The sequence below is a fragment of the Mucilaginibacter sp. UYNi724 genome, from assembly GCF_054057495.1.
Genome location: NZ_JBSRZI010000002.1, coordinates 57,672 through 173,014, shown reverse-complemented (window position 1 = coordinate 173,014; position 115,343 = coordinate 57,672). Strand labels below are relative to the sequence as shown.

Annotated in this window: 116 protein-coding genes, 2 tRNA genes and 1 pseudogene (1 of these 119 only partly in view); 47 read left to right on the top strand and 72 right to left on the bottom strand. The window is 41.5% G+C overall.

The annotated features are described in order from the left end of the window. Together ACVW0P_RS03630 and ACVW0P_RS03625 are read right to left on the bottom strand one after the other, a co-directional pair. On the bottom strand, positions 1–348 hold the 5' portion of the coding sequence (locus tag ACVW0P_RS03630; RefSeq protein ID WP_457130869.1) for an ABC transporter ATP-binding protein. 330 nt of this gene lie to the left of the window's left edge; 348 of the gene's 678 nt are visible here — the first part of the coding sequence; it begins with the start codon at positions 346–348; the stop codon falls past the left edge of the window. A gap of 132 nt (positions 349–480) precedes the next feature. Further along, positions 481–1,734 carry an efflux RND transporter periplasmic adaptor subunit gene (locus ACVW0P_RS03625; protein ID WP_354432024.1) on the bottom strand — a complete coding sequence of 418 codons (1,254 nt, stop codon included), beginning with the start codon at positions 1,732–1,734 and terminating at the stop codon, positions 481–483. 313 nt (positions 1,735–2,047) lie between these two features. Between ACVW0P_RS03625 and ACVW0P_RS03620 the strand changes: the two genes are divergently transcribed. From ACVW0P_RS03620 to ACVW0P_RS03590, 7 genes are all read left to right on the top strand, one after another. Continuing rightward, on the top strand, positions 2,048–3,409 hold the full coding sequence (locus ACVW0P_RS03620) for a sigma-54-dependent transcriptional regulator (RefSeq protein WP_457130868.1): 1,362 nt from the start codon (positions 2,048–2,050) through the stop codon (positions 3,407–3,409). Beyond that, positions 3,399–4,751: a sensor histidine kinase gene (locus tag ACVW0P_RS03615; RefSeq protein WP_457130867.1), complete on the top strand. Its 1,353-nt coding sequence runs from the start codon at positions 3,399–3,401 to the stop codon at positions 4,749–4,751. The genes ACVW0P_RS03620 and ACVW0P_RS03615 overlap by 11 nt, the downstream gene beginning before the upstream one ends. A 24-nt stretch (positions 4,752–4,775) precedes the next feature. After that, positions 4,776–5,306: an NADPH-dependent FMN reductase gene (locus ACVW0P_RS03610; RefSeq protein WP_457130866.1), complete on the top strand. Its 531-nt coding sequence runs from the start codon at positions 4,776–4,778 to the stop codon at positions 5,304–5,306. Between the two features lie 39 nt (positions 5,307–5,345). Then, positions 5,346–5,954, top strand: a complete 609-nt coding sequence (locus tag ACVW0P_RS03605; protein ID WP_457130865.1) for a thioredoxin family protein — start codon at positions 5,346–5,348, stop codon at positions 5,952–5,954. A gap of 208 nt (positions 5,955–6,162) precedes the next feature. Next, positions 6,163–8,046 carry a molecular chaperone HtpG gene (gene htpG / locus ACVW0P_RS03600; RefSeq protein ID WP_457130864.1) on the top strand — a complete coding sequence of 628 codons (1,884 nt, stop codon included), beginning with the start codon at positions 6,163–6,165 and terminating at the stop codon, positions 8,044–8,046. A 256-nt stretch (positions 8,047–8,302) separates the two neighbouring features. After that, complete coding sequence (locus ACVW0P_RS03595; protein ID WP_457130863.1) at positions 8,303–8,821, top strand: DUF4251 domain-containing protein; 519 nt, start codon at positions 8,303–8,305, stop codon at positions 8,819–8,821. Positions 8,822–8,855: 34 nt separating this feature from the next. Beyond that, complete coding sequence (locus ACVW0P_RS03590) at positions 8,856–9,122, top strand: hypothetical protein (RefSeq protein WP_457130862.1); 267 nt, start codon at positions 8,856–8,858, stop codon at positions 9,120–9,122. Positions 9,123–9,145: 23 nt separating this feature from the next. Here ACVW0P_RS03590 and ACVW0P_RS03585 read toward each other — a convergent pair whose 3' ends face one another. From ACVW0P_RS03585 to ACVW0P_RS03510, 16 genes are all read right to left on the bottom strand, one after another. Then, a complete protein-coding gene (locus tag ACVW0P_RS03585; protein ID WP_457130861.1) occupies positions 9,146–10,075 on the bottom strand; it encodes a sugar phosphate isomerase/epimerase family protein in 930 nt (309 codons plus the stop codon). An 89-nt stretch (positions 10,076–10,164) separates the two neighbouring features. Continuing rightward, positions 10,165–12,762 (bottom strand): MGH1-like glycoside hydrolase domain-containing protein, encoded by a 2,598-nt coding sequence (locus tag ACVW0P_RS03580; protein WP_457130860.1) that lies wholly within the window; start codon positions 12,760–12,762, stop codon positions 10,165–10,167. Between the two features lie 3 nt (positions 12,763–12,765). Beyond that, entirely contained in the window at positions 12,766–13,836 is a 1,071-nt protein-coding gene (locus tag ACVW0P_RS03575) for a dipeptidase (protein WP_457130859.1), read from the bottom strand. A gap of 61 nt (positions 13,837–13,897) precedes the next feature. Then, positions 13,898–15,010, bottom strand: a complete 1,113-nt coding sequence (locus ACVW0P_RS03570; protein WP_457130858.1) for a D-TA family PLP-dependent enzyme — start codon at positions 15,008–15,010, stop codon at positions 13,898–13,900. Between the two features lie 2 nt (positions 15,011–15,012). Further along, complete coding sequence (locus ACVW0P_RS03565) at positions 15,013–15,477, bottom strand: RidA family protein (protein WP_457130857.1); 465 nt, start codon at positions 15,475–15,477, stop codon at positions 15,013–15,015. Positions 15,478–15,569: 92 nt separating this feature from the next. Beyond that, positions 15,570–16,670, bottom strand: coding sequence for a hypothetical protein (locus ACVW0P_RS03560; protein WP_457130856.1), 1,101 nt, complete (start codon positions 16,668–16,670; stop codon positions 15,570–15,572). 101 nt (positions 16,671–16,771) lie between these two features. Continuing rightward, positions 16,772–17,560 carry a hypothetical protein gene (locus ACVW0P_RS03555; protein ID WP_457130855.1) on the bottom strand — a complete coding sequence of 263 codons (789 nt, stop codon included), beginning with the start codon at positions 17,558–17,560 and terminating at the stop codon, positions 16,772–16,774. 12 nt (positions 17,561–17,572) lie between these two features. After that, positions 17,573–19,129 (bottom strand): phosphatase PAP2 family protein, encoded by a 1,557-nt coding sequence (locus ACVW0P_RS03550; RefSeq protein WP_457130854.1) that lies wholly within the window; start codon positions 19,127–19,129, stop codon positions 17,573–17,575. 8 nt (positions 19,130–19,137) lie between these two features. Beyond that, positions 19,138–20,079: a hypothetical protein gene (locus tag ACVW0P_RS03545; RefSeq protein WP_457130853.1), complete on the bottom strand. Its 942-nt coding sequence runs from the start codon at positions 20,077–20,079 to the stop codon at positions 19,138–19,140. 195 nt (positions 20,080–20,274) lie between these two features. After that, positions 20,275–20,826 (bottom strand): hypothetical protein, encoded by a 552-nt coding sequence (locus tag ACVW0P_RS03540; RefSeq protein ID WP_354432007.1) that lies wholly within the window; start codon positions 20,824–20,826, stop codon positions 20,275–20,277. A 122-nt stretch (positions 20,827–20,948) separates the two neighbouring features. Next, entirely contained in the window at positions 20,949–22,070 is a 1,122-nt protein-coding gene (locus ACVW0P_RS03535; RefSeq protein ID WP_457130852.1) for a glycoside hydrolase family 130 protein, read from the bottom strand. 6 nt (positions 22,071–22,076) lie between these two features. Next, positions 22,077–22,769: a class I SAM-dependent methyltransferase gene (locus ACVW0P_RS03530; protein ID WP_457130851.1), complete on the bottom strand. Its 693-nt coding sequence runs from the start codon at positions 22,767–22,769 to the stop codon at positions 22,077–22,079. Positions 22,770–22,817: 48 nt separating this feature from the next. Continuing rightward, positions 22,818–23,015, bottom strand: a complete 198-nt coding sequence (locus ACVW0P_RS03525; protein WP_457130850.1) for a YetF domain-containing protein — start codon at positions 23,013–23,015, stop codon at positions 22,818–22,820. A 56-nt stretch (positions 23,016–23,071) separates the two neighbouring features. Further along, positions 23,072–23,863 (bottom strand): SDR family NAD(P)-dependent oxidoreductase, encoded by a 792-nt coding sequence (locus ACVW0P_RS03520; RefSeq protein WP_457130849.1) that lies wholly within the window; start codon positions 23,861–23,863, stop codon positions 23,072–23,074. Between the two features lie 26 nt (positions 23,864–23,889). Beyond that, entirely contained in the window at positions 23,890–24,750 is an 861-nt protein-coding gene (locus tag ACVW0P_RS03515) for an SDR family oxidoreductase (RefSeq protein ID WP_457130848.1), read from the bottom strand. Between the two features lie 4 nt (positions 24,751–24,754). Then, positions 24,755–25,918 carry a zinc-dependent alcohol dehydrogenase gene (locus tag ACVW0P_RS03510; protein WP_457130847.1) on the bottom strand — a complete coding sequence of 388 codons (1,164 nt, stop codon included), beginning with the start codon at positions 25,916–25,918 and terminating at the stop codon, positions 24,755–24,757. Between the two features lie 161 nt (positions 25,919–26,079). Between ACVW0P_RS03510 and ACVW0P_RS03505 the strand changes: the two genes are divergently transcribed. Further along, positions 26,080–26,919, top strand: coding sequence for an MBL fold metallo-hydrolase (locus ACVW0P_RS03505; protein WP_457130846.1), 840 nt, complete (start codon positions 26,080–26,082; stop codon positions 26,917–26,919). A 6-nt stretch (positions 26,920–26,925) separates the two neighbouring features. Here the strand turns inward: ACVW0P_RS03505 and ACVW0P_RS03500 are convergent, their stop codons facing one another. Together ACVW0P_RS03500 and ACVW0P_RS03495 are read right to left on the bottom strand one after the other, a co-directional pair. Next, the gene (locus ACVW0P_RS03500; protein ID WP_457130845.1) at positions 26,926–27,132 is read right to left on the bottom strand and encodes a helix-turn-helix domain-containing protein; all 207 of its coding nucleotides are present in this window, start codon (positions 27,130–27,132) and stop codon (positions 26,926–26,928) included. Positions 27,133–27,134: 2 nt separating this feature from the next. Continuing rightward, on the bottom strand, positions 27,135–27,779 hold the full coding sequence (locus ACVW0P_RS03495; protein ID WP_457130844.1) for a DUF2975 domain-containing protein: 645 nt from the start codon (positions 27,777–27,779) through the stop codon (positions 27,135–27,137). 222 nt (positions 27,780–28,001) lie between these two features. Between ACVW0P_RS03495 and ACVW0P_RS03490 the strand changes: the two genes are divergently transcribed. The 4 genes from ACVW0P_RS03490 (at position 28,002) to smc (ending at position 34,523) form a co-directional block, all read left to right on the top strand. Continuing rightward, a complete protein-coding gene (locus tag ACVW0P_RS03490) occupies positions 28,002–28,862 on the top strand; it encodes a sigma-70 family RNA polymerase sigma factor (protein WP_252756834.1) in 861 nt (286 codons plus the stop codon). 520 nt (positions 28,863–29,382) lie between these two features. Then, complete coding sequence (locus ACVW0P_RS03485; protein ID WP_457130843.1) at positions 29,383–30,048, top strand: ATP-binding cassette domain-containing protein; 666 nt, start codon at positions 29,383–29,385, stop codon at positions 30,046–30,048. An 8-nt stretch (positions 30,049–30,056) separates the two neighbouring features. Then, a complete protein-coding gene (locus ACVW0P_RS03480) occupies positions 30,057–30,842 on the top strand; it encodes a PhzF family phenazine biosynthesis protein (protein WP_457130842.1) in 786 nt (261 codons plus the stop codon). A gap of 138 nt (positions 30,843–30,980) precedes the next feature. Next, the gene (gene smc, locus ACVW0P_RS03475; protein ID WP_457130841.1) at positions 30,981–34,523 is read left to right on the top strand and encodes a chromosome segregation protein SMC; all 3,543 of its coding nucleotides are present in this window, start codon (positions 30,981–30,983) and stop codon (positions 34,521–34,523) included. Here smc and ACVW0P_RS03470 read toward each other — a convergent pair. The 5 genes from ACVW0P_RS03470 to ACVW0P_RS03450 all read right to left on the bottom strand — a co-directional run bounded on the left by ACVW0P_RS03470 (position 34,520) and on the right by ACVW0P_RS03450 (position 38,522). Beyond that, on the bottom strand, positions 34,520–35,194 hold the full coding sequence (locus ACVW0P_RS03470; protein ID WP_457130840.1) for a hypothetical protein: 675 nt from the start codon (positions 35,192–35,194) through the stop codon (positions 34,520–34,522). The genes smc and ACVW0P_RS03470 overlap by 4 nt on opposite strands. A gap of 141 nt (positions 35,195–35,335) precedes the next feature. Further along, on the bottom strand, positions 35,336–36,907 hold the full coding sequence (locus tag ACVW0P_RS03465) for a S41 family peptidase (protein WP_457130839.1): 1,572 nt from the start codon (positions 36,905–36,907) through the stop codon (positions 35,336–35,338). A gap of 60 nt (positions 36,908–36,967) precedes the next feature. After that, a complete protein-coding gene (locus ACVW0P_RS03460; protein ID WP_457130838.1) occupies positions 36,968–37,585 on the bottom strand; it encodes an HAD family hydrolase in 618 nt (205 codons plus the stop codon). Further along, positions 37,566–37,862, bottom strand: coding sequence for a hypothetical protein (locus ACVW0P_RS03455; protein WP_457130837.1), 297 nt, complete (start codon positions 37,860–37,862; stop codon positions 37,566–37,568). Before ACVW0P_RS03455 ends, ACVW0P_RS03460 begins: the two co-directional genes overlap by 20 nt. Then, complete coding sequence (locus tag ACVW0P_RS03450; RefSeq protein WP_457130836.1) at positions 37,863–38,522, bottom strand: ABC transporter ATP-binding protein; 660 nt, start codon at positions 38,520–38,522, stop codon at positions 37,863–37,865. Positions 38,523–38,684: 162 nt separating this feature from the next. Between ACVW0P_RS03450 and sucC the strand changes: the two are divergent. Together sucC and ACVW0P_RS03440 are read left to right on the top strand one after the other, a co-directional pair. Next, positions 38,685–39,881 (top strand): annotated as a pseudogene (gene sucC / locus ACVW0P_RS03445) (ADP-forming succinate--CoA ligase subunit beta); the annotation flags it as partial. A 247-nt stretch (positions 39,882–40,128) separates the two neighbouring features. Further along, the gene (locus tag ACVW0P_RS03440) at positions 40,129–40,659 is read left to right on the top strand and encodes a YceI family protein (protein ID WP_457130835.1); all 531 of its coding nucleotides are present in this window, start codon (positions 40,129–40,131) and stop codon (positions 40,657–40,659) included. 95 nt (positions 40,660–40,754) lie between these two features. On the opposite strand, the gene ACVW0P_RS03435 is transcribed toward ACVW0P_RS03440, so the two are convergent. Beyond that, positions 40,755–41,198 carry a type II toxin-antitoxin system RatA family toxin gene (locus ACVW0P_RS03435; protein WP_457130834.1) on the bottom strand — a complete coding sequence of 148 codons (444 nt, stop codon included), beginning with the start codon at positions 41,196–41,198 and terminating at the stop codon, positions 40,755–40,757. A 101-nt stretch (positions 41,199–41,299) separates the two neighbouring features. On the opposite strand from ACVW0P_RS03435, the gene ACVW0P_RS03430 reads away from it, so the two are divergent. Continuing rightward, positions 41,300–41,920 (top strand): L-threonylcarbamoyladenylate synthase, encoded by a 621-nt coding sequence (locus tag ACVW0P_RS03430; RefSeq protein WP_354431990.1) that lies wholly within the window; start codon positions 41,300–41,302, stop codon positions 41,918–41,920. A gap of 32 nt (positions 41,921–41,952) precedes the next feature. Next, positions 41,953–43,101 (top strand): Na+/H+ antiporter NhaA, encoded by a 1,149-nt coding sequence (gene nhaA, locus ACVW0P_RS03425; RefSeq protein WP_457130833.1) that lies wholly within the window; start codon positions 41,953–41,955, stop codon positions 43,099–43,101. Here the strand turns inward: nhaA and trpA are convergent. Beyond that, positions 43,091–43,861: a tryptophan synthase subunit alpha gene (gene trpA / locus ACVW0P_RS03420; RefSeq protein ID WP_457131145.1), complete on the bottom strand. Its 771-nt coding sequence runs from the start codon at positions 43,859–43,861 to the stop codon at positions 43,091–43,093. The genes nhaA and trpA overlap by 11 nt on opposite strands. 203 nt (positions 43,862–44,064) lie before the next feature. On the opposite strand from trpA, the gene ACVW0P_RS03415 reads away from it, so the two are divergent. The 3 genes from ACVW0P_RS03415 to lepB all read left to right on the top strand — a co-directional run bounded on the left by ACVW0P_RS03415 (position 44,065) and on the right by lepB (position 47,073). Continuing rightward, positions 44,065–45,561 (top strand): sodium:solute symporter, encoded by a 1,497-nt coding sequence (locus ACVW0P_RS03415; RefSeq protein WP_457130832.1) that lies wholly within the window; start codon positions 44,065–44,067, stop codon positions 45,559–45,561. 93 nt (positions 45,562–45,654) lie between these two features. Next, positions 45,655–46,362 carry an LOG family protein gene (locus ACVW0P_RS03410; protein WP_354431987.1) on the top strand — a complete coding sequence of 236 codons (708 nt, stop codon included), beginning with the start codon at positions 45,655–45,657 and terminating at the stop codon, positions 46,360–46,362. Positions 46,363–46,407: 45 nt separating this feature from the next. Then, entirely contained in the window at positions 46,408–47,073 is a 666-nt protein-coding gene (lepB, locus tag ACVW0P_RS03405) for a signal peptidase I (protein WP_354431986.1), read from the top strand. Positions 47,074–47,146: 73 nt separating this feature from the next. Here lepB and ACVW0P_RS03400 read toward each other — a convergent pair whose 3' ends face one another. Continuing rightward, positions 47,147–49,102 (bottom strand): redoxin domain-containing protein, encoded by a 1,956-nt coding sequence (locus ACVW0P_RS03400; protein ID WP_457130831.1) that lies wholly within the window; start codon positions 49,100–49,102, stop codon positions 47,147–47,149. A 180-nt stretch (positions 49,103–49,282) separates the two neighbouring features. Between ACVW0P_RS03400 and ACVW0P_RS03395 the strand changes: the two genes are divergently transcribed. Continuing rightward, positions 49,283–49,405 carry a hypothetical protein gene (locus ACVW0P_RS03395; RefSeq protein ID WP_457130830.1) on the top strand — a complete coding sequence of 41 codons (123 nt, stop codon included), beginning with the start codon at positions 49,283–49,285 and terminating at the stop codon, positions 49,403–49,405. Positions 49,406–49,415: 10 nt separating this feature from the next. Continuing rightward, entirely contained in the window at positions 49,416–50,681 is a 1,266-nt protein-coding gene (locus ACVW0P_RS03390) for a TCR/Tet family MFS transporter (protein ID WP_457130829.1), read from the top strand. Here ACVW0P_RS03390 and ACVW0P_RS03385 read toward each other — a convergent pair. After that, positions 50,665–51,258 (bottom strand): DUF502 domain-containing protein, encoded by a 594-nt coding sequence (locus ACVW0P_RS03385; protein ID WP_457130828.1) that lies wholly within the window; start codon positions 51,256–51,258, stop codon positions 50,665–50,667. The genes ACVW0P_RS03390 and ACVW0P_RS03385 overlap by 17 nt on opposite strands. A 101-nt stretch (positions 51,259–51,359) precedes the next feature. Beyond that, positions 51,360–53,819, bottom strand: coding sequence for a bifunctional UDP-N-acetylmuramoyl-tripeptide:D-alanyl-D-alanine ligase/alanine racemase (locus ACVW0P_RS03380; protein ID WP_457130827.1), 2,460 nt, complete (start codon positions 53,817–53,819; stop codon positions 51,360–51,362). 58 nt (positions 53,820–53,877) lie between these two features. Here ACVW0P_RS03380 and ACVW0P_RS03375 point away from each other — a divergent pair, with 58 nt between their 5' ends. The 5 genes from ACVW0P_RS03375 to ACVW0P_RS03355 all read left to right on the top strand — a co-directional run bounded on the left by ACVW0P_RS03375 (position 53,878) and on the right by ACVW0P_RS03355 (position 55,312). Then, positions 53,878–54,360: a regulatory protein RecX gene (locus tag ACVW0P_RS03375; RefSeq protein WP_457130826.1), complete on the top strand. Its 483-nt coding sequence runs from the start codon at positions 53,878–53,880 to the stop codon at positions 54,358–54,360. A gap of 112 nt (positions 54,361–54,472) precedes the next feature. Continuing rightward, positions 54,473–54,548 (top strand) — tRNA-Gly (locus tag ACVW0P_RS03370). Between the two features lie 46 nt (positions 54,549–54,594). Further along, positions 54,595–54,679, top strand: a tRNA-Leu gene (locus ACVW0P_RS03365). Positions 54,680–54,826: 147 nt separating this feature from the next. After that, positions 54,827–55,090 (top strand): helix-turn-helix domain-containing protein, encoded by a 264-nt coding sequence (locus ACVW0P_RS03360; RefSeq protein ID WP_457130825.1) that lies wholly within the window; start codon positions 54,827–54,829, stop codon positions 55,088–55,090. 3 nt (positions 55,091–55,093) lie between these two features. Continuing rightward, on the top strand, positions 55,094–55,312 hold the full coding sequence (locus ACVW0P_RS03355) for a hypothetical protein (protein WP_457130824.1): 219 nt from the start codon (positions 55,094–55,096) through the stop codon (positions 55,310–55,312). 69 nt (positions 55,313–55,381) lie between these two features. Here the strand turns inward: ACVW0P_RS03355 and ACVW0P_RS03350 are convergent, their stop codons facing one another. After that, a complete protein-coding gene (locus ACVW0P_RS03350; RefSeq protein WP_457130823.1) occupies positions 55,382–55,837 on the bottom strand; it encodes a hypothetical protein in 456 nt (151 codons plus the stop codon). A gap of 41 nt (positions 55,838–55,878) precedes the next feature. Next, positions 55,879–56,211 (bottom strand): DUF3892 domain-containing protein, encoded by a 333-nt coding sequence (locus ACVW0P_RS03345; protein ID WP_457130822.1) that lies wholly within the window; start codon positions 56,209–56,211, stop codon positions 55,879–55,881. Between the two features lie 434 nt (positions 56,212–56,645). Between ACVW0P_RS03345 and ACVW0P_RS03340 the strand changes: the two genes are divergently transcribed. The 3 genes from ACVW0P_RS03340 to ACVW0P_RS03330 all read left to right on the top strand — a co-directional run bounded on the left by ACVW0P_RS03340 (position 56,646) and on the right by ACVW0P_RS03330 (position 59,747). Beyond that, on the top strand, positions 56,646–58,019 hold the full coding sequence (locus ACVW0P_RS03340; RefSeq protein ID WP_457130821.1) for a tyrosine-type recombinase/integrase: 1,374 nt from the start codon (positions 56,646–56,648) through the stop codon (positions 58,017–58,019). A 153-nt stretch (positions 58,020–58,172) separates the two neighbouring features. Beyond that, positions 58,173–59,150: a toprim domain-containing protein gene (locus ACVW0P_RS03335; RefSeq protein WP_457130820.1), complete on the top strand. Its 978-nt coding sequence runs from the start codon at positions 58,173–58,175 to the stop codon at positions 59,148–59,150. A 159-nt stretch (positions 59,151–59,309) separates the two neighbouring features. Next, a complete protein-coding gene (locus ACVW0P_RS03330; RefSeq protein WP_457130819.1) occupies positions 59,310–59,747 on the top strand; it encodes a hypothetical protein in 438 nt (145 codons plus the stop codon). Here the strand turns inward: ACVW0P_RS03330 and ACVW0P_RS03325 are convergent. Together ACVW0P_RS03325 and ACVW0P_RS03320 are read right to left on the bottom strand one after the other, a co-directional pair. Next, positions 59,744–60,385 (bottom strand): hypothetical protein, encoded by a 642-nt coding sequence (locus ACVW0P_RS03325; RefSeq protein ID WP_457130818.1) that lies wholly within the window; start codon positions 60,383–60,385, stop codon positions 59,744–59,746. The two genes, ACVW0P_RS03330 and ACVW0P_RS03325, sit on opposite strands and share 4 nt — an antisense overlap. Before the next feature lie 53 nt (positions 60,386–60,438). Next, positions 60,439–62,445 (bottom strand): type IV secretory system conjugative DNA transfer family protein, encoded by a 2,007-nt coding sequence (locus ACVW0P_RS03320; RefSeq protein ID WP_457130817.1) that lies wholly within the window; start codon positions 62,443–62,445, stop codon positions 60,439–60,441. A 367-nt stretch (positions 62,446–62,812) separates the two neighbouring features. Between ACVW0P_RS03320 and ACVW0P_RS03315 the strand changes: the two genes are divergently transcribed. From ACVW0P_RS03315 to ACVW0P_RS03290, 6 genes are all read left to right on the top strand, one after another. Next, entirely contained in the window at positions 62,813–63,178 is a 366-nt protein-coding gene (locus tag ACVW0P_RS03315; protein WP_457130816.1) for a plasmid mobilization protein, read from the top strand. A 59-nt stretch (positions 63,179–63,237) separates the two neighbouring features. Next, the gene (locus ACVW0P_RS03310) at positions 63,238–64,293 is read left to right on the top strand and encodes a relaxase/mobilization nuclease domain-containing protein (protein WP_457130815.1); all 1,056 of its coding nucleotides are present in this window, start codon (positions 63,238–63,240) and stop codon (positions 64,291–64,293) included. A gap of 50 nt (positions 64,294–64,343) precedes the next feature. Then, positions 64,344–64,757, top strand: coding sequence for a hypothetical protein (locus ACVW0P_RS03305; RefSeq protein ID WP_457130814.1), 414 nt, complete (start codon positions 64,344–64,346; stop codon positions 64,755–64,757). Positions 64,758–64,929: 172 nt separating this feature from the next. Beyond that, the gene (locus ACVW0P_RS03300) at positions 64,930–65,838 is read left to right on the top strand and encodes a hypothetical protein (protein WP_457130813.1); all 909 of its coding nucleotides are present in this window, start codon (positions 64,930–64,932) and stop codon (positions 65,836–65,838) included. Between the two features lie 129 nt (positions 65,839–65,967). Beyond that, entirely contained in the window at positions 65,968–66,351 is a 384-nt protein-coding gene (locus ACVW0P_RS03295; RefSeq protein ID WP_457130812.1) for a hypothetical protein, read from the top strand. After that, the gene (locus ACVW0P_RS03290) at positions 66,335–66,535 is read left to right on the top strand and encodes a helix-turn-helix transcriptional regulator (RefSeq protein WP_457130811.1); all 201 of its coding nucleotides are present in this window, start codon (positions 66,335–66,337) and stop codon (positions 66,533–66,535) included. Before ACVW0P_RS03295 ends, ACVW0P_RS03290 begins: the two co-directional genes overlap by 17 nt. A 111-nt stretch (positions 66,536–66,646) precedes the next feature. On the opposite strand, the gene ACVW0P_RS03285 is transcribed toward ACVW0P_RS03290, so the two are convergent. From ACVW0P_RS03285 to ACVW0P_RS03275, 3 genes are read right to left on the bottom strand one after another with little or no spacing between them, the layout of a single operon-like run. Beyond that, positions 66,647–67,096, bottom strand: coding sequence for a hypothetical protein (locus tag ACVW0P_RS03285; protein WP_457130810.1), 450 nt, complete (start codon positions 67,094–67,096; stop codon positions 66,647–66,649). A 20-nt stretch (positions 67,097–67,116) separates the two neighbouring features. Beyond that, positions 67,117–67,551 carry a hypothetical protein gene (locus ACVW0P_RS03280; protein WP_457130809.1) on the bottom strand — a complete coding sequence of 145 codons (435 nt, stop codon included), beginning with the start codon at positions 67,549–67,551 and terminating at the stop codon, positions 67,117–67,119. Between the two features lie 28 nt (positions 67,552–67,579). After that, positions 67,580–68,371, bottom strand: coding sequence for a hypothetical protein (locus ACVW0P_RS03275; RefSeq protein WP_457130808.1), 792 nt, complete (start codon positions 68,369–68,371; stop codon positions 67,580–67,582). A gap of 274 nt (positions 68,372–68,645) precedes the next feature. On the opposite strand from ACVW0P_RS03275, the gene ACVW0P_RS03270 reads away from it, so the two are divergent. Beyond that, positions 68,646–68,885 carry a hypothetical protein gene (locus tag ACVW0P_RS03270; RefSeq protein WP_457130807.1) on the top strand — a complete coding sequence of 80 codons (240 nt, stop codon included), beginning with the start codon at positions 68,646–68,648 and terminating at the stop codon, positions 68,883–68,885. A gap of 40 nt (positions 68,886–68,925) precedes the next feature. Continuing rightward, the gene (locus ACVW0P_RS03265) at positions 68,926–69,426 is read left to right on the top strand and encodes a JAB domain-containing protein (RefSeq protein WP_457130806.1); all 501 of its coding nucleotides are present in this window, start codon (positions 68,926–68,928) and stop codon (positions 69,424–69,426) included. A gap of 255 nt (positions 69,427–69,681) precedes the next feature. Here ACVW0P_RS03265 and ACVW0P_RS03260 read toward each other — a convergent pair whose 3' ends face one another. From ACVW0P_RS03260 to ACVW0P_RS03250, 3 genes are read right to left on the bottom strand one after another with little or no spacing between them, the layout of a single operon-like run. Then, on the bottom strand, positions 69,682–70,683 hold the full coding sequence (locus tag ACVW0P_RS03260; protein ID WP_457130805.1) for an alpha/beta hydrolase: 1,002 nt from the start codon (positions 70,681–70,683) through the stop codon (positions 69,682–69,684). A gap of 7 nt (positions 70,684–70,690) precedes the next feature. Further along, positions 70,691–71,185 carry an SRPBCC domain-containing protein gene (locus tag ACVW0P_RS03255; RefSeq protein ID WP_457130804.1) on the bottom strand — a complete coding sequence of 165 codons (495 nt, stop codon included), beginning with the start codon at positions 71,183–71,185 and terminating at the stop codon, positions 70,691–70,693. Beyond that, the gene (locus ACVW0P_RS03250; RefSeq protein WP_457130803.1) at positions 71,175–71,507 is read right to left on the bottom strand and encodes an ArsR/SmtB family transcription factor; all 333 of its coding nucleotides are present in this window, start codon (positions 71,505–71,507) and stop codon (positions 71,175–71,177) included. The genes ACVW0P_RS03255 and ACVW0P_RS03250 overlap by 11 nt, the downstream gene beginning before the upstream one ends. An 885-nt stretch (positions 71,508–72,392) precedes the next feature. On the opposite strand from ACVW0P_RS03250, the gene ACVW0P_RS03245 reads away from it, so the two are divergent. Next, a complete protein-coding gene (locus ACVW0P_RS03245; protein WP_457130802.1) occupies positions 72,393–72,677 on the top strand; it encodes a type II toxin-antitoxin system RelE/ParE family toxin in 285 nt (94 codons plus the stop codon). A gap of 11 nt (positions 72,678–72,688) precedes the next feature. Beyond that, a complete protein-coding gene (locus tag ACVW0P_RS03240) occupies positions 72,689–73,000 on the top strand; it encodes a HigA family addiction module antitoxin (RefSeq protein ID WP_457130801.1) in 312 nt (103 codons plus the stop codon). A gap of 9 nt (positions 73,001–73,009) precedes the next feature. Here the strand turns inward: ACVW0P_RS03240 and ACVW0P_RS03235 are convergent, their stop codons facing one another. Both ACVW0P_RS03235 and ACVW0P_RS03230 read right to left on the bottom strand, forming a co-directional pair. Then, on the bottom strand, positions 73,010–73,978 hold the full coding sequence (locus tag ACVW0P_RS03235) for a tyrosine-type recombinase/integrase (protein ID WP_457130800.1): 969 nt from the start codon (positions 73,976–73,978) through the stop codon (positions 73,010–73,012). Between the two features lie 17 nt (positions 73,979–73,995). Continuing rightward, positions 73,996–74,241 (bottom strand): Arm DNA-binding domain-containing protein, encoded by a 246-nt coding sequence (locus tag ACVW0P_RS03230; RefSeq protein ID WP_457130799.1) that lies wholly within the window; start codon positions 74,239–74,241, stop codon positions 73,996–73,998. 498 nt (positions 74,242–74,739) lie between these two features. Here ACVW0P_RS03230 and ACVW0P_RS03225 point away from each other — a divergent pair, with 498 nt between their 5' ends. Next, positions 74,740–75,981 carry a site-specific integrase gene (locus ACVW0P_RS03225; RefSeq protein WP_457130798.1) on the top strand — a complete coding sequence of 414 codons (1,242 nt, stop codon included), beginning with the start codon at positions 74,740–74,742 and terminating at the stop codon, positions 75,979–75,981. A 524-nt stretch (positions 75,982–76,505) separates the two neighbouring features. On the opposite strand, the gene ACVW0P_RS03220 is transcribed toward ACVW0P_RS03225, so the two are convergent. The 11 genes from ACVW0P_RS03220 to ACVW0P_RS03170 form a co-directional block, all read right to left on the bottom strand. Then, positions 76,506–77,663, bottom strand: a complete 1,158-nt coding sequence (locus ACVW0P_RS03220) for a hypothetical protein (RefSeq protein ID WP_457130797.1) — start codon at positions 77,661–77,663, stop codon at positions 76,506–76,508. A gap of 46 nt (positions 77,664–77,709) precedes the next feature. After that, positions 77,710–79,887: a peptidase domain-containing ABC transporter gene (locus ACVW0P_RS03215; RefSeq protein ID WP_457130796.1), complete on the bottom strand. Its 2,178-nt coding sequence runs from the start codon at positions 79,885–79,887 to the stop codon at positions 77,710–77,712. Between the two features lie 289 nt (positions 79,888–80,176). Then, entirely contained in the window at positions 80,177–81,037 is an 861-nt protein-coding gene (locus ACVW0P_RS03210) for a DUF6625 family protein (protein ID WP_457130795.1), read from the bottom strand. Positions 81,038–81,106: 69 nt separating this feature from the next. Beyond that, a complete protein-coding gene (locus ACVW0P_RS03205) occupies positions 81,107–82,198 on the bottom strand; it encodes a glycosyltransferase family 4 protein (protein WP_457130794.1) in 1,092 nt (363 codons plus the stop codon). Positions 82,199–82,306: 108 nt separating this feature from the next. Then, complete coding sequence (locus tag ACVW0P_RS03200; RefSeq protein WP_457130793.1) at positions 82,307–82,543, bottom strand: hypothetical protein; 237 nt, start codon at positions 82,541–82,543, stop codon at positions 82,307–82,309. 106 nt (positions 82,544–82,649) lie between these two features. Further along, positions 82,650–84,245 carry a vitamin K epoxide reductase family protein gene (locus tag ACVW0P_RS03195; protein WP_457130792.1) on the bottom strand — a complete coding sequence of 532 codons (1,596 nt, stop codon included), beginning with the start codon at positions 84,243–84,245 and terminating at the stop codon, positions 82,650–82,652. A gap of 491 nt (positions 84,246–84,736) precedes the next feature. Beyond that, entirely contained in the window at positions 84,737–85,072 is a 336-nt protein-coding gene (locus ACVW0P_RS03190; RefSeq protein WP_457130791.1) for a hypothetical protein, read from the bottom strand. 633 nt (positions 85,073–85,705) lie between these two features. Further along, positions 85,706–86,740, bottom strand: coding sequence for a glycosyltransferase family 61 protein (locus tag ACVW0P_RS03185; RefSeq protein WP_457130790.1), 1,035 nt, complete (start codon positions 86,738–86,740; stop codon positions 85,706–85,708). A 1,111-nt stretch (positions 86,741–87,851) separates the two neighbouring features. Next, positions 87,852–88,433 (bottom strand): TetR/AcrR family transcriptional regulator, encoded by a 582-nt coding sequence (locus tag ACVW0P_RS03180; protein ID WP_457130789.1) that lies wholly within the window; start codon positions 88,431–88,433, stop codon positions 87,852–87,854. Between the two features lie 69 nt (positions 88,434–88,502). Further along, complete coding sequence (locus tag ACVW0P_RS03175) at positions 88,503–89,252, bottom strand: SDR family NAD(P)-dependent oxidoreductase (RefSeq protein ID WP_457130788.1); 750 nt, start codon at positions 89,250–89,252, stop codon at positions 88,503–88,505. Positions 89,253–89,432: 180 nt separating this feature from the next. After that, complete coding sequence (locus tag ACVW0P_RS03170; protein ID WP_354430838.1) at positions 89,433–89,933, bottom strand: cupin domain-containing protein; 501 nt, start codon at positions 89,931–89,933, stop codon at positions 89,433–89,435. A 99-nt stretch (positions 89,934–90,032) separates the two neighbouring features. Here ACVW0P_RS03170 and ACVW0P_RS03165 point away from each other — a divergent pair, with 99 nt between their 5' ends. Together ACVW0P_RS03165 and ACVW0P_RS03160 are read left to right on the top strand one after the other, a co-directional pair. Next, complete coding sequence (locus tag ACVW0P_RS03165; protein WP_457130787.1) at positions 90,033–90,941, top strand: Nif3-like dinuclear metal center hexameric protein; 909 nt, start codon at positions 90,033–90,035, stop codon at positions 90,939–90,941. Positions 90,942–91,025: 84 nt separating this feature from the next. Continuing rightward, positions 91,026–93,749 (top strand): hypothetical protein, encoded by a 2,724-nt coding sequence (locus tag ACVW0P_RS03160; protein WP_457130786.1) that lies wholly within the window; start codon positions 91,026–91,028, stop codon positions 93,747–93,749. A gap of 16 nt (positions 93,750–93,765) precedes the next feature. On the opposite strand, the gene ACVW0P_RS03155 is transcribed toward ACVW0P_RS03160, so the two are convergent. From ACVW0P_RS03155 to ACVW0P_RS03140, 4 genes are all read right to left on the bottom strand, one after another. Continuing rightward, on the bottom strand, positions 93,766–94,068 hold the full coding sequence (locus ACVW0P_RS03155) for a hypothetical protein (protein WP_354430841.1): 303 nt from the start codon (positions 94,066–94,068) through the stop codon (positions 93,766–93,768). Positions 94,069–94,192: 124 nt separating this feature from the next. After that, complete coding sequence (locus tag ACVW0P_RS03150; RefSeq protein ID WP_354430842.1) at positions 94,193–94,450, bottom strand: DUF4342 domain-containing protein; 258 nt, start codon at positions 94,448–94,450, stop codon at positions 94,193–94,195. A 40-nt stretch (positions 94,451–94,490) separates the two neighbouring features. Continuing rightward, on the bottom strand, positions 94,491–94,925 hold the full coding sequence (arsN2, locus tag ACVW0P_RS03145; RefSeq protein WP_457130785.1) for an arsenic resistance N-acetyltransferase ArsN2: 435 nt from the start codon (positions 94,923–94,925) through the stop codon (positions 94,491–94,493). A 48-nt stretch (positions 94,926–94,973) separates the two neighbouring features. After that, entirely contained in the window at positions 94,974–96,749 is a 1,776-nt protein-coding gene (locus tag ACVW0P_RS03140; RefSeq protein ID WP_457130784.1) for a tetratricopeptide repeat-containing sensor histidine kinase, read from the bottom strand. Between the two features lie 157 nt (positions 96,750–96,906). On the opposite strand from ACVW0P_RS03140, the gene ACVW0P_RS03135 reads away from it, so the two are divergent. Together ACVW0P_RS03135 and ACVW0P_RS03130 are read left to right on the top strand one after the other, a co-directional pair. After that, complete coding sequence (locus ACVW0P_RS03135; RefSeq protein ID WP_354430845.1) at positions 96,907–97,329, top strand: secondary thiamine-phosphate synthase enzyme YjbQ; 423 nt, start codon at positions 96,907–96,909, stop codon at positions 97,327–97,329. Positions 97,330–97,450: 121 nt separating this feature from the next. Beyond that, positions 97,451–97,855, top strand: coding sequence for a pentapeptide repeat-containing protein (locus ACVW0P_RS03130; protein ID WP_457130783.1), 405 nt, complete (start codon positions 97,451–97,453; stop codon positions 97,853–97,855). A gap of 17 nt (positions 97,856–97,872) precedes the next feature. Here ACVW0P_RS03130 and ACVW0P_RS03125 read toward each other — a convergent pair whose 3' ends face one another. Genes ACVW0P_RS03125 through fdhD form a run of 3 tightly spaced genes read right to left on the bottom strand, consistent with a single transcriptional unit; the run spans position 97,873 to position 101,388 of the window. Beyond that, positions 97,873–100,185: an FdhF/YdeP family oxidoreductase gene (locus ACVW0P_RS03125; RefSeq protein WP_457130782.1), complete on the bottom strand. Its 2,313-nt coding sequence runs from the start codon at positions 100,183–100,185 to the stop codon at positions 97,873–97,875. Next, positions 100,185–100,535, bottom strand: a complete 351-nt coding sequence (locus ACVW0P_RS03120) for a DUF7009 family protein (RefSeq protein ID WP_457130781.1) — start codon at positions 100,533–100,535, stop codon at positions 100,185–100,187. Before ACVW0P_RS03120 ends, ACVW0P_RS03125 begins: the two co-directional genes overlap by 1 nt. Next, positions 100,513–101,388 (bottom strand): formate dehydrogenase accessory sulfurtransferase FdhD, encoded by an 876-nt coding sequence (gene fdhD, locus ACVW0P_RS03115; RefSeq protein ID WP_457130780.1) that lies wholly within the window; start codon positions 101,386–101,388, stop codon positions 100,513–100,515. The genes ACVW0P_RS03120 and fdhD overlap by 23 nt, the downstream gene beginning before the upstream one ends. A gap of 98 nt (positions 101,389–101,486) precedes the next feature. Between fdhD and ACVW0P_RS03110 the strand changes: the two genes are divergently transcribed. Both ACVW0P_RS03110 and ACVW0P_RS03105 read left to right on the top strand, forming a co-directional pair. After that, positions 101,487–101,729 (top strand): MoaD/ThiS family protein, encoded by a 243-nt coding sequence (locus ACVW0P_RS03110; protein WP_354430850.1) that lies wholly within the window; start codon positions 101,487–101,489, stop codon positions 101,727–101,729. Next, entirely contained in the window at positions 101,730–102,149 is a 420-nt protein-coding gene (locus ACVW0P_RS03105) for a molybdenum cofactor biosynthesis protein MoaE (protein ID WP_457130779.1), read from the top strand. Between the two features lie 58 nt (positions 102,150–102,207). On the opposite strand, the gene ACVW0P_RS03100 is transcribed toward ACVW0P_RS03105, so the two are convergent. From ACVW0P_RS03100 to ACVW0P_RS03055, 10 genes are all read right to left on the bottom strand, one after another. After that, positions 102,208–103,260, bottom strand: coding sequence for a ThiF family adenylyltransferase (locus ACVW0P_RS03100; protein ID WP_457130778.1), 1,053 nt, complete (start codon positions 103,258–103,260; stop codon positions 102,208–102,210). Continuing rightward, positions 103,250–104,431 (bottom strand): NTP transferase domain-containing protein, encoded by a 1,182-nt coding sequence (locus ACVW0P_RS03095; protein ID WP_457130777.1) that lies wholly within the window; start codon positions 104,429–104,431, stop codon positions 103,250–103,252. The genes ACVW0P_RS03100 and ACVW0P_RS03095 overlap by 11 nt, the downstream gene beginning before the upstream one ends. Then, on the bottom strand, positions 104,412–104,891 hold the full coding sequence (gene moaC / locus ACVW0P_RS03090) for a cyclic pyranopterin monophosphate synthase MoaC (RefSeq protein WP_457130776.1): 480 nt from the start codon (positions 104,889–104,891) through the stop codon (positions 104,412–104,414). Before moaC ends, ACVW0P_RS03095 begins: the two co-directional genes overlap by 20 nt. 74 nt (positions 104,892–104,965) lie before the next feature. Next, positions 104,966–106,159 (bottom strand): molybdopterin molybdotransferase MoeA, encoded by a 1,194-nt coding sequence (locus ACVW0P_RS03085; protein ID WP_457130775.1) that lies wholly within the window; start codon positions 106,157–106,159, stop codon positions 104,966–104,968. A 12-nt stretch (positions 106,160–106,171) separates the two neighbouring features. Beyond that, positions 106,172–107,161 carry a GTP 3',8-cyclase MoaA gene (gene moaA / locus ACVW0P_RS03080; RefSeq protein ID WP_457130774.1) on the bottom strand — a complete coding sequence of 330 codons (990 nt, stop codon included), beginning with the start codon at positions 107,159–107,161 and terminating at the stop codon, positions 106,172–106,174. An 87-nt stretch (positions 107,162–107,248) separates the two neighbouring features. Then, positions 107,249–108,427: an aldose epimerase family protein gene (locus tag ACVW0P_RS03075; protein WP_457130773.1), complete on the bottom strand. Its 1,179-nt coding sequence runs from the start codon at positions 108,425–108,427 to the stop codon at positions 107,249–107,251. 11 nt (positions 108,428–108,438) lie between these two features. Next, positions 108,439–109,494 carry a glycoside hydrolase family 43 protein gene (locus ACVW0P_RS03070; RefSeq protein ID WP_457130772.1) on the bottom strand — a complete coding sequence of 352 codons (1,056 nt, stop codon included), beginning with the start codon at positions 109,492–109,494 and terminating at the stop codon, positions 108,439–108,441. Positions 109,495–109,524: 30 nt separating this feature from the next. Beyond that, positions 109,525–110,394: an HAD-IIA family hydrolase gene (locus ACVW0P_RS03065; RefSeq protein WP_354430859.1), complete on the bottom strand. Its 870-nt coding sequence runs from the start codon at positions 110,392–110,394 to the stop codon at positions 109,525–109,527. 11 nt (positions 110,395–110,405) lie between these two features. Beyond that, positions 110,406–111,440: a hypothetical protein gene (locus tag ACVW0P_RS03060; protein WP_354430860.1), complete on the bottom strand. Its 1,035-nt coding sequence runs from the start codon at positions 111,438–111,440 to the stop codon at positions 110,406–110,408. 62 nt (positions 111,441–111,502) lie between these two features. Then, positions 111,503–112,861, bottom strand: coding sequence for a glutamine synthetase family protein (locus ACVW0P_RS03055; protein WP_457130771.1), 1,359 nt, complete (start codon positions 112,859–112,861; stop codon positions 111,503–111,505). A gap of 213 nt (positions 112,862–113,074) precedes the next feature. On the opposite strand from ACVW0P_RS03055, the gene ACVW0P_RS03050 reads away from it, so the two are divergent. After that, entirely contained in the window at positions 113,075–113,488 is a 414-nt protein-coding gene (locus ACVW0P_RS03050) for a gamma-glutamylcyclotransferase family protein (RefSeq protein ID WP_457130770.1), read from the top strand. Between the two features lie 31 nt (positions 113,489–113,519). Here the strand turns inward: ACVW0P_RS03050 and ACVW0P_RS03045 are convergent, their stop codons facing one another. Both ACVW0P_RS03045 and ACVW0P_RS03040 read right to left on the bottom strand, forming a co-directional pair. Next, positions 113,520–114,530 carry a glutamine synthetase beta-grasp domain-containing protein gene (locus ACVW0P_RS03045; RefSeq protein ID WP_354430863.1) on the bottom strand — a complete coding sequence of 337 codons (1,011 nt, stop codon included), beginning with the start codon at positions 114,528–114,530 and terminating at the stop codon, positions 113,520–113,522. A gap of 275 nt (positions 114,531–114,805) precedes the next feature. Next, positions 114,806–115,327 carry a hypothetical protein gene (locus tag ACVW0P_RS03040; protein WP_457130769.1) on the bottom strand — a complete coding sequence of 174 codons (522 nt, stop codon included), beginning with the start codon at positions 115,325–115,327 and terminating at the stop codon, positions 114,806–114,808. Between the last annotated feature and the right edge of the window lie 16 nt (positions 115,328–115,343).

The following is a 115,343-nucleotide window of genomic DNA, read 5'->3' as shown; positions in this document are numbered from 1 at the left end:
TGCAGTTGGTACGCCGGTATAGATCAAAGGCAATTCAACGTTTTCAAATACAGTAAGCTCGTCTATAAGGTTAAAGCTCTGGAAAACGAAACCAATGTTGTGCTTGCGCAGGTCGGCACGTTTACGCTCATTAAAATGCGCAACTTCAATCTCGTTGAAAACATAGCTGCCTTCATCCGGGTCATCAAGCATACCCAAAATGTTTAGCAAGGTTGATTTACCGCAACCAGATGGGCCCATAATGGCCACAAATTCGCCGGTATCAACATGCATCGACAGCTTGTTAAGTGCAATGGTTTCTACCTCTTCGGTACGGTAAAACTTTTCAAGATTTGTAATTTTAATCATTTGGCCTCCCCAGCAGCGGGCTTTCGCCCGGCTGCCTTTTTGTTTAATTGTGATTTATGTTTTAATTAAGTTTTATCTGTGTTATACCTCTTATACAAGACGCATCCCGTTTAAGAAGGTTACACTGTAACGCTACTTTTTGAGTACAAGTTCCTGGATATCCCCATAGTTCTCGTAGCTTGAAGTTATTACCTTATCGCCGGGTTTTAAGCCCGAGGTCACTTCGTAATAATCAGGGTTCTGGCGGCCTATGGCGATATCTGTCTTATAAGCAGTTTTACCATCTTCGCTTACTTTAAAGATCCAGTTACCGCCGGTTTGCTGGTAAAAACCACCTTTAGGTACCAATGTAGCGGTAGTCTCGTCGCTCAATGCTAAACGGATCTGCAGGGTTTGGCCCTTACGGATGCCTTTAGGCACTTCGCCAACAAACTGCATATCAACCTTGAAACGGCCGCTGGTTACCTGTGTAAATACCTTTTTAATGGTTAGCTTATATGTTTTACCCGCAAAGGCAAAATCGCCCATTAAGCCGTTATAAATTCTTGATAGGTAGTGCTCTTCCACATCAACTTGTACTTTAAAGCCGCCCTGTGCATCTATCTGCCCTAAATGTTCGCCTTTATTTTTGTTCTGGCCAACCTCGGCATCCATTGATGTTAACTGGCCATCTATTGGGGAACGAACGGTTAAGTCGGCAACTTTTTTGCGCATTAAAAGCAGGGTGCTTTTGTTGTGTGCATATTGCTCGCGCGCCTGCTCGTCTTCCTGGTGTATTAGGGTAGTGTCTTGTTTTAAGATCTGCGTGGTTAGTTTTTTGCGCCTTAACTGGTAGATGTAAGCATTTTCTGCCGCTTTATACTCCTGCAAGCCTATTGCTTTTTGGTCTAACAGTTTTTTATCGAGGGTGTAAACACGTTCGGCCTCTTTGTAAGCGTTATCCACATCGGCCATTTGGTTTAGTTTGGTGATGGTGTTTTGCTGCGCGTTGTTATGAGAGATCTGCATTTGGGTTTGGGCTGCGTAAACAGCAGTTTCCTGGTTAGCAAGGCTCAATTCCAGATCGGTATTTGATAAACGGATGATCGGGTCGCCCTTTTTAAGGCTGGCGCCATCTTCTACATACTTCTCTTCTACGCGTCCGCCTTCTATCGCGTCAAGATATATGGTAGTAAGTGGTAACACAACCCCGTTAACCGGAATAAACTCCTGGAAGGCGCCTTTTTTAATTTCGCTTACGGTGATACGCTCTGTATCTACGTTCAATTTGCTTTTGCCCGATGTAAAAAATATACTGCCGGCAACCAAAACTACTACACCCGCAATACCGGCTATGGTCATCAGGCGCTTAGTGCTCCATTTCTGTTTTTGTATAACTCTATCCACTGTGTTTTATTAATATTTGACAATTGAATACAAAAACACATGCCACAAATTAAAATACTGTATTTCAGTAACTTATATTAAAAACACCATATTGCACCGTACGCTTCTGTTACAGCAAGTGTTCGGTATTGATACAGTGCGTTTTTAAGGCATATTATTTATGCTTCGTCAATCATAGTTGAATATCAGTATTATACTTAATATAGGCCAATTGGTACGATATTTCGTATCAAAATATTAAATTGCATGGGCAAATAGTACCGCTATATTTGGTGCTGTTATCCATGAACCAACCACTAATCACCACCAATAAATGATACTTAAAAAAGCAACCGTTTTAATTGTTGACGACGACCCCGATGTGCTTACGGCTGTTAAGTTATTGCTTAAAACAGAAACTAAAGAAATAATTACCGAAAAGAACCCGGAGAACATCAACTGGCTTTTACAAAAAAACGAGGTTGACTTGGTGCTGCTGGACATGAATTATAACAGCGCCATCAACACCGGTAACGAGGGTATTTACTGGTTGCGTAAAATAAAGGAATGGAAGCCGAACGTTTGCGTGATCATGATAACGGCATATGGCGATATTGACCTGGCCGTACGCTCGTTAAAAGAAGGCGCAAACGATTTTGTGGTAAAACCATGGCATAACGAGAAGCTGATAGATACCATTAAGGACCTGCTAGATAAAAAAGAAGGCGGCGGTGGTAAATCTGCCAAGGCATCTGTTAAAGGCACCGGTGGCGAAAAATCCATCCTTGGCGATAGCGAGGTGATGGAAGATATTTTCCATAAAGTAAATAAGATTGCCCCTACTGATGCGAACATACTAATATTGGGCGAGAACGGCACGGGTAAAGACCTGATGGCGAAAGCTATACACGAACGATCTTTGCGTGCCGATAAACCTTTTGTAAAGGTAGATGTAGGCGCACTGACGGATTCGCTGTTTGAAAGCGAACTGTTCGGCCATAAAAAAGGTGCTTACACGGATGCCCGCGAAGACCGCATGGGCCGTTTTGAAGAAGCTGAAGGTGGTACTTTGTTCTTAGATGAGATCGGTAACATCAGTCTGCAACAGCAAGCAAAGCTGCTTACCATTTTACAAAACCGCCAGGTAACCCGTTTGGGCACCAACAAAGCTGTGGACATTAACATCCGCCTGATATGCGCTACCAACGTGCCCTTGCAGGAACTTGCCAACGAGAACAAATTCCGTAAGGATTTAATTTACAGGATAAATACGGTAGAGATAAATATGCCCCCCTTGCGCAAACGTGCCGAGGATATTGTGGTATTGGCAAAACACTTCGCCAAAATGTACAGCAACAAATACCTTAAACCGGTGATTGATTTTGATAATACCGCGCTTAATAAACTGCGCGGCTACAGCTACCCCGGTAACGTGCGCGAACTGCAATACACCATTGAGCGTGCCGTAATTATGGCCGACGACCAGATGCTTAAAGCTGATGACCTGCTTTTCTCGGTATTGGAATCACCCGGAGAAAACATTATTGATGACGATAACATACAGTTAAGCACACTGGAGAAGAATGCTATTTTACGCGTGATAGAAAAACACAACGGCAACATTACCCGCGCCGCTAAAGAATTGGGTTTAACCCGTACCGCCCTATATCGCAGATTAAGCAAATATGATATTTAACCGTTACGAATGGCGGCTGGTGCTGCGTGTGCTGTTGCTGTTTGTGGCTGTGGTAGCTACCACATTGGTTGTTATGAACGGGCAGGTCTTTTATGGGGTTATAACCGTTCCGATGGTGATCTATTCGGTGCTTGACCTGATCCGTTTTAACAAGAAAGCACAAGACGAGGTGAACCAGTTTGTAGAATCTATCCACTACCGTGATTTCTCCAGGCACTTTGATGTGCGTAAAGCACCTAATGAATTAAAACCCCTGCGCAAGGGCTTTAACGATATCAATACCACGTTTAAACTGATAAGCCGGGAGCGCGAAACACAATACCACTATCTGCAAAAAATATTGGAACTGGTTGATACGGGCATCCTGTCCTACGAGGAAGAAACGGGCGAGATAGCCTGGATAAATGAAGCCTTTAAATCGCTCATAAGCATCCCTTATTTGAAGACGATCCACTCGCTCGAAAAACGCGAACCAATTTTGTATAAGGATGTGGTTAAATTGAAGCCAGGCGAGGCGCAAGTGCTTTCAATCACCCGCGACCAGCAGCAGGTCAAAATGTTGGTTACCGCCAGCACGATGCGGAGCGATGATAAACTGTACAAACTCATCGCGTTCCAGAATGTAAGCGAGGCTTTGGACGAAACCGAATCAAAGGCATGGTCGAAATTATTGAACGTGATGACGCACGAGATCATGAACTCGGTTGCGCCCATCTCCTCTTTGGCCGATACTTTAAAGAACCGACTGCAAAGCCCGAAGATTGCCAATAGTATAGAAAGCGGCGACCTGGAAGATATTTCCCTTGGCATCGAAACCATAAAACGCCGTAGCGAGGGGCTGCTTAAGTTTACCGAAAGCTACCGCAGCCTTAACAAGATCACCAAGCTTGACCTAAACAAGTTGTTAGTACGTAACATATTCGAAAACCTGGCCAGCCTGATGCGCCCTATGCTCGAAAAAAAGAACATCGAACTGGAAATTATTTTGCGCGATCCGGCCCTGGCTATTGAAGCAGATATTAACTTGTTAGATCAGGTGATGATAAACTTACTGGTAAACGCTATTGAGGCTGTTAAAGACCGCGAAGAACCACGCATCACCCTATCTGCCGAAACACAAAGCAGCAGCCGCATCCTGGTTAAAGTAACCGATAATGGCCTTGGCATGCCACCAGAATTGTTGGACAAAATCTTTATCCCGTTCTTTAGTACCCGCAAAACCGGCAGTGGCATCGGCCTAAGCCTTTGTAAACAAATTATGCTGTTGCATAAGGGCAACATCCAGGCACAATCTACCGAGGGTAAAGGCGCGTCGTTTATACTGCAGTTTGCCAATAATTAGCAACTACCTCTAAATAAAGTAATTATGCAAGGAAAGCAAATCTTCGCCATACCCGGCAGCCTGCGGGCAGGCTCATCAAACCATAATATACTAAAGCAAATAGGCGGCTTGTTACCCACTGATGTTCGTTATAACATTTACGATGCACTCGCCATAATCCCGCCCTTCGATCCGGGGTTGGATAACGATACGCCTCCACAGGCTGTAATGGAATTAAGAAATACCATTACACAAGCCGATGCGGTAATTATCTGCACACCAGAATATGCTTATGGCATCCCTGGTCAGTTAAAGAACGCGCTCGACTGGATGGTATCGAGCGCGTCATTCTCTGGCAAGCCCACCGCGCTGGTAACGGCATCAACCGGTGGTGAGAATGCGCATACGGCATTGTTAAAAGTGCTGGGGGCAATAGATTGCCAGATAATTGAAGGCGGCACTTTGCTTATTTCCTATATCCGTGCAAAAATGGATGCAGATGGAAACATCACCGATAAAGATACCGCCAGTGCATTAAAAAATATTGCAGATAAATTACTGAAAGCCACGGCATAGTAATCTACTTATCACTAAATTGCTTAAAAATCATTCGCCATGAAAAAATCACTGTTCATATTGTTCGTATTGTTCGCTGTTAAGTCGGGCTTTGCACAACCTGCTGCCTTGCCTGCAAGCGAAGTTGTATTGAAAGAGGCCTACGCCAAAGCCGCTAAAGAAAATAAAAAGGTAATGCTGATCTTCCACGCTTCGTGGTGTGGATGGTGTAAAAAGATGGAAGCCTCACTTGCCGACCCTACCATTAAACCGTTAATAGAAAACAACTACGTTATTGCAACGCTTGATGTAATGGAGCGCCCTGGAAAAGAAAACCTGGAAAACCCTGGTTCGTTAGCGGTAATGACCAAACTTAAGGGTGAAAAATCGGGTTTGCCCTTTTGGGTTGTGCTGGATGCCAAAGGCAAAGTTTTAGGCGATAGCCAGCAACGCCCTGCAGGTGCATCGTTAGATACCTACGGCGAAAATGTTGGCTGCCCGGCAAGTACAGATGAAGTGGCGTTCTTTACCAAATTGCTTAAAGCTACCTCAAAATTGAACGATGAGCAATTAGCTGTTATCGCAAAGCGCTTCGCACAAAACGCCCCAGCCCCAGCCCCGGCAAAAGCCGCAACACCAACTTCACCAGCTACCGTAGGGTCGAAATAATAAATATGTCATGGTGAGCTTGTCGAACTATTTGCGAAGCGCCTAAGTCTTCGACAAGCTCAGACTGACATTTATTTCATCTGCACACCTGCACATTCGCATATCTGCACATCTTCCCCCTCTCTGCCAATTTGGCAAATCCCAAGCTTTGGAACGGGCATTGATTAGTTGTATCCGTAAATCATTTAAGCTTTATAAAATTACTATTATGCAAGAAAAAGGAACAATTTCGATCCACACCGAAAACATTTTCCCGATAATTAAAAAGTTCTTATACTCTGATACCGAGATATTTCTGCGCGAGCTGGTATCTAACTCGGTTGATGCTACACAGAAAATAAAACGTCTTTCATCCTTAGGCCAGTACACCGGCGAACTTGGCGATCTGCGTGTTGAGGTTGCTTTTGATGCAGACAAAAAGACCATCACCATATCTGATAACGGTTTGGGTATGACGGCCGAAGAAATAAAAAAATACATCAACCAGATAGCGTTCAGCGGCGCTACCGAGTTTGTGGAGAAATTTAAAGAAGCTAAAGATGCCAATGAGATCATCGGCCGCTTTGGTTTAGGCTTCTACTCGGCCTTTATGGTTGCTGATAGGGTTGAAATTGAAACCCTTAGCTACCAGGACGGCGCTACCCCTGCGCACTGGACATGCGATGGCAGCACCGAGTTTGAAATAAGCGAAGGTAGCCTTGAAGAGCGCGGTACCGAGATCACCCTGCACATTAACGCCGAATCTGAAGAGTTTTTAAATCAGGGCCGCATACAGGAAATACTGGACAAATATGCTAAATTCCTGCCGGTGCCTATCAAATTTGGCACTACTACCCAAGAGGAAGAAGATGGTGTTGATGAAGAAGGCAAACCAAAATACAAATCGGTCGAGGTTGATAACATCATCAACGATACCAACCCTATCTGGACTAAAGCACCAAACGAACTTAGCGACGAGGATTACCTTAAGTTCTACAAAGAGCTTTACCCGTACAGCGAAGACCCTTTATTCTGGATCCACCTTAATGTTGATTATCCATTCAACCTTACCGGTGTATTGTACTTCCCTAAGCTGAAGAACGATTTTGAGATCACCCGTAATAAGATCAAGCTATACTCTCGCCAGGTATTTATTACCGACGAGGTTAAGGACATCGTGCCTGAATTTTTGATGTTATTGCATGGTGTTATCGATTCACCGGATATCCCGTTGAACGTATCACGTAGTTTCTTACAGGCCGATAGCAATGTTAAAAAGATAAACAGCTACATCACCAAAAAAGTGGCGGATAAACTTGCCGAACTATTTAAAGCAGACCGCAAAGGTTTTGAAGAAAAATGGGGCGACATTGGCCTATTTGTCAAATACGGTATGGTGAGCGAAGAGAAATTCTACGACAAAGCGAAAGACTTTGTTCTGGTAACCAACACCGCTAAAGAAAACTTTACTCTTAACGAGTACAAGGACAAAGTTGAGCCTTTGCAAACCGATAAGGACGGCCAGCTGATTTACATTTACACCAACGATGCCGAGAAACAGGATGCGTTTATCCAGTCGGCAGGTAAAAAGGGTTACGATGTTTTGCTGATGAACTCTCCTATCGATAACCACTTCATTAGCCAGTTAGAGCAAAAGCTGGAGAAAACTTCCCTAAAACGGGTGGATGCTGATGTTGCCGATAAACTGATCAAAAAAGACGATGCGCCCGAGCACATACTTACCGTAGAGCAATCGACAAGGATAAAAGAGATCTTCGATAAGGCCATTAACAAACCTGCATACAAAGTGCAGTTAGAAAGTCTTAGCCCTGATGAGTTACCGGTAACCGTTACGTTAGACGAGTTTATGCGCCGCATGAAAGATATGGCTGCCATGGGCGGTGGTATGGGTTTCTACGGCAATATGCCCGATAACTATAAGGTTACAGTAAACGGTAACCACAAACTAATAAGCCGCATTTTAGATGGCGAAGACGAAGGCGTACAGGCACAATTAGCCAAGCAAGCGTTCGACCTCGCCCTTTTATCTCAAGGTTTACTAACTGGTGCCGAATTAACGGAGTTTGTTAATCGTAGCGTGAGCCTGATATAAATCGTAATACTTCTTAAATGGAAAAAGCCATCAGAAACCCGGGTGGCTTTTTTTGTGGAACAAATTTTGATTGATTTATGGAAACCCGCTGCAGTTTGCATCTTATCATCAAAACCCGAAGATGAAACGTTATAAAACAAGCAGTAAAGCACCGCCTAACTTAGTTTTCTTAAAGTATAAAAGCCTTTACAATTAAACCTGTGTAGGTGTATCAAGTCTAATAAATACTACGGTATATTTATATAAACATTTAACAATGAAAACTTTAATTAAAATATTTTTTGCAGTGGCTATTGCCTTTACAGCAATATCGCCCGCAAACGCGCAAAATGCTAAATCCGTAAAAGAAGCTAAAAAAGCCGCCGAAATAAAAGAACTTATAGATGCTAAAAATTACGTATTCCAAGCGAACTATATGTATCCAATGGGGAGTGGGTCGCGATACCTAACCTCTCCGTATGACCTGGCCGTATCTCCGGACACTGTGGAAGCCTACCTGCCATACTTCGGAGTAGCTTATTCTGGTGTGGGCTACAATAGTAATGAAGATAATGGCATTAAATTTAAATCGACCAAGTTTGATTATACTACTACTGGTTTGCAAAAGAACGGCAGTTATATCATCCGCATAAAAACTAATGACACCCGTAACGCCACACAAATGCTATTGCAGGTTTTTAAGAATGGCAATGCCGATCTAAGTGTAATAAGCCAAAACAGGCAACAGATCCGTTTTACAGGTTATTTGGTAGAAAGAAAGAAAACCAAAGTGTAATATGGGATGTTAAAAAAACATCAAATAATAAGCCATGTTAAAAATAGCCATACCATCAGCCACCTTATCTGCTACAGTTTTTGGGCAGGAAACTTTGCCTACCCCGCCAAACGGAACGGAGACCGAAGCAAACGGCGACCTGATATTATTATTTGAAGATGAGGAAGAAGCTGTGGCTTACCTGGACGAACTGGAAGATTATGCTACCGAACTTGATGCAAACGCACCCGAAAAGCCAGCTATAAACGCTTTAATAAGCGCCATAAATAATGATGAATTTGTACAGGCATATTTGCAATAGCCAGTACAAATTCTATTTATTAATTACACATTCAAATTTTTGTTGATGTATTTAATGCTGCTATTGATGCTTGCAAAAGGATCTTTAGGCATATCGTGCTCTACAAAAAAGCTTTGCATGCCTGCAATTTTAGCTGCAGCGAAAATCGGTTTAAAGTCGATAGTACCGTTGCCTACAGGCAGGATATTCTCGCGGCTTGCGTCGAGGTCCTTAACATGCCATAACGGGAAACGGCCCGGGTTTGCTTTAAACAGGTCTACCGGGTTTTTACCCGCCTTAACTGCCCAGGCAAGGTCAAGCTCCATTTTCACATGCTTCGCATCAGTTTCTGATAATAGCAGATCATACGGGATAGTTCCATCACTCAGGATCTTAAACTCCATATCGTGATTATGATATGCAAAGGTCAAACCTGCTTTGCTTGCAGCCTCGCCTGTTTTATTGAGCACTGCTATAGATGCTTTTAAATTCTCGGGGGTATCTGTTGGGGTATTAGCGCATACCAGGTATTTTACACCACCTTCGGCAGCTTCATCAACCAGTTGCTGCATATTATCCTGCAGGTTCATCATAGTAGGGATTACCATTGGTTTACCATCAGGTGTGGTTGGCATTTTAGCCCCCGCAGGTAATTTAAACGGCGCGCCCAATACGTGGTGTGATTTCCAGGTTAAGCCAAGGCCGTTTGCCAAAGCTTTAAACTCTTTTGGTTTTAAACCATAATACCCACCTTTTTTACTGAAGGCCGATTCTATTTCGCGGTAACCTGCCGCTGCTACTTTGGTTAAAGTACCCTTAACATCTTCGTCCATCACGTTGAAGAACGTGAATAATTGTACACCAATAGGGTGCTTAATAAGATTTAAATATGATGCCGCTTTCCCCGACAACACTGCACTGCTAAGCACCAAAGTGCCGGTGCTTTGCAAAAACTTGCGCCTGTTAAAATTCATTACTGTAGTTAATTTAGTTTACTTGGTAAGTAAATCTAAATCAAATAATTCGAACAAAAAAATTATTGTGTCAAAACTACGCATTAGACTTAATGATAAAGGCAATTTGCTATCAATCCCGTCCAGCCGGTTTGGTGCGCGGCGCCTAAGCCACGGCCGGTATCGCCATCGAAATATTCGTAGTACAGGATGTGATCTTTAAAATAAGGATCTGTTTGTGTCTTTTCATCGGTGCCGTTATTTGGACGGTGGCCGTTCTCATCCGGCAGGAACAGTTTGGAGATGCGGCGGTAGATCTCATTCGCAACCTCCTTAAGGTTCATCATATTGCCCGAACCTGTTGGGCATTCAACAGTAAGCTCATCGCCGTAATATTGATAGAAATCGTTTAGACTTTCAATGATGAGGTAATTAATGGGGATCCATACCGGGCCACGCCAATTGCTGTTACCTCCAAACATATCGCTGTCGCTTTCTGCAGGCACATATTTGATGCTGAACTGTGTGCCGTTGATTTTGGCGCTAAACGGATTATTGAGGTGATATTTTGATAGTGAGCGGATGCCATAATCGCTTAAAAACTCATTCTCATCAAGCATATATTTCAAGATGCCTTTCATACGATGGCCGCGTAACAGGCTCACAAGGTGTTTACCTGTGGCGCTTTTCTCATCCCAACGGGAAACCAAACCGGCGAGATCCGGCCTGTTTGCAGCAAACCAATCCATCCTATCTCTAAAGATGGGGTTACTGGCAATGGTTTGTTCATCCAATACCTCAGTAGCAAATAATGGTACTAAACCCACTATACTGCGAATTCGCATTTTTTCGGCAGTACCATCGGGCATGCGCAGCTGGTCGTAAAAAAAGTCGTCTGCCTCATCCCATAAGCCGCTTGTGCCACCCTCGCCCAGGCTGGACATAGCAGCCGATATATAAATAAAATGCTCAAAAAACTTAGAAGCGATATCGGCATAAGCTTTGTTTGTTTCGGCAAGTTCGGAAGCTATGCGCAGCAGGTTTAACGAGTACATGGCCATCCAGCTGGTGCCATCGGCTTGTTCAAGGTGTGCACCGTCTGCAAAGCGGGTATTACGGTCAAACACGCCGATGTTATCCATCCCAAGAAAGCCACCCTCAAAAACGTTGTTACCGGCCTCGTCCTTGCGGTTTACCCACCAGGTAAAGTTGAGCATCAGCTTATGAAAAATGCGTTCTAAAAAGTAGGTATCGCCCTCGCCATTGTTGGCTTTTTTATCTAATTGGTAAATTTTCCAGGTTGCCATGGCATGCACCGGCGGGTTGGCATCGCTAAAATCCCACTCGTACGCCGGTAGCTGCCCGTTAGGGTGCATGTACCAATCTTTAACCAGCAGGCTTAGCTGCCTTTTGGCAAAGGCCATATCCACCGCAGCAAGTGGTATGCAATGGAATGCAAGGTCCCAGGCGGCAAACCACGGGTACTCCCATTTATCGGGCATGGAGATGATGTCCTGACTGTTAAAATGCTGCCATTTGCTGTTGCGCTGATGCTGGCGTGGTACCGGCGGGCCGAGTTCTGCAGGGTCGCCGTTTAGCCATTGGTGGATATTGTAATAGTAAAACTGTTTAGTCCAAAGCATGCCGGCATAGGCCTGGCGTTGGATATTTGCCTTATCTGCGCTTTCATCATGTGGCCGCAAATCTTTGTAAAATTCATCCGCATCCTGCAAGCGTGCGGCAAAAATATTATCGAAATCAGCAAAGGCGTTATCAGCGCCCTCACACAATCTTAACCTTATGGTGGTGCTTTCTCCTGCCGGGATGGTTATATCATAATTAAAGGCCGCTTTGGTGCCCGTGTTAGCAGGATTGATGGTTTTGCTACCGTTTACAATATGGTCGTTAATGCCATCTTTGTAAAAAGATCTGCCATCATCAATATTATTGAAGCGTTTAGTATTGGTTTGATTTTCACAAAAAAGCGCGACAGGCTTACCCTCTGCAAATAACCTCAGCGGACTTAAATCTTTATGGTCTATTTTAATTGCACCGCCTTCGACAGATAGCTGCGGCTTGTAATCGTCATACCCCCAATCCCATGTATTACGAAACCATACCGTAGGCAGCATATTTAAACTCGCGGCTTCTTTGCTCCTATTATGGATGGTCAGTTTAATGAGTATATCGTCTGTTCCTTCCTTGGCATATTCCACAAATACGTCAAAGTACTCGTCATTATCAAAAATGCCTGTATCCATTAACTCGTACTCAGACTGTGTACGGTCGCGTTTTTTACTTTCGTCTACAAGGTGCACGTATGGAAATTGCTGTTGCGGGTATTTGTACAGCATTTTCATGTACGAATGCGAGGGCGTATTATCCAAATAGTAATATAATTCCTTTACATCCTCGCCATGGTTTCCCTCGGCATTACTCAAACCAAAAAAGCGTTCTTTCAGGATGGTATCTTTCTTGTTCCACAATGCAATGGAGAAACACAGCAATTGCTCGTGGTCGCAAATACCGGCTATGCCTTCTTCGCCCCAGCGGTACGCTTTACTGCGGGCAATATCATGGGTGATATAATTCCAGGCGTTACCATCGGCACTATAATCCTCGCGGACGGTACCCCATTGGCGGTCACTCACGTAAGTGCCCCACTTTTTCCATCCAGTAACTTTTAACCTATCCTGTTCTGCACCCATTTTTTATTTCCAAGCGTTCCGTAAGAAATGTAACCAATTACCATGCATCATGTTTTCGATGTCGGTATCAGTATAACCGCGTTTTTGTAACAATGCGGGCACTTTTTGCATATCGGCAATAGTTTCCAGGTCGTAAGGGCACTGCTCTTTGCCAAAAGCCCCATCCAGATCTGTACCCATACCCACATGCAGCGCGTTACCTGCTATCTGGCAAATATGGTCAATATGATCTACCATTACCTCAAGGTTGCAATTCATTTGACGCGGGGTTGACTGTCCCCTAACCCAATCAGGCACCATCATCCAGGCATCGAGCGCGGCACCTATCACCGCGCCACGGCCAATAAGCACTTTTATCATCTCATCGCTATATTGGCGGTTGTGGTTTACCAGCGCACGGCAATTGTTATGACTTGCCCAAACGTGCCCGTTAAAATTATCCAGCGCTTGCCAAAACGCATCGTCGCAAAGGTGTGTTGCATCTAATATAATGTTCAGGCGTTCCATCTCTTTAAGTAGCTTCAAGCCGTTCGCCCCCATTTTGCCTGTCGCGTCCGTACCGTTTGCATACCGGCCGGGGCCGTAATGGGCCGGGCCAATAGCACGAAGGCCATTTTGATATGCGCTTTCTAAAAAGCCCACATCTATAATTGAATCTGCACCTTCAAGGCTTAGTATATATCCTATAGGTTTGTCAATATTATCCTTCCCATCGCACCAAACAGCGAGATGCTTATCTAAAGTTTCTAAGTTGTTAACTTGGGTCATTTGCCCGGCAAGTTCCATGGCCTTGTACCATGCAAGTTGGCCCTGCGTTTGTGCCCAAGCCTGTTGTGGCGAGTGCCAGCCGGGCATGTTATTGTCCGGCGCAACATAGCGGCCAATCTGTGTAGCAACCACTAAACCTATGCTGCCTTTACGCAGTTCGGGCAAGGATACCACTGCCTTTGCGCGGTCGGGTTTATCAGTCATACCTTCTTCGCGTTGGTTAATTTCGGCAACCGGGCGGGTAAGATCGCGGTTCCATTCCAGCGCGTTCATGCTGAGGTCTAAATGAGCATCTATGATAAACATGTTGTTATTGGGATTACACTGATTTTTTGATTACACCGATCTGTTTAAAAATTTACCGATGCTATATCGTTATCTTCCTATCTCTTGCAATATTTAGCCATTCTCCTGTAACTAACTTATTTTCAATTGTTATGGCACGTTCATATAAAGCAACAGTTGGGCATATGTGATGGGGCAAGCCGTATAAAATATCACCTACTTTATATTGGTGACTTTCACCCGCCTCGGCAACCAGGTGTTCTTCTGACTGACCTGTAAATACAAGCTCCGGGGCGTTTAAAAAGTAGATCCGTTTCGATAATTCATTCTCCGCCGAAACAGATTTATGGCCGACATCAACACAAATCTTCCCATCCTGTGGCAACGAAACTATGCGTGCAATTATCAATGCCGCCGTTTGAAATGGCTGCTCGGGGAACGCCTGTTGATACCCCCTATCCCAGTAAACAAACGTGCCTGGGGTACACTCCAATCCTGTTTTTTTAGAAAGAATAGGGAACGTAGGCGAACCACCCGCAATTACGATGGGCTTTGGATATCCTTTAACTACAATATCATCAACGAGTTTTAAAACCGGGAGCATACTTTCTTCAGACCTGCTTTCGCGAATGCTATAATCGGCATCGTGGATATGGCCATCATAGGCATGCAACCCCATTACCTTAATAGCGGGTAAGTGAGATAGCACCCTGTATAAGGCCAAAGCATAAATAGGGATAATGCCCGTACGGTTCATGCCAACGTTTAGGTCGATGTAAACAGGGATAACGATATCGTTATTTAAAGCTTCCGCGGATATTTCTTTTGCAGTTGCCTCGTTATCTACGAAACAGGAAAATCCAGTTTGCGGATATTGTTTTGTAAGCTGAACAAAGCGTTTAAGCTTGGGGCCGTTGGGCTGATAGGCCAGCAATACATCTGGCGCAGCGGCCATGCCCAGCATTTCGGCCTCGGCAATGGTAGCACATTTGTATTTGGTTATACCGGCCTGAATCATCAGCTCAGACACCTCGCAGCTTTTATGCGTTTTTACATGCGGCCTCAGGCGTGCCACATCATCTATCATGGCTTTCACCAACGCTATGTTGTATTTTACCCTATCGGGATAGACAACTAATGCAGGCGTATCAAGTGTATCAACATTATCGATGGTGTACCAATCTGCTGCTGCCATGCTTATACCAGTTCAAACAAGGCTTCTATCTCTACAGGGATATTATCGGGCAACGAGCCCATGCCAACCGCGCTGCGTACACCAATGCCATTCTCTTCACCCCAAACTTTCGCAAACAATTCGCTTGCCCCGTTTATGATATAAGGGTGTTTCTCAAAATCGGGCGTGCAGTTTACCATCCCCAATACTTTTATGACGCGCTTTACCCTATCCAGGCTACCTAAATTTGCTTTAATGGTTGCCAGCATTGCTAAACCTACCTGCCTTGCAGCAAGCTTGCCATCTTCCTGGCTTATGGTATCGCCAATGCGGCCAATGATCAAACTGCCATCGTCCTTGACCGTTCCGTGGCCCGATAGGTACAGGTATTTGCCATCAATTAAACATGGTTTGTAAACGCCAAGCGGCTTTGGTGCAGGCGGCAGGTTTAAGCCTAAATCTTTAAAGTTTTGTTCAGCTGAATTCATTTTGTAAATCTATTATTTTAAAATAAAAAGCACGGTTATAAACAAAAAAAGGCCGGGAACCACTCCGACCTAATTTTATATAACCATTATTATTAAAGTTTAAAAGAAATACCTACGTTTACGGCATAGTCTGCAAATGCAGCGTCGCCTTGTGTATAAATGCCTGTTAACTGGGTACTGATCTTGTCAGGCGTGCTTTGTATACGGTCGCGCACCATGGCAATAGGCACATAAGTATAAACAGAGAACCTTTTTAACCTGTAGGTGACCCCCGGCTCGGCTGATATAATATAACCTGGCCTGCGGAAACCATTGCTGCCGCCTATAAGGTCCTTTGCAGGCAGGCACTCTTCGCGCACGCCGGCCGAGAAATTGAATTTACCTACACCATAATTGGCGCCAACCCTTATCATAAACTGATCCGGCACGCTCATAATATCACTGCCATTAGCAATAGCTTTAGCAGATGCCACACCACCACGGGCAGACGACACCCCGTTTTGCTCCCGCGGATTCATCATGTAATAGAATGTACCGTACAGGCCAAAATTGTGAGAGAAGTTGTAATATCCGTTCAATTCGGTGATAATACCTGTACCGCCATCACCCAACTGGATGGATTGATCAACAGGGCCTAATAATTTTGCGCCGCCCGGGCCGGTATTCTGGAAGTAATCCTGGTACGTATAGCTTCCTGTAGGTAATTTTAAACCTATCCCTGCTTGTATATTCCCTTTATGCGCTTTAGCGGGGTTTAACAACCATGCATAAGCCTTAATGCTTACATCGCCGATACCAAAAGATTTGGTTTCATGCCTTTCCTTACCACCGTGCTCATATAATGATGACCGGGTGTTGTTAAGCACAGGTACATCAATAGAAAACGACCAGCGGTTATTAAAGATACGCGTAAGTGTAAAATCTTGCGCGAAGGAGTGGTTGATAACATTAGTACCTAAAGCTAAACGTTGTTTTTGCTCTTGTTTCCCTACAAAGTGTTTGTATGAGCGGTAATACCTGCTGTTAGCATTAAAAAGCCATGCCCCGCCTGATGTAGTACTGTCCGGGTGTTCGTCCATAGCGCATAAGCCACCGGTACTGCGGATAGCCACGCAGCCCTGCGCGTTTACGGTAGTATTATTGAACAGTAAGTATATAGCTATCCCGATGAAGAATTTATATGTAAATTTCATGTTGTGTGTTTTGTTTAATAAATTTAATGCATAGCCTACCTGTTTAGGGCGGGTTATTACCTGTGAAAGGTTTAAAATAGGTTGAAAATCCTTTTAAATAATTAGTTTTTTTGTAGAGACGTTATTGTGAGATTTGAAGAAACGTAGTTAGTTGCAAACCATAAAGCTATCAGCGTGCCGTAGCTTCCGCCACGCTCTATCCACTCAATTAGTTCATAATGAGGATATAATAATTCGCTTGAAATTTTCCAGATGATGAATATTAACAGTACCGTACGGATAGGTTTTATCAATACAATTAATGCGGCTGCTATTTCAAAAACGCCAATAAACTGCGCCACCTTTGCGGGGCTTGTAAACCCAAGGGATGCGTATTGGCCAAGCAGGCCCTTCTTTTGTATGATGTTTAACCAACCGTGTCCCATCAGTAACAAAAAGCCCACTATTTTTAAACAGTTAAATACATTATTAATTGTTTTATCATCTACCAAAGCATCAGCATCTATCCGTACAAATAACTTGCGGAAGTTTTTGACACCACCCGACAAGATCAGTAAAGCGAGCGGGGCACCAAAGTTACCCGCGCGCTCAATAAATTCTGCAAATGGCTCGCCGGATGCCGGGCGTAAAAACGCTGTGGTGGCTCCCCAAAATACCAGCCATAAGACAATGGCACGCATGGGGTAAAACAGCATTGTAACGCCCATCAGTATATCAACCGATCCTACCCATGGCATTAAAGCATAGGCAGCATCGGTATCAATACCAAAAACGGCAAAGTAGTTACACCAAATTTGTTTTGTGATAATGCCGAAAACGCCGTGCCCAATAAAGCACATGGCTACAGCTATCCGCAAAACGTAATGTATCTTTTGTTCTGTCCTAAGCATGCTCTTTATCCGTTAGTTCGACCCATCTGCCTTGCCACGGGCAACAGCGTATTCACCAACTTTTATACCTGTTTGCAAACCAACCTCGCAATCGCTGCGGTAGTGGATAGCACCGTATAACCTTGACATTGCCGCTTCATGCGCCATATCCATAAAAGCACTGGCTTTTTCGGGAACCAAATAGCCCAAAACTGTTGCAGCAGCGCCGCTAAAGTTTGAATGACCCGATGTATAAGAAGGGAAGTTAGGGACCCCTGTAAGCGTTTTAATGTTTAATACCATTTGCGTTGGACGCGGGTTAAAGTAAAAATACTTGGCATCCCAGCAAACTATGGCGGCATCCATTTCGGCCATAGTTAATAAGGCGAGGTTACGTGCCCAGCGTACTTCGCTGTAGTTGTGTTTTACAAACTCATCGGCAGCAATTGTGTTCCAGTGGCCGGCAGGGGTTACTGTACCTACACCATCCGCCCAAAACGCGACAATACGCTCATGCTCGCGGCTGTGGTTTTGGCTCATTGATAATACCTCGTCGCTCTCCTTCTGAAACTCGGGAGTGCCCGGTTTAAATGGCGGCACAGGGCGCAAAGCAACAACTGTAGTTGTTGGGAAAAGAAACGGTGTAACCTTTGTAAACAATGGTAACATTGGCGGGCGTTTAGGCAATTCTAAACTGATCCATGGCGTATTACCGGCTGCTGTAGTATTGGTAGCCAAGGCATCCCAATCTGCAGGGGTACCAATAGCAGCACCAGCCTTATCTGTACGGGCGCGCGCTAAAAATACAGCCGCAACCTGTTTGCCTAAGCTTTCTCCGGCGTCCATATCAGAGCGGGTGTTGGCACCTGCCATAATACGGTATAGTTTTTCTTCAGCAACTTTCTTTTGGATGTAATCTAAGTCACCGGGGAAAAGTAACTCCATCATTTTACCGGTAACACCTGCAACTACTGCATCCTCGCTTGGGTATGATGGCAATGCCGATTTGGGCACCAATGCCTGCACATTTATATCGTTTACGTAAGGTGCCGCACGATTGAACTGTTTTTTAAACTTCCACGCCTGTACCAACGCATCGTATTGTGCTGCGCTTACATAAGCATAGGCACGTGCAGCATAAGGCGGGTTAGAGAATGGGAATAACGGATAAGCCAACGGGTTAGCCGCACTTGGAAATGGGTAACTACCATCATCATTTTGATATGGCGGCAGGTTGTGCTTAGCAACAAGTTCGCGCAGTATCTCGTTCCAACGCAATACCGAGCCCGCGCTCCAGTACTTAATTATATCTCGTTGTTCGCTGGTTAGGTTACGCTGATAGCTTTTTATCTCGTTAAGGTCGGCCAGGTAATTTGGGGTAGTGATCGCATCCGGCGTAGCAATCGTAAAGGTAGACGCGGCCGTTAATATCGGCGTCCAGGTATCGGCATTAAGGTCCAGATTAGTTGGGGCCAAAGCGGGATAATCCACGCTGCGGTCCTTTTCCTGGATATCTTTTTTGCATGATGAGTTGAAAACCGCAAGGGAGACCATCAATACAGGCAATAGGTTATATATATTCTTTTTCATCACTATTCTTATTTATCAGATTTATCCTTTTTCACAGAAAACACATAATACACACCGGCAAAAAACGATCTGTTTTGGCCAACATTGCGGCCCTTTAATACGTAGTTGCCACCACCGGTAAGTTCTAAACCTGCAATGCTTTGGAAGCTGTATTTAAAAATTGCGCCAGCCAAAGTAGCATCCATATTATTACTTGGAAAAGGCATATTATTTTTGGTGATATCAAAACCACCAATGGTGTTCACTTTGGTTAAAGTAGCTTCGGCATTAAACTTTAGGCTACGGTAACCTGTGCTGAATAAAAAGTTTGTGGCATTCGGGATGGCAACCTGGTTGGTGTAATGCATCTCGGTAGTATAGTACGAATCCTTATCAATGGTGATATTATCTTTTCGCAAATACTGGCCGGAACCGGCTACGAAGAACCTGCCTGTTTGGTAGTTAATCAAAGCGCGTAAACCAATACTCTTACTGCGGCTGCCAATTGCTAATGGCAAATAATCTGCCTGGTAGTTACCTAGCGGGAGGCTACCGGTTACAATAGCATGTAAGCTTAGCAGCCCACTTCCCACCTCCTGTTTTACTGCCATCCATTTTACAGCAAGGTTAATATCCTGTATGCCGCTTTGGCCTCTAAAGGTACCTGCAGATGCGTTTGATTTGATATATGGGATCATAAACAACAAGTTAACCCTGTTACTTAGCCCGTAGTTACCGCCAACAGCATAAACGTTACTGCTAATGGTTCCTAAATTTAGGTTTTCGCGTTTAAATGTGCCTTCCCAATATTTATCCCAGCTATTGTAGGTGTACACACCGGCGGCGCAAAAGAAGTTCTTAGGTATCATTAAAGCATCATTTTCCGTTTGGGCGCTTACAGATTGGGTGGAAGCAATACAAACTACAATGGCCAAACAATACCTTTTTATATAAGGTAAAAATTGTTTCATAATACGTTTTGAAGTGATCAGCTTAACAAGTTTTTTTTTAAGCACCAGCTATTGAAAATCTCACAAATCAATAGATGATGCTCAATTTTTTTTAGTCTTAAATAAGGTTATAGCAATACACAACACATTAATACAAATGCAGCGCATTAACTTGTGCCTGAGTTAAGAAACAATAAATCTTTTGGAATATATTAATCAGCCGATGTAGTTTGGCGGTTTGCCGGGCGATTCGATATACGGATTTGTTAAACTGGAAGATATAGAGTCTGCTAATTGTTCTACAGTATCGTCAAAACTAAAGAAGTTGTAGGTAACAACCGGATAATTATAATCTGACATTGATGAAGAGGCTTTTTTTGCAGGTGCCTCGCCTTTTTTACTTAGCGGCGCATCACTCACGTTTTTTGCCATAATGATATTGGCATTAAACAACTTTGTTTTTACGCTGTTGGCTACACACACCAGGAACATAGTGTCCCGAGTCATTTTAACACCCACGTAATTATAAAAACCATTTTTTAACTGGACCTGGCCTAATACACGTTCGTAATCAGGCCAATCCGTTATGCCTTTATTGTTTACAGGTATTTTAATTTGTACAAGCTGTGTAGCATCCACCTTATTTTCGTAAATATTTTTAACGATAGATAGCTCGGACTGATGGATGAAATATTGGAAGACAAAGGTGTAACCACCTGTATTAAACAGATGTATGCTTAGTAAGAATAAAGCAAAAAACCTTTTCACGTTTTGTTAGGTGTGCAGCTGCACTAATTAGGATTACTTGGTAAATATATGTAAATATTCAATTATCACAAAAAAATTACAAATTAATTAAAACAAACATATCAAACTATTTGTAAGTCTGCTTAATTACCTGGTTTATAAATAGCTACACCTACCCTGGAATCGGCGCAGCCATAGTATAGAAACCACTTCTTTTGAAAATATACCAGTCCTTCCATAAAAACTGTCCCCGCGGGATACTGACCGCTTTTTTCAAACGCCTCCTGCGGTACAAAAAAGGGTTTATCTAACCGGCTTATAGCTATTGTAGGATCTGTTGATGAAAACATTACCTGCCCGCCACAATAAGAATTGGCGGTGTAATTTTTATCGCCATGGTCTTTATTGTTTTTGCCATTGTAAAGCAGAATAATACCTTTAGGTGTCATGACGGCAGGCGGGCCACATTCGGTTAGGTCGCTGTCAAAGTAATTTTTCCGGGGCGATAACAATGCTTTTAGGCTGCCGTCTTTATTTATTAATGGCGACCAATTGACCAGGTCTGTTGATGTGGCCGCAAACACCCCCAGCTCGCCCCAATACATCCAATATTTACCATTTATTTTGGCAATAACTTGCTTACCATTTACCAGTTTGGTGATGATAGATGCCGATTTACTGGCAATGTTAAAGAACTTGCCATTATACGCTTTGCGGAATATTGGCCCGTGCTTAACCCATTTCTTCAGATCTTTTGAAGTTGCTACGCCAAGGCGGGGCATATCATGGTTCCATTGGGTGTAGAAAACAACATAGGTTCCGTTAGCGGTCATCGCTACGCGGGGATCTTCGCAACCGCCTGTCCATTCAAATTCTTTCTGGCTGTCGTTATCCGGATATAGCACCGGCGCCGACGAGCGCTTCACTATAGTTCCATTACTGCTTTCAGCCAATCCCAAGCGCGATGTGCGGCCGCCAATGCCGATGCCCGATTTATCTTCGGCGCGGTACAGGATATAGATCTTACCGTTTTTAATAGTAGCAGCAGGGTTAAATGTGTCATTTGATTCCCAGTCCATCTGCCTTTTGCGCATGGGGTCATAAAAACGGGAAGAGGTATCCGGACTAATCAGCGGGTTTACCCCAGCAGGCCTAACAAAAGGCCCCAAAGCCCATACAGGCAATTTTTCATTTTGTGCTGATACTGCGCCTGCCGTTAATATCAGCAAAACTAAGACCTTGATGAATTTGTAAGCGTTTTTCATACTCTATTAATTAACCAGCGTTAGCCTTACCAGGTATTGATCCATATCATCTTCATATAAAACTTCGGTCGCCCAGCCTTCTTCTGCGGCGACGGCCTTTAGTTTTTCGCTGTCAATGTAAAGCCATTTAAACCAATCGTTTTTTTGGCCTTTGTACTGGTATTGGTATGATAGTTCGCCGTAATAGCTTTCATTATCAGGCAATTTATTTTCATACAAATAAGCGATATCAGAAGAATCGAATAATAATTGGCCGCCCGTTTTCAGGAGCGTTTTGGTATGCTGTAAAAATAGGCGTAATTGTTGGATAGTACCGCACAGCCCTATGCCATTCATCATCAATAGTAATGTGTCGTATTTTTCGCGGCTATAAGTAAATATATCAGCCTCAAAAGCATGGCTGACGCCGCGTTGCTGCATTATCATAACTGCAAGGCCGGATATATCCATCGCCGTAACATCAAAGCCTTTTCCCTGTAAAATCAAAGCGTGACTACCAGCCCCTGCGCCAATATCTAAAACCTTGCCGTTGCAATTAGTAATGGCGATGAGTTCCAGGTCGGGCATCTCCTCTGCATTACGAAAATAAACATCCAGCGGCATTTCCTCTTTAGGGCCGTAAGTATTATTGATCCATAACTTATGCTTGCCGTTTTGCTTATAATGGTCAAATAAGGCCTGTCCGAAAATATCTTCCAAAGGGTTACGTGGTTAATCATCCAAAGAAAAGCATTGTACGGTAAAACATCAATCTTTTTTCTTAATAACACTTAGCTCTCCTGTATTTTCCATATATATATCTTTGATGTTTTCAAGAGTGTCTTCATTAGCCCTAAGGCGCACATCGCTCATCAGGTCATCTTTTGTCATAAGGCATTTAAGGAGATTTTGATGCCTGATATCACCATTTGATACAGCAGGATCTAAAACGATTATTGTTTGCATAAAAAGGGTGGGCCAAAAAAGCCCACCCTAATTCAACATGAAAAAAAATATTGCTACTATTGGTCAACTGGTTTTTGCTGCTCGTTAACCATATGTGCAAGCGTGCTTGCAGGTGTAACATTGCCCATAGAAGTTTGCAGTTTATTTTTAAAGCCCGATACTATCTTATCCTTACCGGCCATTAGCGCATCGTACCCGTCTTTAGCAACATCTGCGGGGTTAGCCATAGATTCTTTATCTTGTACAGCCTTGCTGCTATTCATACCTGCTTTGTTGAAAAAATCAGTATCGGTTACGCCCGGCTGCAAAGCGGTAATGGTTATATTAGTGTCTTTTATTTCCTCGTGGATAGCTTCCGTAAGCGAAAGCACATAAGCCTTGGTAGCATGGTAAACTGCCTGCCATGGCCCCGGCGTTTCGCTGGCGATAGAGGCCAGGTTAAGAATTTTACCATCGTTACGGGCTACCATTTCCTTTAAAAAATGCTTGGTTAAAATAGTTAGCGCGCTTACATTAAGGTCCACTATTTTTAATTCTCTGTCGATATCGTTATCCTGGAATAAACCGTACACACCCTGGCCTGCATCATTAACCAATACATCAACCTGTATGCCTGTGCGTTTAACTTCGTCGCAAAGCGAGAACACTTCGTCGCGGTTAAACAGGTCTTTTGCTATTGGGATAACGTCCACCCCATTCTTTTGTAATTCGCTTGCAGTTTTTTCCAAGGCCTGTTGATCGCGCGATACGATGATCAGGTTATAATGGTCTTTCGCGAATAGCTTTGCCAGTTCGTATCCAATACCGCTCGTTGCGCCCGTAATAAGGGCATATTTTGTAGTGCTCATAGTTTATTTTTTAAACGTTAAATTTATTAGCCGTTTACAACCTCGCCCCCATTGATATGGATTACCTGCCCAGTAATGAAAGATGCGTCCTCTGACGCCAGGAAAACATACGCAGGCCCAATTTCTGATGGTTGCCCGGCACGCTTCATGGCCGTTTCGCTGCCAAAATCTTTTATTTTTTCTTCATCGAAGGTTGATACGATTAGCGGTGTCCACACCGGGCCGGGGGCTACTGCATTTACACGTATATTTTTCTTAACCAGGTTAGTGGCCAGCGAACGCGTAAATGTGGTTATAGCCCCTTTGGTTGAGGAATAATCGATCAAATTTGGCGACGACCGATATGCCGTAACCGACGTGGTATTGATGATACAATCGCCCTCTTGCAAATGATCCAAAGCCGCGGTTGCGAAGTGGAAGTACGCGAAGATGTTGGTTTTAAAGGTTTCCTCCAGTTGCTGTTCGGTGATATCTTTAAACTCCTTTTGAGGCACCTGGATGCCGGCATTGTTAACGAGAATATTCAGCTTACCTAAGTCATCAACCGTTTGCTCAACCGCCCTGCGGCAAAAATCACGGTCTTTAACATCGCCCTGTATCAGCGTACACTGCTGCCCTTCAGCTTGTACTAAGTCTTGCGTTTCTTCTGCATCGCCGCTCTCTTCGAGGTAAACAATAGCAACATCGGCACCCTCACGGGCGTAATGAACAGCAACAGCACGGCCTATACCGCTATCACCTCCTGTAATCAAAGCTACTTTGCCGGCAAGCTTACCGGCGGCTTTATAATCAGGCTTTATAAATTCCGGCCTCGGGTTCATTTCAGCCTCCACACCGGGTTGATGGTCTTGCTTTTCGGGCACTTCTATTCCTTCTTTATTTTCCATGATATTATTTCCAAGGGTTTAACACAACCTTAACACAGTCGTCTTCCTTTTTATCGAAGATCTCGTAACCTTTGGTCACCTCGCTAAGCGGCAACCTATGGCTAATGATATCATCTAACACCACTTTCTCTTCTTTAACAAGATCTATCAAGTGATCGATATAATTTAACACCGGTGCCTGACCTTGCCTTATGGTTAAACCTTTATCAAAAATGCGGTGCATAGGGAAATTGTCATATGTTGATCCATATACACCCATAATAGTTACTGTACCACTACGGCGAACGGCTTTAAAAATCATATCCAACACCTTCATACTGCCAACTTCAAAGTTTACCAGGGCTTTAGCTTTGTCTAATATGGTACGCTCCGGCTCAAAACCAACGGCATCCACACAAACGTCTGCACCACGGCCACCGGTCATTTCACGAATAGCTTCCACCACATCCACTTCATCGGGGTTTAATGTATCTACTTTATTAACCTGGCGGGCTTTCTCTAAACGGTAATTAATCGGATCAATAGCGATAACACGGCTTGCGCCGTTTAACCAGGCTGCTTTTTGCGCCATTAAGCCAACGGGGCCCGAACCAAATATAGCAACCACTTCGCCACCCTTAAGCTGCGCCCAGTCGATAGCACTCCAACCTGTTGGGAAAATATCTGTCAGAAATAGTACCTGCTCGTCGGTCATGTTATCGGGCACTACACGGGGGCTGATATCTGCATAGGGCACCCGCACATATTGTGCCTGCCCGCCACTATATCCGCCGTATAGATCGGTGTAGCCAAATAAGGCAGCACCCTTTTGATCCATCATATCGCCGTTAGGGCCGTAATGTTTATAGTTTGAATTTTCGCAACTTGGCGATGCCCCGTGGTTACAAAAGAAACAATGCCCACAAGCTATCGGGAAAGGCACAACTACACGGTCGCCCTTTTTTAGATTGTTGATAGCTGAGCCAACTTCTTCCACAATCCCCATAAACTCGTGCCCCATTACCATAGGGTCTTTTTGCGGTACACCGCCGCTCAGTATGTGCAGATCGGAACCACAGATAGCCGTCGAAGTTACTTTAAGGATAACATCCCTCGGGTCTTCAATCCGCGGGTCTTCTACTGTATCATATCTAATGTCGCCTGGTTTGTGAAAAACTGCTGCTTTCATATTGTTGATTTTTAGTGTTTGTTAGTTTACAAAGACAACACGAGTTACAGAATTATAGTTTTAAGAAATATTTTTATTTTCAAATAGAGGTACTGTCAATTTGAGTTTTGTTGCAAATGCATAAGATTTGAAATTTGTGCAAAGTATTATACCTTCACACTATGAAACTGCATACCATTGATACCGGCTTTTTTAAATTAGATGGCGGCGCGATGTTTGGCGTAGTACCAAAAGCCATTTGGCAAAAAACCAACCCGGCCGACGATAAAAACCTTTGTACATGGGCCATGCGTTGCCTGCTTATTGAGGATGGCAAGCGTTTAATTTTGGTAGATACCGGCATTGGCAATAAACAGGACGAGAAATTCTTTAGTCACTACTATCTGCATGGTAATGCCACCATGGATAGTTCGTTAGCTGCAAAGGGTTTCCACCGGGATGATATAACAGATGTGTTTTTAACCCACCTGCATTTCGACCATGTAGGCGGCGCAGTTGTACGCAACGGGGAGAAATTACAACCCGCTTTTAAAAATGCCACTTACTGGAGCAACGAACAACATTGGGATTGGGCAGTTAACCCTAACGACCGCGAGAAAGCATCTTTTCTGAAAGACAACATCCTACCCATACAGGATAGCGGCCAGCTTAAATTTATATCTGCCGAAGACAGTGTGAATTTCACAGATAACATCAACATAAAATTAGCTTACGGCCATACCGATGCCATGATGCTGCCGCTAATCAATTACAACGGAAAACAGGTTTTATACATGGCAGATCTGCTCCCATCTATCGGCCATTTGCCCCTGCCCTATGTAATGGCTTACGATATGTTCCCGCTTAAAACTTTGGAAGAGCGCAAGGTATATTGGAACGAAGCCGTAGAAAAAGAGTACATCCTTTACCTGGAGCACGACCCGATAAACGAATGCTGCACCCTGCAACAAACCGAAAAAGGCATTAGGGTAAAAGATGTGTTTAAACTGGAGGAACTGTAAATAAGGCTATTGGTCTCTGTACTCCAATATATCTCCCGGCTGGCAATCAAGTGCTTTGCAAATGGCTTCGAGCGTTTCTATACGGATGGCTTTTGCTTTACCCGTTTTAAGGATAGATAGATTTGAAATGGTAATCCCCACACGGTCGCTCAACTCGTTAAGAGACACTTTGCGTTTTGCCATCATTACATCAAGGTTTATAATTATGGGCATGGCTATATGGTTAACTCCTGTTCTTCCTTCAGTTTACCACCCTGTTTAAAGGCTTCGGCCAGGATGAATACGAACATGGCAAACAAGGCTGTTCCAAAACTAAATGATACCGTATTAATTAAAATTAAAGGCGGGCGCAGCAAGGCCGTTGCTTTTAAAAAATCCATCCATTGATAAACGTAATCGGCCAGGGCATATAATAAAATATAAACACCTATCTTTCTTATTAACTTTATACAGTTCCCCTCAAACATGGTTCCTTTATAAATACTCAGCATTACTTTATTTATAAACGACGCGATATATCCAATTAAAACGGCCATTAAAAGGGCAGTCAATATTTTAAGTATTTTAATCCACACGGGGGCTTGCAAATTTTTACTAAACCATACATCAGCCAGTATCATTATGTTTTTTAAATGATAATCGTGCCCTACCTGCAAACTATCTGTTTTAACGCCAGGTATTAGGTTCCCTTTTAAAACCGTAAATATGGCCGGGCCTAAAAAAGGGCCATGATCTTCGATGCCAATAGAATCGTTAAAACCATCTTTAGCCCCGTTGTAAATCTCCGAACCAAAGTTTTGAAGAAAGTACAAGGCAAAAATTATATAGAACAATATTTGCAACGTTTTTATTTTTTTCATACCGATATATTTGAACAGCACAAATAAATAACATATTTATTATAAATCAAAGTTTATTTATCGATTTACAATAAATATTAACTTAAAATCAATTAACCATAATATCTTGTTCATTTTATAGTAAAATACTGGCTTTGTTAGGTAGAAAATACTATTTTTAGAAACAAATTAATAGCTTTGCACGTTCAATCTAAATTATAAGAATCGAGGTTATATAACTAAATGAGACAACTCAAAATAACTCAATCCATTACCAATCGTGAGTCGCAGTCCCTCGACAAGTACCTTCACGAAATTGGTAAAGTTGATCTAATAACTGCCGAAGAAGAAGTAATCTTAGCCCAGAAAATTAGAGAAGGCGATCAGGCTGCTTTAGAGCGATTAACGAAAACTAATTTACGTTTTGTGGTCTCTGTAGCCAAACAATACCAAAACCAGGGGCTTACCCTTGGCGACCTAATTAATGAGGGCAACTTAGGCCTTATAAAAGCGGCAAAACGCTTTGACGAGACCAAGGGTTTCAAATTTATATCATACGCCGTTTGGTGGATCCGTCAATCGATATTACAGGCCATTGCAGAGCAAAGCCGTATTGTACGTTTGCCGTTGAACCAGGTTGGTTCATTAAGTAAAATAAGCAAGGCATTTTCAAAATTAGAGCAGGAATTTGAACGCGAACCATCGCCGGAAGAACTTGCCGATATGCTGGAAACCACAGTAGACAAAATATCTGACACATTAAGTAACAGTGGCCGCCATGTATCTATGGATGCCCCTTTCGTACAGGGCGAAGAAAATACATTGTTAGATGTGTTGGAAAATTCAGAACCAAACACCGATTCAATCCTGATAAACGAATCTTTGTCAGAAGAGATCAAACGCTCATTATCTACCCTCACCGAGCGCGAACGCGAGATTATCGTGTTATTCTTTGGTTTGGGCAGCAACCATCCATTGTCGCTGGAAGAAATTGGCGAAAAGTTCAATTTAACCCGCGAACGTGTACGCCAGATAAAAGATAAAGCATTACAGCGTTTACGCCATACGTCGCGTAGCAAGATCCTAAAGTCTTACCTGGGATAAAAACCTTGGGTTAAAATCGTTCAGCCTCCGTTTAAACAAGCGGGGGCTTTTTTTATATGATAAACTTATGGAGTCATCCGGCTACGAACATCTATCCCCTGCGAGGCTATACCTAAACCTAAAATCCAGGCACAATTTAGTTAACAAAATAGGATAAGAGAACGGGGAGAGTAAAACTTAGCAGTAACGCAATTTATTTGATTGATTTACGTATAGTAAACAATTAAATGAAACGCCTAACTACCCTCACCTTGCAGTATTATCGTACGCTGCTCATTTATAATATAACTTTCACTATTCTATGCCTATTTTTGGTCAGCTTTAGCGGGGTCGGGAACCCTGTTACACTGTTTTTTTCCAAATTAATCGGTTTACTCGCAGCTATGGGCTTGCATTATTTTTCATCTGCCAAAACCTATTTTTATTATCGAAATGCAGGGTTGCCTATCAGGCGCTTATATATGTATGCTTTTACAATTGATTGTTTTGTTTTTATAGTACTTACAACTCTGTTTGCCATATGCCGTCACATATTTTAAAAGTTGACAGCGTTCAGCTGGCATTTGATGAACGTAAAATATTACAGGATATTTATCTGGAATGTATACAAGGCCAGATTATTGGTTTACTTGGCAGGAATGGCAGTGGTAAATCATCTCTGTTAAAGATCATTTTTGGCACACTTGCACCATCCTTTAAATATGTTAGTATTGATGGTGAGTTTATTCGTAAAGGGTATCATAAAAACCGGATAGCCTATTTGCCGCAGCACGGTTATTTACCCGATAAAATAAAAATCAGCAAGCTTGCAAAAATGCTTGTTGACGAAAATCTTTGGGATGCATTTACAGAACTTAACATTTATAAACAACACGCACACAAAACGTCCGGTCAGCTTTCCGGCGGTGAATTACGGCAACTTGAAATGCTGATGATCATTCACAGCAAGGCCGATTTTATTTTGCTGGACGAGCCTTTTACCCATATTTCCCCTATTCAGGCCGACGAATTTAAACCCATTATCCGGGCCTGTGCCAAGCGCAAGGGCATCATCATTACCGACCATCAATATTACAATGTTTTAGAGGTAAGCGATAAGGTGATCCTGTTAAATAACGGTTGCACAAAACACATTACCCATAACGATGAATTGGTTACTTACGGCTACCTTAGCGGTAATAAATAAGTAACATCATGACTATCCCTATTTATCAGGCCGACGCCTTTACCAATAAACTGTTTGGTGGCAATCCTGCTGCTGTTTGTCCGCTGGATGAGTGGCTGCCCGATGAGACTATGCAGAAAATAGCACTGGAGAACAATCTTGCCGAAACCGCTTTTTTTGTAAAGAACGAGAACAGGTACCTGTTGCGTTGGTTTACCCCAGAGTTGGAGATAGACCTTTGCGGCCACGCTACTTTGGCGTCCGCACATATTTTATTTACGGAATTGGGGTACGTTAACGGTACCATTTACTTTGATACTATTAAAGCAGGCACGTTGGCTGTAAAACGCGACGGCGATAAATATTCCATGGATTTCCCATCGCGCCTGCCCTTTGCCGCGGATATCCCCGAGGGGCTGGTTGAAGCACTTGGTGGCAAAAAGCCTAAGGAAGTTTTGCGTAGCCGCGATTACATGCTGGTCTATGAAACCGAAGAAGATATCATGGAGATTATCCCCGATCATTCAGCATTAGCTAAAATAAATACCCTTGGTGTTATAGTAACGGCACCAGGCAAAGATGTTGATTTTGTATCACGCTTTTTTGCACCTGCCGCAGGCGTGCCCGAAGACCCGGTTACCGGTTCGGCACATTGTAACCTGATTCCGTACTGGGCCGGAAAATTGGGTAAGAATACGCTACACGCCTACCAGTTAAGCGCCCGGCACGGCGAACTTTGGTGCGAATCAAAAGGCGACAGGGTAATTATGGCCGGTAATGCGGTGACTTATCTGAAAGGGGAAATATACATTTAGGCGAAGCCCCCCAACCCCCTAAAGGGGGAGTAAAATATAAATTCAGATTTTTCAAAAAGCTCCCCGTTCAGGGGGTTGGGGGGCTGAGTTTTTTTCGCTATTTTCCCATCCTGTTTTTAAATACGACGCTACCCATTAATGCAACTTACCAAGTTAGAAATCAAGGGCTTTAAAAGCTTTGGCGATAAGATCACCATTAATTTTAATGAGGGTGTTACTGCTATTGTTGGCCCTAATGGTTGTGGTAAAAGCAACGTAGTGGATGCTATCCGTTGGGTTTTGGGTGAGCAAAGCACCCGTGCCCTGCGTTCAGAAAAGATGGATAACATCATTTTTAACGGAACAAAAAGCCGCAAGGCCGCCAACCTGGCCGAGGTTTCCTTAACTTTTGATAATACCAAAAACGTACTTCCCACCGATTTCTCACAGGTTACGCTTACCCGCAGGCTTTACCGCACCGGCGAAAGCGAGTATAGGTTGAACGATGTACAGTGCCGCTTAAAGGATATTACCGACTTATTCCTCGACACAGGCATCGGATCTGATTCCTACGCTATTATTGAGCTAAAGATGATCGACGAGATTATCAACAATAAAGAAGGTTCGCGCCGCAACTTGTTCGAAGAAGCATCGGGTATCTCTAAATACAAACTCCGTAAAAAACAAACTTTCAGTAAGTTAAAAGATACCGAGGCCGACCTGGAACGTGTGGAAGACCTGCTTTTCGAGATAGAGAAGAACTTAAAAACGCTGGAGAACCAGGCCAAGAAAACCGAGCGTTATTATAAACTGCGCGATCAGTATAAAGTGCTGAGTATCTCGCTGGCATCTTTCAGGATAGCAAATTTCAGCAAATCATTAGCGGAAATAGAGGAAAAGGAACAGATCCAGCGCGAGCAAAAATCAGGAATCGCCACGCAGATAGATAAACTGGAAGCTACCCTGCAGCAAAATAAATTGGATAGCCTTACCAAGGAGAAGAACCTTGCCGCTCAGCAAAAAGCCAGTAACGAATTTACGGCCAGGATCCGCGCATACGAGAGCGAGAAACGCGTAAAAAACGAACAGTTAAAAAATCAGCAGGACAAAGAGAGTCGCTTAAAAGAAGAACTGGAACGCGACAACAACCAATTCAAACACGTTCAATACAATATAAAACGACTAAACGAGGAAAAACTACAGGAAGACGAAAACCTGCAAACCATTACTACCCGGGTTGATGAGTTGAAAGAGGCGGTTGATGAACTCCGTGCCCAACAGGCCGAGGCACGTAACGAACTGAACGAACTTAACAGTATAAATGGCCGCCTGCAAAACCAGGTGTACAAAGCCGAAAAAGATATAGACATCCTCAACATACAACAACAGGCGCTTGAGCAGGAAAGCCAGCGCAACATGGAGGACACTACCAATAAAGAAACTGAGCTTTCACATTTCAATAAAGTGGTTGCCGAGTTGGATGCCCGCGTTGCTACCCTAAAAAGCGAATACGATGAGGCTGTTGAGGCAGAAAGTAAACTACAGGAACAAGTAGCTGAAACCGAGACCGAACTTAAAATAATAACCGACAGTATTGCCGCCGATGGCCGTAAGCTGGATGCCAAACAAAACGAGTACAATCTCACCAAAAGTTTGGTTGATAATTTAGAGGGTTTCCCGGAGAGTATCCGTTTCCTGAAAAAGAACACCAACTGGGCTAAAACAGTCACCCTGTTCAGCGATATATTATTTTGTGAGGAAGAGTACCGCGTAGCAATAGAAAACTACCTGGAGCCGCTAATGAACCATTATGTGGTTAACACTTATGACGAGGCCATTGCAGCTATTAACTTACTAAGTAATTCATCAAAAGGCCGCGCGCAGTTTTTCATTTTAGATAATTACGAGGCCAGCACACCTACTAATAAAACATTAGTTGATGATGCGGCCCTCGCTGCCCTATCGGTTATAGAAGTAGAGGAACGTTACAAGCCACTTTGTAACTACCTGCTAAAGAATGTTTACCTGGTAAACGACGCTGCCGAGAACGACATCAATTCCATCAAATTACCGGATGAAGTCGTATTGATAGGCAAAAGCGGTAAATTCAATAAATCTAAATATACCATGGCGGGCGGGTCGGTTGGGTTGTTTGAAGGTAAGCGTATTGGCCGCGCTAAGAATTTGGATAACCTGTTAAAGGAGATCAAACAAGCCGAGAGCCGCATCCAGAATTTTAAAAACAAAAGTGAAGAACTGCAAAGCCGTTTAGCCGCTTTGAAGGCATCCAACAAAACCAACGAAATACGCCGGCAACAGTACGAACTAAACAAGGTTAATACCGAGCTGATCACCGTTAAAACCAAGCAGGAACAATACCAGGCTTTTATTGAGAACAGCCTTAACCGTAAGCAAGATATTGCCAATAAAATTGCAGGTATCAAATATGATATCATAACTCTTGGCCCACAATTGTTAGAACTAAAAGAGCAAAAGCAAATACAAGCTGAATTGATATTGGATAAACAACAAGCGTTTAACGAGCTGAACGAAATGGTTACAGTACAGTCAAACACTTATAACCAGGAGAATATCCGCTACCATCAGCAGCAAAATAAGGTATCTGGATTATTAAAAGATCTGGACTACCGCGAAACCCAGTTGGAACATTTGGAAGTTCGCATCCGCCAGAATAATATCGAAATTGAAAAAGCCAAAGCCGCGATATTAGAAAACCTGCAGCAAACCGGCGATAGCGACGAAAGCCTGCTGGAAATGTACGGGCAAAAAGAATCCCTTGAAAAAGGCACCGCTGAAGCCGAACAGGAATACTACGCCTGGCGCGCTAACATAACTGAAAGCGAGAACGAAGTATCAAAACTTCGCCAGCGTAAAGACCATACCGAGGCGTTAGAAAACGAACTTAAAGATGAACGCAATAACCTTAAGATAGAGCTAAATGCCCTGCGCGAGCGCCTTTCTGTAGAGTTTAATGTGGATATCAACGACCTGATGGAAATTGACAGCACCGAAACCGGGGACGAAGACGAGATACGCGATAAAACGGAAAAGATGAAACGCCAATTGGATGATTTTGGCGCCATTAACCCCATGGCGGTTGAAGCTTATAATGAAATGAGCGAACGCCATAACTTTATCCAGGGCCAAAAGAAAGACCTTGCAGAGGCTAAGGCATCGCTACTGGCTACCATACAAGAGATCGACGATACCGCTAAAGAGAAATTCATGTCGGCGTTTACGATGGTGCGCGAGAATTTTATTAAGGTATTCCGCTCGCTGTTCAACGAGGAAGACTCCTGCGACCTAATCTTGAGCAACCCCGATCAACCGCTGGAATCTGAAATAGATATCATTGCAAGGCCAAAAGGTAAACGCCCGCTATCCATCAATCAATTATCGGGTGGCGAAAAAACGCTGACGGCTACTGCTATCCTATTCTCGCTTTACCTGTTAAAGCCGGCCCCATTCTGTATTTTTGACGAGGTAGATGCCCCGTTGGATGATACCAATATCGATAAGTTCAATAACATCATCCGTAAGTTCTCTAAAGAATCGCAGTTCATTATTATATCGCACAACAAGCGCACCATTGCCTGTACTGATATTATTTATGGTGTAACGATGGTAGAGCAGGGTATCTCGAGGGTGGTGCCTGTAGACCTGCGGGAATTAGCAGATTAAAACTCGTAAGTGATCTTTATTGGCAAGGTTTGAATAATGATATTCTTGTATCCTGCAAACGAGAGATATCTTACTGTTGTAGGTCCGTAAAGCCCCTCGCCTTTAACAGGCGGACCCAAGATTTGTTGTGATAGCTTATTTAATACTTGGTAATTATATCCTATAGAAAAGTTAAACCCGCGTTCACTTGTTGAGCTTAGCATCGAATATCCTATACCAAAACCGCCTTTAAAACCAGTATGCCAGTCCATACCTGTTATAAAGGAATAGCCTGTCTGGCCGTAAACAAAGAGACCTCTTTTTGTACTTTTAAGAATATATTTCACGTCCCCAAAAAATGGCACGGCACGGATTGAACGCCCTTCAGATATATTATTATAAAAATCAATATCTATCCCTAACCCTACCCTCAACTTTGGTGACAAATATTTGCCATAACCAATACCAATAGTTGTGCTGGAAAAGGTATCTCCATTTATATTTTGATTCCCTTCAGACGATAATGTATTTATCCAGGGGGTATTTTCCCCCTGGATATTTACATTGCCTAAAGTGGGCATATAACCAATACGTATTTCGAAATAAGGCTTATTCTCGGATTGTCCAAAAGAAAAAGTACTTATCAGCAGCAAGAAAAATGTAATGCAAAAGAAGTTTAGGTGTGTTTTCAAAACAGTATCAATTTAGGTTAAAAAACATATGGGACCGTAACTGAGAAATCGGCGATTAATAATCTCGTAAGGAGATATTAATCTAACGAAGCACGAAAAAGGCCCCGATTACAACCGGGGCCTTTTCATATTTAAATGATATTATTTACGTTTAGCGTGATTGTTGTTGTAGATCATCCCTCTAAACACTTTACCTTCTGTTTTGATACCAACCTCACGAGATTGGTCAATTGAAAAGGTTTTTAAAGTGCCAAAGCTTTGAACCGCTTGGGTTGAATTAGGGTAAGCGCCGGTTTGTACATTTTTAATCGCTAAAGCAAAAAGCTTCTCGGTAGGGTCGCCAAAATCTTTGGTAACATCATCAGGTGCCAGCTTACCCGGGTAATCTGCACTACCTGGTGTCATACCGGCATAGTAACCGCCTTTACCTGCGCTGTTCTTGGTTTCAAACTGCGGGATATACATCTCGTACTTATTGATATCGATATCAAAGAAACCAACTGGTTTACCGTAGCTTGTAGTACCAATAAGGTTAACTTTCAAATCGGTGATAGGTAGTAAATTGTTTATGGCAAGCTCGCTCGCAGAAGCAGTTGAACCCGTTACAATGAAAAACACATGGCTTAAATTAAGTGATGTAGGAACTCCCGATTTAGAGAAAGGAACAGTATTATCCGCAACAGTATAACTAAAATCAAAATAGCTGTAAATTGAACCATCAGTATCCTTACGTTTTTGGTTTGCCAGCAAAGTAGCTTTATGGTCCACCATTGTTTGGTTAAAGTAGTAGCTAAACATAGTTCCGCTGGTTTTTGTAGCCGGTGCAATTAAATTACTAAGGTATTCGGCGGTTGATACATAACCACCGCCATTATAACGCAGATCAACAACTAGGTCTGTAACACCTGCAGAAGCAAATGTTGCAAATGCAGCATTTAGCTTAGGCCTTGCATTCTCATCAGACGTAAAGCTGTTAAAAACTATATACCCGATTTTTTTACCGCCACCTGCGTCTACCACAGTGCTTGTTAAAACAGGGTTTACGGTGTAAGTAGCCGTAGACATGGTAACATTAACGGTAGTTTGATCGGGCTTTTTAAGGGTTAATGTTATGTTTGATGAATTGCTGTAAGCGTTTATCAAAAAGTTAACGTTCGTGCCGCCATCGTACTTTAAAGCGTCACCAACACGCCCGTTTATAGCCGTAATTTGGTAACCTCTTTTCAGCCCGGCAACATCAGCAGGAGAACCAGGATAAACATATTTAACCCTAATATCGTCATCACCTATCCAAACTGGGGCAAAACCAAAATCTCCTTTTATACCGTTTAACTCGCCAGATACACTGCCGTCATCTATAAATGAATATTTAGCGTAACCCGGTGCCGGGGTGTAATACTCGTACGCCAAGCCCGTAGCAGGGTTTTTGCTGTACTGGGTCATCGCATCGATCTCAGTTTGTAACGCATCCAAATCATTAGCGCCGCTGAAGGCGCGTGGTTTAAAATTTGCATAAGTAGGCAAACTGGTGTTCCAGTAATAAACCTGTTGTGCATAAAGAAAAACCGAGTCCTTGCTCAAATCAAGTGTCGAGCCGGTTTTTGATGGCGCATCCGTACCATTGTCGGCACCTGGCGTAATCTTTTTATCCTTCTTACAAGATGTAATCACTATTGCGGATGACAATAGTATTAGGTAAAATAATTTCTTCATAGTTTAATTAATTATATTCGAGTAAACGGTATTATTATTTTAATATTATATAAATCGCAATTATATTATTTCACCGGCATGTATGTGGTCAATCCCGCAAGCTTCGGCACATAAAACATCTGTGGTTGAGCCGGCTATCATTAACAGATCGCGGCGTTCTAAACTGTGTTCCTCCATTAATAAATGCAATACATCCGGCTCGGGTTTTGGTAGGCTTTCATCGGCAAAATAACATGTTAAATAAGGTTCTAATCCGTGCCACTCTATCTGCCTTAACTTATTAAGCTGTTGTTGCGGGTTGCCGTTTGTAACTATAAATAGCTTTTTACGGTCAGTAACAACTTCCTGCATAAAGCTAAGCATATTTTTAAACAACAGCAATTTCAAAGGCAATCGCGATGTTAACAGCATTATCTCCAGTTTATCGCGATATTTCTCTTCTATATTAAGCTGCGCCACAAGCTCGTTGTAAACCTCCCCTGCCCCTTTCTTATTATACGTATCTATCATCAACTCGGTTGTCTTGGCAGCACTATTTAATTCGGTGTACTCCAATAGGTTGGCAAAAAGGTAGTAGATCTGGTAATAATAATCTTTTGCGGGATAAAGCACATCGTCAAGATCAAATATGAATGCTTTTTTGCGCGGGTCGATATCGTTATGAGTAATCACTGCCATTAATAATATTGATATTGTATTCGTTAAAAAGCTGTTCGGAGTGCACAAGCACCTCTGCTTCCTGCTTGTTTAGCAGGTAAAGGGTATCAAAGTTATTATCCAAACTAAGTGTAAGCATTTCATGCGCGTAGGTATCGCCCGCGGGGTTGGGCAGTTTAATAATCCCCATAAACGCGGGAAAGTCGTGAAAATCGCCCAAAACAACCTCATCATTTACAAATGTGGTTTTAAGCTTGTGCGCTTGCGCGGATGTAGCAGATGTGATAAGTACTTTCAATTATAGATTATTTACAATTAAACCGTCTTTCATTAATATCGTACGGTCGCTCATGTCAGATAAATGCTGGTTGTGGGTAACAATCACAAAGGTCTGCTTAAAATCGTTGCGGAGTTTAATGAAAAGTTCGTGCAATTCCAGCGCATTCTTTGAATCGAGGTTACCCGATGGTTCGTCGGCAAATATCAAAGCGGGGTCATTGATCAGTGCGCGGGCTACCGCCACACGCTGCTGTTCGCCGCCAGATAGCTCTGCAGGCTTGTGGGTGACCCTATTACCAAGGCCAAGCATTTGTAACAACTCCGTACCTTTCTTTTCGGCATCGGCACGCGGCATCCCCGCTATAAATGCAGGGATACATACATTTTCCAGCGCGTTAAACTCCACCAGTAAATGATGGAACTGGAAAATAAAACCTATTTTTTGGTTACGGAACGCGCTAAGGTTTTTGTTATTAAGCTTGCTTACCTCAACATCATCTATAAATAACTGCCCGCTATCGGGATTATCTAAAGTACCCAGGATATTAAGCAGCGAGCTTTTACCGGCACCGGATGCGCCCACTATGGTTACAATTTCGCCGCGTTTAACTTCAAGGTCTACCCCTTTTAGAATGTGCAGGTTACCGTATGATTTATTAATAGATAGTGCCTTTAGCATTTTACAAATGTAAAATTAGTATCAGGTAGTTAGTAGCAAGTATCAAGATTTTTTAAGAAGATTTTAAGTTTGACAATATTATTAAAAAAACGTATTGATACTTGATACCCGTTACTTGATACTAACCAACAAAATAGTAGCTTTACCGCAAATTCTTCAAATAACATGAACATTCACGAATATCAGGGCAAAGCGATACTTAAAAGCTTTGGCGTAAGAGTACAAGAAGGCATAGTTGCAGAAACACCTGAAGAGGCTGTTGCTGCTGCTCAGAAAATGAAGGAAGACTTTGGGTCGGACTGGACAGTTATAAAAGCACAGATACACGCAGGTGGCCGCGGTAAAGGCGGTGGTGTAAAAGTAGCCAAGAACGCAGATCAGGTTAATGAAATTGCAGGCAATATCATAGGTATGCAATTGGTAACCCCGCAAACCGGCCCCGAAGGTAAACTTGTTAAAAAAGTTTTGGTTGCGCAGGATGTTTACTACCCCGGCGAAAGCGAAGTAAAAGAATATTATATAAGTGTATTGCTTGACCGTGCTAAAGGCCGCAACATTATCATGTACAGTACCGAAGGTGGTATGGACATTGAAGAAGTGGCGCACTCTACACCCGAGCTGATACACAAAGAAGAGATTGATCCTAAGGTTGGTTTGCAAGGTTTCCAGGCGCGTAAGATCGCGTTTAACCTGGGCCTGTCTGGCGATGCCTTTAAGGATATGGTGAAATTTATCACTGCTTTATATAAGGCTTATGATGCTACCGATTCTTCTCAGTTTGAAATTAACCCGGTACTTAAAACATCTGACAATAAAATTTTAGCGGTTGATGCTAAAGTAAACATTGATGATAACGCTTTATACCGCCACCCGGATTACGCGGCGATGCGCGATACTGATGAGGAAGACCCTACAGAAGTTGAAGCAAGCAAAAGTAACCTTAACTATGTAAAGCTTGACGGTAACGTTGGTTGTATGGTTAACGGTGCCGGTTTAGCTATGGCTACCATGGATATCATTAAAATTGCCGGTGGTGAGCCTGCTAACTTTCTGGACGTTGGCGGAACAGCTAACGCGGCAACAGTCAAGGCCGGTTTTAACATCATCCTTTCTGACCCTAATGTTAAAGCTATCCTTATCAATATCTTTGGTGGTATTGTTCGTTGCGACCGTGTTGCACAGGGTGTAATTGATGCTTACCACGAAATTGGCAACATCCCTGTACCTATCATTGTGCGTTTACAAGGTACAAACGCTGCAGAGGCAAAAGAACTGATCGATAACTCTGGTTTAAAAGTATTCTCGGCTATCTTATTAAAAGAAGCTGCAGACCGGGTTAAAGAAGTGTTGGCACTTTAGTAGTGATTCGAGTCCCGATTGCCAATGGGGAAGTTGATCTGCATACATATTAAGGGAACCAAATGGTTCCCTTTTTTTTGTTTGTATCAAACTGTTATATCATAATTTAAACAAACAATCGCCCTCCCATATAGTTGCTTAGGGACTATGTCTGTGTATTGTAATACTTTTAAAAGACAATAGATGTTTAAACATCTATTGTTATATTTGTATCATTATTAAAGCAAAACAAAAAAAACTAAATATCATGGCAACAACTAAATGGGTTTTAGACCCAATGCACTCAGAAGTTCAATTCAAAGTAAAACACTTAGTAATATCAACGGTAACAGGATCTTTCAAAACATTTGAAGGCGTGTTAGAAACAGAAAGCGAGGACTTTAGTGGTGCTTCTGTTGAGTTTTCTTTAGATGTTAACAGCATCGATACTACCCAACCACAACGCGATGAACACTTAAAAAGCGCTGAATTTTTCGACGCGGCAAGCTTCCCAAAGATCAGCTTCAAATCAACGTCTTTTACTAAAGACGGCGACGACTATAAATTAGCAGGCAACCTTACTATTAAAGATGTAACCAAACCGGTAACATTTGCAGTAGAGCATGGTGGTATAGCAGGTGATTTTTACGGCAACACCAAAGCAGGTTTTGAAGTAACCGGCAAAATAAACCGTAAAGAATTTGGCCTTACCTGGGATGGTGTAACCGAAGCAGGTTCCATAGTAGTAGGCGAAGACATTAAACTGATAGCTAACATCCAGTTTGCCAAGCAAGCATAATTAGTTGATTGGTGACTGGTTGATTAGAGATTTTTACTAAACGGACAAGTATAAGACAGAAAGCCACCTAAGATATTGGGTGGCTTTTTTCGTGCTCATACCTCCAGGTTTCTCTTTAGGTCGAGCAAGCGTTGTTTGACATTGTTTTGCAGGTTGCGTGTAACGATACCGGCGAACAAATTAAACGGAAACCTAAGCGAAAACGAGTAAAGGAATATTACTTCGGTTTGTGCGGGCGTTATTTCCTTAAATGTCCACGACCCTAAAAATGCGCTAAACATATATGGCCCTTTAGTCATTTTTATGGCGGTAGCTTTTGAGCGATTAAAAGACACGTATTCAGTTTCCATACCGAGGCCATTTTTGGCTACACACCATGCCCTTACGCCTACCCCTGCTTCTGTTGCCCCGTTTATCAATTCGGCCTTTTTAAGAAACGTGTCCCATCTTAGCCTGTTGCCATAATCCTGTGTAAAATCAAAAGCAACCTGTTGCGATGTGTTAATGATGATACTTTCGGTGAATTTGATGTTTTTCATTTGTGGTTAAATAACCAATCGCAAGGTATATAATTAACCAATCAACAACAATTGGGCGGCATTATTGTCTTCAATAAAAGCGGTATATTTGCTTTATAATTATGCTAATACGAATTTACCCCGAAAACCCGAACGAAAAAGCTATTGAGCAGGCAGCTGATATATTGCGCAAAGGCGGCATCATCATATACCCTACAGATACGGTTTACGGTTTGGGTTGTGATATAACCAACCAAAAAGCTATCGAACGGATTTGCAAGATCAGGAACATCAAGCCGGACAAGGCCAACTTTTCGTTCATCTGTTACGATCTTAGCCATATATCAGACTACATCAAACCTATTGATAACTCAACGTTTCGGGTGCTTAAAAAAGCTTTACCCGGACCGTTCACTTTTATATTTAATGCCAGCCACGCGGTACCAAAATTACTGAGCAGCAATAAAAAAACGGTAGGTATCCGTGTGCCTGATAATAATATTGCCCGCGCAATTGTAAAAGCCCTGGGTAACCCTATCCTATCAACATCTATCCATGACGAGGATGAGATCATCGAATACTCTACCGACCCGGAACTGATCCACGAGAAGTATGAGGAATTGGTTGACCTGGTAGTAGATGGCGGTTATGGCGAAAATATACCATCAACCGTGGTAGACTGTACAAACGGCGATTTCGAGGTGATTCGTGAAGGTAAAGGCGACCTGCAAGAATATTTATAATCCCTATCTTCACGTTTTAAGCAAACAATATCGTGGCCGGTAACCTTAAACAATTCGCAGAATTTATCCGCTCCTATGCTACAGGTGGCGTCATACTTGTAACCTGCGTTATTATTTCATTGATAATTGCAAATACAGCCTTACACACACCCTTCACTCATTTTTTGGATAATCATATCGGCCCTTACAGCAGGCTAACCTGGATAAACGACGGGCTGATGGCTATATTTTTCCTTCTGGTTGGTTTAGAGATCAAGGACGAAGTTTTAAACGGCGAGTTGTCCGACAGGCAATCAGCTACCCTACCCATTTTTGCAGCACTTGGCGGGATGCTTGTCCCGGCGGGCATCTATGCTTTAGTTAATTACAATACAACAACCAGCGCGGGCTGGGGCATCCCCATGGCTACAGATATTGCTTTTGTGGTCGCTATCATAAGTGTTATTAAATCTCGCGTGCCACAATCCTTACAGGTATTTATTAAAGCGCTTGCTATAGTGGATGACCTTGGGGCGATCCTGGTTATAGCAATCTTTTATTCGGCGGGGTTGCATACAACCTATTTACTACTGGCCTTGGGCATGTTTTTTTTGCAGATGCTTTTCAATCGGTTTAACGTGCGCTACCTTTTGGCTTATATCATCCCCGGCGTGTTCATGTGGTATTTTATCCATCACTCGGGCATCCATGCAACAGTAGCAGGCGTATTAACCGCAATGGCTATCCCGCACAATGTAAAGCTCGATTATTCACCTTTAAAGAAAATGATCCACCTACTGGAGAACCCGGTCAATTTTCTTATCATACCCATATTCGCGTTAGCTAATTCTAACATCAATATCAGCGAAAGCCTGGCGGGTGGTAACATTATCAGCCCGCTATCCCTGGGCATTTTATTAGGATTAATACTGGGCAAACCGATAGGTATTACCCTGTTTAGCTGGCTGGCTGTAAAATTAAAATTATCTAAACTGGCCAATGGTGTTAAGTGGATGCAGGTTTGGGGGATTGGTCAACTTGCGGGCATCGGTTTCACCATGTCGATATTTTTGGCGCTGTTATCCTTTACAGATAGCACTTTGCATAACCAGGCTAAGCTTACGATATTGATCAGTTCGATGTTGGCAGCGGCAGTAGGTTACGCTATCCTTATCCGCATAAAGCAGAACCCTACCCCTTAATTCCTTTTATAAACGCGGGGATCTTATCCATGTAGCCATCCTCGCCCAAAAGTTTTACAAACGCGCTACCTACAATGGCACCGTTTGCGTACTCGCAAGCTTTATTAAAGGATCTGTTATCTGAAATGCCGAAACCAATAATGGCAGGGTTGTTTAACGTCATTGCTTTTATACGCTTGTAATACTCTTCGATACTATCGGTCAATTGCAAACTGCCACCGGTTATCGATGACGATGACAGCAGGTAAATAAAACTATTGCTCAGACTATCTATCTTACGGATGCGTTCTTCTGATGTTTGTGGTGTAACCAAAAAAATATTACTTAGGCCGTTGTCTTCAAAGTGATTGCTGTACAGCATCTCGTACTCGTACATCGGCAGGTCAGGAACGATTATGCCATCAACTCCAACTGCCGCGGCTGCGTTGCAAAAACGTTCTACACCGTATTGTACTATCGGGTTTATGTAACCCATCAGTAAAACTGGGATGCTTACCCGGTTGCGCAGGTCTTTCAATTGCTCAAACAGTATATTAAGGTTCATGCCATTATCCAAGGCTGTTTGTGAGCTATGCTGAATAGTTGGCCCATCTGCAACAGGATCAGAATATGGGAACCCTATCTCCAGGAAATCTGCACCGGCTTTTTCCAACGCTTCGGCAATATCAACGGTAGTGTTTAACTCCGGGTAACCGGCGGTAAAATATATCGATAGCAGGTTCTCTTTCTTGGTAGCAAAAAGTTGGTTCAGTCGGTTCATTGGGGCGGTTGGGTTAGCCATATCTATTCCCTGCATGCATTAATTGGCAGGTATTTGCAAAAATATCTTTATTAAATATCTTTTCAGCTATAAATAACAGATTTAAGAGCGTTTTCATTCATACACGTTCTTGTTTCATATAACTTAAACCCCTACTTTAGAGCTATCCTGCTTTGGCAGGCTTGCATTTAAACCTAAAGAATATGTCGCCCGCAATATTACTCTCATTTATAATCGGTTACTTTTTAGTGCTACTGGTAATATCATACCTAACCTCCAAAAAATCATCAGATAACGAAACCTTCTTTGTTGCTAACCGTAACTCCAAGTGGTATTTAGTTGCCTTCGGGATGATAGGCACGGCGCTTAGCGGGGTAACGTTTATATCTGTACCGGGCAAGGTTGGCGCAGCAAGCGGTGATCAGTTCGCGTATTTCCAGTTTGTTTTGGGTAACGCGGCAGGCTTTCTTATTATCGCCACAGTGCTGCTCCCGCTATATTACCGCTTAAAACTCACATCCATTTATAGCTATATTGAGCAGGCTTTAGGTACCTGGAGCTATAAAACCGCGGCGGGTATTTTCCTGTTAAGCCGTACAATCGGTTCGTCATTCAGGTTATACCTGGTGGTTATCGTACTGCAAAAATTTATCTTCGATAGTTATGGGGTGCCCTTTGCCGTTACGGTGATGATATGTTTGGTGCTGATATGGTCGTACACGTTCAAGGGCGGCTTAAAAACGATCATTATAACCGATAGCCTGCAAACCCTGTTCCTGGTATCATCGGTGTTCCTGTCTATCTATTTCATATGCGATAGCCTGCACTACAGCATATTCCAAGCTGCGGAAGCTATCAAAAATAGCAGCTATTCCAAGATTTTTTTCTTTGACGATTTCATGGGCAGCCACTTCCACCTCAGCAAACAATTCCTTGGAGGCATGTTCATCACCATTGGTATGACAGGCCTTGATCAGGACCTTATGCAGAAAAACCTGAGTCTCAAAAATATTAAAGAAGCGCAGAAAAATATGTTCAGTTTTACCGCGGTTTTCGTGGTGATAAACATCTTCTTTTTAAGCGTAGGCGCGCTGCTTTATATGTACGCGCAACGTAATGGCATCAGCGTAGCAAAAACCGATTACTTATACCCTACCATCGCCTTACAATACCTGGGGATTATACCAGCTATGGTGTTTATGCTTGGCTTAACCGCTGCTACCTTTGCCACTACAGATTCGGCGCTTACCGCATTAACCACATCGTTCTGTGTCGATTTCCTGAACTTCAATAAACGTGGAGACGTCAACAGTAAGAAAATGGTGAACGTACGCCACTATGTACACGTGGCATTTTCGGGCTTGATGTTCCTAACTATTATAGCATTCAATGCCCTTAACAATGATGCAGTGGTGACTGCCATATTCAAAGTAGCATCATACACTTACGGGCCATTACTCGGCCTTTACAGCTTCGGTTTATTTATGAGTAAATGGCAGGTAAAGGATAAATTAGTGCCATTCATTTGTTTGATATCTCCCGCAGTTTGCTACTTCCTCAGCACAGAGTCAAAAGTGTTACTGGGCGGCTATGTTTTCGATAACGAACTCATCATTGTAAACGGTTTAATTACATTTGTGGGGTTGTGGATCTCTTCGAGTCCGAAAGTCGTGAAGACCGAAAGTCGGCAAGTAGCTTAAACCGCACATTATAAAACCTTAAATAAAATTTATTGTAATATTATTACACTTCCGGACTTCCCGATTCATCGGACTTCGGACTAATTTACTAACATGACTGGTGAAGATAAAATAAGAGAAGCATTTGAAAATAAAAATTGGCAGGAAATTAAAGTAACCGATTCCTGGCAGATCTTTAAAATTATGGCCGAGTTTGTCGACGGCTTCGAGAAACTGGCCAAAATAGGCCCGTGTGTGTCCATCTTTGGATCGGCACGCACCCATAATGATAACCCTTACTATAAATTGGCAGAAGATGCCGCACGCCTCCTTACCGAGCGTGGCTATGGTGTAATATCCGGCGGTGGCCCGGGTATTATGGAAGCTGCCAACAAAGGCGCTTACGAGGCTGGTGGCAAATCGGTAGGTTTAAATATCGAGCTGCCGTTTGAGCAATTCCATAACAAGTATATAGACAGAGATAAGATCCTGGAGTTTGATTACTTCTTTATCCGTAAAGTAATGTTCATGAAATACTCGCAGGGCTTCATTATCCTGCCGGGTGGTTTTGGCACCATGGACGAATCTTTTGAAGCCATTACGCTAATACAAACCGGTAAGATCGCCCGCTTTCCTATTGTATTTGTCGGGGTAGATTATTGGGGAGGCCTGTTTAAATGGGTAGAAGAAAAGATGCTTGCCAACGAGCATAACATCAGCGCCGATGACCTTAACCTTTACCGCGTAGTTGATACTGCCGAAGAAGCTGCCGAGCATATCTTCCGTTTCTATGATAAATATGTACTGAAACCGAATTTTTAACAAACGCCAATCCCCGAAAGGGGATTTTTTTATTACATTCCCTTCATGAAAAAAACATGGAACATTATAGCGATCGTTGCTTTTTCGCTTGTTTGCCTGTGGTATTTATTAAAGGTAACCTTTGTTTTTGCTATTTATCAAATACCAAGTGATGCTAATAAGCCTGCCATAAAACCAGGTGATAAGATATACGTATCGCGTTTTGCAAAACCTGAGTTTAATAAGTTTTTATGTTTCGAAAAAAAAGGCGTTCCGTTGTCGGTATTCAGGTGCGTTGGCATGCCAAACGATATCATTGAAATTAGGTTGGGCGTGTTATACAGAAACGGGAAACAGTTATACGAACCTAAAATATGGAATGAATACCTTATAAATAAAAAAATGTTAACCAGTATTTTAGGTTATGTAAAAACCAATGGCTACGATCTATACGAAGTTAACGATAGTATCTCCAGGATCGCGATATCTAAAAGTGAGTTACAGGGTTTCAAGTTAAAGCTGCAACAATATGTGGTATCTAAAGACTCCGTCAACGAAATGATCTCGAAGGCTTATCCGGGTACTGGTTACAATGAAGATAATTTTGGCCCGCTAAAAATACCTGCAAACAATTATTTTGTACTTGGTGATGACAGGCACAACGCTGCTGATTCCCGCTACTTTGGCCTTGTAAATGAAACTGAAATAAAAGCAACCGTTATAAATAAATAAATAAATAAGGGCTATAACTAAAAAAGGCGCACGGGAATATCCGAAGCGCCTTTTTACTATATACAGTTTAGCTTTATTTAAGCATAGATACTTTTGGTGCGTTTGCAACTGCATCCGGGTTAGAGGTAAGTTCAACCATGTTGGTTACCTCGTCAAGCACCGCTTCTGCCGAGCCTGAATAACCCACATACTTAAACCTGATATTACCATCTTTATCAATAACGAACTTAGTTGGGATACCCAAAACCTTAAAGTCAGAAACTACTTTAGCCTGTTTGCCGCTGCTATCCTTTTCATCCATTAACACATGAAAGGTATATTTATTGTCGGCTATAAATTTCTTAACTCCAGGCAGGTAATTGTCGCCGGTTTCCCATGTATCAATAAACAGGAACTTTACGTTGGGGTTATCTTTAAATTTATTAACCGCCATTTGCATGCCCGGGAATGATGCTTTACAAGGGCCGCACCAGGTAGCCCAAAAATCCACAATAACCACTTTGCCTTTTAGGCTTGCCAAGGATACTTCCTTCCCGTCAAAATCCTTTAACGCGAAGGCAGGCGCCGGTGTATTTATCATTTCTTTAACAAGTTTTGCCCTGCCCGCGTCGTTCTTTTGTTTATACATGCCGGCGACGTATTCTTCATACCCCGCGTTGCTGCCTTTTACTTTAGTGTATGCAATGGCCAGTTGAGCCTTTAAAATTTCTGAACCTTTACCTGCAAGGATAGATTTCTCTACAATCTCCTTTGTTTTTGCATATTGGCCATTTGCGTTTAATATCAACGCGTAATGCTCATTAATTTCTGCATCCTGGTATTTCATACCATCATATACTTCGCTCTGCACCTTTAATGCCTCAGGGAATTTACCTTGCTTAAACAGGATAAATGCATAGGTATCGGCAATTCCCCCGTAGGTTGCCCGGTTATTCTCAGCGACTTGTTTAGCAGTCATGTACATACCGGCCTCAGCATTTTTAAAATCATCATTTAAAATATCTAAAGATTGTTTGGATAATACCGCTGCTTCTTCCAAATGTTCGCCTTTTTCTGCCCAGGCCCATGCGGCACTGTTTAACGCATTAGCTAATTGCGATTTGGTTTTCACCTTCGCTGCCCATTCGTTATATTTAGCGGTATTCCCGGCATTAAGGTAAGCTGCTGCAATTTGCATCCTGAAATTATCCTGAACTGTATTTTTTTCATTCTTCTCCGGATATTTAGCAATATACGCCGAATATAATTCCGCTTTCTTAGCAGCATCTTGCTCCTTATTGATGACCATGCCTGCGGCATTCTGCGCGGCTTCTCCATTCGGGAATTTCGTGATGATAACGGCGTTCAATGAATCAAAAGTAGCTTTATTTCTCAATCTGCTGTAAATTCCGGATGCCATCATCATATCTTTCTCATTACCACTTTTTGACCACGCAGCAATTTTTTCTTTCACTAATTTTTGGCTGGCGTCGTCCTTCAAACCCGCTACCATGCTCACATAGCTTACACCAAAGTCTTTTTCGCTTTGCGGATATAGCTCAAATTCTTTTTTATAAAGAGTAAGCGCTTCCGGTGCATCGGTTTTTAATTTAGTGAAGTAGTTGCCCATACCACTACCCACAAGATAGGCGTTCATAGCATAAGCGCCGGCAACAGGCTTTTCGCTATTATCAGTAACCAGGTATACGTAACCTTTTTCAACATTATCATCTATCGCTTCGCCGCTGCTTAGCTTAACAAACAAAGTTTTAGTATCTGCAGGTACCGTAAACTCCCCTTTCAAATCTGCACCACTTTTTGTTAAAGCTGCATCAGCAGCTGGGTTGCGCTTATTATCTAAAAAGTAAACGGTTGCCTTTATGTCCTGCTTACCATCGAGCGGGGTGCCGGCAGGGTTATAAGTAAAACGGATCTTCTGGCCAACAGATGGGGTTTCGTCAGATAGTTTTAAATGTGCCGATGTTTGCGCGAACGTGCTGTGCATCAGCAAAGCACAGGGTAATGTGAGGATAAGGTTAAGTGTTTTCATGGTATAACTAAATTTTTAGTCAATTTAAGGATTTAGTTATATTACTTCCAAATATTATCTAATAATTAATAGCGAGTTTTAAATTATTAGTTGTTATTTTACGGGAATGGACTTGCTTACCCAACCCCCAAAAAAGGCCGCACTGAGCTTTATATTTGTTACCCTATTTATATACCGGGCATGCCTTACTTTATAGCATCGGCCTTAATGCTTACAGGGGCGATACTTGCCGTAAGAAGTTTTAGAAAAGAGAAACAAACTACTGATAATTCATCTTATAACAGCGGCGCAAATAATCGCTGATACTCAACTTATGGACGAACCCGTAGTACAACACGGCAAAGCTGCTTTAGGATTTATCTTCATAACGATATTTATCGATGTGCTTGGCCTGGGTATTATAATTCCTATTTTGCCTAAACTACTGGAGGAACTTGGCCACGTTGATATCAGTATGGCCAGCCAGTACAGCGGGTGGCTTACGTTTACTTACGCATCTATGCAGTTTCTGTTCGCACCGGTTTTGGGTAATTTGAGCGATATGATCGGCCGCAGGCCCGTGTTGCTATTCTCACTGTTCGGTTTCGGTATCGATTATTTGTTTATGGCCTTCGCCCCTACCATTGCCTGGCTTTTTATAGGGCGGTTGATAGCGGGTATTGCAGGCGCAAGCACCACAACTGCAACGGCTTACATTGCCGACATTAGCAGCGGCGAAAAACGGGCCACTAACTTTGGATTGATAGGCGCGGCAACCGGGCTTGGTTTTATATTAGGCATTGGGCTTGGAGGCTTTTTAGGCAATTACTGGATAAAGCTGCCGTTCATCGTAGCCGCCGGATTGGCTTTGTTAAACGCGCTTTACGGCTATTTTGTACTGCCCGAATCTTTATCTCTTAGAAATCGCCGCAGGTTTGAATGGAAACGTTCTAATCCGGTTGGCTCATTGTTGCGCCTTCGTAAATACTCAATGGCGATAAGCACGTTGATAACCGCCTATACCATTGTCTACATCGGCCAAAAAGCTATTGAAGGGGTATTGCCGTTTTATCTGATAGAAAAATTCCAGTGGACTTTACCAAGTATCAGTGCCCTGGGAATCTTTATAGGTTTGCTGATAGCGGCCATACAGGGTGGTTTTGTACGATGGACGATCCCTAAATTTGGGATGCGAAAAAATATAATGGCGGGGATAACCTTTTATGGTATCGGTTTGGTATTTATTGCGTTTAACAATGTAGGCTGGCTGATGTATATCTATATGATCCCCTATTGCCTGGGCGGTATAGGTGGTACGGCTTTGCAAGGTTTTATTTCGGATAAGGTCCCTTCAAATGAACAAGGCGAATTACAGGGCGCATTGGCCAGTTTGGTAAGCCTGACCACCATTATTGGCCCGCTGATGATGACCACGCTGTTTCACCATTTTACCATCAAAGGTGGTTCGGTTTATTTCCCCGGCGCTCCATTTTTATTGGGTGCCATCCTGATGTTTATCGCCATAATTTTAACTATTCGCAGCTTTAAAAAGAAAGACCCAAAGCTGTTACCGCAAAACGCCTCTACTCCAGCCCACTAACCCCGCCCGAGATCACAAATTTCATCACTTCGGCAGCGCTTCGGTTTATCGGCTTTATTTTGTCTACGGAAACAATTACTACCTGCCCTGCAAACGAGTACGACATGGGGAAGTAAACAGCAACTTCGCCCGGCAAGCCAAGCGCTTTCATGTCCTTTTGTACCAGGAAGCCTATTTTTTTCAGTCCAAATTCATTTACCTCTACCAAAACGGGTTCGTTAAATTTCTTTTCTTCGCCTACAAAAGCTTCGGTAAGATCTTTTATGGATGAATAAAGGAACTTGAATAATGGGACGCGATTAAGCCATCGCATAACCCATTTTTTAATGGGGTCGGTAATTACATTAGTAACCAATATACCGGCGATCAGTATAATAACAATAACCGTTAAGATACCTAAACCAGGTATATATAGTGGCTTCCCCTGTGCATCTACCAATATTTCGGTACTTAGGTTTAGCCCCGTATCTATCCGCGATACAACCCAAAACATCAGGAAAAATGCAGCGCCAAGCGGCACCACAATTAACAGCCCTTTTACAAAATAATTAAGCAGCGCACCGAATAATCTCTTCATTCTTTAATTAGCCATTTTGTGTCCTGATAACTATCGGGAGAGTGAATGAGTGATTTCAAAGGTGTTTTTATCTGCACATCTAAACCATCAAATTTGCACATCTATTCGTAAAAGTACACTCTTTTTACGCGTTGCGAAATGTTTGTTAGTATTTCATAAGGGATGGTGCCTATTTGCTGGGCAAGGTCTTCTATCCTTTGCTGTTGATTAAACACAATAACTTCGTCGCCTTCTTTAACTTCTACGTTGCTTACATCAAGCATACACATATCCATGGTGATGTTGCCTACAGTCGGCACCAGGGTACCGTTCACCAGCATTTTGCCAACACCATTACCAAAGGCACGCACGTAACCATCAGCGTAACCTATGCGCACCGTGGCAATTTTACCATCGTCCTTTAAACTGCCACTACGGTTGTAGCTAACGGTTTCCGCAGCGGGTACCCTCTTAACCTGCGATACGGTAGTTTTTAAAGTAGCCACGGGTTGTAAACCGCTTTCTCCGCGTGGTACAGCCGCATCTACCCCGTACAGGCCAATGCCAAGCCTTACCATATCGTAACGCGCGTTTGGCCAGCGACTGATGCCGGATGTATTGCTAATGTGTTTGATAACGGAATAGCCCAAGGCCTCTTCTATCTGCTTATAAGCCGTCTCGAAGATCTGGATCTGCTGCATGGTAAACATATCGTGCAGCTCATTGTCGCTCGCTACAAAATGCGAGTAAACGGATTGTACACGGATGTACGGGTTTATCTCCAGCAGGTCGCACAGCGCTTCCACTTCAAAGGCTTCGAAACCTACCCTGTGCATGCCGCTATCTATTTTTAGGTGGATGGGGTAGTTCAGCACGTCCTCTTCCTGCGCAAATTTTACAAACTCGTCCAGTAAGGTAAAACTATATATGGCAGGCTCTAACTTATTGACTACCATTTTATCATAAGCCAAAGGCTCGGGGTTAAGCACCATAATAGGCAATGTTATGCCAGTTTCGCGAAGTGCGATACCTTCGTCCGTATAAGCTACGGCCAAATAATCTACTTTGTTGTATTGCAGCATGTTAGCTACCTCAAAAGTACCACTCCCATACGAAAAAGCTTTTACCATCGCCATGATCTTTACTCCCGGTTCCAACTTTGCTTTGTAAAAGTTGAGGTTGCTAAGTAAGGTATTTAGGTTTATCTCCAATACTGTTTCATGTGCTTTTTGTACCAGCGCACGGCTTATTTTCTCAAATTCGAAACTGCGCGAGCCTTTGATCAGAATGGTTTCTTCGTGCAGGTGCAGTTTACTCAGATCTTTCAACAACGACGATGTATCGGCATAAAAATGAATTTGAGGAACGTTAAAAAGCGATTTATGCTCCTGTAAAAACGTGCCCACGCCTATAAAACGGTCTACCTGTTTGCCGTTTATCATCTGAGCAACCTGTTTGTACAATGCCTCCTGCTGCAAACCTGATTGATAAATATCGGACAGGATCAATGTTCTCTTTTGATGTTGGTTTTGCTGGTTTAAAAAGTTAAGCGCGATCTCCAAAGATTGAATATCTGAGTTGTACGAATCATCAATAATAGAGCAATCATTTATGCCATGTTTTAATTCCAGGCGCATGCTTACAGGAGCAAGGCGCTCGATACGTTCGTCCGCATCTTCTGGGCTATAATCCATGGCCAGCATGGTGGCCCAGCAAACTATAGTATTCTCTATTGATGCCTCATCGCGAAAAGGCACCAGGCATTCTATCTCCTGTTCTTTGTAGATGGCCCGCATATAATATTTGCCTTGTATAGTGGTTTCGCTGAACACGTAAAGGTCGGCAAGATTAAATTTGCGGCTCCACGCAAAACACTCTCGGCTTTTTAGGTCCTCCCGGTGATCAAGCAAGGCTTCGTAATTGTATATTATCTGCTTGCATTCTTTAAATAGTTTAAGCTTTTCGGTTAGCTTGTCTTCGGGTGTTTCAAAGCCCTCATCGTGCGCGGTGCCAATGTGGGTAAGCACGCCGATGGTAGGCTGAATAATCATTTCCAATTTATCCATTTCGCCGGACACGGAGATGCCTGCCTCAAAAATACCCAGGTTATGCGTTTCGTTAATTTGCCATACAGAAAGCGGCACCCCAATTTGCGAGTTATAACTTTTTGGGTTGCGCACAATACTTCTCTCGGGATTCATGAGTTGGTAAAGCCACTCCTTCACAATGGTTTTGCCATTGCTACCGGTGATACCAATGACATCCAAACTAAACTGTTTACGGTGATAAGCGGCAAGCGCCTGTAGAGCCTTCAATACATCTGCCACTACCAGGAAATTGGCATCTGGCATAATAGTATCGGGTTGGTGGTTCACTACAAAATTACGGACGCCGGCAGTGTAGGTATCAGCAATAAATTCGTGCCCGTCGCGCCGCCCGGGCAATGCAAAAAACAAAGAGCAATCGGGGTTGTTTACCCGCCGGCTATCGGTAAGCAACACACTTATGGTAGCATCGCCAACAATGTCCCCGGTGGCATTTGTAATTTGTTTTATATCGTTTATAGTGTACGAATTTTGCATGACACGAATTTGCTTATATTTATATGAATAGAAGAATTTTTGACGATTTTTGGTTTTAATGGACGCCCCTAAAAAAGTAAAAATTACCGACGTAAATGTAGCCATGAAAAAGGCCGAACATTACTGCGCTTACCAGGAGCGGTCGCAGCAGGAAGTGCGCAACAAACTTTACGATCTGGGGTTGTGGACGGATGCGGTGGAGAACATCATCACCCGTTTGATAGAAGAGAATTATCTAAATGAAGAACGCTTTGCCAAAGCCTATACAAAAGGTAAGTTTAACCAAAAGGGCTGGGGCAGAATAAAGATAAAGCAGGGACTGAAACAGAAAAATGTATCGCCCGTGTTGATAAAAAAGGCGCTTTTGCAAATAGACGCCAGCGATTATATGGATACCCTAACGCGTTTGATAGAAAAAAAAGTAGCTACGTTGGCAGAGAAAGACCCGTACAAACGCAGGTATAAACTGCAGCAGTACGCTTTAAGCCGCGGTTTTGAAACAGACCTAACTGCTGAAGTTTTGAAAAACAGCGAGTTATAAAAAACTTTTAAAAAACTTTAAATATTACTTGCAGAACGTTCATTTCTGTCTATATTTGCACTCCCGCAAACGCAGTAAGGCTTTAGCTGAATGCCAAGTTGGAAATACCAATGCGAAAGTAGCTCAGTTGGTAGAGCACGACCTTGCCAAGGTCGGGGTCGCGAGTTCGAATCTCGTCTTTCGCTCCAATCCCTTCCTTACCGGAGGGATTTATTGTTAAAAGGTTAATCGCCTGCTCAGATGGTGGAACTGGTAGACACGCAGGACTTAAAATCCTGTTCCCGTTAAAGGAGTGCGGGTTCGATTCCCGCTCTGAGTACTTGAAAATGAGGCAGTTAGGCGAAAGACACTAACTGCCTTTTTCTTTTGGGTGAAACATTGGTGAAACATTCGTTTCCTGTTCCCAAACATCATTTTAATATCTCCCCTATTCTTATATCTTTGTTGATAACTAAATCTATTTACAGTGGAAGTTATCTGCATTCAGGAAGATGCTTATTTTGATTTACTCAAGAAATCATACGAGTACATTAAAACCCTGCATAACATTAAAGAAGAAAAATGGATATTACCCGACAAGGCAATGGAAATGCTCGGCGTGAAAACAACAAAGCTTCAAGAGTTACGCGATAACGGCGAAATTGAAATCTCCCAGCCCACCAAAAAAGTAATCCTTTATAACATTGACAGCATACGCGAGTATCTAAACAAACACGCCCGTAAAAGCTAAACCATGGCAACAGATGAACAAATAGCAACCGCTTTTAACGCCGCATATAACATGCAGCAAACTGACCCCGCTATGGTAGAAAAATTAATCTCGACCGATAACAAGGATAACGAAATAATGCAAGCTGTAGTCGCAGGCATGCAACAAGCTCAACGCGAGAAAATCATTGAACAGCAAAGGCAAATTAAAAAACTACAGCAACAACGGAAACATCGAAGATAAATACCATACAATGGAATTTAACGGTTCCTATATTTGCGATTAATTTGTCGATTTACTATTTAAGATTAATTAGCGCCCCTTTTTTACGACCTGCCACTCTGTCTTCAAAACAGATTTCGTTGCTTTTAAAAGCTGTTCAATTTTTTGGGTAAGCATTTTCTCCAGTATTTCATCACTAAAACTTTCATCGTGGACAATATTTCTTATACTTTTCGCAATAACATTTATTTTAATGTGATCATCTTCTCCTGGGTTAAGCATTAGTTCAATTTGATATTGCATTTGAGCTAACTCCTGAAAATGAGAAAAATATGTTTTTTGATCGTCAAGATCCATCATTGCAATCATTTCAGCTTTCGCAATGTATAATGTCACGGCCTTTCGAAGTTCATCGATCCAACGTTGACGAAATTGTGTAACACCTGTTCCAACAATTTGCTTCTTTGAAATTAAGTAAGTTATGAAACCAATTATTATAGGAATTATGGCCTTTTCAACAATATCCGGAATAATATTCCAAGTCATAACTTATTTATAAAAAAGGGAATACTAATTTTCACCTATAACTAAAATGAAAAGTGATCCATCCTTATTAGATTAAGCAAATTGTCTATGACTTTATTGTCTTTATGTGTTCGCAAATACGACACATCGTTAATTTTTAAATGTCCAACATCTGCGCCTTTAACCCAACCTGCTTTTTTATAATCCCATTCCATTGTTTTTACAGTTTTCTTGGCTTTGAGAAGTTTTACAACATATTCTTTAGAAGTTTTTTCACCTTGCGAAAATCCATCATCTGTATCTTCATGTAAAAACACATGAGATACATGTGAGTTAGGGTTTTCTGATATCCAAATACCTGAAATCAGGTAATCAGCCCATTTTTCCATTTTCATTTATTTTTATGTAATTGAATTTAGCAATTTTTTTTGTTTAATCAAAATTCAAATCTTTTATATCCTCATTTAATTAGTTCAAAGGTTCGTTCTTGATTTATCTTCGAATTTTATGTTACGTTTCTTACACGCTGAAAGGCGGTAGAGGGTAATTGTGAGGGTAAAATAGGTTTTTCTAAAAAAGATGTATTTGCTTTACAAAGATTTAAAGACATTTATTCAACCCCGGTCGGGGCTACCAAATTACTATTCGCTATGCATTGTTATGCATTAAATAATTGTTTTAAAAAAGATAATTAGCGGATTGACATTTAGGAATAAATGCCTATACTTCCTATAGATCATCCAAATAAGGGTGAAAAAGGGGGTAAAATCAGCGTAGAGCATCCCTGACAGTTTCCAGTTTTTAACATCTGAATTGAAGGGAGAGCTTTATGCCTCTGAATGAATTATCCTGCAAAAATGCGAAGTCTAAACACAAACCACACAAACTTAATGACGGTGAGGGCTTATGGCTGTTCATAAATCCTAACGGAAAAAAATACTGGCGGTTTGATTATAAATTTAACGGTAAGGAAAACTCCTTATCCTTTGGTGCCTACCCTATCGTTTCACTATTAGACGCGAGAACTAAACGGCATGAAGCTAAGCTACTTTTAAGGGACGGAAGCGATCCATCGGTTGTAAAGCGCGAGGCTAAGCTTTTAGCGACATACAATGATGCCCAAACTTTTGAACTGATTTCAAGAGAGTGGCACACCACCTATATTGATAATTGGTCGTTTAAACAAGCTGCGCGAATTTTGCGCAGACTTGAAGACAATCTTTTTTTAGACTTGGGCCACTACCCAATAAACAAATTGTCCCGAAAAGTCATATTAGCGTGCTTACAAAAAGCGGCTACTCGTTCGCCGGAACTTGGTAAACGGTTACTTGGTTATTGCAAACAGATTTTTGAGTTTGCAGGTCTAACCGAGAGATTAGACAAAGATTTAACGATAGGTATAAAAGCAGCATTGCCTAAATATATTACAGACCATTTTGCTTGTATTGAATTGGAGCAATTACCTGATTTTATAAAAGCAATTTATGCGCCACCACCAGAAAATGCAAAGTTTGCAAATCAGGGATTAAAATTGGCGATGCTATTTGCTTGCCGAACGATGGAGTTATTAAATGCTGAACGTGCAGAGTTTAATCTTGACGACGGTATTTGGATTTTAAAATCAGAGCGTGTTAAAAAATCCGCAGAGCAAAGGAAACTAAAACGAGACCATCTAATACCACTGTCAAAGCAAGCTATACAAATACTTTTGGACTTGGATAGTGAACATGGCGCAAACAGAAAATACCTTTTGCCCAGCCCAACGAAAAAAAATCGCCCTGTTTCGAAAAAATTACTTTTGCCGGAACTTGAGCGATTGGGTTACAAATCTATAATGACAACTCACGGATTTAGAACTCTTTTTATGGGCGTTAGTACTGAAAAATTAAAATTCGACGTCCACATACCCGATAGGCAATTGGCGCATGTTCCAAAAGGCGAAGTGATGCGCACATATGATCGGGCCAAACATTTAGATGAGAGAATAAAGCTAATGCAGAAATATGCTGATTATCTCGACGGTCTATTACCAAAAAAACAAACAGCAACCTTAAGGAGAACAAATGCAGAACCAAGAACAAATCAAACGATTGGAAACTTTGCCACCACGTTTAACGGCTATGGATATTCAGCGCGAATTGGGTATCAAAACACAGGCTTTGCGAAACCGCTGGAAAACAGGAAACTTTCCGAAGCCACATAAAGACCTTGGCAGTAGAATTAATAGATGGTGGAAAGATGAAATCATCGAACACTACAGTAAAGCTTCAATAAAATAGCTTTTTAAAAATGTATCACGAAGCCCCAAGTTACGCCTTGGGGCTTTCTTCTTACCTTGCATTACGGAGCAACAATTATGAATATTACCGAAGCTAAACAAATTTCCATCGCATACATTGTCGAGCATCTTGGTGGCACATATTCGCATACTGATCGTACGGGCAATTTGTGGTATTTATCACCCTTTCGACCTGAAGAAAAAACCGCCTCATTTAAGATTGATACCAAAGCCAATAAATGGCATGACTTCGGGCAGCCGGGTGTCTTTACTAATAGCGGTACAAATACAAAGAGTAGCGGCGGCGATATATTAGACCTTTGGTGCGACTACTATAATAAAGACCGTCGAACATCTTTACATGAGGCATTAAAGGAATTGGAACAACTTAAGCAAGGTGGTTTTCATGGGAGAAGCTTGCATCAGGTGCAGCGCAAGGAAAAACCATTCGTACAGAATCAGCAGACGCGCTTCAAGATTTTAAAGATTTCAGATCGTATTACCCATTTTGGACTTAAAGAAGAATTAGTGCGGCGGCGCATTTCTTTTGAACTTGCGTCCTTATACTTGAAACAAGGCGAGGTAATGGACAATGAAACAAAGAAAAAATATTACGGGTTTCTATTTGGTAATGATAAATGCGGTTATGAATTTAGCGTACCGAACCCGCACAAAGACTCCAGCTTTAAAAATTGTATTGGCCAGAAAGGCATCACTTATTTTGAGCCTGCTAACGAAAAAGATAGCGCAGATGTATTTGAGGGATTTTTTGATTTTCTATCGTGGCTTGAAATCAAGAAAGTTAAGCATCCTATTAATCACACATTTGTTTTAAATTCAAATTCGCTTGCAGGTGAAGCAACCACACAAATCATAAATAAAGGCAAAGAAATTAAGTATGCTTTTTTATTTTTGGATAACGATGAAAGCGGTTTTCAAACTACGCATGCTATTGCGTTAGCTTTAGAACCGCACGGATTTGAAACGGCGAGTATGGAGGGGTTTTACAAAGATTTTAAAGATCTCAATAAATACTTTTCAAATCACAACCATTAATGTTTTGTTGCGTATAAAAAAATTTCAAAAGATTAATTAAATTGTTAATTTTAATATTTTTTAACATTACGTGCTTTTTAAACAAATCGTGGAAAAGTTGAAAACTTTAAAAAACGGCAATGTTATTATTATATAAATTCACCTAAAAAAATTTAATTAATGTCTAAAGGAAAAAACAAAAATATTTTTCAAAATAATAATCAAGGACTTAATAATAATGGTAATAAATCATCGCTTACAAATAAAAACAGTTTGTTATATAATATATCTAACAGACAATCACGAAAAACTACTGTAGACAAATTATCTAAATCAAGACGATTGTATATAAAAGTTGTTAAAAACTCTCGCATTAAGAGCTTTCCAATGATTAAAAATGAAAAAATAAAAAACCTTGATGAAGCGCCAGCTGATTTACAAGCTTTATACAAATTATCGGTGATAAATGCATATAGGGAAAACAAGCTTACAGATGAAACCGTCGAATTTGACAAGCAAATAATTTCTGATTTTAATTCTTTAAATTCAGAAATTGAGCAAACTAATGAAATAAAAAAATTGGAATTAATTGGTTACGGTACTCAAATTAATTTTTAGATGTCATGTAATATTGAAAAGCAGGTAGATTTGTTATTTATATGAAACCTTCCTTTCCATGTAAATCCGTCACTATTCCAAATGTCCTGACCACGAAATTTTCGTATAAGTTCTTCACCACTTCGAGCCTTAGTATATAAAGAGGTTAAGTCTTTAAAATCTAATTCTGCATTCCTCATTAAAGTTGAGAACAAAAATTGTTCATTAATATCCCACATTAAAAAACCAATTTTACCCCACTTTTTATAACCATCGTATAAAAACTTAAAATTTCCAAGATCAATTTTTTCATATGATCGGGCTGCTATCAAATCAATTGTGGTGAACCCATATTGGATTCCAAAGTTAACTTGTGATTTAACACTCTTTTTTCCGATCTCGTGTTCTATCTTAGAACTAATCAGTTTAAGATTGTTTATTGTTTTTTTTTCAAAATCGATCAAACGATACATTTTTATAACATAGGGACTTTGTATATCAACTACAAATTTTTTATACCGCGAAAAGTCTGTTGAAGTAACTTTTTTTCCTTCTGGCGTATAAAGCTGATAAGTAAAGCCTTTATGCTTTTCATTAGTATTGTGCAAACCTAAAATGCCAGTTAGTTCAAGTATATTGTCTTCAGTAAATGATTTCATGTGAAAGGTTACTATAATCTGCAAAGTATATAAATGTTTGAATATTTTAACAATTAATTTATATAAGGGTTTCTATCAGCCCTTCCACTCAATTCGGGCACCAAATAATAGGGCACTTTAGGAACATATGTTGGCGGCAGATCGCCGATAAACATGAATATCTGCTTACCGGATGCGCGGCGTAACTCGTCGGTTGTTATCAGGCGCCTGGCATTGGCGGTGGCTTCGTCATTCTTCATGATAATATTAGACGTTTCACCAATGGCTTTACTGATGTATTCCGCCGAAAAATTATCATTAATTGTGAAGTATTGCCGCACGTTACAATTAGCGATAAAGGTTTCCCAATTTTCTTTGTAAAGGTTTTGAAGCTGAATAAGCGATTGCAGGATCGGCCAGACAGTTATGTTGTAACCGGCATAGGTGCTAAGCGCCGTTTCAATCTCCGGCAGATAGCCAAGGGCTGCAAATTCATCGAGCAAGAACGTGACACGGTTTTTAGGTTTACGGATAACCGCCCGCATCATACTTGTGACCACCAAACGCAGCCACCTATAATGTGACTTCAACTTATCAGCGGGAATTATCACATAGACGGTTGTTTTACCCTCAACCAGTATCTTAGGGTCAAAACCACTTTCAAGGGATTTTTGCAAAGCTGGCGACTTTAAAAAATCCGTTGCTTGCAATACGCTTGACATGATACCGCCAAAGGTTTCTTCACCAGCGGCCTGAAATTTCATAATTTCAAGGCCAGCGTTTTTGATATTCAGCCCATGAACAGGATGTAAGCTGATGCACATATCTTGGACTGTTTTATTCCAATCTTCCTCGTCAAATCGCGCCCACTCCCACAGCGTTTTTAAAGTACATTTTTCTTTTGGTTGTGAAATAACAATCTGCAACAGCAATCCGGACACAACTGTGCGGGTCGAATCCGTCCAAAACTTATCACCGGCCTTTTGGTCAACCGGCACAATCATTTCAGAAATTACTTGTATATCGTCCACCAGATGCGTAGAAGTAATATCCAGCATATCAAGCGGGTTATAATTTTGCGCTTGCCCTGTATGGTCGCCTAACAGATCCCAGGGATTTAAAATGATAACATTTTGCCCTTTCTTCCGCTGATAGCTGGCGGTAACAGCGGCGTTTTCCCCTTTGGGATCAATCACCACCCAAGACGTTTCCATTGTGCCTGCACCTAACAGATTAGGGATTATAATATTTGTGCCTTTGCCGCCGCGCGTTCCGGCTATTGTCAAAAGATGTCCTTTATCTTTGAAAGCCATATCTTTGCCGATGTAATACCCGTCAATATTCTGAAAAGGGGATAATTCATGAGGTTGCGCAAACCGGGCCGAGCCAAATTTTTCGGTTTCGTCCATATGGCGGTAAACTTTCCTTTGCCATGCATAAAATGCGCCCATCGCAACGCCCGTCAACACGGTGTTAGTCACCAGATAAACAATAAAAGCAACTGGGCCATAACCAAGAACATTCAGAAGCAGATAATAGCCGATAAATATAACAATCGTTATTACCCATGCAGCCACGATACCCAAGCCCATCGACACGCGCGTTACCGGGTGCATCGGATGCAAATTTGGTTCTTTGCCGTAAGGACGGCCAAAGCGGTTATATGCCCTGATAAAACCACATAAGGCACCAACAACCGAAATAATGGTAAACAAGACGCCTATCATAAAAATGACCGCGCGATTTCGAGACTCGGGATTTTTTCTAAACTCAAGCAGCCGTTTTAATTCGTCGGGATAGATTTGGAACCAGCTTTTAGCAAGGAAAGGCTCTTTAGGCTCGATAAAATTATGCGGTGGCCGGGGCGGGGCATTATTATGCGTTGGAGGCGGATTATCGTTTAAATTTTCATCGCTTGCTATTTGCTTCCCTTGTATTTTATCGCCAAAATTAAAACTGATATTTTTTCCGAGTTGAATGCGGGAAGGTTGCGAACCGTCAATATTGGACAGGTCAATTCTTAATTTAGGAAGTGAAGGCTTATTCTTATCTTCAGGTTCGGGAGTGTCATTTTCGGCCATAACGTGTTTAAGTTTAATGGTGACAATAAAAGAATATCGCGGATGATAGTATAGGGTGAAAACACCCTTTTTTAAAAAACCGTAATTCTACGTGGTTTTGTTTTGCTTCAAAAGAAACTGCTTCGCATCATTTTTTCTTTTCATGGCCTCTACGTTGTAATGCATTGCTAACGATTATAATATATAGATGCTAAGTTGCTGATATACTTGACATTTCCGTACAATCGTGTATATTAGTGAAGTGTTGCAAGATGTGGTTTGTAGCTACAATAACTATCGTTATTTTGCTCCAAACCTTTCTTGCAAGGGGGGAGAAAATCTCCCCCGCTTGACCCCCCTTAAGACAACAACAAGTAAATTGTAAACCATGGCACGACCTCTAAAATCGGATGCGGAAAGACGCGACTTTACGTTTCGCGTCCGTGCAAATTCATTTGAACGAGAACGCATCGAGCAAAATGCTAACGATGCCGGGCAAGAGCCGAGTGTTTATTTGCGTAGCTTGGGGACTGGCACCAAGCCGACCCGTACCGTGCCGACGCAAGATCGTGAAGCATTGCTCAAAGTTCTTGCAGCGTTAAACAAGGTTGGCAGCAACCACAACCAAATCGCCCGGTCGCTTAACCGCAGGCAGGACAGCGAAGATTTAAGCGGCATTTCATTTAGCAGCTTAAACCTTGCCTTTGATAATATTATCGACCTTACGGCGCAACTTATGGACATCTTGAAATAATGGTTATTACTGGCGACATACGGGGCAATGGCAGTCAACTTTATGGCTATCTTCTCGCCATGGGCGAAAATGAAGAAATCCATATCCTTGATGTGGACGGCATCGAAGATGCTTCGCCCGAGTATTTGCAACAAACCATTATGGGCATGGAACTAAGCGCCGAACTCACCAAAAGCGATAAAGCATTCTTACATGTCCAGTTAAGCCCCGCCTATGGGGAGGATAAAAGCATGACTTACGATAGCTGGAACAAAGCCGCCGATATATTGGCCGCCGAAACGGGCTTTGAGGGCCAGCGGCGTGTAATCGTCTTGCACACTAAAAAAGACCGCACCCACGGGCATGTGGTTTTTGAGCGTTACAACCCTGAAACCGGCAAGATCATTGATAACAAATACAGCAAATTCAAAATGAGTGATGCCCGAAGTAAAATCGAACTGGCATTGGGTCATAAGCAAACCCCAAAACGCAATTTGCAACGCTTCGCCCTTAAAGAAGATATTACCGCCCTATGGCTTAAACATCCCGATGGCAAAGCATTTATTGCCGCAGCAAAACGCCATGGATATATCATTGCCCAGGGTACGCCCAAGCGACCGTTCCGTGTTGTCGATGGCACTGGAAGATCCTTTGACCTTTTGCGGCAATTAGAAAACGTCAAAACCAAAGAAGTAAGGGCGCGGTTGCGGCACGAAACGCTTATTACTGAAAAGCAAGCAATCGAACAAATCAGGGAGCAACAGGCAAGCGGCGGCGGCAAACGGGAGAAACAACAACCCGAACTTAAACCAAGCACGGTACAGCTTGCCCAAGCGTTTGCCGATAATCGAACAGATGTCTTAAAAATAGATACGAATAAAGCAGACCATCCCAAAACACAGCAATTTGCGCAAACCCTCAATAAGTTCGAAGCCAACACTAAAGCCGTTACAAAAGAAGAAACGCCGCCGGTTGATGAAGAACAGCAACGTAAAGAAAAAATCGCCGCAGAGTTTGCAGCAAACAAACAAAGCGTTGTTGATGCACAAATACAGCAAGAAGTCGCCCGGCAAAAGATACAGGAACAGCAAGCGCAGGTAAAAGCAAGGCAGCGGCAACGCAAGCATCAGCGGTAAATTTTTCAATTGTGGCAGTAATCTGCTACATTCGATCAAATATTTACGCCATGACATTGCCCGAACTTTACGAACAGCAGCAAATCGAATTGGAAAACTTCAAGGCGATGCGGGACAAAGCTTGGCAGCAACTGCAAAAAGAGCAGCAGGAAATCACCGCCGCTTTTGGCTCAAAAGAAAACCTGCCTGATGATATTGGCAGACGCTTTGAACAACAGCTAAATAATTATAATGAAGAATGGGCAATGAATGACGGCCACCGCCATAAAGAACTTGCCCACCAGCACGAACAGCAACGGCAGCAGGTTTCGGGTCATAAATCGCAATCACCTATTATCCCGCCAAATGATAACCGCAAACCCGATACAGACCATTTGACGGAAAAACAAATTGAACTGCAAAAAATCATCCGGCAGCAACAAGCAATTAAAGCCCGAAACCTGCAAAAGAAACGAGGACGTTGATATATCGGCAATCTACTTACACGACTTAATTTACTGTAGAGCAATGTTTTACATCAAATATTATTTCATGGAATAATTTTCTTAAAAAGATTTAACTTTTAAACAATTATTGTAACAATTCTGTGATTTAAATTTCCTAATTTGCCGCTGCAGATATAAACAACTAAACAAAATGAAATTCAAATCTTTAAGCCTTATCATCTCACAATCAAAACGGAAATTTTCAGCCGTTGCTGTAATTTTAGCCTTGTCTTTAACATGGGCTGCTTGTCAAAAATCAAATAGCGGTGCCGTTGCACCTGCCAAAATTGATCAAAAGCAATACGACAAAATAGGTCTTTTGCACAATCGTACCGTTGATAGCGTTTACAACATTCTATTGACGATGAAAACTAATCACAAACTAAGTTCATCTAAACCTGAACTTACCATGTTTGTAAAAACTTCGATCCTTAACGGCCTTACATCCAATGGTGAAAAAGGGCAAGTTATCAACGCAATAAATTCATCTATGAATGTCGATTTTAAAGTTATTAGCAATAATCACAGTAAAAAAATTAATTCGACAACTTTAAAGCCAACGGCGCTTTATTCGGATTCGTTAGCGGCACATTTATCAGTAAATCAAAAATTGGTTTTCGATAAGCTTTTGTCTGTAATGACCGATGAGTCAACAAGCTTTGAAGAGACAAAAAATCAAATCAATGCTTTAGAGGCAAGTGCAAAATTGGACTTATCTGAAAATGAATTACCTCTTATTCTCGTTTCAACATCCATTGCTAAAAATACTGTCGAATATTGGCATGATAACATTGATAAATGGAATGCTTTACTTAATGATAGCAAACTTTCGACGCAGAGCCTTAAAAATAATGTTGATCAAGCAGGTGGTCCAGGATTTAGCTGGAAAAGTGTTGGTGCCACTGATGTTGCGACTGGCGCGGGTGCAGCAGTTACAACCTGGTGGCTTAACGTTGCCGGAGGTCCGATGAGTGGGCAAATTGCATACGGCACAGCTATTGCCAGTGCTGCTGCCGGAGGATCAGTTGCCAATGCCATTTATCAATTGATCAATAACTAATAGTTTTAATCCTATCTGCAATAAAAAGGTCAAATTAAAATTTGGCCTTTTTATTGGGCTTTTTAAAAAAGACAAGTATATTTGTCAATAAGGAAAGTATAATATTCAAAAAGACAAAAATTTACTTGCATGATTTTCACATCAAAATTTAAAGTACTTGGAATTATCATTGTCGTTGGAACAATCATAACGGGAGTGATTTTCCGATTAGCTTCTGTACCAAGAAATATTTACACTAAAACATTTTTAGTTGACTTCGTTATCATTGGGCTTGCGTTCTATGGACTCTCAAAAGATAAAATTGAAGATGAACGAACATTAGCAATTCGTCATAAAAGTATGGCTGGGGCGTTTATTTTTTCAATCATCTATTGCCTGCTTATTTCTCTCTTCAATCTATATGTTGGTGATTTCCAATTGAGCGCTCAAGAACTCGTTATGGTGACACTTATGATTTATATTTTATGTTTTACCTTTTTAAAGCGATCAGACAACAATGAAAATATTGATTAAAGTTGAGCGTGCTAAAAGAGATATGACACAACAGGAGTTGGCAGGTATCGTTAATGTTTCAAGACAAACAATTAATTCGATTGAATGTGGCCGGTATTCTCCTTCGGTACAATTGGCAATAAAAATATCCGATGTATTTAAAATATCGGTAAACGAACTGTTCGTTCTTAACGAGTCAGATTAATAGTTAGTTGGTTAATAAAGCCCCCTCACACTTGCTGTTTGGGGGCTTCAACCTAAACCTTATCACAATGTAAATGCGAGGCACTTACAAGAAGGTAAATTAGCGGAAAATTTATTGTTTTTTCCTGCAATAGAAAATTCTTACGTTGGTAATGCTTGGTGTATCAAGCAATGGTTCCTCGTTTCGCAACACCATGTGTTTATCATCCAAGCTTAGCACTTTAAAAGAAAACGGCCCAGTATTGCCACCAGTACAATTGATATGTTTGGCGGCACTATCGTATGTGTAAGGATATTGATATGGCGTACCATTTATATCAATGTCCCTATAATCAAGCTTACCGTTCGCCATAAAATTAAATCGGTCATAGGTATTGGCAAATGACGTGAGTTTAGTTTCTAATGTAAGTTTGGTTCCTTTATAATGCCTGGTATATAAGGTGTCAGATATCCAAGAGCCTTGAAGTTTTTCAATTTCCGGCTTCTGGTCGCTGTTTGATTTTGTGCATGCAAAGGCAAAACATAAGGCAAGCATGCTTAGAATTATCGTTACTTGTTTCATATCTAATGGCTTTAAATAAGTTATAGGTCTATCTGAATTGATTTACAGGTGTAACTATCGTCACAAGGCACGTTAATCGTTCCTTTGAAAGTTCTGTTTTCAGAGGTAGCCGTGTAAGAGTATTTTTTGCCAAATAGCAGTTGTGCAACTGCATGCTTCTTATAAGTGGCATTCGCTTTATTACAGGCATCCGGGGCGGTTGCTTCAAAAACCGAAAGCGTATTAAAATCCAAGGATGCATTGGATTTATCGTTGCCCTGTTCATCATAAATTTTAATGGTATATGCCCCGCCGTCATAATTTTTGGACACCCAAAACATAAATTGGCCGGTAACGCCAATGCCGCCAATTGCGCAAGTGCCGTCATTGGATTTGTTTGGTTCTTTTTTACAGGAAATAATAAGTATGGTTGATAAAACGATGCAAGAAATGTAGAATAAATAGATTTTTTTCATGGTATTTTTATTAATGTTTATCGTTTGATTATGGGATGCAGTTAAAGGACTGCATTAACCTCGCTTGTTGTTTCTCGTTCAACAGGTCGGCATATTGCGCATCACGCTCGGCCGCAACTTGAAACCCGATTAGCTTGGATTGCTTAAACCATGTTTCGGCTTTGCTGCCGGGCGGGATATACAGGTTGTATTGCGCATTGGTGATATGCGGCTTCATTTCGCTATTATGATTAGGTAGCTTTGCACTACTTACCGTGGTTTTAAGGGTAGCAATGTTGTTGCCCTCGAAAATGAACTTAATGCTATCAATCTTTAAAATAGCCACGTTGCGGGTATCGGTCAGCAATTCTGCCAGCAGCACTTTGGTATTGTAGATCAGGATAATTTTGCCGTCTTCCTTGGCAAGCAGGAAGTTGCCCTGTTTGGTTGGGCTTTTAACCATGGTGACAGTTTGGCCAACATTGTTTTTGCTTGTCACGACATCGCACTCCTTGCTCTTTTGGATAACAGCATAAACATGCGGCCCATTACTTGCAGCGGCTGGCGGCTCTGCCTTGATAATAGGTTTGGTTTCCTTACCCAGCATTGCCGCGATAACATCATCCGGTACGCCTTGTTTTTTAAGCGCAATCATGGCTTCGGTTGATGTATCGAAATTGCCTTGTTTGTTTTCGATAGATTTAATAATTACAGCCTTTGGCAAGGCCGCTTTAACCATGCTCACAACTTTGGCATTGGTCAGGGTTTCGGGTTGCGGCGGTGTTTGCGCGCGCAAAATGCCGCCGATCAGCAGCATAACAATTAGTAGAAAGGGTTTCATAAAAAGAGCTAAAAGTGTCTTAGCCCCTAATAAGACGGGTTAAAAAAAACAGCGTGGGGCCTCACTTGCTACCACGCTCGTCGAAAGCGTACACACGAATGATATAACCCCACGCGTAGCGTGGCAGTAACTCATTACTCGTGTGTTTTTGCTTTGAAGTTTCGACGATTCGGTAGCTAAAAACGAGTACGCTATTGCGGAAATAATTGAGTCTAATTTACGGACATAAATTAGGAGTCAAAGAATTATCTTTTATTTTTTGCGTTGGTATTAAATGTTGCCAAATGAAGTCACAATTAAATTAGGCAAATTCTTAGAATACAGGCGTGAACAACTCGGTATAACCGAATACGATTTTGCCCAGACATTAGATGAAAGTATCTTTTATGTGAGGCAGTTAGAGCAGGGCATGATTGACCCTGAAATCCCCGAACTGGCATACATCTTAAAAGAGTTAGATATGACCATGCCTCAATTTGCGGCAGCTTTTGAAGACTTGACAAACCTCTTCTGATATAGTAGGAATATGTTCCTATAATTATGTGAGGTTGTTAATGGATTTATTCAAAGTGGCAGAAATCGAACTTGTTTATAAACAGAACGGAAGTACAAGCCAAAGACCTAAAGTAACCAAAGGCGAAGAAGCTTATAATATTTTGCTTAGCCATTGGGATGAAACTAAACTTGATTTACTGGAGCAATCCAAAATATTGCTGCTTAACCGCGCTAATCGTGTTTTAGGTATTTGTGAAATGTCCAGTGGCGGTATTGCTGGAACAGTCGTCGATCCACGGTTGATATTTGTAACGGCACTTAAAGCCAATGCCTGTGCAATCATCCTTGCACACAACCATCCATCCGGTAATTTAATGCCAAGTACAGAAGATAAGAAAATGACTAATCGCCTGATGGATGCAGGGAAATTATTAGAGATTGAAGTGCTGGATCATATCATCGTTACCAGTGGCGGCTATTATTCTTTCGCCGAACAAATGGCTTATCAAAAAGTACAGCATGGCAATAACTATTATTTGGAAGTTCAACCACCATTTTAAAAAATTTAAATTAAATTATAAAAAAGTTATTGCCAGTTAAATAGAGTACATTGTCGAAGTAGCAATACTATACCATCCGACATGAAATTATTACCAGAAGATAATGCCGCGATTAGTTTCCAATCAGATGATTTAAGAATTTCTTTTATAGATCATTTAAACATAGTTTATTGTGCCAAAGCCCATTTAATAGAACGACTATTACTTCTCGATGATAATGTAGATGTTTTGAATGTCGTCTAAGCTTTCGTTGTTTTATTCGCCAATTACTTTGTCCAAAAACCTCTCAGTTTCATTTTGTACAGTTTCTATATCGTTAGATAAAATTGGTGTTGTCATTTCGTGGTTTGCAACATTTTGAAAAGCAATTTTCTGTTTTGTTTCAGAATGCAATTCATCAAACATTTTTAACATTGCTGGAATAGAGGCAACGGTGTCTTTAACTGTTTCATTTTTATACCAATAGCCCATAAACACTGGGCATTGAACTTTTTCAAAAGTTTCTTTCTTCATTGTGGCAACAAGGAAATTTTGAAATTCTGCTAATCCATTAAAGTTATAATGTGTCGTCCAATACTTTGCGTACTCTGCATTAAAAGGCTTGTATTCAAAGATTGATGAACCTGTGAATAAATTAACAATCTTTAATCCCCAAGGCTTCACAAATATTTTGGCATTTTCATCGTGGGATTTAATACAAGGCGAATATAAAACAAGTGCTTTTATTTTTGGATGTTTTGAAGCCAGGTATAACGACAATGGCCCGCCAAATGAATTTGAAATGATAATTACTTTTTCGCCTAATAATTTTGTAATTGCCAATGCCTTTTCCGCCGAGTTTGCAAAATCGTCTGCTGTTATATTCGCCATTGTATTGTCGCCAAGGTCAATGCCGTGTCCTGCCAACCTTGATAGATATAAATTAGCCGAATATTTTTGAGCAATGTTTCTATGAATTGGGTATGCTTCCATTTGCGAAGCCCCAAAACCGTGAATGTATAAAAAGGCATATTTTGTTTTGACCTTTTTAGAAGCGTCTGCCCAAACTATTTTTGCTTCACAATTTTTCTTTATCCCTTTTGTTGCTTTCTCTTCTAAATCTATATTCTTTTCCAATGTTTGTAAATCATTTGGTAAATTAAAAGCAATTGCTTCTAATTTTGGAGTTGAAGGTTTGGGCCCTAAATAATAGGCAATTGTTAGTACCACAATGACAGCAACAATTATTTTCGCGGATTTAATTAACTTTTTTTTCATTTCATTTTTACTTGTTTAAACTCTGTAATAATTTGTCTAATTGTTTATGTGCCGTATCAAGTGCTTTTTCCATTCCATTACTTATCATTCCATCTCTAAATTGTGAAGAAGAGCAAACTGTATGAATAGTAACTTTTGTTTTAGCGTTATCAATATTTTCAAAAGTTGTGGTTTCCAGCACAGCGTCCATCTTTTGTGGTAGTCCTTCAAATTCAGAAGTTTTTACAATTTTTTCAAATAAAGTTACTTCGTGAAATACACCACGAAAACCAAACTGCATCCCGTTTTGATGTTTATGAAAATGTCTGTAATTACCACCTGTTTTACAGTCCATAACTTCTATTTCCATTTTAAGTTCGGCAGGCAAAAACCATTGAACAAATAGGTCAGGTAAAGCAAAGGCCTTAAAAACGATTTCCTTTGGCGCATCAAATTCTCTTGTTATAAAAAAATCTTGTTTGTTCGGTTCTGCCACGATTTTTGTTTTGCTGTTATTTTCCATTTTTTTTACTTTTTAAATTATTTAATACATTGTCTAATCTGTTAAACTTGTCTTCCCACATATTTCGGAAAGGTTCAAGCCATTCATTTACTTCTTTTAACTTATTGGGTTGAATAGAATAATAATATTCTCTGCCTTGAATGTTAAGGGTAAGTAGTCCACACTCTGTTAAGATTTTAATATGCCTTGAAATCGCCTGCCTGCTTAAGTCGAAGCTGTCCGACACATTATTTGGTGTCATGGGGTTTTTAGCAATAAGTCCGATTATGTCTCGTCTTGTTGGGTCGGCTATTGCTTGAAATACATCTCTTCTTGTTTCCATGTTGGTCTATTTGCTACAATGTGGTTGCACAAATATATGAAACAATTTGGTTGCGCAAATTTATTTTTGATATAAGTCAAACCTTCACTTAAAAAATTCTCACATTTCGTGTGATAATAAAGCTGGTTATCAATCAGTTTACTAAAAAAATAAATTTGTTTTTTAGCGGTTTTTACGTGATGAAATCATTAATTTGTTTGAAACAAAAAATCTTAACAACATTGCCTAATAGGTAATGAGATGAAATATAGCTTCAGTTTCAAGGGAGTCGAATTACTAATTTGTTTAAATAACTCACTATGATGTGATGCCGTTATCGCTAAGCCGTTTGATCTAAGCGACTTAATCGATGCCATTGAAAATCAATTAAATTAATTTTAATTTGATCAAAATTAATAACCTCTCGTTGTACACCGAGGGGCTTTGGAACGGCAATTACTACTAACTGAAAGCGATTTTAGCTTTCTGATAGCATTTTTAAAAAGCTACAAAATTCTTGCCATGAAGAAATTGCCAAGAAAAGAAAAAATATTTTAATGTTTCTTGAAATAGAAATGCAATGACCAATCTCTAAAATCCTACAATAATGTTTAATGCAGTATTATTATTTTGAACACAAATTAGTGCGATAGCTGTATTATTACCCCAGATATCCCAGATAGAAATAGGTCTGGCTCCTATCATGAAACACGTACTGGATCATATTATCGTAACCAGTGGCGGCTATTATTCTTTTGCCGAGCAAATGGCTTATTAAAAGGTCAAACGCGGTAACAGCAATTTCTTAGAAGCATTACCACCGTTTTAATTGAGCCATGAAAAGAAAAATGTAACTTATTTGCATTTTCTATTTGACAAGTGTAAATTTACACTTTACAATAAGATATGATCCAAGGTTTTAAGCATAAAGGGCTTCGTCTGTTGTGGGAGCAAGGCAATAGCAGTAAAGTGCCTGCCGATCTCGTCAGCCGGATTGAACGAATGCTGGATATTATCGACTCGGCCCAAGCGGTGCCGGAAGATTTTGGAGCTTTTCAAAACTGGAATATCCACAAGCTTTCAGGCGATCTGAAAGACTTTTGGAGTATCAAGGTAAATAAGAATTACCGGATCATCTTCCGCTTTGACGGGCAACATGCTTACGACCTTGACTACATTGATTACCACTAAAGGAAAACGCCATGAACAAGAACATGAAAAGACAAATGAGACACATCCATCCCGGTGAAATCCTGCGTGACGAAGTGATTGCCGCCAATGAACTGACGGTAACCGCAACGGCTAAAATGCTGGGCGTTTCCCGTGTGACCCTCAACAATATCATTCATGAGAAATCAGATATTAGTCCCGAGATGTCTTTTCGCATTGCGAAGGTATTTGGTGGGACGGCTGATATTTGGGCAAATCTACAGACGAAATTTAATTTGCATCTTGCCGCAATTAAAACAAAAGAACTTGATTTAAAGCCGTTTAATTACCAGCATTCGGCTTAATACAGTTATTTATTTTGCTGGCTGTACTTCAAGCCTTGCCATTACATCATCCATAGCACTATCAATTTCTTCATTCACAAAATTGTTGTTCATATAGCCCTCTGTTGTTTTCAAATCAGAGTGTCGGAAAATTTCTTGTAGCTTATAAGCAGGGATTACGCTTTTTGCCATCTGCGCGAAACTGTGGCGGGTTTTATGCGAGGTGGCTTGCTTATTTAATCCTGCTCCATCCATCGCTTTTGCCATGTGATAATTATTCGATTTAATGCGCACCTTGATATAAGCCTGAACTTTGGCCTTATCATTCAAGTCAGCCAGTTTTTCTAAATCGGGGAACAATAAATCATGTTTTGGCTTATCACGTTTATATTGTGCTAAAATGGCCTCAACCTTTGGCGAAACTTTTAACGACCCGCCTTTTTCATTCTTACCCATTTTATAATACAGACGGCCATCCTCAAAATCCGACCATTTAAGGCGCAGAACATCCGAGGCGCGCATCCCGCCGCAATAAAAAGCGAATAGCCATATGTTGCGGGAATGATTGGCTTCGTCTTTTAGTTCGGCATTTTCAAGAGCAATAATATCGGCAGGGATCAAACCGCTCTTTTTGCTATCAGGAAACTTGATAACAACACCACCTTTGCCGAAAGGGTAATATTTAGGGTCTACCAATTTATCGGCAATCGCTTGGTTATAAATTGAACGAATAACCACAAAATGATTGACGGCTGTACGTTCGGTAATGGTGCGGGTGCCTTTCAGCCATGCCTTAAAGTCCTTCAAGAACGTTACATCTATCTCCGAGAAATGGACATCACGGTTATTCAAAAACTCCTTTACACGCTTTACACGCGGCTTCTCCGCGGAAACACGGTTGAAGTTTCCGGCCTTTTCGAGCCGTGCGATATATAAATCCGCTTGCTTGAAAAACGTATTATCTTTTGCGGCTTTTACGGCACGTTTGATAACATGCACGGAGGTATCGGTATTATTTACTTCAAGAGTTGGATAAGCTTGTCGTTTGCCTCACTAACACGCTTTGCAATCAGATTATTTAGCCAGGCTGAATTGGGGTGCGATTTTTTAACCTTGGCATTTTTAACATCCCAATCACTCTCTTTAATCGAATGCCCCAATGTGATAACCGACTTTTTGCGGTCCTTGAGAATTTGAATAATAATCGCATATTCACCGTTTGCGCTTTCACGTTCGCGCAACCACACTTTTATCGAAGCCATATCTTATTGATTTAGTGACACTAAGATACGAAATACAGGTGAAACATTGGTGAAACATTTGGCGATTTTTATCAACATTATGCGGTTTTATCCGATATAAAAAGTGCCTTTAAAGCACAAATAAGCCTGTTTAACCTCGAATGACACCGCAAGGAACATGACTTAAAATCCTGTTCCCGTTAAAGGAGTGCGGGTTCGATTCCCGCTCTGAGTACAAGAGCATGATTCAAATGATGCTAAAAGCCCTTAAATCAACGATTTAAGGGCTTTTTTGTTAAAAACATTCTATCAATAATCACCAAAATACCCATATTTATATTGAGTGATTCGTTGAGTCATCTAAAGAGAAAAAATGACTCAATGGAAATCTCATAAGAAATTGTGAATCAACGTGTTCGGACATTGAACATCTTGTTTTATTAGCACTCAAAATCGACATTTGTTTAACGTATTAATTGAGTACTTATGTTCGAAAAAAGCTTCGGGTTATTATTTTTTATGAGGAAACCCAAAAATCCCAAAAATGGCCCTTTACCTATTTACTTAAAAATCACTGTGGATGGTGCTGCAAAAGAATTATCGACTAAGAGAAAATGTGAACCATCTCAGTGGAATCCAAAGGCAGGCCGCGCCATCGGCACCAGAGAATCCACAAAAGAGTTGAATCGTTTTCTTGAAGTCATGGAACAAAGTGTTTACCGTGCGAAAAGAAAACTGATTGACAATGATCGAGAATTAACTGTTGAGCTCCTAAAAGATTCTTTAACCGGAGCTGATGAAAAGAAAATAATGATATTGGACGTATTCAGAAATCACAATGTTCAGTTAAAGGCATTAGAAGGTATTGATTTTGCGTCTAACACAATCGACCGTTACAATACAACTATCACTCATGTGTCGACTTTCTTAAAATGGAAATACGATGTTGAAGACATTGAAATCAAAAAACTTGATCATGAGTTTATTTCGGGTTTTTGCTTTTGGTTTAAGAGTGTACAAAAATGCAATCATAATTCAACCATGAAGTATTTATCGAACTTCAAGAAGATTGTATTGATATGTGTGAAAAATAAATGGTTGCTATCAGACCCATTTTCAAATTTCAAGTTTACAACCAAAGTAGTTGAACGGACTGCCTTAATCGAGTCCGATTTAACAAATCTGACTATCAAGTTCTTCACGAATGAGCGCTTATCTAATGTTCGTGACATTTTTCTCTTCAGCTGTTATACAGGATTATCATATGCCGATGTTCAAAAGCTGAAGAAAACTGATTTAAATAAAGGGATCGATGATTCCATGTGGATTTATACCAATCGGCAAAAGACCGGGGTACCGTCAAGAATCCCCTTGCTAAATGAAGCAATTGAAATCATTGACAAGTATATCGAACACCCAAAGTGTCAAAATAGTGGTTTACTGCTCCCCGTTCTAAGTAATCAAAAAATGAATTCCTACTTGAAAAAAATTGCTGATGTTTGCAACATTGACAAGACTTTAACTTTTCATATCGCGAGATATACTTTCGCTACAACGGTCACTCTAAATTACGGTGTACCGATAGAGACAGTGTCGAAAATGTTAGGCCATACAAATATTAAACAGACCCAGCATTACGCTAAATTAAATGACAAGAGAGTAAGCGACGATATGCTTATGCTAAAGAGTAAACGCTTGTGCGCTATCAAACTCCTTTGCTTGTTTGAGTTGCGCTTCCAGTTCTGCAAGTTTCTCCTTTAGCTGCTCGATGAGCTTGAAAATGATTGTTTTGTATCGGCATGATAGCTTTCAATAAACGTTGACTTAAAGATTTTAAAGTTTAATTCCTAATAAGCTTACGGCTAAATTTCGATTTTTTGAGAACAAAAATCCATTACGTAGATTAATCGTCATAATAACTTTTAGAGAATAATTAGATTACTTCTCGAAATCAATCAGTCTCTAGCTTGTTTATATTCATTTCGTTGGGTTTAAATTTATGCTGTTCCAGCCATTTAGCAAGTTAAAAGATTTAATTACCAATCTGTTTCTGCCTTCCACGCGTTCATTAGATTTTTCATATCATTCTATTTTTTATAGGTAGAATGTGTAAGGTTACAATTTCTTTATAATCCGTCAAGGTTTAAAGATAAAGTAAAAGCATTGGATGTGACTTCATAAGCCCAACTAAATCACTACATTACATACAAGTCAATGGTCATGTACTGCGGATACGCGAATAGCTTGATAGACAATACCCCTGATCTAAAAGAGTAATTTTCACGCTATTTATGCGCCATAGCCCCTATTACGTTCCGGCTAAGCATTTGAAAAATTGTAGCGTTTTGTGTAATAATTTCTGCATCAGCCATCATGCCTGATCTAACATGGATGGGCTTGTTTTGATCCGTCGAGTTAGTGACGTTAATATTTACTATCGAGGAAAATAAATGGCCTTTATCTGGTGTATTTGTTACACATTTGATTGTACCTCTCAACATCCCATATTCTTCAAACGGGTAACTTCTTAGCTTAATCAACACATGCTGACCTCCTTTAACCTTCCCCTTATCGTTTTCGCATATCAGCATCTCACCGAAAAACTGCTTATTAGCGGGGTCAATGTAAAATACATTCTGGTTGGCAACAAGCAGCTGGTTTTGATGAATGATACCTGCAAAACGCAATTTACCCGCTGCTGACGCCGTCAAAACATATTTGTTTTTCCAGTCTTCAGTTTGGCCTATCATCCTGTTCAATGCTTTTAAGAACGACGCCCGTACTTTTAGCTCATAATTAGCTTTTATAAATTGTTTTTCGTTAGTGAAGTAGTTGGTTTTAGTAGTTACAAGCGAAGAGTCGGTTCGCACAATTGGCCGCTTTTTGGTCGGGTATTTATTTTCTTCGCTTGTTATGCCAGCAGAAGTTGTTTTTAGACATTGTCGCTTTTCTAAGGATAATTTGTACAATGAATATCGCCGCAAGAACGATTGGTAACCAATTTGTAATTCGCCTAAGTGCATGGAATCTACGCTAAATAAATTCGCATCGGTAACATTTGGGAATTGTTTTAAACTTCTATGTAATAGCCGAAGGTCGCCGAGTAGCTTAATTACCACCTTGTGATCGGCAGTACTTTCAATAAAAGCTAATGACTGCCCCGTAATAACGTGATCGTTCTCGCGCACTAAAATTTCTAAAACTTTGCCAGCCACGTTTGCAACAACAGGCTTCGGGGTGTTTCGAGAATCAATTTTCAGCGTTGCCTTAACCATTTCCGGATACTTTATAAAGGCGGAAAGAACACCTAATAAAACAAGCACTATAAAAAAAAATGTGATGCCCCAAAGAAGTATCCACGATGGCACTGCCGTGATAATATCCCGCACTTCATCGCTGTGCCTAGTTTCGTCGTCTTTTTCTTGTCTTGATATTAAAACCATGTGATAGTGTATAATCGACAATCTCGTTTTTATTCAATAAACAAATCTAGGTTCCCAACTCCAACTGGTTCCTTACGAGGTTATAATAATTTCCTTTAAGAGCGGTAAGCTCATGGTGGGTGCCTTGTTCAATTATCTGTCCCTTGTCAAGTATAACAATGTTATCTGCGTTGCTTACTGTGCTTAAACGGTGTGCAACAATAACTACGGTGCGACCGTTAAAAAATTCCTGCAGGTTATTCATGATAATGCGCTCGTTATTGGAATCCAATGAATTTGTCGCTTCGTCGAAAAGCAGGTACTCCGGATCTTTATAAACTGCACGTGCAATCAATATACGTTGACGCTGTCCTTGGCTTATACCGTTGCCTTCTGCTCCTATTTTTGTGTTTAGGCCCAAAGGAAGTCCATTGATAAAGTCACGAATATTTGCGACCTCAATAGCGTGGGCAAGCTTTTTCTTATCGGGATATTTGTTTCCTACAGCTATATTTCGTTCAATACTGTCTGAAAATATAAAGCCGTCCTGCATTACTATCCCGCACTGGCTTCGCCAGGTCTTAAAACTTATGTTGTTTATGTTCTGCCCGCCCACTTTTATTTGGCCCTGTTGTGGTTCGTAAAATCGAAGAAGCAATTTAAGTATTGTTGTTTTGCCGCTGCCGCTCATGCCTACTATAGCCGTTGTTTTACCTTGGGGAATTTCGAGGCTAATGTTTTCCAGAACCGGCTCGTTACCTGCACCCGCATAACGGAAAGTCAAGTTGCATAAAGATATACTTTTATTGTCGGGTAATGTATGGTTCCATTCCCTATCGGCCGGTTCCTCATCTTTCATCTGATGTATTTCGTTGAGTCGCTCCAAGCTTATCTTGGCATCCTGAAATCCTTGCATGAAAACAAGTAAATGCTCAATAGGGCTACTTAACTGGCCCACTATATACTGCACAGCAACCATAGCGCCCAGCGTCAGGTGATTATTAATAACTGCTTCAGCGCTTAAAAAAGTAATCAAAATATTCTTTCCTTCGTTAATGAAGGTAGCCCCGCCTTGTTGGTACTGGCTAAGGGCAAGTGTCTTTACGTTAAATTTAAAAAGCCGCGCTTGAATGTGTTCCCACTCCCAGCGTTTTTGCTGCTCACAGTTGTTTAATTTTATTTCCTGCATGCCGCTAATCAACTGTACAATGCTACTCTGGTTTTTGGCAGATACATCAAAGCTCTTATAGTTAAGCTCTCGGCGGTGCCTTAAAAAAAGCATTATCCATAAGATATAAAGGACACTGGTAACTGCAAATACGAAGAAAATAGACACATTGTAGTAAGCCAGTACAATTGAAAATACAATCAAATTAAAGATGGAAAAGATAGTGGTAAGTGTAGACCCTGTTAAAAAAGACTCAATTGTCCTTTGGTCATTAATTCGTTGCATGATGTCCCCCGTCATTTTTGTATCAAAGTAACTCATCGGCAGCTTCATTAGCTTAATTAAAAAATCGGTGAGAATAGAGATATTAATTCGGGTACTGATATGCAGAAGTATCCAAGACCGGATAAATTCCACGCTTACTCGGCCTACAACGAGTGCTGTCTGTGCAATAATGATAATGTAAATAAAGTTTAAGTTTTTTGTGTTGATACCAATATCAACGATTGACTGCGTTAGGAACGGCGTTATCAACTGAAACAGGCTGCCTATACCCAGCCCAAAAAGCAATTGAACAATTAGCCTGCGGTAAACGATCAAATATTTGAATAAGAACGACCATCGCACCTCCTTTCCGCTTTCATCATCCTGCTCATAAAACCGCGGTGTTGTAGAAAGCAATAATGCGATGCCTTCAAGGTTATCCTTATCCTGCCGCCAGCTTTTGTTGAAAGTGTCTTCATCGAGAATGAAGAAGCCGTCAGCCGGGTCTGCCAGGTAATAATTATGATTTTTAATCTTGTAGAGCACTATGAAGTGATATTGTCTCCAATGTAAAATACAGGGCAGTTCTGCTTCCTTTAACTGCTCGTTGTTGACCTTTACGCCTAAGGTACGAAATCCCATTTTTTGAGCTGCGTCGCTAATGCCAAGTAATGAGGCGCCTTCTCTATTAATTTCACAAAGCCGGCTTATGGTTTTTTGACTATAACTACGGCCATAATGCTTTGCAATCATGCGCAGGCAAGTTGGGCCGCAATCCATGCTATCCAATTGTTTGTAAAACGGAAAGCTCATCTTTTAAATATCTGTTCAATGCTTACATAAAAAGTTATGGAAACAATATTAAAATTGATTTTTTTCACTCGTATACAATTAACGTTTTAGACCTAAATTTGAACAACAACAATTCGGTTGCAATCGTCATATATTCTTACCGTTGCTCCAAATCTTAGCTTTTTTCATGCATTATTATTAATTTATATAGCATTCCGCTACGACATGTGGCTTACTTTTATATAGTTACGCTTTTTTACTTGCAACCATACGGTAATCTTCGCAGGCCTCCATATGACGCAGTACGTTTCTAAGTCTTTACTACAGCTTTTCGTCTATTATATATGTTTATGGTACTGATTGTAATTGTTTCTTTTATTTGAGGCTCTTTTTTAGGTGGTACAAAGTGTCGTTTAAAATCGATTAGATGATATAGTAAAACTTCAAATCGATTTTTATAAATAAGTGTGCCGTTTTCCCACTTCAACCGGCCTGGGCTGCCACCTTCAATAATATGCATATCAAAATATGGCTTAATATAACCACATGACTCCATTTTTTTTACCACATGCATCATGCTTTCTACCTCACTTTCAATTTCGTCAAATGGTTTTTTTTCTTCAAACTGCCGATGGGTGAAATTTGTCTCATCGAAACAATAATGGATACAGCTGCTAAACACCTTTTTATAGTCTTTGCTGTGTGTGTACAGCAAAGACATCTTTTCGGTATTTTTATATAATAAGAAACATCCGGGTATCCAATCAGGCCTTGTACTTATAATATCGTATTTCTCAAGAATGTCATCGGTCATAAATTCTCTAATGTTACCAAAAACTAAGTCGATGTCACAATGTCCCCAAATATCATAGTCGTATAATAGCTCAGAAAAAATGTGTCCGTATGCCGGCTTAAAATCACACAACTTATAGCCGTTTTTTATATCAGTATCAAAACCCATTTTGTTGTTGATAAGTTGCTGAAGTTCTGCAAGCGGCTTAAGAATTAGCTTCACATTAAGTGGAAGTGGTTTCGTATAAAATTGATCGTCTGTAACAACGTAAAAGTCGATTGTTGAATTATAACTACAAGAATGTACAAAGTAATTAAAGTACCATGGTAAATTACCATAATAGCAAACTAGCATTGCGATACTTTTAAATTCTTTCATGTTTGATCATGTATCTTTACATCTGTTGGCCAGAAAATCTGATTCGAATTCTGTATTGTGAAGTTAAACTTATTGGTTAATATCAAAGTTAATAATAGCATCATGTAGTGGCTTAAAGCACTGGGAAGGCGAAAAATTTTTTACAACGAAATCGTGTGCATTTTGTTGCATCGTTTCTCTTAGAGGCTTATTATCAATTAATCTTGATAGCGCCAATACAAATCCGTCGTCGTCATCTGCAACTGCAAAACTATTATTTGCGCCGATCTCAATTCCCCTTGCACCGTGACGCGTTGTAACTAAAGGCTTACCATGTGCTAAAGCTTCAAGGTTTTTTATTTTAAGCCCGGCACCAAATCGTACGGGATTAATTATAATGTCAGCTTCTTCATAAATCTTTTCAAGGTCAGGTTCAAAACCTTTCAAATTAATACGAGTTTTATCAGAAAAATCAAGTTCAGCGCACACAGTGCCATAAATATCGAGCTCTACATTATATTTTAAACTTACTTTATTCCAGCATTGCTCTACAAAATGTTTAATGCTGTCGGTATTTGGGAGGTAGCCGCTAGCAACAAACACAATCTTCTTTACTTTGGGCCGTCTTTCATGAAAACTAATTTGGCAGGGGTGTGGGCAGAGCAAGGCTTTACTACTGTCAGTCATTAAGCAGGCTTTTTCAAAATCGACCTGACTTATCATGATTACATGATCATATATAGTATATATATCAGCTTCGTCCTTTTCCTGCATTTCATACAATTTGCCGCCATAATTGAACTTTTCAAATTCTTTAGTACGTTCACTTATAATATCATGAGTATCTAAAATTACATGACAATCATAAGGTAAGAAGTTTAAAAAATAACTATTGTGGATATACTCTATGATTATTGTATCAAAAATCCTGCTTTTTAAAAATGATTTTAATTTCCGCCCGAAGCCATTAGAATCAAGATGCCTTTTGCGTTCCAGGACGATAAATTCAATTCCATATTCGTTCCGTACTATACTTTCAACGCCATCGTAAGTAGGACCTGTAAACACCGCTGTTAAAATGAAATTAGCAGATAAATATTTTATTAACGCAGCTATTCGCACTCTGTGTCCGGAGCATTGCTCCCAAAAATCAACGTCGGTAAGCAGCAACACCTCTTTCATTTACGGTCATTTAATTTACGAACTTTGATCACACATATATTAATAGCATATAGAAACCCCTATTATTAGCGAGCTTCTATACGCTAAAATTTTTATCGTTGGATCGTTTTATGAACAATACCCTCCGTAACCTTGATTAGAACAATATAATCCTGAACAGCAATATCCTGTTGATCCGTTGTTGCAATAAGTTCCTCGCGTAAGGCATCCGCCACTTCCGCCACCTGTGCCACCACCACCTGTGCCACCACCACCACCTGTGCTGCTACCAGCCATAATGTTTTTTAATTCAGCCCTGCTTAGCACGTTTTTTACGTTACTCAAGCTTAATTTTGTAATTTTCATAATTTCATAAAAATTGATTTTTTTACCGTAATCACGCTCCGGTAGTTTAAGCGGTATGCAGTTATAAAGCGCATACTCCTTTACTTTGGCCAAAGTTTCTTTAATGCTACTGCAGCATATATTTTAAATCAGTTAACTGGTAAGTAGATGGTAGTAAATGCCCGTTTATAAGCATAGTTGGTGTAACAGCGACCTCTGCCATCTCACACCATGCCTTTTGCGCATCGAGTTTATAATAATCGGTCTCTACCAGCGTAACCGGATGGGCCTTTGCCCATGCTTCGTAATCTTTTTGCTTCTGTTCATACCAGTCGTGCAACGCATTTTTTACCTGCGTTTTATCCAATAGTGCGTTTAAAGCCATTAAGTGTCGGGTGACCGGTGTTTGTTGGTCTGAATCGGTATTTTGTGCTGTGAACACTATACGAGCCTGTACATCACCGTTTTGATTTATTATTTCGCTAAGAACCTTGTGCATTTTTGCACAGGGCTGGCAATAAGGGTTCGTTACCATCGTTATCACATTATTAGCTTCGGCCTTACCTAAAATTATGCTCCAGTTTTCGTCAGGTTGCTTAAACTGTGGCTGCGCAGAAAGGACCTGGTTAAATAGTTCACTGTTATATTTAAACTTGCGCAATTGCTCTTTAAGTGGTCTTAATTGCTGCAATTTGAAAAATATTGGCCTTAGCATCAGCCATAACAGAATAGGCGTTAAAAAGCATATCAACATTAAGCGAAACACTTCATAATTTCCGTAGCTAAAGTAAAAATGAGTAGTAGCCGCGTTAATCACTAGTGGTAAAAACTCCAGCCATAGCAACACCTGTATAGTACAGCATAGAATACACCACTTTTTCGCTACCCTCGCCTGGTAATAGATTGAATAAACGGTATAAGGCAGGCTAAGAAAGTTAAGTATAGCTAACACGGTCAATACCGGGGGTGAACCTCCGCCGAATTGTAATAGCATCCAGCTTCCTGCAAAATAGAAAAAGCCCACCTCGCTCCAGGTAAGGCCATCAAACACTTTGGCAGCTTTTGAAGATAAAATGGCATTACAGTCTGTATTATCTCCGCCTTGGCAAAGCACCTGTATAAGTGGGTTATTGCTGTCAACCGATTGCACCAACAATAAGATGGATGCAATTAATCCACCTGTTTTTATGATAGCTAATAATGCAATTAACCAGTTTAGATTGGAAAAGTAGCCACTGTTAGACAAGAGCGTTAAAAAAATCAACAAACAGCCTGCTGTTAACACAGCCGGCTTAAACTTGTAGACCGACGACAGCAAACTGCCATTTTTAATAATTTTCTTATCCGGTTCTGCGATGAGTGCAACACCCTCAAATACTAATTTAAAATTTCCGAGGCCGAGTTTGTTCACTTCTTTCCTTTCGTCAGAAAAATAAACATGTTTAGCATCCATTTTTGTAACAACTGCAAATTCGCCGCCATTAGTGTTCAGATTGACTAAAAATGGGGTAGACAGCTCACCCAGTATCTCAAATTCTGCCCGGAAAGCACTATTTTCGATGTGTAATGCGGTCAGCACATCGCTTACGGCAAGCATGCTCGGATAATCGGGGTGCTTTTCCAGTTCATCAATAACAGTTTCCGGATCAATGGCAACCTTTAAATATCTTAAAAGATTAGTTACAGCCGCTTCGGCATTAGAGCGCTTACTAAATAAAAACATAAACGAAATACGTTAAAGTTTAAAAAAATAACACAAAAACATCTGAGCAACAGTTATGAAGCCGAAAGAAAAGAAATAATTATTTTGAATTTATATTGGTGAGATAAACTTAACGAAAGCGTTCTTTAAAAGCAAAGTTTATTTTAAATTAAATTTGCAGTTTTACAGGGGAAGGCTTAATCAATCCTTTTTTGAAATACGACTTATTACAATCTATGAAGTAGACGGTTACAAAACTTTAACTGTGTGGTTCTGTGCATTCTACCATGGGATTGTTTCATGACAGTTAATAACTGTGATCGGCGACGTTTTACTTGTTTAATAATTCAATGATTATTCCAAGATTGTTTCTAAACAACATCGCTTTCAACATACATTCCTTCAAATATCCTCCCATGTGGTGTATCGCAAAGCTGAATTCAATAATTTAATTAAGTTTAGAGGCCGCTGTTAAACGACCTCTAAATGTAAATGAACTTACTGGTTAGAAATTATGCTACGCAGGTTCCTGTTAAAGTATAACAATATAATCCAGAACAGCAATATGGGCCTTGAGAACTGCAATAACCTTGTCCACGTGGAATACATCCGCCACTTCCGCCACCTGTGCCACCGCCACCAGGACCGCTGCTGCCAGCCATAATGTTTTTTAATTCAGCCCTGCTTAGCACATTTTTTACGTTACTCAAGCTTAATTTCGTAATTTTCATAATTTCGTAAAAATTGATTTTTTTACCGTAATCACGCTCCGGTAGTTTAAGCAGTATGCAGTTATAAAGCGCATACTCCTTTACTTTGGCCAAAGTTGCTTTAATGCACTGCAGCATACATATTTTAAATCAGTTAACTGGTAAGTAGATGGTAGTAAATGCCCGTTTATAAGCATAGTTGGTGTAACAGCGACCTCTGCCATCTCACACCATGCCTTTTGTGCATCGAGTCTATAATAATTGGTCTCTACCAGCGTAACCGGATGGACCTTTGCCCATACTTCCTAATCTTTTTGCTTTTGTTCATACTAGTCGTGCAACGCGTCTTCTACCTGGATATCAGCGATAAGTAAAACACTTACAAATGCTGATTTTAAGTTGTAGAGGCTTAGATTGTTCATTTTTTCCTTTCGTCAGAAAAATAAATATGATTGGGGTCCTTTTTATAACAACTGCAGAGCGCTTAGTAAATAAAACATGAACTAAATACGTTAAAGTTTAAAAAAATAAAAAAAAACATCTGAGCAACAGTTTTTATATTGGTGAGGTAAAAACGTTCTTTAAAAGCGAAATTATTTGGACATTTAAGTTTTCATTCGTGACCGTTTATCAAAAAACGTTTTGAACGTTAAGTTTGTTAATGTTTTAAATATTAGGTGATTAAGAGGTGATTTATAAATCGGTGTGTACTCCAATCCATTGAGGCCTGCTTTTATCAGTTAAGAGCGATGTTTTTGCGATACTCTTGTGTTATTGATTGGTAATCATTTTTACCAAGTTCTTTTCAAGTTGTTTAGCATCTATCACATAATCACCTTCAAAGTAATCTTCTCTGCCATAGGTTTCGCAATTCTGATGGTAGTAGTTAATGCCCAGTGTTTCAGCCATATACCAGAATAACGGACTTGGGTGGTCCAGCTCATTTGTTTTATTTTTATGCAACTCTAGTAGCGAGGTCCCAGCGGCCATGAAAAGCATGTTGGTAAGCCCGGATCCGTGTGTGCCGATAAGATATTTGACTCCAGAAAAAATGGCTACCTGTTCTAAGAAACTATGCATTTCGGGATAGAATATTTCGAAATTATGGTTTTTAATTACTGTTATAATTTCTTCTTCATTAATTATCGCGCGCCTCCCTGCTAGTTCCCTGCTTACATATAATCTATCTATGCGTTTTGTAGCCAATGGTTTAATTGTCAAAACGTATCGGCGATAAAAACTTCTTACTTGCCGGACTTGTACACCATTATAAGAATCACATTCCGGTTTAATTTGAGGCAGACAAAGATTTCTAATCAATAGACTTTTACCATTTGGTATGAAGAAAATGTTTTTGATATTAAAGGGCTCAAGCGAGCCCATGATAAAATCAGCATCTTTATAATGCTCTGGCAAAATTAGAACTAGTGTATCAATTTTTTTTCTAACCATCCATAAACGAAATATAGACTCACAAAGCCAGTGGTAATAATTAAACCAGGGATGGTGAATTGTGAGATAAATGTTATCATCATCCAGCACAATCAGATTTTCTGAATTATCAAGACTGCCATAATAGTATTTTGCGGCTTCATTTTCATAATTGTTAATCTGAACCGGGTAATTGTGATGGCATTCCCTTATCAAGCCTTTATTATTCATACACAAGCCGGAGAACGTAACAAAAACATTTTTCAAATATTTTATACGCTGAACATTTAATGTGTAAGATAAATATGGAAAGTACATATCGCGATCCGAGTCACCAACGTTCAAAGGATAAGGAACAGTAATTTTTCTTTCCATAAAATTTTTATTATAAAAGGCTATGCGAATATAGTTTTCCTTTTAATTTTTGAAATACAATTTTAAGAATATAATCGCTATGCAAGTACCAACAAGTGAATAACCTTCATTATTGAGTACGTTATCAAGCCTTCCGAAATGACTGTGTGCTTGCTTTAACAGCGGCCGTAACTTGCTTGGGTTTGGTCTAACTGAGATATTGTCCTTAATGCCAATGTCGGCAGGCTGTTCACGGGTACGACAGCAGAAAAAAGACTGTGCAGGAAGTTTAATAAGCGCGGTTACTTATTCTTTTATTGCTTTAAGACGATAACAATGTCTGAGCCTTTTTGCAACGCTTTTTTTCAGTTGTAAAATTACCTTATTATCCTTTAGGCTATCCGTTTTATTGAACATGTTAAAATCACTAATTAGACGACAGACTAAATCTAAGAACGAAACATAACACCGCTAAAGCTCAATTGTAACTGTACCGAGCACTGACTGGCGTCATCGTTGTTCTCATGCGATGGTCTTCGGTCCATTACGGTATTATTCAGCTGAATGTTAACTACTTAATCGTTCGTTTATCTTATCTTTGTGACAACGATAAAAGGCTGTGGCGTAATTGAGTGATTCGTTGAATGCATAACATTTATTTCTATAAATTATTGATAATAAGGGTGCTAAGAGCAGGGTTCGATTCCCGCTCTGAGTACAAAGCCCGATGCATGTCCGCATTGGGCTTTTTTGTTTTAGGTTCGAGCCCTTTCATTTACCCATTGTAACGGTATTTAGAGATCGTTATGTAAACGACCTATATATGTACGATGTGTTCACGTTCACGCGTGAACACTCATGTCTTTTTTATAAAAATCTGATAATCAAATGTTTAATTTTTAGACAAGTCTAAAAATTAAACTAATTACCTGTTACATAGGTTTTTATGATTACCATCATTATTATATTGTCATCAAAAACTATCAGATAACACCATCTGGACACATGGATGCCGGTTTGTTGGTTACAACAAATATTTTATCATTTTGGCAAATAAGGTAGAAAAATCAATCGTATAAAGCTTGTATAATACAGCCCGTGATAGGTATTATCACCACACCACAAAACTACTCTACCCCAACACCATCAGCGCCGAATTGATAATATCGTCAAACACCGCCCTATCGGTGGTTGATTTGGCGGTTACCTGGATGCCTTTTACGGTATTGAACAGAAACCTGGCTAAGGCACGCGCGTTTTGTGGGTTAGTAATCTCGCCGCTCTCCTGCCCTTTTTGGATCACACGGAAAAACGCGTCTTCCACGTTCTGGTCGTTCTTTTGGATCATGTCGCCAACTTCCTTGTCGTGCAGGGCCACTTCCACTTCGGCGTTTACAATAAAGCAGCCTTTCTGGCTTTTATCGTCCAGCAGGTTATCGGCAATAAATTTCAACAGGGCTTTTATGGTTTCTTTTGCCGTTTTGCCTCCTTCAATTATGGTTACAAATTTGCCGGTATTGGTACACTGGTAACTTTCCAGCGCCTTGATGAACAGTGAGTGTTTATCGCCGTAGGTATCGTACAAACTGGAGCGGCTGATGCCCAGCCCATCCACCAGGTCTTGCATAGACGTAGCATTATACCCCTTTAGCCAAAAAAGGTCAACGGCTTTCTTCAGCACTTCATCCTCATCAAAATCTTTCGTTCTTGCCATAACAGAAATAGCTTTGCTTAAAATTAAGCAAAGCTATTCATTTTAAAATACTTATTTAAAAACCGGGGATTATCTCACACCGCCACCTGCAAGCAGGGTTTCGTTTGTTAACCAGCGAGAATCTTCTGACGCAAGGAAAACCGCGATCAAGGCGATATCTTCCGGCTGACCTATACGGCCCAGTGGCGTGGTTTTAACTGCTTCGTGATGGAAATCGCTACCGATAAAACCTGCGGTGTGCGTACCTTCGGTTTCTACCATGCCGGGGTTAATGGAGTTTACCCTGATATTTTTAGCACCAAGCTCTTTAGCCAACACGTGTGTAATAGCATCTACAGCGCCCTTTGTAGCGCTGTAAACAGCACTGCCTGCCGGGGTAATTGCACTTACTACCGACCCAATATTAATAATGCTGCCACCATTTGTGTTAAAATTTGCTACCGCCGCTTGTGTGGTTAACAATAAACCAAGTACATTCGTATCAAACTGTTTGTGGAAATGCTCCTCACTGATCTGCTCAATAGCTCCAAACTCATATACACCGGCATTATTTACCAGGATGTCTGTAGGGCCAAAGGCTTTAGTGGTTTCATCGAACAAACGGGTTACGTCAGCTGTGTTTGATACGCTTGCTTGCACCGCTATGGCTTTACCACCTGCCGCTACTATTTCGCTTACAACTTTATCGGCACCCTCTTTAGATGATGAGTAATTTACAACTACCGATGCGCCTGCTGCTGCAAGGCTTTTGGCTATGCCCGCGCCAATACCTTTAGAGGCGCCGGTTACTACTGCTACTTTATTTTCTAACTTTTTCATTTTGCGTGAGCGATTAATTTTTGTTAATTGGAATAATCGTTCCGCAAATATATACCAATAACGGAACAACCGTTCCGTTATTTTAAAAGATCATTTTGGGATGACAAATAGGGCAAAAAAAACGCCTTTAGTTTAAATAAACCGAAAGCGCTTTTAGCCAATAAATTGATATACAGTAACCTATCCCAAATAGTCAGGCGGGAATAACTTTTGCCCGTGCTTTTCAGCAATGGCGGTAAATTTCTTTAAGGTTTCTTCGTCCATGGGTTTTGGGGGGATAAATTCACCGGCTTGTACGGGTTTGCCAAGTTCAAGAAACATCTCTTCGAGCCCGGCAGGTACTACCGTGCACAGTAGTTTAGCCAGGTTGTCTGATTTATTTTTGAAGCAGTGTACGATGCCACCTAAAGGAATGTTTACGAATGCGCCTTTGGTGGCGATGAAAGTTTGCTCTTCGGTCTTTACTTCTACCTCCCCTTCTATCACATAAAAAGATTCTTGGAACCCCGCGTGGGCATGTGGTCCGGGCCCGCCACCAGCAGGTACCGACATTTCTATTACTGCAAACTCGCCATTGGTTTGCTTGCCGCTCACCAGTATCCGATAAATGCCGCCAGCTACAGAAAGGTTATCACCATCTTGCGGGCCGGTTGCTGTTAAAACGTTGTTTGAGTTTTCCATAATAATTAAGCTACAAAAAGCTCTCCACTTATTGTGAAACATCACGCAAGCACCGTCTAATAACATAGATTTAATATATTGCAGCACAATATCACGATCATGAAAAAGCCCAATGTCATTTCCCGTAGAAAATTCATTACCGCTTCGGCTCTCTCTGCCGGGGGGTTAGCTTTACTGTCAATAAAACCTGCCTTTGCACATGGTCTATTATCGGTACAAAAGCGATATACGGTACAGCAGGTTATCGATCTGATATTAAATGAAGGTAACCTTACCCCCATTGCCAATACCGTGGATACTTTAAAATCCGGCGACGGCAATATGGTAGTTACCGGGATTGTTACCACCATGTTTGCTACGGTTGATGTGATCAAACAAACCGCTAAGCTTGGCGCCAACTTCATTATAGCACACGAGCCTACCTTTTATAATCATTTAGACGACCCAAACTGGGTGAATGATAACAATGTTGTAAAACAAAAACAAGCGCTGCTTAAAAAATATGGCATTACCGTTTGGCGTTTCCACGATTATATCCACAGCCTAAAACCTGACGCTGTGGAGTATGGCGTGATGCAAAAGATGCAGTGGCTACCCTATTGGAAAGCCGACAGCCCAACCTTTACCATCCCGAAGATTAACCTGCAACAAATTGTACAAAACCTTAAAACAGCATTGGGCATTGCGCACCTGCGCGTTATTGGCGACCTGAAACAATCTTGCAGCCGCGTTACCTTTTTACCGGGCGCACCGGGCGGCAAAATGCAGGTTGGCTTTGCAGAATCTGATAAGCCGGATGTACTGATTGCAGGCGAGCTATCTGAATGGGAAACTGCCGAATATATCCGTGATGCGCGGCTATTAGGATCAAACATCTCGCTCATTGTATTGGGCCATAACTTTAGCGAAGACCCCGGTATGGATTATTTTGTTGACTGGCTAACACCAAAACTTACGGGCGTAAAAATAATCCACTTAAAATCCGGCGATCCATTTACGTGGATGTAAGGCAAAATAGCCCTTTTTGATTAAATAACATTGCTTTTTTAGGGATTATATATACCTTAATGGCTTAAACCATATCACGCCTTTATGAGCCAATTAGCAGGTAAACCAAACACGCCGGGTTTTGTACTTAACATCATAGAACCCAACCAATGGCCGTCGGTTGCCGTGCGGTATTCTTTTACTACCATAGATGCAACACCTAACCTGCAATTCAATTTCGCATTCGATGGCAGCCAATATGACGGCGCTGAAACTGAAAAAATAGAACTTGATCTTGCTAAATTCAACATCATAAATGATCAGCTGAACTGGCAGTATACAACCGACGACGCGCCGGATGTATCCATAAACACATTACAATATTCGGCCACATGCAGCATTGCCCCTGGCGAGCATTTGATATTTGGAACCGAACAGCTCCGCGCGTTAAAAAACTACACAAGCGCCATTATTTCTTGGTTAGAATTATTATTGATCCCCAGTGAAGATGGATTGCCCGACAGTCCTTCAATCATGGCAATTTCGCTTCCAATAGAAGGTGAATATGAAACTCAGGATATATTTGAACTTAATGTAACTATTTGTGTCGCCCGTACCGCCTCAAATGAAAAACAGCGTTTTATAAATATCTTACCTAATCTGGCTAAAACCAATCAGGTAACCTTTGCCGAGAATTTTGAAAACGCTTTTACAACTGGTGATAGCAAACTAAAATTAGCCACCGGTTTAAGCGCTTCTAACGGTAATAACGCTAACCAACTTTGGATTATCCGCATGGCAGATGCCGCAGCGGGCAAAGGCATTTATTACGACGTATTAAACGATAACCCCGTGGCCTTCGCGCCAACCCCGCTTTCAACTTCCTTGTTAAACGGAAATGTTGGAATTAGGGAATATATAAGCAAAATAGGGATAAATTGGAATGACGCAGGTGTTAATACAACTGTTGAGCAGGTAGACCCTGACAAATGGCTGCAAATGTTTTTGCTTGGTATTGATGATGTACTATCGCCCGCTAATAACGCGGTGATAGAAACTATAACAAATACCAACAATAAAATAGAAATAGATAGGTTCTCCGTGTTAAAGGACTTGCTCGACGCAAGATCTGCCATTGTCGAAAAATTATCGGAGTTGCTTATACAGGTGGTGCCTGAATATATCGGCGACTTAACAAATGCCCGCCAACAGTTAAAGGATCAATTGCATAACAGCATGTTTAACTTTTACAAAGGCACAGCTACCATTCAGTTTAAAACTATTGTAACCGCTACAAACATCATTGGCAGTTTTGAATTACTGGGCACTGTAACACCTACCGGGAAATCGAACGATGCTACCTTCTCAAATGCCCGCATCAAAAATGATACTGAAGGTTTTATGTCATTCACCGTTTTTGCCAATGCACCTGCCGAACAGGGTTACCTCCCTGTAAATGTAAACTATCAACTTAATAGTCTACTGTACACTGTAAATGAAAACACAGCCGTAACGCTTAGTTTGTTAATAGAACCCGCGGCTAAGCCCCTATCTGCAAATGCACCTATGGTGATACGCAATTATCCCGTACCGGTGCAAATTGTTAACCAGATTATAGATAAAACAAATCCAGATCCGGTAAAGCCCGAAGAGGCCAAACTATACAACTATAACTACGATTTTAATAATCATCTTATAGCACAAGATATTTTAGAAACCTGTATCACGCTTAACCCGGCTAATAAAAACATCATCGGGTTAATAAGGCAACCTGTGAATAGCCTGTTAGAGAGCCTTGCACAATTCATTAACAGCTACCCGCTTATTAAAGCAGATTTGGTTGAAAACCTTCCACTTATTAATAATACCACCGATATACCTACCAACGCTTACAGCGTTGCCGTGTCGGCGCTAAATACTTTTAGCGAACTGGCTAACCATGTAAAGGACGCGTTAGCTATTAACAGCAATGTTACAGCAACCAATCCCCCTATCCCTAAGGGCTGTAGTTTCAAATTAACAGCAGGCCCGGTTAGCCCGGTAATCGATCCCCGCTTAATAATAACGGTAAGTGCCACTAAAAATGACATTGGCAAATATCCTTTACCGACAATTTCGATAGATGGATATGCCATGATGCAGCATCAAAACATGGCTAATGAAACTGTTGTGAACGCTTCTTACACCTACCTAAATGCAAATGGAGAACCTTTGTTGGTTAGCAATGAACAAGGCCCTTTAAAAGTGACCGTTGCCGGGTTTGATGTTTTAGAGGTAATAAAACTATCAACCGCCACTATTATAAGTCGTAATAAAAACCTCCTGCCAGATGCACAGAACGGCTATTTTAAAACAGATGAGAGATTTGTGTACAGCACACCTCAAAATAGCTTCCCGCCCGTAGAGCCATCATTGGATTGGAGCGATACTGAAATAAATATGGCTAACCCGGACGCTACCACACATAGAGCAAGTTTGAAGGAACATCTACTATCGATGTTTAACCAGCTTTTGAGTAATGTATCGCAACAGGTGTATAGCTTATCGGTTGCTATCAATTACGAATACAATTTAATTGAAGGTGACCCTGTGCCGATGGCTAATATACCTGTGCTTTTAGCACAAGAATTAGAATTTAGCGCTGTTAGTAGCGCTGAACTGGCCAGTCATTTTGAAAAGGCTTTAAAAAACTGGCAGGAATCTACCTTGATAGAGCAAACTGCAGGGGCGCGGTTTATTTTTGATGTTTCGATATTTACATCGCTTAGGTCAAACAGGCAACTTTTGCACATGCAAAATATCTATTTAAACCTAAGCGATATAATTTAACTATAATGAGCGACTACTAATAAACCGCGTCGGGCGCATTATAGTCAAATATAAAGTCAACTATTTTTTTCAATTGAGGCATCTTTAACTTAGTGCCTTTGTACTCCCATTTTTCTTTTTCTGTATCTATACTTATCTCGCCCAGAAAGTTAGGGTCGTTGCTATCGGTTGGCTCGTGAGGGGCATCTTTGTAAGATAACCTGCTTAAGAATTTGGCTGCAAATATTTTATATGCGCCTGTGCCCCAAACACCTCTTTCGCTTACAATTTCCACATGTTGTTCAGGTTCGTTTTCTGTACCTACTTTTAAGATTACCATATCGCTTTAAGATTATAATGTTATGACAATTGCTTTTTGAAGTTGTTTCAGATATTTTAAATTTCTTACCTCAATTTCTATGCGAATAAAACCATTATCAGTTTAAATAATCATTAACAATGTGTTATTTAATCTCCTCTTCATCTACATCTCTTTCAACTATCAAACTGCACTCGCCAACAAATATCGCCATCGCACCAACTGCAGCCAGTACCGGCGCAATTACAACGGCAACCAAACCTATATTTAACGGGAAACTCATAAGCTCTTTACCGTGTTTGTCGCTTATGGTAATTCGGTTGATGTTGCCCTCTTCTATAAGTTCTTTGATCTTATTTACCAGGTCCTTACCGTGCATACTGAATGTTTCTTTCTTTGTCATAAGTATTAGATACACTAACAACCAATTAGTTACAAAGATTTTATAATAGCGATTTTTGCATAGCTGTTGCAGATTCCGGGCATACCTGTGTAAATTCTGAAGATCGCTTAACAGCATCGGGAATGTCCATCCGGGCTATGTGTTCATATCCTTTATTTTCAAAATAATCTTTCGCTGTTTCGGTCAACAAATAAATTGCTTTAAGGCCGGTTTCGGATGCTAAGGCCTCTATCCTACTCAATAGTTGCGCGCCTATGGCTTTATCGCGGTAAAGCTCATTTACGGCTAAAGATCGTAACAGGCCGTTGTCGTCATAAATTTCCAGGCCCGCTACACCAACAACCCGGTTATCCTGAACAGATACAAAAAAGTTTTCTAATGTATCGGGCAGATCACTCGTAGGCAAAATTGTTGAGGTTAACAGATTTATCACTTCATTTCGGTAAGGCTGTGCTGGTTTAATTTCTGTGTTCATATATATTAAGCAACTTGAGCAATAGTTTTGTTTGAGCAATAACTTACCCTACGAGGCCATATTTATTAAAGGCAACTCAATAACATAGGTAACGCCTTTGCCTGGTGTAGTATCGATATCTAACGAGCCTCCAATGTAAGCGATGCGCGATTCGATGTTTTTTAAGCCCAGGCCCTTGCTGGTTTTAAACAATTTGTTTTTATCAAAACCAACACCGTCATCAACTATCATCAGCGTTAGTTCGGTATCGTGGTTTACCAGTTCAATGTGGATGTTCTTAGCATAGGCGTGCTTAAATATGTTAGAGATAATTTCTTGCACGCTACGGTAGATCATCAGCGTGGTTGTTTTATCAATGGCGATATCATCGGTATTCACCCATTCGGTATAGATGTTTACCAGGTCTTTATTATTCAATCGGTGAATGAACTCCTCGATAGCTTCCCTTAGATTTTTATTGAGGATGTAAGGCGGCATCATACTATGCGACAGGTCGCGCACCTCTTTTATCGAATCGTCAAGCATTTGCAGGGCTGCCCCGCCATCTTCTTCCGGGCTGGTGTCCAGTTGCGAAAACTCCAGTTGGCGGCGCGCACTGCAAAGCAATTGGCCAATACCATCATGTAGTTCGCGGGCAAGGCGTTGGCGCTCATTTTCTTCGGCATTCATAATAGCCTGGGTGCGCAAGTGCTCTTCCTCCAACATCGCCTCGCGGAAACGGGCTTGTTGTTTAATGCGGTAGCGATTATAACCCAAATAAAATATAGCAGCCAAAAATATCATCGTAGCTAATAACGCGTAAATACCTATCCGGTTGCGGCTTAACTCTGCATTTTGTTCTTTTGATTGCGCGATAAGCAGTTTGTTTTGCTGCTCTTTTTTTTCACTTTGGTATTTGGTCTGCAACTCCTCAATATCTTTATTCCTCTTGGCGTCCAAGGTTTTTTGGGTCATCTCCAAGTATGTGTTTTGCGCTTCAAAAGCTTCTTTATACTTGCCCTGCATTTTATAACTGGTTGCCAGCTGGTTAAAAGTGTAAGTTTCCAGTTCGTTATATTTTAGATTCTTCGCCTTTTTGCCTGCTTCAATAAAGTACTTTACGGCGTCTGCAGGCTTTTTTTTCTTAAGGTATAACTCGCCAATATTGTTGATAGCTATCGCCTCCCCTGTTTTATCGCCCACACCTGCACGCAGTTGTTTGCTTTCGTTCATGGCTTTTAGCGCGTCGTCATATTTGCCGGTTTCAGAAAGTGCAGATGCAAGATAGTCTAAGCTGTATGACATCCCCACCTTTTCGTTAGCTGTTTTGTAGATGCCGTAACTCTTGCGGAAATATACCGCTGCACTATCCATTTTACCTGCATCCAAAAACATTAATCCACGGTTATTAATTGCCGTACCTAAACGTGTTTTATTTTTAGTAAGCAGCGAATAAGCTACAGCTTTTCGGCTCATTTCATCTGCTACTTTAAGCTTTTTTAGACGCAGATATAGTATCCCCATATCCGAGTAAAGTTCGGCAAGGCCGCTGGTGTCGTTTACTGCCTGATACAAATTTTCGGCATCTATATACCAACGCAGCGTTTTATCATGATTGCCTGATAGGTAGTTACCCATCCCTATCATAAATGCTGCTTCGCCCTGTAGTTTTACTTGCCTGGCTGCTTTTGCCCTATCGTATGCCTTGGTAGAAAAAGCGATAACCTTCGCGTAGTTGTTGGTTTTATTAGCCCGCGCCGAATCGAGTAACTGGCGGATGTTTTGTGCCGATGTGCTAAGACAACCAGAAATAATAAGTAGTACAGTTAGGGGGATACGGTACATGGCGACAGTTAATATTGACTGAATGTAAATATTATAAACCCCTGATAACCTTTTTATTATCAAAATACTACATATGTAGTATATCAAAAAGCGCGATTTTATCTTTTTAAGAACCTGATGCCCCCTCGGCTTGTATTATTATATATCTTGTTACCGTATGAAAATATTTCAGCAAACGCTGGACATCCCACAAAAACGGCGGGGTTTCCATATCATCACCTACGAAGTCTCAAACGCATTGCCCGAATTGGCGCAGATAAAGGTGGGCATTTGCCAGGTATTCATCCAGCATACCTCGGCTTCGCTCAGTATCAATGAAAACGCCGACCCAACGGTGAGGCAAGATTTTGAAATGTATTTCAATAAGGCTGTACCCGAGAACGACCCCGATTACCGCCACGATGATGAGGGCCCGGATGATATGCCCGCACACCTGAAGGCGGCGATGCTTGGTTGTTCGGTTCAGATCCCTATCCGCAATGGCAGGCTGGCACTTGGCACGTGGCAAGGAATCTATTTATGCGAACACCGTAATCACGGCGGCACCCGCAGATTAGTGATTACCGCGTGGGGCGAATAGAGCCTTTTGAAAATTCTTTTATGACGAAAAAAGTCGTTTATTGCCTTGTTTTTGGCGCAATTATACCGTGCATACTGCGGCATTTTTGTGACCTTTATACTGATTAACAAAAAACATTGTAATGGAATTAGTAGAGATCATAAACACCCAAAAACAGCTGAACGTTTACGAGGCGCTCCTTACAAACTCAACCATCCGCATGGCATGTATAAACGGGATGGTGATGGACGATGTATCAGCAACCGGGTTAAAAATAAGTGATGCAAACCTCAGCGACCTTGAAATAAACGGCGCGCAAATGGGTGGTGCTAAAATACATAACGTTGGGATGCCACCAGAAGGCCACCCCAATTATGACCCAAACGCCAAACAACGCCCGCTTAAGTTTAACGACTGTAATTTAGAAGGCAGTGCAATTGCCGATTGTAATTTAAGCGGGGTAGCAATCACAAATTGTAACCTTAAAGGCATGACCATTAATGGTATTTTGGTGGACGACATGTGGGAAGCGTATAAGAAAGGATAAATTCTTGATAACATGTTTTAGGTATGCTTTTTTATCTTTATAATAACCAACTTACTTGTAGGGCAATTGCTTTTATCTGCTACGCTGTTTATGGGCACTAAAACGTTTCCTTCGGGGTAATAGGTTGCAGTATTACGTTCTGGGATATCATAAGGCACGACGATGAACAGACGGGCAACACGTTTAATATCATCGTGATGATTGAAAAGGTCTACCTTGTCACCCTGCATCAAACCGGCTTTGGCAATATCTTTGGGGTTCATGAATATCACCCTCCGTTCATTGTGGATGCCGCGGTACCTGTCTTCCATGCCATAAATTGTAGTATTAAACTGGTCGTGGCTACGTATGGTGGTCATCATGTATTCATCAACAGCAAGCTTATGCTCCGTTAGCTGCGTGATGGTAAAGGGTGCTTTATCTTTAAATTTCTCGGTCTCGAATTTACCTTCCCGTGCGGCATTTGGCAAGTAAAAACCGCCGGGCAGGCGTACACGTTGATTGTAGTTCTCAAAGCCCGGTATCACCTTACCAATATCATCGCGGATAGCGTCATAGCTGTTGGCAAACTTGTCCCAATCTATAACCGTACGATCCGCCAATGTCGCTTTAGCCATTTCGCAAACTATCTGCGTTTCGTTAAGTAACTCTTCAGACACCGGCTTCAAAATCCCTTTAGACATCTGCACCACCCCCATTGAGTTTTCGCAACTAATGAACTGGTCTTCGCCGTTTATGACATCCTTATCGCTGCGGGCAAGCGTAGGCAGGATAATGGCTTCCTCGCCATGTACCAAATGGCTGCGGTTAAGTTTGGTTGATACATGCACGCTCAGTTCCAGTTTGCGCATGGCCGCGGCTGTAAAAGTAGTATCCGGCGTAGCGGAAAGGAAATTACCGCCCATAGCGAAAAACACCTTCAGCTTACCCTCTTGCATGGCTTTTATTGATTCCACCACGTCCAAGCCATTCTTTTGCGAGGGGGTAAAACCATACACCTCTTTCAGTTTATCCAGCTGTTTCTTTTTGGGTTTATCCCATATCATCATGGTACGGTTGCCCTGCACATTGCTATGTCCGCGTACTGGGCATAAGCCCGCTCCCGCTTTACCAATACTGCCTTTTAGCAGTGTAAGGTTAACAATTTCTTTAACGGTATCCACGCCATTTTTTTGTTGCGTGATGCCCATTGCCCAGCAGATGATAATCCTGCTTTTATGTTTAAGCAAGTCGGTGGCTTGCTGTACTTGTTCCAGCGGGACACCGGCAGCTGTACAAAGCGCCTCTACATCAAAATGCTTTACTTTCTCAATAAAATCATCATAACCAACCGTATTTTTAGCTATAAAGTCATTGTCGAACACTTTGCCTGGTTCCTGCTGTTCCGCATCGTACAAAAGCTTTTCTATCGCTTTCAATAATGCCATATCGCCGTTTATCTTAACCTGCAGATACACATCGGCCAATTGGGTTTTGATGCCCATAATTCCTTTTGCCGTCTGCGGATTTTTAAAACCCATCAACCCTGCCTCGTGCAAAGGGTTAACAGCGATAATTTTGGAGCCTTTATTTTTTGCCTTCTCTAAAGCGGTAAGCATCCTGGGGTGGTTTGTGCCGGGGTTTTGCCCCATAATGATAATCACATCCGTATCGTAAAAATCATTCAGAGTAACGGTTCCTTTGCCTATGCCGATAACGTCAGCCAGGCCTACGCTGGTAGATTCGTGACACATATTGGAGCAATCGGGCATGTTGTTGGTGCCATACTCACGCACAAAAAGCTGGTAAACAAAAGACGCTTCGTTACTGGTACGCCCCGAGGTATAAAAGGCCGCTTCGTCTGGCGAGGCGAGGCTATTTAGCTTATCACCTATTTTATGAAATGCATCGTACCACGTTATTTGCTGGTAATGAGTGCCACCTTTGGGTAGATACATAGGCTGCGCAATGCGTCCTTTTTTGCCAATTTCCATATCATCAAGCCTTGCCAGATCGGCAACCGAATTTTGGGCGAAAAAGTCAGGTGTAAGTTTCTTAGTTGTTGCTTCTTCTGCTAACGCTTTAGCGCCATTCTCGCAATACTCAGCAATTGGCGAGCGGTCGTCGTCAGGGTCAGGCCAAGCACAACTGGAGCAATCGAACCCACCTTTCTGGTTCATTTTAAATAAGGCCCCGGAGCCACGTAAAGCACCTGTTTCTTCTAATATATCAGCAAAAGCAGCCGTTACAGCAGGGATCCCTGCCGCCCATGTTTCGGGCTTGGTAACCTTTAAATGATGCAACTTTTCGGGGTTTTCTGCCGCCGGTTGCTCTTTGGTTTCTTTACTCATCACTTTGCCGCTAAAGGGTTAGGGTAATTATCGGTTTGATCTTCTGCCACCTCGTCTAAACAAACAAAGTCTTTCTCCACCAGCAACTGCGTGCCATGTAGCATGGCGCTAAAGCCCACATGCTCGGTGTTTGTCCATTCGCCGGCTATTTTGTCAGGCACTAACAACGTAATTATATTGTTTTTGAAAGATGCGGAAAGGTTCTCCTCTGCGGTGCGTTGCAAGATATAAATAAGCACGTCGTTGCCTATTTGTACCTTTTCTTTAAAAATGCCATCCTGAGCGAAAGCCGCGACTTCACTGCGGGTAAGCCTATATCGTAATCCGTTATTTTTGATCCTGATCTTCATAACTCGGTATTAAAATGCGCTGGGGAGCGTTATAAATATTAAAGCGTGGCCCGCGTAAAAAGCCGGCAAGCGTAATGTTAAATTCTTGCGCTAATTGAACGGCCAAACTTGAGGGCGCACCAACCGCGGCAATAATATTGATGCCCGCCATTGCAGCCTTTTGCACCAACTCAAAACTGGCCCTGCCGCTCAATAATAGCACCGTATCGTTTAGTGGAAGCTGATGTTCTTTGATGGCTGCGCCGATCAGCTTATCCAACGCATTGTGCCTGCCCACATCTTCGCGAAGAAAAAGCAATTCACCACTTGGAGTGAATAATGCCGAAGCGTGTAATCCGCCGGTATAGGCAAATACCTTTTGATGATCTCGTAATTTTCCAGGTAGGGTTATTAATATGTCTGTTGAGATAAAGTTACCATTCGTTTTTATATCAGTATAATTACTTACGGTACGTATAGCATTTATTGAGCCCTTGCCGCAAACCCCGCAACTGGATGTCGTGTAAAAATTACGTTCGGTATTTTGCAGGTTTGGAATGACGTTTTCTGATAGTGATATCTGTATCACATTCTCGCGGTTCTCCGCACAGGCTATAAAGCAATGTTCGGCTGTTTGTATGGCAGATATGCTTTTAATGATACCCTCGGTGAAAAGGAAACCTGTCGCCAATTCTGCATCGTTACCGGGAGTGCGCATAGTTACCGATATGTTTTGGATTTTACGCTCCCCTGCCGGGCCATATTCCAGGCGAATCTCTAAAGGTTCCTCGATAGCTATCGCATCCGAAACGTCTTCGGAATCGCTACCTGTCACCCGGGTAACCTGTAAGTGCTGTACAGCATTGTTGGCCATAATCAAATATACAATTCAGTAGTAAAGATTGTTCGGATAATTACGCAACCAAATTGTGTAAATGCAGGTTATGAACAAGATTGTTGCATATTTGCATCATGGAGATAACGGTGCTCGCATTCGGCATTGCCAAAGATATTTTCGGGGGGCCATCTATAACGGTTGATTTAGCCGCGGCTGCTACCACTGCTGACTTAAAAAGCAGTTTAGAAACGCAATATCCGCGACTGAAAAAGCTTGCCAGCTATATGGTTGCCGTAAATAACGAATATGCAGAAGACGGCGGACTATTAAGACAACGTGACGAGGTGGCGATTATACCACCGGTAAGCGGAGGATAAATGCAAACCCAAATAGAAATACATTCCGAACCTTTAAACACCCAGCAATGCATTGACTGGATAATGTCGCCAGAATCCGGAGGGATCGATGTTTTTATTGGGACGGTGCGTAATGCTACCAAAGGCCGCACTGTATTAAAACTTGAATTTGAAGCATATAAGCCGATGGCTATCAAAGAAATGCGGACGATAACCAAAGAGGTTTTCGAGCAATGGCCGGTACAAAGGATACTTATCCACCATCGGGTGGGTACACTACAAATCGGCGAGATACCCGTAATTATTGCAGTATCTGCCGCGCACAGGGATGCCGCATTTGAGGCTTGCCGATACATCATTGATACCCTAAAACAAACGGTACCTATCTGGAAAAAGGAGTTTTTTGACGATGGCGAGGTTTGGGTAGCTGCGCATCCATAGTTGTGATTGTGGAATAACTGCGTGCTTGCCCGTCGCTACGCTCGTCGAAGTGACACAGTTATCGGTTCCACCCTCCCAATCCACCTTCTAACGAATACGCTTTTACTCCCGGCAATTTCTGTAGAAGTAATTTAATAGCTTCCGCGCTTCTTTTGCCTGATGAGCAATAAAATACGTAGGTTTTGTCATGCTGAAATTCATCGAGGTTATCTTCTAATTCATCCAGTTCGAAGTGCATGCCGCCGATGTTGTACTCGTCACGTTCCTGGTCGGTGCGAATATCTACTAATTCGAGCGTACGACTTGCTATACCTTGTTTAGTTTCCGCAGCAGAAATGCTCGGGATTTCTGAATGCTGCGCCAAAGCGGAGATCTTTGTTTTAGTTGATGCACCAAGTTTAATGATGCGGCTTTGCATAGTTTGGGCGTCAAATATCAAAACTTTTCCTGTAAGTGCTTTGCCTGTGTAGGTAATAAGCTTAATTACCTCATTAGCTTGCATACAACCAATTATCCCCGCCAGTGTAGGTATTACGCCTCCCACTGCGCAATTTGGGATCTGTGCAGCATCTACCTGTGGATATAGATCCCGATAGTTAGGCGATGATGTACCATCCGGGTTCTTTGTATTCCAAACAGCAACCTGCCCTTCATATTGATAAATAGCCCCGTAAACCAAAGGCTTGCCTAAAATCACCGCGGCATCATTGAGTAAATATCGCGTTTCAAAATTGTCGGTACAATCAACTATAACATCGTAGTTGTCAAATATCGGAATTACGTTATTTGAAGTTGTTTTATCAGTAAACGGTATCAACCTCACATCCGGGTTTTGCTTTTGCAGGCGTTCGCAAGCTACTTCGGCTTTTAGTTTCCCTACGTCATCCGGGCCGTATAAAATCTGCCGATGAAGGTTACTTACTGATACTGTATCAAAATCGGCAATGCCGATGGTGCCTACTCCACTTGATGTAAGGTATTGCGCGGCAGGGCAGCCTAAACCACCTGCACCTACAATCAGCACTTTTGCCTGTTGCAACAAAGCTTGCGCGGTTTCGCCAAAGCCGGGCAAGGCCAACTGGCAACTATATCTCAACAGATCAGGGTGCATTGTTGGTAGCTGTTTTTTGATGGAGGAAGCGTTTGATCCTCTCCAGTTCTTCGGGTGTGTTTACGTTTGCCAACGCCTCCTGGTCAGGCGCTATCAGCACATTAACATCGCTGTTAATAAGCACCTTACGCGGGCAAGAATATCCCTGTGCTAAAAATTGAAGTAAAATAGGATAACTTTTTGGCTCATAAATAGTTATCAATGGTTCAGGAAAGTCCTGATAGTTACTTTGATATGCGGTTGCAATGGTTGCCATGTTACGGTTATCAACCAAATACTGTATCACATTCGCATCCACCAAAGGCAGATCGCATGCGACAACCAGCCATGCTGCATCAGGCTGATCGCGAAAAGCTGAGAGAATAGCACCGTAAGGCCCAAGGCCGGTAAAGGTGTCGGGCAAGGTCAAATAATCCGTGGACACCTCCTGCTGTTGCTCCGCATCCCTGCAAGAAATATATACCTGATCGCAATGCTTTTTAAGCAGATCGGCCAGGTGATAACGTTGCTCTTTACCGTACCAATTTAATGACCCTTTATCAGTGCCCATACGGATGCTTTTACCTCCGGCCAATACCAGGCCGTTTAATATGGGCTTGGTTTGTTGTAGTTTTTCCCTAAAAAAGTCTATAATTCGAAGCGTATCATTATTCAAGCTCAACACAGGTATCTTTTCCCAATTAGGGATAGCATCTTTTATAAAATCAAACACACCTTCTGCATTTTCTGCAAAAAGAAAAAGCTGCACATTGGTAAGCTGCCCTTCCCGCTTTTGCAGCGATGCTTTCTTGTCTGCATCAATTATTACCACCTGCGCCTTACCTCGCTGATGATTGCCATTAACCAAAACCAAGTCCATAGCCGAGAATAGTTCCCGCTGTTTAAAAGCCGTTAATGGGGCTTTATAATTAAGCTGAGCATGATTTAACTGATCGGTATATTCTAAGGCCGCACCGCTTGCTAGTTTGCCCGGCAGACCTACCATATCATCGTTATGTGATGTATCCGCGTAAGCGCATTCATATTGCGGCGTAAGGGCGGTTATTACCTGTTCGGCCAAAAACTTGATAACCGTGCATGGTCCGCCCATTATCGCCCATTCGTTACGGGCAAAGTTGCCATTGGCCGGCCGTGTTATATTGGTGTGTTTTTTATGTTCGTTTAAAGTCACGCTTACCCCCTGTTTTTGAGATCAGTTTGGTTTCTTTTATCACGATATCATGGCTCAGTGCCTTACACATATCGTAAATGGTCAATGCTGCAATAGAGGCACCAACCAGTGCTTCCATTTCTATCCCTGTTTTAGCACTAATGCTTGCCGTGCATTCAATAACCACTTCATTGCCGGCCGATAATGCAATAGTAACCTTGCAGTTATCCATCCCCAAAGGGTGACAAAGCGGGATTAGATCACCTGTTTTTTTTGCAGCCATAATCCCGGCGATGATGGCAGTTTGAAACACGGGGCCTTTTTTACTGTGTAATTCACCATCTGCCAAAAGCTGTAAAACCTCATCTGGCAACACCACAATACTTTGCGCGGTTGCCGTGCGGTGTGTAACCTGTTTTTCGGAAACATCCACCATTACTGGATTATTGTCTTTGTCTAAATGACTAAATTTTGATTCCACTGATACTAATTTTTATCGCAGCGTTGTTTAAATGATTTCACCGTTGAGTTTAATTATTTGACACAAATCCCGGTTCAGAAGCTCCAAACCTTAAACGCCTCTCCCGCTTTAAACTCATTGCGTTCTAATGGCAGCTCCATAAAGGCGTCGGTATCTGCTAAGTTAGCAAAATCGCCGGAGCCATTGCCTTCTATCGGTGTGGCAGATAATATCCCCTGTTCTGTAAAATTAAGCTTTACCTGTAAGAAATATTTTAATGGTGGTAAAAAGGTATAATCCCTGGCAAGTTGGGCATACACAGGTTGCTTTGCCTGTAAGCCGAGTGTTGCATCTAACCATAACAGGAAATAGCGGTGCACGCACATAAACGTAGCCACCGGGTTACCCGGGAACGCAAAAACAAGTACACCATTATCATGCCTGCCAAACCAAAAGGGCTTGCCCGGGCGTTGCTGCACTTTATGAAACAGCTTTTTCACCTGCATATCCTCAAGTGCCTGCGGGATGTAGTCGAATTTACCCATGCTGATGCCACCGCTAAGTAGTACAACATCGTAGTTTTGCAGGCAATTGGCTATTTGCTGTCTGGTTATTTCGGGATCATCCGGGATGTGAAGCATATCGGCATCCAATCCGCATTGTTTTAAGATGGCTTTAACTGTATAATTATTCGACCTGCGGATCTGGTATTCGGATGGGCTATTTGCTACATCCACCAATTCATCACCCGATGATATGATCATCACCCGCGGCAGTTTTTTAACTAACAATGTTGCTTTACCAACAGATGCCGCCAGGCTTATAATAGCCGGGGTTACCTGCTGATCAGTAGCCGCAACAACCTCGCCGTGCCTTTTATCTTTCCCTTTTGAATGGACATTTTGGTATTGCTTTACGTTGTTAACCCGTAGTGTGGCAATTCCGTTTTGTATATCCAGATCCTCGTAGCGGATAATAGTATCAACAGTTGATGATAAGGCTGCCCCTGTCATGATCTCGATACATTCATCGGGGCTTTCAATATCCACAGGTTGTTCGCCAGCTGCCTGGGTTGCTTTAATTTTAAAAGTGCTTATCCCCTTTACAATGGCTTTATAGGATATCGCGATACCATCCATGGTTACGCGGTTGTAAGGTGGCAGGTCTCTGTCGGCTTTAATATCCTCCGCTAAAACATAGCCTAAAGCCAGCTCAAAAGGCACGGTTTCGGTACCGTAATCTTTTAATTGGGCGAGTACTATATCTTCGGCTTTTTCTACCGTTATCATATTGTTGAGTTATTAACCCCCAATTGTAGCCATAGATTCGTGGAAGTTCGAGTTCTCAAAACGTTTACGTTCGGCTTCCCAGCCATCTTTTTCGCGCACATTAAACGCTTGCCTTAATGTGGCCTCAAGTTTTATATCATCCATACCCAGGCGCATCAGGTCTTTAATATTAAGCACCCCATCATCGTATAAACAATTCTTAAGCGTGCCCTGCGGCGTTATGCGGATGCGGTTGCAGGTGCCGCAAAATGTACGCGAATACGCTGCTATGATACCTACGCTGCCCTGATGCCCCGGTATTTGGTAGTTGTATGAAGTTGAAAATTGCGGGTCGGCCATTTTTTGGATCTCCGGGAAAGTTTTTCGGATCTCATCAAAAATCCTTACATAATCCCACACGATACCGCTATGGCTGTGCCCGTCGCCGTTAAAAGGCATTTCTTCAATAAAGCGGACACTCACCGGCAAGTCTTTGGTTAATTGCACCAACGGGATGATGTCCTGTGTGTTTTTCCCCTCCATCATCACGGCATTTATCTTTACCTCAACATCGTGTGCTAATAAGGCGTGCATGGTTTGCATTACACTGGCAAATTCATCACGGCGGGTTATCGCAAAAAAGCGGTTCGCGTCCAAGGTATCAAGGCTCAGGTTAACAGACTGCACGCCTATCGCTTTTAAATCGCTTACATGTGGCGCGGTTAAAACTCCATTTGTTGTTAAACTAAGCTCTTTTAAACCGTCGAGTTTTGAAAGCGCGGTAAGCAGCTGCATAATATCCTTACGTACAAAAGGCTCGCCACCGGTAATGCGGATTTTTTCGATCCCCATTTTTACCAATAACGTACAAGCCTGTAGCATTTCTTCGTAGGTCATCAGCTCCTTGCGCGATAGCCAGTCCAATCCCTCCTCGGGCATGCAGTAAAAGCAGCGCAGGTTGCAGCGGTCGGTAACGGCCAGCCGCAGGTAATTGATCTTTCGCCCGTGGTTATCTAAAAGCATTTGATAGTTTAAACGTAAAAGAGACGCGATTGTCGCATCTCTGGTGCAATTTAAATAAAGGACGCGAAGTATCACGCCTTTAGGAAGTTATTTTACCACCGAAAACTTGTATATCGATTGTGTTTTATAAGTTTGGCCAGGTTTTAATTCTGTCGACGGGAATGTTGGTTGATTTGGAGAATCCGGGTAATGCTGTGTTTCCATTGCAAAGGATGTACGGAACTCATCCTTCTTGCCGCCTTTCATTGCGTTTTGGCTCTGCATAAAGTTACCGCTGTAAAACTGCAAAGCGGGCTCTTCGGTAAATACTTCCATCTTGATGCCGCTTTTGTCGCCAATAACGGTAGCGATGGGTGTGGTGATATCGTGTTTGCTTAGTACAAAGTTATGGTCGTAACCTTTACCGTCTTTTAGCTGCACATTTTCAACGTTGATGCGCTCACCGATTTTGGTGGCCTTTGTAAAATCGAAAGGTGTACCGGCAACTGCCTCTACTTTCCCTGTCGGGATCAATGTGCTGTCAACAGGGGTGTAATCATCGGCAGCAATTTGTACCAAGTGATCTAATATAGTACCACTACCTTCTCCATTAAGGTTAAAAAACGCGTGATTGGTTAAGTTTACTACGGTAGATTTATCGGTAGTGGCCGAGTAGCTCACTTTCATAGCGTTATCGTCAGTTATCTGATAGGTAACTTTAACATTAAGGTTACCCGGGAAACCGCCTTCCATATCTTTAGCTAAGTAGCTTAACTCTAAGGTTGCGCTGTCTATCTGTTTGGCATCCCAAACCACTTCCTGGAAACCCGGGTGGCCGGCATGTAGCGTGTTAGGTCCGTTGTTCGTAGCCAGGGTATATTCCTTACCATCTAACTTAAATTTACCTTTAGCAATGCGATTGCCGTAGCGGCCAATAGTTGCGCCGTAGTAAGGTTCTTTAGAACCTATAAAACCGTCTACACTTTCAAAACCTAAAATCACATCAGTTAGGTTGCCATGCTTATCGGGCACCAACAAGCTTACAATACGGCCGCCATAATTGGTTACCGCGGCTTCTACCCCATTTTTATTTTTAAGGATATATAAATGCGCTTGCTTGCCATTGATGTTTTTTTCGAAAGCGGCTGCAGATGGTAATTTGGGTGTAGCTGTTGTACTGTCGGTCATGGTTGATGTAGTTTTTTTAGCAGATTGATTGCAGGCTGCAAATAGCATGCTGCCTGCAAGCGCGAGCGCCAAAGTTGGTTTATTAAATGTGTTTCTCATAAATTTTATAATTATTGGTTTTTGTTTTTGCTTTGCGATGGTATGGCTAATACCGTATTTTCTTTAACCGGCTCAACAAAATTTGGCGACCCATCTTTGTTCCAGGTAAATTTTTGCATTCTTGGCGAACGAAAGCCTCCACAGCCCTGCCCCGGTTTTGAATTTGCATGATAAATGATCCAATCTTCCGTCCCATCCGGAGATTTGAAAAACGAATTATGCCCCGGCGCATACACTCCATTCTTAATTGAACTTTTAAAAACCGGTTTTGTTGATTTTTTCCACGACCGCACATCCATTAAATTGCTATTGGCTGATGCCGTGAGCATACCAAAGGCATAAAAATCTGTCCAACAGCCGCTGGCCGAGTAGATAAGAAATAGTTTATTGCCGTGCTTCAGCACCTCGGGTCCTTCATTCACATTTACATGCGGCGGGTTGCTGTTCTTGCCCAGATCGCCAAATTTTTCCCAATCATAAAGCGGACTGGAAATCTTGACCCGTTTACCGTCTATTGTCCATGGGTTTTTCAATTTTGCAATGTAAATATCCTGTTGGCCGTTATAGTCGCCCTGCCATCCCGCCCAAATCATGTAAAGCTGGCCTTGGTGCGTAAACACCGAACCGTCGATTGCCCATTTGTTGGTATCGTCGCCCACCTGGCCTTTAAACGTCCATTCGCCTTGCAGCGGGTCGGGCGATGAGTTTTCTATCACATACATGCGGTGGTGGTTGTTGTCGCCATCGTCGGCAGCAAAATACATATACCACTTACCTTTTAAGTAATGTAGTTCGGGTGCCCAAAGCTCTTTTGAATACTGCGTTGCTGCGGGCGGTACCCAAACTGCTTTGCGCTCGGCAGTTTTTAGATCGGCCATATTTTTTGTTCTCCAAAGCACCAGGCTATCTCGCGAGGTGTTTGTGTAATAGTAATACCCACCACGGTATATTACCCATGGATCCGGTCCCGATGATTTAAGCGGATTAGTAAATGTTTTTTGTTGGCTTAAGGCCGGTACTGCATGCAATATTAAAATTGTCAACAATACACTTAAAGTTTTTCTCATAGGTTTAACATTATAGGCCACTACATTAGGTCATAAAGCTAATGCATCAGGCCCTAATACGGCGCTATCACAAATAAAGGTTGGCACAATGCCGGTTGCCTCAATACGGTTTTGGTAATCAGTATGTTGGGTATTCCCCGTTAGCACCAATACGGTATCCAGCCCAAATTTATTACCACCAATAATATCTGTTTGAAGGGTATCGCCCACCATTACAATTTGCTTTTTGCTAATGGTGCGGTACTCCCGTATTAGGTCATAAGCAAACATAAACATTTGCGAGTCGGGTTTACCAAACCTAATAAACCTTTTTCCTACAATTGTCTCTATCATTTGCGCCAAACCACCAATTGCGATACCTACATCGGTTTTTGACACAGGATAGGCATAATCTGTATTGGCAACTATGGCCGGGATGGTACGTTTACGTAGCAGGTTAACGGTTTTATTTAGGTCTTCAAACCAATCAAAACCTTCATCATCCATAAATATCAGGGCATTTACCTTATCGATATTGGTGCTATTCACATCCCTAACGGGCAGGGTTTTAAGTCCCGCACTTTCAATATAATGCGCCGACTCTGAAGTACCCAAATAAGCTACATATCCGTCATTTACCTTTAGCTCCAGATACTCCTTAGTTAACTGGCCGGATGAAATGATCCTGTCGGACGTTACGGCGTAAAGGCCCTTATCATGGTATGATTGAGCAAGTTGCCCGGGGCTGCGCGATGCATCGTTGGTTACAATATAATATTCTTTATTTTGTTCTTTGAGGTACTCAAAGGTGCGCTCTATTCCCGGCACCAGGCCGCTGTGGGTTTTAAGCACTCCAAATGCATCAAAAAATATGATTTCGTAACGGTCTATTATCGATTTAAAATCCTCAATGCGTTTCATTCAGTGTATAATTATAATCCTAAAGCTTTTATAATTACCTCGGCGTCGAAATCCCTGTCAACTGATGGCAGGTAGATCTCCATAGCCTCAGCCTGTAGTTTTTTGGCGTATTGTTCGTTAAAAAAATATTTACCATCTTTAATAACATAGTTCAGTATAAAGAAACGGTAAGCCTCTTTCAGGAAACGGATCTCATCAGCGGTAACGGGGTTTACCTTGTGGTATTCCTTCAAGAAGGTAATAAACCTGTCTTCCATCATCGGTCCAATTACATAACTGAACACAGTACGGTCGCCTGCATCAGATACTACACGGCTGAAAAAGTAAAAATCAAGTAAACGGTAGCTCATCCTAAACCAATCGTAATCCCAGCGCGAGTACAGGTCAAGATCAGGCGTTACCGAGAAATTGCCGATGTTCCAATCGATAAATACCGGAATGATCTCGAACGAGCTCATGTTGTACCGCGACCTGTTCTTTAAGAACTGCTCGCAATGATATTTCAAAAGATCCACCTGCATGCGCGAGCCAAACTTGCGTTCGTCTTTTTCCAGTTGGCGTTGCAGGTCGTAAATATCGGTACGCAGTGTTTTGGATGATTTTGGCAGCACATTCTTTATCCGTGAACATGCTTTGTGGAACTTGCCCAGTTGCGAGCCAAGCTTCCTGATCATATCATCATCAAGGCGGCGGGGCATGCTGTCCATTATCCTTGTTGGATTATAAAACACTACCCAGGCATCGTTTTTGCCCTGTTTATAGCGATAAACATAAACACGGTTGTTTTTCAATAACGATTTAGACAGCAGGTTCTCGAACGGATAAAGCAGGTTGTTTGACAGCGACTGGATAATACGGTGATCTTCCTTAAAATGCTCAAACTTACCAAAGAAGGATAGTTTAGCTATAATAATATCCTCGTCGTCAAAAGTAATGCGGTACACGTGGTTGGTAGAAACCATCGCGCTGATATCAACGATATCTCTAATAGTTTTAGATTTGTCGTACTCTGCCCAAGCAGATCTTATAATAAGATGAAAGTCCATTACCGGGATTGGTTTATAATTGCATAGATACTAAAAGTTTATTTTAACTGCAGTCAAGACAATTAAATCGACTCAAAATACCTTTTCAGCTCCCAGTCGCTTACGCTTTTGGCGTATTGGCGGTGTTCCCACAGGCGGGTTTGAGTAAAGTGTTGCACAAAACCTTCGCCGAACAGTTCTTTAGCTACTGCTGATTTTTGCATGGCAGTGGCGGCGTCAAACAGGTTGGCATGCAGGCTGCCGTTTGCTTTGTTTTGATAGCCGTTGCCAACAGTTGCTGCAATACCAAGGTTCATCTTATTTTTAATACCGTACAAACCCGAAGCAAGCGCTGCCGCAATAGCTAAGTATGGATTAGTGTCCGATCCGGGGATACGGGTTTCTAAACGGGTATAGGCTTTCGAGGCATTGATAACGCGCAGAGCGGTTGTGCGGTTGTCTACACCCCAGGTAATGGTAGTTGGCGCCCAGGCACCTTCTACCAGGCGTTTATAACTGTTAATGGTTGGTGCGTACATCGGCAGCAAATGCGGCATACAATACAACTGCCCGGCAAGGTATTGCTTATGCAGTTCGCTCATTTTGTTTACGTCGTTACCGTCATAAAATAGGTTATCGCTTTGATCTTTAGTCCACAGGCTTTGGTGAACGTGGCCGCTGCAGCCGGGCAATTCCTGGTTCCATTTGGCCATAAATGTTGCGGCAATGCCGTGCTTGTAGGCAATTTCTTTAACAGCGGTTTTAAATAAAACGGCTTTATCAGCAGCATCTAAAGTTTCTGAATGCATGATCGCTGCTTCGTAAACACCAGGGCCGGTTTCGGTATGGATGCCCTCTATCGGGATATTAAACTGGGTAAGCAAATTAAACAGGTCGTAATAAAAGGCGCTGTTTTGCGAGGTGCGTAGTGTAGAATATCCAAACATCCCCGGCGACAATGGCTCCATATTAGCAAACCCTTTTTGTTGCAGGCTTTGCGGCGTTTCCCTAAAGTTGAACCATTCAAACTCCTGCGCAAACTCGGCATGGTAACCCATATCATCGCACTGCTTTACAATTTGCCTGAGCAAGCTACGCGGACAGGCCGGCAAAGCATCGCCTTTGGGGCCGGTATAGTCTGCCAGAAAGAATGGGATATTATCCTCCCAGGGCACGTTACGCATGGTAGATAAATCTATATAACATTGCTTATCCGGGTAGCCACTGTGCCAGCCGGTAAGCTCCACATTATCATAAGTAACATCGCCGCTATCCCACCCAAAAACCACATCGCAAAAGCCGTATCCGCTTTGCAACCCGTCTAAGAACTTCTGCGTGCTGATCACTTTGCCACGCAAAATGCCATCGATATCGGCAAAGGCGAATTTTACTTTTTGAATGTTGTTCTCTTTGATATAAGTGATAACCTGTTCCGTATTCATGGTAAGTGGTATAAAATGCCAATTTAAGCAAGATAAATAATATGTGGGGGATTATATTAAAATCTACTATCTACTCACCCGTCATTGCTTCGCTCGACTACCCTCTCTTCGCCTACGGAAAGGAGTACTAAGATATTTTCACTCTCTTTGCAAAGCTGAGAGGGTCGCGCACGTAGTGCTGCGGGGTGAGTAAATTTCGCTAACTTTATTCCCATGACCCATCTCCTTTTCGTTTACGGTACCCTCCTACAACCCGGAAACCCGTTTGCCAATTACCTAAAACAAAACTGCACATACGCATCTATGGGTAAGATAAAAGGTGTGCTTTACGATACCGGGGAATATCCCGGGTTGATTATTGGTGCCGAGGCTCAAAGCTTTGTCCACGGCAGCATCTATAAACTTCATCACCCCGAACGAAACCTTAAAGTAATTGACGATTACGAGGGCGTTGGGCCCGGGCAGGAACAGCCTAACTTATATATCCGGGAAATGCAATATATCGATACACAAAATGGAGCTGTTGATGCTTGGGTTTACCTATATAATCTTTCGGTAGATGGTTTGCCCATAATAGCATCAGGCAATTACACCGATTACATAGCAAAAAAATCCCCCGGTAATTAAACACGGGGGATTAGTAAAGAGGTATAGGGTATTAAACTTTTGCTGTTTTTACAGTTTTGATAATAACTGCTGCTACTTTATACGGATCTGCTGCCGAGTTAGGGCGACGATCTTCTAAGTAACCACTCCAGTTGTGATCTACCGCGTATAACGGGATACGAATAGATGCACCACGGTCAGATACGCCGTAGCTGAAATCATTAATAGATGCTGTTTCGTGTTTACCGGTTAAACGTAGCTCGTTGTAAGCACCGTACACAGCAACACACTCTGCAACCGCAGGGCGGAACGCCTCACAAACTGCTTTAAACTTAGCTTCGCTGTTGGCTGTACGTAACAAAGTGTTAGAGAAGTTAGCGTGCATACCAGAACCGTTCCAGTCTAATTCACCTAACGGTTTGCAATGCCAATTGATAGCAACACCATAGCTTTCGCCGATTCTTTCTAATAGGTAACGTGCAACCCAAATCTGGTCACCAGCTTCTTTAGCGCCTTTAGCGAAGATCTGGAATTCCCATTGGCCTGCGGCAACCTCAGCGTTGATACCTTCAACATTTAAGCCTGCTTCTAAACAAGCATCTAAGTGTTCTTCAACAATATCGCGGCCGTAAGCGTTGTTAGCACCTACCGAACAGTAGTACGGGCCCTGTGGGCCGGGGTAACCACCCTTAGGGAAACCAAGTGGTTTGTTAGTTTCAGGGTCCCAAAGGAAATACTCCTGCTCAAAACCAAACCAAAAATCGTTATCATCATCCTGGATAAGCGCACGGCCGTTAGACTCATGTGGCTGTCCTTTCGAATCCAAAACCTCACACATTACAAGGTGTGCATCTTTACGCTGTGGATCCGGGCAAGTAAATACCGGCTTTAAAATACAATCTGAAGAACCACCCGGTGCTTGCTCAGTTGAGGAACCATCAAAGCTCCAGTTATCCAAATCTTCTACTTTACCGCTAAAAGATTTAACAATTTTTGTTTTACTACGCAGGCTTTGGGTTGGTTTGTAGCCATCAAGCCAGATGTACTCGAGTTTAGTTGCCATTTTAATGATTAATTTGTAATTTTTTTAAGTTTAAATATTAGTTACCTATAAGATCAGTCATAGTTTACACTGCGAATTTAAATTATTTTTATAAATTTCATAGCAATATTTATAAATTTTATAAAAATTAACAATAAATCACTTGAATAATTCAGAAATCCATTAAACGACTACTATTTTAATGTACTAATAAGTTATGCTTGCATAATAATTACACATAAAACAAAAGCGGCGCAATCAACTTAATGATTACGCCGCCATTTTTCTTATTTAAACTATTTACTTGAAGCTACGCCCCAAAAACATTTATTTCTTATCAATTTAAGATCCTGTTCGCTAATTTTCTCATCAATAATGGCATCTTCGCTAACAAAAGACAATCTTGATAGCTTATTATTGTAATTAAACGTTGCAATTTTATTTTTAACGGCAACGTTTTCAATTATATCTATTTTAATACTATTAATTGCCGCGTTTTTAACATCAACAGTATCGGCATCCTTGCTCCCGTTATCCCAATTAACAACGTAACTTATTTTATCGGCCGGTTTATTTGCTATAACCTTTTTATAATCTCCGGTTGCCTGTATAACCTTTATCAGGCATTTAACACAAGGGTCGGCAACGGTTGCATTACCATAATTTTTTTCCGGATTGTTAAGCACGCTGTCTTTTTTGCCGTTTATGGTTACAGCCGTTTTTCCATCTGCTGATGTTGGCTTAGGCTTATTATTTTGGCAGGCTGCCATCATAACAATAATTGCCGGGATTATTAATTTAACGATCGACTTATTCATACCTATTATAATTGTT

Bases quoted from the DNA above. Each gene is read 5' to 3' on its own strand.
- ACVW0P_RS03620 (WP_457130868.1), top strand. From the start codon at position 2,048: ATGATACTTAAAAAAGCAACCGTTTTAATTGTTGACGACGACCCCGAT.
- ACVW0P_RS03615 (WP_457130867.1), top strand. From the start codon at position 3,399: ATGATATTTAACCGTTACGAATGGCGGCTGGTGCTGCGTGTGCTGTTG.
- ACVW0P_RS03610 (WP_457130866.1), top strand. From the start codon at position 4,776: ATGCAAGGAAAGCAAATCTTCGCCATACCCGGCAGCCTGCGGGCAGGC.
- ACVW0P_RS03605 (WP_457130865.1), top strand. From the start codon at position 5,346: ATGAAAAAATCACTGTTCATATTGTTCGTATTGTTCGCTGTTAAGTCG.
- htpG (WP_457130864.1), top strand. From the start codon at position 6,163: ATGCAAGAAAAAGGAACAATTTCGATCCACACCGAAAACATTTTCCCG.
- ACVW0P_RS03595 (WP_457130863.1), top strand. From the start codon at position 8,303: ATGAAAACTTTAATTAAAATATTTTTTGCAGTGGCTATTGCCTTTACA.
- ACVW0P_RS03590 (WP_457130862.1), top strand. From the start codon at position 8,856: ATGTTAAAAATAGCCATACCATCAGCCACCTTATCTGCTACAGTTTTT.
- ACVW0P_RS03585 (WP_457130861.1), bottom strand. From the start codon at position 10,075: ATGAATTTTAACAGGCGCAAGTTTTTGCAAAGCACCGGCACTTTGGTG.
- ACVW0P_RS03580 (WP_457130860.1), bottom strand. From the start codon at position 12,762: ATGGGTGCAGAACAGGATAGGTTAAAAGTTACTGGATGGAAAAAGTGG.
- ACVW0P_RS03575 (WP_457130859.1), bottom strand. From the start codon at position 13,836: ATGTTTATCATAGATGCTCATTTAGACCTCAGCATGAACGCGCTGGAA.
- ACVW0P_RS03570 (WP_457130858.1), bottom strand. From the start codon at position 15,010: ATGGCAGCAGCAGATTGGTACACCATCGATAATGTTGATACACTTGAT.
- ACVW0P_RS03565 (WP_457130857.1), bottom strand. From the start codon at position 15,477: ATGAATTCAGCTGAACAAAACTTTAAAGATTTAGGCTTAAACCTGCCG.
- ACVW0P_RS03560 (WP_457130856.1), bottom strand. From the start codon at position 16,670: ATGAAATTTACATATAAATTCTTCATCGGGATAGCTATATACTTACTG.
- ACVW0P_RS03555 (WP_457130855.1), bottom strand. From the start codon at position 17,560: ATGCTTAGGACAGAACAAAAGATACATTACGTTTTGCGGATAGCTGTA.
- ACVW0P_RS03550 (WP_457130854.1), bottom strand. From the start codon at position 19,129: ATGAAAAAGAATATATATAACCTATTGCCTGTATTGATGGTCTCCCTT.
- ACVW0P_RS03545 (WP_457130853.1), bottom strand. From the start codon at position 20,079: ATGAAACAATTTTTACCTTATATAAAAAGGTATTGTTTGGCCATTGTA.
- ACVW0P_RS03535 (WP_457130852.1), bottom strand. From the start codon at position 22,070: ATGAAAAACGCTTACAAATTCATCAAGGTCTTAGTTTTGCTGATATTA.
- ACVW0P_RS03525 (WP_457130850.1), bottom strand. From the start codon at position 23,015: ATGCAAACAATAATCGTTTTAGATCCTGCTGTATCAAATGGTGATATC.
- ACVW0P_RS03520 (WP_457130849.1), bottom strand. From the start codon at position 23,863: ATGAGCACTACAAAATATGCCCTTATTACGGGCGCAACGAGCGGTATT.
- ACVW0P_RS03515 (WP_457130848.1), bottom strand. From the start codon at position 24,750: ATGGAAAATAAAGAAGGAATAGAAGTGCCCGAAAAGCAAGACCATCAA.
- ACVW0P_RS03510 (WP_457130847.1), bottom strand. From the start codon at position 25,918: ATGAAAGCAGCAGTTTTTCACAAACCAGGCGACATTAGATATGATACA.
- ACVW0P_RS03505 (WP_457130846.1), top strand. From the start codon at position 26,080: ATGAAACTGCATACCATTGATACCGGCTTTTTTAAATTAGATGGCGGC.
- ACVW0P_RS03500 (WP_457130845.1), bottom strand. From the start codon at position 27,132: ATGCCCATAATTATAAACCTTGATGTAATGATGGCAAAACGCAAAGTG.
- ACVW0P_RS03495 (WP_457130844.1), bottom strand. From the start codon at position 27,779: ATGAAAAAAATAAAAACGTTGCAAATATTGTTCTATATAATTTTTGCC.
- ACVW0P_RS03490 (WP_252756834.1), top strand. From the start codon at position 28,002: ATGAGACAACTCAAAATAACTCAATCCATTACCAATCGTGAGTCGCAG.
- ACVW0P_RS03485 (WP_457130843.1), top strand. From the start codon at position 29,383: ATGCCGTCACATATTTTAAAAGTTGACAGCGTTCAGCTGGCATTTGAT.
- ACVW0P_RS03480 (WP_457130842.1), top strand. From the start codon at position 30,057: ATGACTATCCCTATTTATCAGGCCGACGCCTTTACCAATAAACTGTTT.
- smc (WP_457130841.1), top strand. From the start codon at position 30,981: ATGCAACTTACCAAGTTAGAAATCAAGGGCTTTAAAAGCTTTGGCGAT.
- ACVW0P_RS03465 (WP_457130839.1), bottom strand. From the start codon at position 36,907: ATGAAGAAATTATTTTACCTAATACTATTGTCATCCGCAATAGTGATT.
- ACVW0P_RS03460 (WP_457130838.1), bottom strand. From the start codon at position 37,585: ATGGCAGTGATTACTCATAACGATATCGACCCGCGCAAAAAAGCATTC.
- ACVW0P_RS03450 (WP_457130836.1), bottom strand. From the start codon at position 38,522: ATGCTAAAGGCACTATCTATTAATAAATCATACGGTAACCTGCACATT.
- ACVW0P_RS03440 (WP_457130835.1), top strand. From the start codon at position 40,129: ATGGCAACAACTAAATGGGTTTTAGACCCAATGCACTCAGAAGTTCAA.
- ACVW0P_RS03435 (WP_457130834.1), bottom strand. From the start codon at position 41,198: ATGAAAAACATCAAATTCACCGAAAGTATCATCATTAACACATCGCAA.
- ACVW0P_RS03430 (WP_354431990.1), top strand. From the start codon at position 41,300: ATGCTAATACGAATTTACCCCGAAAACCCGAACGAAAAAGCTATTGAG.
- trpA (WP_457131145.1), bottom strand. From the start codon at position 43,861: ATGAACCGACTGAACCAACTTTTTGCTACCAAGAAAGAGAACCTGCTA.
- ACVW0P_RS03415 (WP_457130832.1), top strand. From the start codon at position 44,065: ATGTCGCCCGCAATATTACTCTCATTTATAATCGGTTACTTTTTAGTG.
- ACVW0P_RS03410 (WP_354431987.1), top strand. From the start codon at position 45,655: ATGACTGGTGAAGATAAAATAAGAGAAGCATTTGAAAATAAAAATTGG.
- lepB (WP_354431986.1), top strand. From the start codon at position 46,408: ATGAAAAAAACATGGAACATTATAGCGATCGTTGCTTTTTCGCTTGTT.
- ACVW0P_RS03400 (WP_457130831.1), bottom strand. From the start codon at position 49,102: ATGAAAACACTTAACCTTATCCTCACATTACCCTGTGCTTTGCTGATG.
- ACVW0P_RS03395 (WP_457130830.1), top strand. From the start codon at position 49,283: ATGCCTTACTTTATAGCATCGGCCTTAATGCTTACAGGGGCGATACTT.
- ACVW0P_RS03390 (WP_457130829.1), top strand. From the start codon at position 49,416: ATGGACGAACCCGTAGTACAACACGGCAAAGCTGCTTTAGGATTTATC.
- ACVW0P_RS03385 (WP_457130828.1), bottom strand. From the start codon at position 51,258: ATGAAGAGATTATTCGGTGCGCTGCTTAATTATTTTGTAAAAGGGCTG.
- ACVW0P_RS03380 (WP_457130827.1), bottom strand. From the start codon at position 53,819: ATGCAAAATTCGTACACTATAAACGATATAAAACAAATTACAAATGCC.
- ACVW0P_RS03375 (WP_457130826.1), top strand. From the start codon at position 53,878: ATGGACGCCCCTAAAAAAGTAAAAATTACCGACGTAAATGTAGCCATG.
- ACVW0P_RS03355 (WP_457130824.1), top strand. From the start codon at position 55,094: ATGGCAACAGATGAACAAATAGCAACCGCTTTTAACGCCGCATATAAC.
- ACVW0P_RS03350 (WP_457130823.1), bottom strand. From the start codon at position 55,837: ATGACTTGGAATATTATTCCGGATATTGTTGAAAAGGCCATAATTCCT.
- ACVW0P_RS03345 (WP_457130822.1), bottom strand. From the start codon at position 56,211: ATGAAAATGGAAAAATGGGCTGATTACCTGATTTCAGGTATTTGGATA.
- ACVW0P_RS03340 (WP_457130821.1), top strand. From the start codon at position 56,646: ATGCCTCTGAATGAATTATCCTGCAAAAATGCGAAGTCTAAACACAAA.
- ACVW0P_RS03335 (WP_457130820.1), top strand. From the start codon at position 58,173: ATGAATATTACCGAAGCTAAACAAATTTCCATCGCATACATTGTCGAG.
- ACVW0P_RS03330 (WP_457130819.1), top strand. From the start codon at position 59,310: ATGTCTAAAGGAAAAAACAAAAATATTTTTCAAAATAATAATCAAGGA.
- ACVW0P_RS03325 (WP_457130818.1), bottom strand. From the start codon at position 60,385: ATGAAATCATTTACTGAAGACAATATACTTGAACTAACTGGCATTTTA.
- ACVW0P_RS03320 (WP_457130817.1), bottom strand. From the start codon at position 62,445: ATGGCCGAAAATGACACTCCCGAACCTGAAGATAAGAATAAGCCTTCA.
- ACVW0P_RS03315 (WP_457130816.1), top strand. From the start codon at position 62,813: ATGGCACGACCTCTAAAATCGGATGCGGAAAGACGCGACTTTACGTTT.
- ACVW0P_RS03310 (WP_457130815.1), top strand. From the start codon at position 63,238: ATGGGCGAAAATGAAGAAATCCATATCCTTGATGTGGACGGCATCGAA.
- ACVW0P_RS03305 (WP_457130814.1), top strand. From the start codon at position 64,344: ATGACATTGCCCGAACTTTACGAACAGCAGCAAATCGAATTGGAAAAC.
- ACVW0P_RS03300 (WP_457130813.1), top strand. From the start codon at position 64,930: ATGAAATTCAAATCTTTAAGCCTTATCATCTCACAATCAAAACGGAAA.
- ACVW0P_RS03295 (WP_457130812.1), top strand. From the start codon at position 65,968: ATGATTTTCACATCAAAATTTAAAGTACTTGGAATTATCATTGTCGTT.
- ACVW0P_RS03290 (WP_457130811.1), top strand. From the start codon at position 66,335: ATGAAAATATTGATTAAAGTTGAGCGTGCTAAAAGAGATATGACACAA.
- ACVW0P_RS03285 (WP_457130810.1), bottom strand. From the start codon at position 67,096: ATGAAACAAGTAACGATAATTCTAAGCATGCTTGCCTTATGTTTTGCC.
- ACVW0P_RS03280 (WP_457130809.1), bottom strand. From the start codon at position 67,551: ATGAAAAAAATCTATTTATTCTACATTTCTTGCATCGTTTTATCAACC.
- ACVW0P_RS03275 (WP_457130808.1), bottom strand. From the start codon at position 68,371: ATGAAACCCTTTCTACTAATTGTTATGCTGCTGATCGGCGGCATTTTG.
- ACVW0P_RS03270 (WP_457130807.1), top strand. From the start codon at position 68,646: ATGTTGCCAAATGAAGTCACAATTAAATTAGGCAAATTCTTAGAATAC.
- ACVW0P_RS03265 (WP_457130806.1), top strand. From the start codon at position 68,926: ATGGATTTATTCAAAGTGGCAGAAATCGAACTTGTTTATAAACAGAAC.
- ACVW0P_RS03260 (WP_457130805.1), bottom strand. From the start codon at position 70,683: ATGAAAAAAAAGTTAATTAAATCCGCGAAAATAATTGTTGCTGTCATT.
- ACVW0P_RS03255 (WP_457130804.1), bottom strand. From the start codon at position 71,185: ATGGAAAATAACAGCAAAACAAAAATCGTGGCAGAACCGAACAAACAA.
- ACVW0P_RS03250 (WP_457130803.1), bottom strand. From the start codon at position 71,507: ATGGAAACAAGAAGAGATGTATTTCAAGCAATAGCCGACCCAACAAGA.
- ACVW0P_RS03245 (WP_457130802.1), top strand. From the start codon at position 72,393: ATGATCCAAGGTTTTAAGCATAAAGGGCTTCGTCTGTTGTGGGAGCAA.
- ACVW0P_RS03240 (WP_457130801.1), top strand. From the start codon at position 72,689: ATGAACAAGAACATGAAAAGACAAATGAGACACATCCATCCCGGTGAA.
- ACVW0P_RS03230 (WP_457130799.1), bottom strand. From the start codon at position 74,241: ATGGCTTCGATAAAAGTGTGGTTGCGCGAACGTGAAAGCGCAAACGGT.
- ACVW0P_RS03225 (WP_457130798.1), top strand. From the start codon at position 74,740: ATGAGGAAACCCAAAAATCCCAAAAATGGCCCTTTACCTATTTACTTA.
- ACVW0P_RS03220 (WP_457130797.1), bottom strand. From the start codon at position 77,663: ATGGTTTTAATATCAAGACAAGAAAAAGACGACGAAACTAGGCACAGC.
- ACVW0P_RS03215 (WP_457130796.1), bottom strand. From the start codon at position 79,887: ATGAGCTTTCCGTTTTACAAACAATTGGATAGCATGGATTGCGGCCCA.
- ACVW0P_RS03210 (WP_457130795.1), bottom strand. From the start codon at position 81,037: ATGAAAGAATTTAAAAGTATCGCAATGCTAGTTTGCTATTATGGTAAT.
- ACVW0P_RS03205 (WP_457130794.1), bottom strand. From the start codon at position 82,198: ATGAAAGAGGTGTTGCTGCTTACCGACGTTGATTTTTGGGAGCAATGC.
- ACVW0P_RS03200 (WP_457130793.1), bottom strand. From the start codon at position 82,543: ATGAAAATTACAAAATTAAGCTTGAGTAACGTAAAAAACGTGCTAAGC.
- ACVW0P_RS03195 (WP_457130792.1), bottom strand. From the start codon at position 84,245: ATGTTTTTATTTAGTAAGCGCTCTAATGCCGAAGCGGCTGTAACTAAT.
- ACVW0P_RS03190 (WP_457130791.1), bottom strand. From the start codon at position 85,072: ATGCTGCAGTGCATTAAAGCAACTTTGGCCAAAGTAAAGGAGTATGCG.
- ACVW0P_RS03185 (WP_457130790.1), bottom strand. From the start codon at position 86,740: ATGGAAAGAAAAATTACTGTTCCTTATCCTTTGAACGTTGGTGACTCG.
- ACVW0P_RS03180 (WP_457130789.1), bottom strand. From the start codon at position 88,433: ATGGCAAGAACGAAAGATTTTGATGAGGATGAAGTGCTGAAGAAAGCC.
- ACVW0P_RS03175 (WP_457130788.1), bottom strand. From the start codon at position 89,252: ATGAAAAAGTTAGAAAATAAAGTAGCAGTAGTAACCGGCGCCTCTAAA.
- ACVW0P_RS03170 (WP_354430838.1), bottom strand. From the start codon at position 89,933: ATGGAAAACTCAAACAACGTTTTAACAGCAACCGGCCCGCAAGATGGT.
- ACVW0P_RS03165 (WP_457130787.1), top strand. From the start codon at position 90,033: ATGAAAAAGCCCAATGTCATTTCCCGTAGAAAATTCATTACCGCTTCG.
- ACVW0P_RS03160 (WP_457130786.1), top strand. From the start codon at position 91,026: ATGAGCCAATTAGCAGGTAAACCAAACACGCCGGGTTTTGTACTTAAC.
- ACVW0P_RS03155 (WP_354430841.1), bottom strand. From the start codon at position 94,068: ATGGTAATCTTAAAAGTAGGTACAGAAAACGAACCTGAACAACATGTG.
- ACVW0P_RS03150 (WP_354430842.1), bottom strand. From the start codon at position 94,450: ATGACAAAGAAAGAAACATTCAGTATGCACGGTAAGGACCTGGTAAAT.
- arsN2 (WP_457130785.1), bottom strand. From the start codon at position 94,925: ATGAACACAGAAATTAAACCAGCACAGCCTTACCGAAATGAAGTGATA.
- ACVW0P_RS03140 (WP_457130784.1), bottom strand. From the start codon at position 96,749: ATGTACCGTATCCCCCTAACTGTACTACTTATTATTTCTGGTTGTCTT.
- ACVW0P_RS03135 (WP_354430845.1), top strand. From the start codon at position 96,907: ATGAAAATATTTCAGCAAACGCTGGACATCCCACAAAAACGGCGGGGT.
- ACVW0P_RS03130 (WP_457130783.1), top strand. From the start codon at position 97,451: ATGGAATTAGTAGAGATCATAAACACCCAAAAACAGCTGAACGTTTAC.
- ACVW0P_RS03125 (WP_457130782.1), bottom strand. From the start codon at position 100,185: ATGAGTAAAGAAACCAAAGAGCAACCGGCGGCAGAAAACCCCGAAAAG.
- ACVW0P_RS03120 (WP_457130781.1), bottom strand. From the start codon at position 100,535: ATGAAGATCAGGATCAAAAATAACGGATTACGATATAGGCTTACCCGC.
- fdhD (WP_457130780.1), bottom strand. From the start codon at position 101,388: ATGGCCAACAATGCTGTACAGCACTTACAGGTTACCCGGGTGACAGGT.
- ACVW0P_RS03110 (WP_354430850.1), top strand. From the start codon at position 101,487: ATGGAGATAACGGTGCTCGCATTCGGCATTGCCAAAGATATTTTCGGG.
- ACVW0P_RS03105 (WP_457130779.1), top strand. From the start codon at position 101,730: ATGCAAACCCAAATAGAAATACATTCCGAACCTTTAAACACCCAGCAA.
- ACVW0P_RS03100 (WP_457130778.1), bottom strand. From the start codon at position 103,260: ATGCACCCTGATCTGTTGAGATATAGTTGCCAGTTGGCCTTGCCCGGC.
- ACVW0P_RS03085 (WP_457130775.1), bottom strand. From the start codon at position 106,159: ATGATAACGGTAGAAAAAGCCGAAGATATAGTACTCGCCCAATTAAAA.
- moaA (WP_457130774.1), bottom strand. From the start codon at position 107,161: ATGCTTTTAGATAACCACGGGCGAAAGATCAATTACCTGCGGCTGGCC.
- ACVW0P_RS03075 (WP_457130773.1), bottom strand. From the start codon at position 108,427: ATGAGAAACACATTTAATAAACCAACTTTGGCGCTCGCGCTTGCAGGC.
- ACVW0P_RS03070 (WP_457130772.1), bottom strand. From the start codon at position 109,494: ATGAGAAAAACTTTAAGTGTATTGTTGACAATTTTAATATTGCATGCA.
- ACVW0P_RS03065 (WP_354430859.1), bottom strand. From the start codon at position 110,394: ATGAAACGCATTGAGGATTTTAAATCGATAATAGACCGTTACGAAATC.
- ACVW0P_RS03060 (WP_354430860.1), bottom strand. From the start codon at position 111,440: ATGGACTTTCATCTTATTATAAGATCTGCTTGGGCAGAGTACGACAAA.
- ACVW0P_RS03055 (WP_457130771.1), bottom strand. From the start codon at position 112,861: ATGAATACGGAACAGGTTATCACTTATATCAAAGAGAACAACATTCAA.
- ACVW0P_RS03050 (WP_457130770.1), top strand. From the start codon at position 113,075: ATGACCCATCTCCTTTTCGTTTACGGTACCCTCCTACAACCCGGAAAC.
- ACVW0P_RS03045 (WP_354430863.1), bottom strand. From the start codon at position 114,530: ATGGCAACTAAACTCGAGTACATCTGGCTTGATGGCTACAAACCAACC.
- ACVW0P_RS03040 (WP_457130769.1), bottom strand. From the start codon at position 115,327: ATGAATAAGTCGATCGTTAAATTAATAATCCCGGCAATTATTGTTATG.